The 115343-nt window shown below is 58.0% G+C and carries 94 protein-coding genes and 2 pseudogenes (1 of these 96 running past the window's edge); 58 read left to right on the top strand and 38 right to left on the bottom strand.

The genetic code is table 11. From position 1 onward, the window contains the following. Window positions 1-528: the 3' portion of a hypothetical protein gene (locus tag GOX88_RS18820; RefSeq protein ID WP_170405397.1), read on the top strand. Its footprint begins 219 nt before the window's first position; only the last 528 of its 747 coding nucleotides appear in the window; its start codon lies beyond the left edge, outside the window; it ends in the stop codon at window positions 526-528. Window positions 529-586: 58 nt separating this feature from the next. Next, window positions 587-1666 carry a helix-turn-helix domain-containing protein gene (locus tag GOX88_RS18815; protein ID WP_170405394.1) on the top strand — a complete coding sequence of 360 codons (1080 nt, stop codon included), beginning with the start codon at window positions 587-589 and terminating at the stop codon, window positions 1664-1666. On the opposite strand, the gene GOX88_RS18810 is transcribed toward GOX88_RS18815, so the two are convergent. Next, window positions 1639-2529, bottom strand: a complete 891-nt coding sequence (locus GOX88_RS18810; protein WP_170405391.1) for a LysR family transcriptional regulator — start codon at window positions 2527-2529, stop codon at window positions 1639-1641. The genes GOX88_RS18815 and GOX88_RS18810 overlap by 28 nt on opposite strands. Before the next feature lie 103 nt (window positions 2530-2632). On the opposite strand from GOX88_RS18810, the gene GOX88_RS18805 reads away from it, so the two are divergent. The 3 genes from GOX88_RS18805 (at window position 2633) to fcl (ending at window position 5825) form a co-directional block, all read left to right on the top strand. Next, a complete protein-coding gene (locus GOX88_RS18805; RefSeq protein ID WP_170405388.1) occupies window positions 2633-3511 on the top strand; it encodes a phytanoyl-CoA dioxygenase family protein in 879 nt (292 codons plus the stop codon). A 201-nt stretch (window positions 3512-3712) separates the two neighbouring features. Next, entirely contained in the window at window positions 3713-4837 is a 1125-nt protein-coding gene (gene gmd / locus GOX88_RS18800; RefSeq protein WP_170405570.1) for a GDP-mannose 4,6-dehydratase, read from the top strand. 10 nt (window positions 4838-4847) lie between these two features. After that, on the top strand, window positions 4848-5825 hold the full coding sequence (gene fcl / locus GOX88_RS18795; protein WP_170405385.1) for a GDP-L-fucose synthase: 978 nt from the start codon (window positions 4848-4850) through the stop codon (window positions 5823-5825). 31 nt (window positions 5826-5856) lie between these two features. Here fcl and GOX88_RS18790 read toward each other — a convergent pair whose 3' ends face one another. From GOX88_RS18790 to GOX88_RS23495, 8 genes are all read right to left on the bottom strand, one after another. After that, window positions 5857-6933: a DUF2793 domain-containing protein gene (locus GOX88_RS18790; protein ID WP_170405382.1), complete on the bottom strand. Its 1077-nt coding sequence runs from the start codon at window positions 6931-6933 to the stop codon at window positions 5857-5859. Window positions 6934-7117: 184 nt separating this feature from the next. After that, entirely contained in the window at window positions 7118-8011 is an 894-nt protein-coding gene (gene galU, locus GOX88_RS18785; RefSeq protein ID WP_170405380.1) for a UTP--glucose-1-phosphate uridylyltransferase GalU, read from the bottom strand. A 305-nt stretch (window positions 8012-8316) separates the two neighbouring features. Then, window positions 8317-10122 (bottom strand): ABC transporter ATP-binding protein, encoded by a 1806-nt coding sequence (locus GOX88_RS18780; RefSeq protein ID WP_170405377.1) that lies wholly within the window; start codon window positions 10120-10122, stop codon window positions 8317-8319. A 1-nt stretch (window position 10123) separates the two neighbouring features. Continuing rightward, the gene (locus GOX88_RS18775) at window positions 10124-11053 is read right to left on the bottom strand and encodes an ABC transporter permease subunit (protein ID WP_170405374.1); all 930 of its coding nucleotides are present in this window, start codon (window positions 11051-11053) and stop codon (window positions 10124-10126) included. Between the two features lie 10 nt (window positions 11054-11063). Then, window positions 11064-11987: an oligopeptide ABC transporter permease OppB gene (gene oppB / locus GOX88_RS18770; protein ID WP_170405372.1), complete on the bottom strand. Its 924-nt coding sequence runs from the start codon at window positions 11985-11987 to the stop codon at window positions 11064-11066. A 66-nt stretch (window positions 11988-12053) separates the two neighbouring features. Beyond that, window positions 12054-13682: a peptide ABC transporter substrate-binding protein gene (locus GOX88_RS18765; RefSeq protein ID WP_170405369.1), complete on the bottom strand. Its 1629-nt coding sequence runs from the start codon at window positions 13680-13682 to the stop codon at window positions 12054-12056. Window positions 13683-14087: 405 nt separating this feature from the next. Continuing rightward, the gene (locus GOX88_RS18760; protein WP_170405366.1) at window positions 14088-15320 is read right to left on the bottom strand and encodes a lytic murein transglycosylase; all 1233 of its coding nucleotides are present in this window, start codon (window positions 15318-15320) and stop codon (window positions 14088-14090) included. Then, window positions 15320-15607: a hypothetical protein gene (locus GOX88_RS23495; protein WP_170405157.1), complete on the bottom strand. Its 288-nt coding sequence runs from the start codon at window positions 15605-15607 to the stop codon at window positions 15320-15322. The genes GOX88_RS18760 and GOX88_RS23495 overlap by 1 nt, the downstream gene beginning before the upstream one ends. Here GOX88_RS23495 and GOX88_RS18750 point away from each other — a divergent pair. The 6 genes from GOX88_RS18750 to GOX88_RS18725 are packed head-to-tail and all read left to right on the top strand — an operon-like array spanning window position 15606 to window position 22024. Continuing rightward, the gene (locus GOX88_RS18750; protein ID WP_254436312.1) at window positions 15606-16469 is read left to right on the top strand and encodes a cytochrome ubiquinol oxidase subunit II; all 864 of its coding nucleotides are present in this window, start codon (window positions 15606-15608) and stop codon (window positions 16467-16469) included. The genes GOX88_RS23495 and GOX88_RS18750 overlap by 2 nt on opposite strands. Next, window positions 16466-18550, top strand: a complete 2085-nt coding sequence (locus GOX88_RS18745) for a cbb3-type cytochrome c oxidase subunit I (RefSeq protein WP_170405361.1) — start codon at window positions 16466-16468, stop codon at window positions 18548-18550. Before GOX88_RS18750 ends, GOX88_RS18745 begins: the two co-directional genes overlap by 4 nt. Next, window positions 18547-19179, top strand: coding sequence for a cytochrome c oxidase subunit 3 (locus GOX88_RS18740; protein ID WP_170405358.1), 633 nt, complete (start codon window positions 18547-18549; stop codon window positions 19177-19179). Before GOX88_RS18745 ends, GOX88_RS18740 begins: the two co-directional genes overlap by 4 nt. Beyond that, the gene (locus GOX88_RS18735; protein WP_170405355.1) at window positions 19172-19498 is read left to right on the top strand and encodes a cytochrome o ubiquinol oxidase subunit IV; all 327 of its coding nucleotides are present in this window, start codon (window positions 19172-19174) and stop codon (window positions 19496-19498) included. The genes GOX88_RS18740 and GOX88_RS18735 overlap by 8 nt, the downstream gene beginning before the upstream one ends. A gap of 22 nt (window positions 19499-19520) precedes the next feature. After that, a complete protein-coding gene (locus GOX88_RS18730; protein ID WP_170405352.1) occupies window positions 19521-20504 on the top strand; it encodes an HlyD family secretion protein in 984 nt (327 codons plus the stop codon). Then, window positions 20501-22024 (top strand): DHA2 family efflux MFS transporter permease subunit, encoded by a 1524-nt coding sequence (locus GOX88_RS18725; RefSeq protein WP_170405349.1) that lies wholly within the window; start codon window positions 20501-20503, stop codon window positions 22022-22024. Before GOX88_RS18730 ends, GOX88_RS18725 begins: the two co-directional genes overlap by 4 nt. Here the strand turns inward: GOX88_RS18725 and GOX88_RS18720 are convergent. Beyond that, on the bottom strand, window positions 22021-22383 hold the full coding sequence (locus GOX88_RS18720; RefSeq protein WP_170405346.1) for a fluoride efflux transporter FluC: 363 nt from the start codon (window positions 22381-22383) through the stop codon (window positions 22021-22023). The genes GOX88_RS18725 and GOX88_RS18720 overlap by 4 nt on opposite strands. After that, window positions 22380-22787 carry a fluoride efflux transporter FluC gene (locus GOX88_RS18715; RefSeq protein WP_367648085.1) on the bottom strand — a complete coding sequence of 136 codons (408 nt, stop codon included), beginning with the start codon at window positions 22785-22787 and terminating at the stop codon, window positions 22380-22382. The genes GOX88_RS18720 and GOX88_RS18715 overlap by 4 nt, the downstream gene beginning before the upstream one ends. Before the next feature lie 199 nt (window positions 22788-22986). Between GOX88_RS18715 and GOX88_RS18710 the strand changes: the two genes are divergently transcribed. Genes GOX88_RS18710 through GOX88_RS18700 form a run of 3 tightly spaced genes read left to right on the top strand, consistent with a single transcriptional unit; the run spans window position 22987 to window position 27152 of the window. Continuing rightward, a complete protein-coding gene (locus GOX88_RS18710) occupies window positions 22987-24567 on the top strand; it encodes an FMN-binding glutamate synthase family protein (RefSeq protein ID WP_170405342.1) in 1581 nt (526 codons plus the stop codon). Window positions 24568-24627: 60 nt separating this feature from the next. Continuing rightward, a complete protein-coding gene (locus GOX88_RS18705; RefSeq protein ID WP_170405564.1) occupies window positions 24628-25167 on the top strand; it encodes an RNA polymerase sigma factor in 540 nt (179 codons plus the stop codon). Continuing rightward, the gene (locus GOX88_RS18700) at window positions 25164-27152 is read left to right on the top strand and encodes a vWA domain-containing protein (protein WP_170405337.1); all 1989 of its coding nucleotides are present in this window, start codon (window positions 25164-25166) and stop codon (window positions 27150-27152) included. The genes GOX88_RS18705 and GOX88_RS18700 overlap by 4 nt, the downstream gene beginning before the upstream one ends. A 48-nt stretch (window positions 27153-27200) precedes the next feature. Here the strand turns inward: GOX88_RS18700 and GOX88_RS18695 are convergent, their stop codons facing one another. The 4 genes from GOX88_RS18695 to GOX88_RS18680 are packed head-to-tail and all read right to left on the bottom strand — an operon-like array spanning window position 27201 to window position 31099. Continuing rightward, window positions 27201-27851, bottom strand: coding sequence for an ABC-type transport auxiliary lipoprotein family protein (locus GOX88_RS18695; RefSeq protein ID WP_170405334.1), 651 nt, complete (start codon window positions 27849-27851; stop codon window positions 27201-27203). Beyond that, on the bottom strand, window positions 27848-29164 hold the full coding sequence (locus GOX88_RS18690; RefSeq protein ID WP_170405332.1) for an MlaD family protein: 1317 nt from the start codon (window positions 29162-29164) through the stop codon (window positions 27848-27850). The genes GOX88_RS18695 and GOX88_RS18690 overlap by 4 nt, the downstream gene beginning before the upstream one ends. A 5-nt stretch (window positions 29165-29169) precedes the next feature. Further along, on the bottom strand, window positions 29170-29985 hold the full coding sequence (locus GOX88_RS18685) for an ABC transporter ATP-binding protein (RefSeq protein WP_170405328.1): 816 nt from the start codon (window positions 29983-29985) through the stop codon (window positions 29170-29172). A 1-nt stretch (window position 29986) separates the two neighbouring features. Further along, window positions 29987-31099, bottom strand: a complete 1113-nt coding sequence (locus tag GOX88_RS18680; RefSeq protein ID WP_254443361.1) for an ABC transporter permease — start codon at window positions 31097-31099, stop codon at window positions 29987-29989. A 275-nt stretch (window positions 31100-31374) separates the two neighbouring features. Between GOX88_RS18680 and GOX88_RS18675 the strand changes: the two genes are divergently transcribed. From GOX88_RS18675 to GOX88_RS18660, 4 genes are all read left to right on the top strand, one after another. Continuing rightward, on the top strand, window positions 31375-32907 hold the full coding sequence (locus GOX88_RS18675; protein ID WP_170405321.1) for an alkaline phosphatase family protein: 1533 nt from the start codon (window positions 31375-31377) through the stop codon (window positions 32905-32907). A 105-nt stretch (window positions 32908-33012) separates the two neighbouring features. Next, window positions 33013-34878, top strand: coding sequence for a hybrid sensor histidine kinase/response regulator (locus GOX88_RS18670; protein ID WP_437436434.1), 1866 nt, complete (start codon window positions 33013-33015; stop codon window positions 34876-34878). After that, window positions 34878-35579 (top strand): response regulator transcription factor, encoded by a 702-nt coding sequence (locus GOX88_RS18665; protein WP_170405315.1) that lies wholly within the window; start codon window positions 34878-34880, stop codon window positions 35577-35579. Before GOX88_RS18670 ends, GOX88_RS18665 begins: the two co-directional genes overlap by 1 nt. A gap of 283 nt (window positions 35580-35862) precedes the next feature. Beyond that, on the top strand, window positions 35863-37650 hold the full coding sequence (locus GOX88_RS18660) for an ABC transporter ATP-binding protein (protein WP_170405312.1): 1788 nt from the start codon (window positions 35863-35865) through the stop codon (window positions 37648-37650). A gap of 61 nt (window positions 37651-37711) precedes the next feature. Here the strand turns inward: GOX88_RS18660 and GOX88_RS18655 are convergent, their stop codons facing one another. The 5 genes from GOX88_RS18655 to GOX88_RS18635 are packed head-to-tail and all read right to left on the bottom strand — an operon-like array spanning window position 37712 to window position 47268. Then, window positions 37712-39022, bottom strand: a complete 1311-nt coding sequence (locus GOX88_RS18655; protein ID WP_170405307.1) for an HlyD family type I secretion periplasmic adaptor subunit — start codon at window positions 39020-39022, stop codon at window positions 37712-37714. After that, window positions 39006-41153, bottom strand: coding sequence for a type I secretion system permease/ATPase (locus GOX88_RS18650; RefSeq protein WP_170405304.1), 2148 nt, complete (start codon window positions 41151-41153; stop codon window positions 39006-39008). Before GOX88_RS18650 ends, GOX88_RS18655 begins: the two co-directional genes overlap by 17 nt. Further along, window positions 41150-42493 (bottom strand): TolC family protein, encoded by a 1344-nt coding sequence (locus GOX88_RS18645; RefSeq protein ID WP_170405301.1) that lies wholly within the window; start codon window positions 42491-42493, stop codon window positions 41150-41152. The genes GOX88_RS18650 and GOX88_RS18645 overlap by 4 nt, the downstream gene beginning before the upstream one ends. 7 nt (window positions 42494-42500) lie before the next feature. Continuing rightward, window positions 42501-43319 (bottom strand): SapC family protein, encoded by an 819-nt coding sequence (locus GOX88_RS18640; RefSeq protein WP_170405299.1) that lies wholly within the window; start codon window positions 43317-43319, stop codon window positions 42501-42503. 58 nt (window positions 43320-43377) lie between these two features. Further along, a complete protein-coding gene (locus GOX88_RS18635; protein ID WP_254443360.1) occupies window positions 43378-47268 on the bottom strand; it encodes a beta strand repeat-containing protein in 3891 nt (1296 codons plus the stop codon). A 156-nt stretch (window positions 47269-47424) separates the two neighbouring features. On the opposite strand from GOX88_RS18635, the gene GOX88_RS18630 reads away from it, so the two are divergent. After that, a complete protein-coding gene (locus tag GOX88_RS18630) occupies window positions 47425-49464 on the top strand; it encodes a beta-propeller fold lactonase family protein (protein WP_170405296.1) in 2040 nt (679 codons plus the stop codon). A gap of 15 nt (window positions 49465-49479) precedes the next feature. Here GOX88_RS18630 and GOX88_RS18625 read toward each other — a convergent pair whose 3' ends face one another. Continuing rightward, window positions 49480-50796 carry an HlyD family type I secretion periplasmic adaptor subunit gene (locus GOX88_RS18625; RefSeq protein ID WP_170405294.1) on the bottom strand — a complete coding sequence of 439 codons (1317 nt, stop codon included), beginning with the start codon at window positions 50794-50796 and terminating at the stop codon, window positions 49480-49482. Beyond that, the gene (locus GOX88_RS18620; RefSeq protein WP_170405291.1) at window positions 50786-52516 is read right to left on the bottom strand and encodes a type I secretion system permease/ATPase; all 1731 of its coding nucleotides are present in this window, start codon (window positions 52514-52516) and stop codon (window positions 50786-50788) included. The genes GOX88_RS18625 and GOX88_RS18620 overlap by 11 nt, the downstream gene beginning before the upstream one ends. 318 nt (window positions 52517-52834) lie before the next feature. Between GOX88_RS18620 and GOX88_RS18615 the strand changes: the two genes are divergently transcribed. Continuing rightward, window positions 52835-54169 carry an SWIM zinc finger family protein gene (locus GOX88_RS18615; RefSeq protein WP_170405289.1) on the top strand — a complete coding sequence of 445 codons (1335 nt, stop codon included), beginning with the start codon at window positions 52835-52837 and terminating at the stop codon, window positions 54167-54169. Beyond that, entirely contained in the window at window positions 54166-56871 is a 2706-nt protein-coding gene (locus tag GOX88_RS18610) for a DUF6493 family protein (RefSeq protein ID WP_170405286.1), read from the top strand. The genes GOX88_RS18615 and GOX88_RS18610 overlap by 4 nt, the downstream gene beginning before the upstream one ends. Window positions 56872-56918: 47 nt before the next feature. Here GOX88_RS18610 and GOX88_RS18605 read toward each other — a convergent pair whose 3' ends face one another. Both GOX88_RS18605 and GOX88_RS18600 read right to left on the bottom strand, forming a co-directional pair. Continuing rightward, window positions 56919-58232, bottom strand: a complete 1314-nt coding sequence (locus GOX88_RS18605) for a hypothetical protein (protein ID WP_170405284.1) — start codon at window positions 58230-58232, stop codon at window positions 56919-56921. A 1533-nt stretch (window positions 58233-59765) separates the two neighbouring features. Next, a pseudogene (locus GOX88_RS18600) lies at window positions 59766-60227 on the bottom strand (IS110 family transposase); the annotation flags it as partial. A gap of 71 nt (window positions 60228-60298) precedes the next feature. On the opposite strand from GOX88_RS18600, the gene GOX88_RS18595 reads away from it, so the two are divergent. Then, window positions 60299-60787, top strand: a complete 489-nt coding sequence (locus GOX88_RS18595; protein WP_170405282.1) for a GNAT family N-acetyltransferase — start codon at window positions 60299-60301, stop codon at window positions 60785-60787. Between the two features lie 1077 nt (window positions 60788-61864). Beyond that, window positions 61865-63925, top strand: coding sequence for an adenylate/guanylate cyclase domain-containing protein (locus tag GOX88_RS18590; protein WP_174826181.1), 2061 nt, complete (start codon window positions 61865-61867; stop codon window positions 63923-63925). A 40-nt stretch (window positions 63926-63965) separates the two neighbouring features. Here GOX88_RS18590 and GOX88_RS18585 read toward each other — a convergent pair whose 3' ends face one another. Next, on the bottom strand, window positions 63966-64268 hold the full coding sequence (locus GOX88_RS18585; protein WP_170405279.1) for an SH3 domain-containing protein: 303 nt from the start codon (window positions 64266-64268) through the stop codon (window positions 63966-63968). A gap of 200 nt (window positions 64269-64468) precedes the next feature. On the opposite strand from GOX88_RS18585, the gene GOX88_RS18580 reads away from it, so the two are divergent. Next, a complete protein-coding gene (locus GOX88_RS18580) occupies window positions 64469-64969 on the top strand; it encodes a methyltransferase family protein (protein ID WP_170405276.1) in 501 nt (166 codons plus the stop codon). A gap of 544 nt (window positions 64970-65513) precedes the next feature. On the opposite strand, the gene GOX88_RS18575 is transcribed toward GOX88_RS18580, so the two are convergent. The 3 genes from GOX88_RS18575 to GOX88_RS18565 all read right to left on the bottom strand — a co-directional run bounded on the left by GOX88_RS18575 (window position 65514) and on the right by GOX88_RS18565 (window position 69935). Then, window positions 65514-68099 (bottom strand): DUF3857 domain-containing transglutaminase family protein, encoded by a 2586-nt coding sequence (locus GOX88_RS18575; protein WP_170405273.1) that lies wholly within the window; start codon window positions 68097-68099, stop codon window positions 65514-65516. 279 nt (window positions 68100-68378) lie between these two features. Beyond that, entirely contained in the window at window positions 68379-68780 is a 402-nt protein-coding gene (locus tag GOX88_RS18570) for a ribonuclease E inhibitor RraB (RefSeq protein WP_217354256.1), read from the bottom strand. Between the two features lie 201 nt (window positions 68781-68981). Next, complete coding sequence (locus GOX88_RS18565; RefSeq protein WP_170405267.1) at window positions 68982-69935, bottom strand: winged helix-turn-helix domain-containing protein; 954 nt, start codon at window positions 69933-69935, stop codon at window positions 68982-68984. Window positions 69936-70339: 404 nt separating this feature from the next. Here GOX88_RS18565 and GOX88_RS18560 point away from each other — a divergent pair, with 404 nt between their 5' ends. Genes GOX88_RS18560 through GOX88_RS18550 form a run of 3 tightly spaced genes read left to right on the top strand, consistent with a single transcriptional unit; the run spans window position 70340 to window position 74381 of the window. After that, on the top strand, window positions 70340-71455 hold the full coding sequence (locus tag GOX88_RS18560) for a TIGR03032 family protein (RefSeq protein ID WP_170405264.1): 1116 nt from the start codon (window positions 70340-70342) through the stop codon (window positions 71453-71455). Between the two features lie 50 nt (window positions 71456-71505). Continuing rightward, window positions 71506-73527, top strand: a complete 2022-nt coding sequence (locus tag GOX88_RS18555) for a beta strand repeat-containing protein (RefSeq protein ID WP_170405262.1) — start codon at window positions 71506-71508, stop codon at window positions 73525-73527. Further along, on the top strand, window positions 73524-74381 hold the full coding sequence (locus GOX88_RS18550; protein ID WP_170405555.1) for an autotransporter outer membrane beta-barrel domain-containing protein: 858 nt from the start codon (window positions 73524-73526) through the stop codon (window positions 74379-74381). The genes GOX88_RS18555 and GOX88_RS18550 overlap by 4 nt, the downstream gene beginning before the upstream one ends. A 360-nt stretch (window positions 74382-74741) precedes the next feature. On the opposite strand, the gene GOX88_RS18545 is transcribed toward GOX88_RS18550, so the two are convergent. Next, a complete protein-coding gene (locus tag GOX88_RS18545) occupies window positions 74742-75218 on the bottom strand; it encodes a DUF4279 domain-containing protein (protein ID WP_170405259.1) in 477 nt (158 codons plus the stop codon). 123 nt (window positions 75219-75341) lie between these two features. On the opposite strand from GOX88_RS18545, the gene GOX88_RS18540 reads away from it, so the two are divergent. From GOX88_RS18540 to GOX88_RS18530, 3 genes are all read left to right on the top strand, one after another. After that, on the top strand, window positions 75342-75557 hold the full coding sequence (locus GOX88_RS18540) for a hypothetical protein (RefSeq protein WP_170405256.1): 216 nt from the start codon (window positions 75342-75344) through the stop codon (window positions 75555-75557). Window positions 75558-75585: 28 nt separating this feature from the next. Further along, the gene (locus tag GOX88_RS18535; protein ID WP_170430385.1) at window positions 75586-76044 is read left to right on the top strand and encodes a hypothetical protein; all 459 of its coding nucleotides are present in this window, start codon (window positions 75586-75588) and stop codon (window positions 76042-76044) included. Between the two features lie 346 nt (window positions 76045-76390). Beyond that, the gene (locus GOX88_RS18530; RefSeq protein WP_170405552.1) at window positions 76391-77068 is read left to right on the top strand and encodes an IS110 family transposase; all 678 of its coding nucleotides are present in this window, start codon (window positions 76391-76393) and stop codon (window positions 77066-77068) included. A gap of 452 nt (window positions 77069-77520) precedes the next feature. Here the strand turns inward: GOX88_RS18530 and GOX88_RS18525 are convergent, their stop codons facing one another. Further along, a complete protein-coding gene (locus GOX88_RS18525; protein WP_254443359.1) occupies window positions 77521-79191 on the bottom strand; it encodes a sulfatase-like hydrolase/transferase in 1671 nt (556 codons plus the stop codon). 13 nt (window positions 79192-79204) lie between these two features. Here GOX88_RS18525 and GOX88_RS18520 point away from each other — a divergent pair, with 13 nt between their 5' ends. Both GOX88_RS18520 and GOX88_RS18515 read left to right on the top strand, forming a co-directional pair. Next, on the top strand, window positions 79205-79441 hold the full coding sequence (locus GOX88_RS18520) for a hypothetical protein (RefSeq protein ID WP_170405250.1): 237 nt from the start codon (window positions 79205-79207) through the stop codon (window positions 79439-79441). A gap of 100 nt (window positions 79442-79541) precedes the next feature. Then, window positions 79542-80924 carry a tetratricopeptide repeat protein gene (locus tag GOX88_RS18515; protein ID WP_170405247.1) on the top strand — a complete coding sequence of 461 codons (1383 nt, stop codon included), beginning with the start codon at window positions 79542-79544 and terminating at the stop codon, window positions 80922-80924. Window positions 80925-81124: 200 nt separating this feature from the next. Here the strand turns inward: GOX88_RS18515 and GOX88_RS18510 are convergent, their stop codons facing one another. Beyond that, window positions 81125-82507, bottom strand: coding sequence for an amidase family protein (locus GOX88_RS18510; RefSeq protein WP_170405244.1), 1383 nt, complete (start codon window positions 82505-82507; stop codon window positions 81125-81127). Window positions 82508-82872: 365 nt separating this feature from the next. Between GOX88_RS18510 and GOX88_RS18505 the strand changes: the two genes are divergently transcribed. Then, window positions 82873-84042 (top strand): cupin domain-containing protein, encoded by a 1170-nt coding sequence (locus GOX88_RS18505; protein WP_170405240.1) that lies wholly within the window; start codon window positions 82873-82875, stop codon window positions 84040-84042. Window positions 84043-84071: 29 nt separating this feature from the next. Here GOX88_RS18505 and GOX88_RS18500 read toward each other — a convergent pair whose 3' ends face one another. Continuing rightward, the gene (locus GOX88_RS18500; protein ID WP_170405237.1) at window positions 84072-84962 is read right to left on the bottom strand and encodes a DMT family transporter; all 891 of its coding nucleotides are present in this window, start codon (window positions 84960-84962) and stop codon (window positions 84072-84074) included. A gap of 141 nt (window positions 84963-85103) precedes the next feature. Between GOX88_RS18500 and GOX88_RS18495 the strand changes: the two genes are divergently transcribed. The 17 genes and pseudogenes from GOX88_RS18495 to GOX88_RS18415 all read left to right on the top strand — a co-directional run bounded on the left by GOX88_RS18495 (window position 85104) and on the right by GOX88_RS18415 (window position 99995). Next, window positions 85104-85892, top strand: coding sequence for a class I SAM-dependent methyltransferase (locus tag GOX88_RS18495; protein ID WP_170405234.1), 789 nt, complete (start codon window positions 85104-85106; stop codon window positions 85890-85892). A 129-nt stretch (window positions 85893-86021) separates the two neighbouring features. Continuing rightward, complete coding sequence (locus GOX88_RS18490) at window positions 86022-86543, top strand: hypothetical protein (protein WP_170405231.1); 522 nt, start codon at window positions 86022-86024, stop codon at window positions 86541-86543. After that, window positions 86540-86893 (top strand): hypothetical protein, encoded by a 354-nt coding sequence (locus GOX88_RS18485; protein WP_170431743.1) that lies wholly within the window; start codon window positions 86540-86542, stop codon window positions 86891-86893. The genes GOX88_RS18490 and GOX88_RS18485 overlap by 4 nt, the downstream gene beginning before the upstream one ends. A 165-nt stretch (window positions 86894-87058) precedes the next feature. Continuing rightward, the gene (locus GOX88_RS18480) at window positions 87059-88096 is read left to right on the top strand and encodes a linear amide C-N hydrolase (protein WP_170405546.1); all 1038 of its coding nucleotides are present in this window, start codon (window positions 87059-87061) and stop codon (window positions 88094-88096) included. A gap of 330 nt (window positions 88097-88426) precedes the next feature. Then, window positions 88427-88798: a YciI family protein gene (locus GOX88_RS18475; protein ID WP_170405225.1), complete on the top strand. Its 372-nt coding sequence runs from the start codon at window positions 88427-88429 to the stop codon at window positions 88796-88798. Between the two features lie 3 nt (window positions 88799-88801). Next, window positions 88802-90037 (top strand): RNA polymerase sigma factor, encoded by a 1236-nt coding sequence (locus GOX88_RS18470; protein ID WP_170405223.1) that lies wholly within the window; start codon window positions 88802-88804, stop codon window positions 90035-90037. A 68-nt stretch (window positions 90038-90105) separates the two neighbouring features. Further along, window positions 90106-90492: a VOC family protein gene (locus GOX88_RS18465; RefSeq protein WP_170405220.1), complete on the top strand. Its 387-nt coding sequence runs from the start codon at window positions 90106-90108 to the stop codon at window positions 90490-90492. A gap of 24 nt (window positions 90493-90516) precedes the next feature. After that, window positions 90517-90915, top strand: coding sequence for an MAPEG family protein (locus GOX88_RS18460; RefSeq protein WP_170405218.1), 399 nt, complete (start codon window positions 90517-90519; stop codon window positions 90913-90915). Continuing rightward, window positions 90915-91259, top strand: coding sequence for a TfoX/Sxy family protein (locus tag GOX88_RS18455; protein WP_170405215.1), 345 nt, complete (start codon window positions 90915-90917; stop codon window positions 91257-91259). Before GOX88_RS18460 ends, GOX88_RS18455 begins: the two co-directional genes overlap by 1 nt. Window positions 91260-91270: 11 nt before the next feature. Further along, a complete protein-coding gene (locus GOX88_RS18450) occupies window positions 91271-91930 on the top strand; it encodes a DUF2461 domain-containing protein (RefSeq protein WP_170405212.1) in 660 nt (219 codons plus the stop codon). A 195-nt stretch (window positions 91931-92125) separates the two neighbouring features. Next, window positions 92126-92990: pseudogene (locus GOX88_RS18445) on the top strand (integrase core domain-containing protein); the annotation flags it as partial. A gap of 83 nt (window positions 92991-93073) precedes the next feature. Further along, window positions 93074-93292, top strand: coding sequence for a GDCCVxC domain-containing (seleno)protein (locus GOX88_RS23490; RefSeq protein WP_254436310.1), 219 nt, complete (start codon window positions 93074-93076; stop codon window positions 93290-93292). A gap of 1044 nt (window positions 93293-94336) precedes the next feature. After that, window positions 94337-95329: an aldose epimerase family protein gene (locus tag GOX88_RS18435; RefSeq protein ID WP_170405207.1), complete on the top strand. Its 993-nt coding sequence runs from the start codon at window positions 94337-94339 to the stop codon at window positions 95327-95329. Window positions 95330-95423: 94 nt separating this feature from the next. Beyond that, a complete protein-coding gene (locus tag GOX88_RS18430) occupies window positions 95424-96629 on the top strand; it encodes a YcaO-like family protein (protein ID WP_170405205.1) in 1206 nt (401 codons plus the stop codon). Beyond that, complete coding sequence (locus GOX88_RS18425; RefSeq protein WP_170405202.1) at window positions 96626-97936, top strand: TfuA-like protein; 1311 nt, start codon at window positions 96626-96628, stop codon at window positions 97934-97936. The genes GOX88_RS18430 and GOX88_RS18425 overlap by 4 nt, the downstream gene beginning before the upstream one ends. Window positions 97937-97979: 43 nt before the next feature. Next, window positions 97980-99272 (top strand): hypothetical protein, encoded by a 1293-nt coding sequence (locus GOX88_RS18420; protein WP_170405199.1) that lies wholly within the window; start codon window positions 97980-97982, stop codon window positions 99270-99272. A gap of 147 nt (window positions 99273-99419) precedes the next feature. Beyond that, the gene (locus tag GOX88_RS18415) at window positions 99420-99995 is read left to right on the top strand and encodes a hypothetical protein (protein WP_254436309.1); all 576 of its coding nucleotides are present in this window, start codon (window positions 99420-99422) and stop codon (window positions 99993-99995) included. A 73-nt stretch (window positions 99996-100068) separates the two neighbouring features. Here the strand turns inward: GOX88_RS18415 and GOX88_RS18410 are convergent, their stop codons facing one another. The 6 genes from GOX88_RS18410 to GOX88_RS18385 all read right to left on the bottom strand — a co-directional run bounded on the left by GOX88_RS18410 (window position 100069) and on the right by GOX88_RS18385 (window position 107871). Beyond that, the gene (locus GOX88_RS18410) at window positions 100069-101838 is read right to left on the bottom strand and encodes an adenylate/guanylate cyclase domain-containing protein (RefSeq protein ID WP_170405197.1); all 1770 of its coding nucleotides are present in this window, start codon (window positions 101836-101838) and stop codon (window positions 100069-100071) included. A 92-nt stretch (window positions 101839-101930) separates the two neighbouring features. Then, window positions 101931-102575, bottom strand: coding sequence for a GNAT family N-acetyltransferase (locus GOX88_RS18405; protein ID WP_254436308.1), 645 nt, complete (start codon window positions 102573-102575; stop codon window positions 101931-101933). A 189-nt stretch (window positions 102576-102764) separates the two neighbouring features. Further along, entirely contained in the window at window positions 102765-103709 is a 945-nt protein-coding gene (locus GOX88_RS18400) for an ABC transporter substrate-binding protein (protein ID WP_170405195.1), read from the bottom strand. Window positions 103710-103745: 36 nt separating this feature from the next. After that, window positions 103746-104753 carry an ABC transporter permease gene (locus GOX88_RS18395; protein ID WP_170405192.1) on the bottom strand — a complete coding sequence of 336 codons (1008 nt, stop codon included), beginning with the start codon at window positions 104751-104753 and terminating at the stop codon, window positions 103746-103748. Beyond that, window positions 104750-106276: a sugar ABC transporter ATP-binding protein gene (locus tag GOX88_RS18390; protein WP_170405189.1), complete on the bottom strand. Its 1527-nt coding sequence runs from the start codon at window positions 106274-106276 to the stop codon at window positions 104750-104752. The genes GOX88_RS18395 and GOX88_RS18390 overlap by 4 nt, the downstream gene beginning before the upstream one ends. Window positions 106277-106317: 41 nt before the next feature. Next, window positions 106318-107871: a UxaA family hydrolase gene (locus GOX88_RS18385; protein WP_170405185.1), complete on the bottom strand. Its 1554-nt coding sequence runs from the start codon at window positions 107869-107871 to the stop codon at window positions 106318-106320. Window positions 107872-107953: 82 nt separating this feature from the next. Between GOX88_RS18385 and GOX88_RS18380 the strand changes: the two genes are divergently transcribed. The 8 genes from GOX88_RS18380 to GOX88_RS18345 are packed head-to-tail and all read left to right on the top strand — an operon-like array spanning window position 107954 to window position 115231. Then, window positions 107954-108691, top strand: coding sequence for a GntR family transcriptional regulator (locus GOX88_RS18380; RefSeq protein ID WP_170405183.1), 738 nt, complete (start codon window positions 107954-107956; stop codon window positions 108689-108691). Further along, entirely contained in the window at window positions 108688-109740 is a 1053-nt protein-coding gene (locus tag GOX88_RS18375) for an aldo/keto reductase (RefSeq protein ID WP_170405180.1), read from the top strand. Before GOX88_RS18380 ends, GOX88_RS18375 begins: the two co-directional genes overlap by 4 nt. Continuing rightward, window positions 109730-110158: an RbsD/FucU family protein gene (locus GOX88_RS18370; protein WP_170405177.1), complete on the top strand. Its 429-nt coding sequence runs from the start codon at window positions 109730-109732 to the stop codon at window positions 110156-110158. Before GOX88_RS18375 ends, GOX88_RS18370 begins: the two co-directional genes overlap by 11 nt. Beyond that, window positions 110155-110985 (top strand): amidohydrolase family protein, encoded by an 831-nt coding sequence (locus GOX88_RS18365; protein ID WP_170405175.1) that lies wholly within the window; start codon window positions 110155-110157, stop codon window positions 110983-110985. The genes GOX88_RS18370 and GOX88_RS18365 overlap by 4 nt, the downstream gene beginning before the upstream one ends. A 1-nt stretch (window position 110986) precedes the next feature. Continuing rightward, window positions 110987-112099: a fumarylacetoacetate hydrolase family protein gene (locus GOX88_RS18360; RefSeq protein ID WP_170405172.1), complete on the top strand. Its 1113-nt coding sequence runs from the start codon at window positions 110987-110989 to the stop codon at window positions 112097-112099. 13 nt (window positions 112100-112112) lie between these two features. After that, window positions 112113-113615: an aldehyde dehydrogenase (NADP(+)) gene (locus GOX88_RS18355; RefSeq protein WP_170405169.1), complete on the top strand. Its 1503-nt coding sequence runs from the start codon at window positions 112113-112115 to the stop codon at window positions 113613-113615. Window positions 113616-113623: 8 nt separating this feature from the next. Further along, window positions 113624-114370, top strand: coding sequence for an SDR family oxidoreductase (locus GOX88_RS18350; protein WP_170405166.1), 747 nt, complete (start codon window positions 113624-113626; stop codon window positions 114368-114370). Between the two features lie 18 nt (window positions 114371-114388). Continuing rightward, window positions 114389-115231 carry a fumarylacetoacetate hydrolase family protein gene (locus GOX88_RS18345; protein WP_170405164.1) on the top strand — a complete coding sequence of 281 codons (843 nt, stop codon included), beginning with the start codon at window positions 114389-114391 and terminating at the stop codon, window positions 115229-115231. Window positions 115232-115343 lie beyond the last annotated feature (112 nt).

The raw sequence follows: 115343 nt of genomic DNA, 5'->3' as shown, positions 1-115343 counted from the left end.
CGGCCTGCGGGCGGCGGGTTGCGGTTGCTGGCCGTTGCGGCCTCGGTCGCTGTTGTGGCCGTATCCGCAACCTACTGGGCCATGCGTCCGAAACCTTTGGGCTGGGCCGCGCAGGCCGCGATCTATCAGTCGCTCTATACGCCGGACACGATCGCGTCGCTGGACAGCTCGCCCCAGGCGCTGGACGCGCAATTTGCGATGGCCGAAGAACAGCTGGGGCGGTCGCTCAACCGCGCGGCGCTTGAGGCGCTGCCGGGCGGAGAGTTGAAGCGCGCGCAGATTCTGTCCTTCAAGGGCAAGCCACTGGTTCAGGTCGTGTTTGCTGATGAACAGGGCCAGCCTTTTGCCTTTTGTGTGATCCGGCAGGGCGAAGGTGCGCCGACAAGAGAGTTGAAACAGGCGGTTCTAAGTGGTTTGGCCACGGCGACCTGGGCGCAGGATGGGTATGGGTACATGCTGATCGGTGCCAGGGATCAGACCGATCTGGCCGGGCAGCTGGACATCCTGACCACAAGTTTCCCGGGCTGAGGGCACGGGGAGCAAAAACGCCTTGTGAACTGCGGCAATTCCCCGAAGTATACCGGATATGACGACAAAACCTGTCATACCTGATCCGGATGAGGACGCCGATGCGGTTGGTCCTCCGAGTATCTATGACGCGGACCCGCCCGAAGACGACGATCTGTGGTTTCTGCCGCCCGAGGATGAAGAGGCGGCCGAGGATTTCCTGACCCCCGGTCCGAAGGTGGATCGCCGATTGTTGTTCGACCCGCGGGACTGGCGCGCGGCACAGGCCGAGCTGTCTTATGAACTCGCCGATCTGGCTGCGATTTTTGGCGCGCTGGACGAACGTCTGCGTGCGGGGCCGGATGGGTGGACCCATCGGCTGGCCCTTATGGATGTGTCCGATCTGGGCTGGTGGACCGGCGACCGGATCAGTGTGGATCGGCTGGCGCTGTGGACGGGTCTGCGCATTGGTGCAACCGGAGATGACGTTCAGGCACTGTTCCGCGCGGGTTGGGCGGTGCGGCGGCTGACTGCGGGTCCCGGCCCCTCGGAGGGCGGGTGGGAGACCGGCCTGACCGCGTTTCTGGACCGGATGGCGCAGGGAATCGAGGACATCCCCGAGGCGGTGGCCGATCTGGCCGAAGTGATGCGCAATTCCGAAGGTCTGCACCCGGTCACGCAGGCCGCCATGGCCTTTCATGCGTGGCGCGCGCTGTCGCAGGGTATTGGCCAGGATACCGAAGCCGCCATCATTGCGGCCCGACATGCGGCCACAATGGGGCGTGGTGGGGCGATGTTCATGCCGCTGGCCCTGTCAGGCCCGGGCGCGTTGCGCGGGGCAGGGGAGGTGGACGAAAAGCTCTCGGCCTGGGTGCGGGGGGCAGGGCAGGCGGCGCTGGCGGCGCTAATGCATCTGGACCGGGTCAGCGCCTGGGATCAGCGCGCGCGTGAGGCCACCAGCGGGCTCAGCGGGCGAACGCCACCCTTGTTGATCGACGTTCTGACCGCTTGGCCCATGGTATCGGCGCCGCTGGCTGAAGAATTGACCAAAGCCTCGCGCGCGGCGGTGCAACGCAATATCGACCGATTTACCCGACGCGGCCTGATCCGCGAGGTGACGGGCCAGGGGCGTTACCGGGTCTGGACCGCGGCGCTGTGATCCAGCAGCCAATCGCGAAACGCACGCGCAGGTGGGCGCAGCGCAGCGCGCGAGGGATAGACCAGATGATAGGCTTCCTGCCCGGCAACCTGAATGTCCGGCAGGCAGGAGACAAGGCCCGACAGCTGCATGATACGATCCGATGCAGGCGCGCGGGCCAGCGCGATGCCGCCGCCGCTGGCCGAAAGCTCGGCCGCCATCAGCGAATTGTCGGCAAAGAAAAACCGTGCCTGACCGGCGGGCAAACGCAGGGTTTCGAACAGGTGCAGCCAGCTTGCGCGATGGGTCGAGACCTCGATCAGCGGGAACTGAAACAGATCCTGTGGGCTTTGGATCTGCGCTGCAATCTCCGGCGGGGCCATCGGGTACAGAGTTTCATGCAACAACCTGTCGCTTTCAGCACCGTAGAGCGTTGGGTTGCCGAAGACGATCTGCAAATCGGTGAACTGGTTGGCGAAATCTGACACCAGATTACCGGTGGTGAGGGACAGGTTGATCTGAGGATGCGCTGTTTGGAAATCCGGCAAGCCTCCGGCAATCACGCCATGCGCGAACAACAGGACGGATTGTACGAATAACCGCTGCGCCCGGGTTTCGCCAAACAGCCCCGTAGTGGCGGTCTCCAGCATCAGCAGAGACTGCTGAACCGATGGCAGATAGGCCCGTCCCGCCTCGGTCAGTGTCACCGCATGGGCGTGGCGGTGAAACAGCGGAGTGCCCAGCCGTGTCTCCAACGCCTTGACCTGCTGGCTGACGGCTGCTGCCGACATGTTCAACTGAGTGGCCGCACGGGCAAAGCTTTCGGTGCGGGCCGCGGCCTCGAACACGCGCAGCCAGTTGAGAGAGGGGATGCGGGACGACATGCGCACAGGCTAAGCTGAACTTATCCTCACGGGCAAGAGGTTGCGCGCTGGCCCGATGGGTTTGTGCCCTATCCTGCAGTGAAACACATCCCAGAGGTACGCCATGCAGCAAACCGCCCCCTTGTCTGAAACCGAGCTGACAGCAGCCCAATCCGCGCAATATTGGGAAGACGGGTTTCTTTTCCCGCTGACGGTTTTCTCAGCCCAGGAAACCGCAGAGGTACGTGCGGAACTGGAACAGCTTGAGCAGGATTGGTTATCCGCGGATTTGCCCCTGCCGCTGAACACCTACAAGCGCGTGAATGCGCATCTGGTAATCCCGCTGGCGGCCAGGATCGCGCTGGACCCCCGAGTGTTGGATGCGGTCGAGGGCGTTCTGGGCCCGGACATCATGGTCTGGTCCGCCGAGTTTTTCATCAAAGAGGCGCATACCGATCACACCGTGGGTATGCATCAGGACCTGACTTATTGGGGCATGGGCGAGACGCCGGATCAGGTTACTGCCTGGATCGCGCTGTCCCCGGCCACGGTCGAAAGCGGCTGCATGGATTTTGTGCAGGGCAGCCACAAGAACCCGATCCTGCCGCATAACGACACCTATTCCGAAACCAACCTGCTGTCGCGCGGGCAGGAGATTGCCGTTGATGTGGCAGAGAAGGGCAAGACCCATATCGAACTGGCGCCCGGTCAGATGTCTTTGCACCACGGGCTGACCATTCACGGTTCGGGCCCGAACCGGTCCGATGACCGTAGGATCGGTCTGGCCATCCGTTATCTGAACCCCAATGCAAAGCAGCTGGTTGCGGATCGTGACTATGCCATGTTGGCACGTGGACAGGACGGGCAGTCCAACTTCGTGCATGTCGAGCCGCCAAGTCACCTGTTCTCGGATCAGGCGCTGGCCCTATACGATCAGGTGCGCCGGGATCAGAGCAAGGCGCTGGCAGACGGAGCCAAAAGCGCGGTTCCTTTGTACGGATAAGTTGACCAAGGCGGGCAGTGTTCGGCGCTGACTTTGTCGCCTGTAGCAAGACCTTTGTTATCCTTCGATTTCCCTGACCGGTGTGCAGGCAGGAACCTGCCGCCGGTAATTTCGGCCATTTCTCGCCTTGGGTTGCATTCCGTGACTTCTTGCTGTTTCTGAGACGTCAAAGATGCACACAGTATTCCGTGGGAAAAAATGATGACAAAAAAGGCGTTGATTACCGGTATTACCGGACAGGATGGGTCTTATCTGGCCGAGTTTCTTTTGGAAAAAGGCTATGAAGTTCATGGGATTAAGCGCCGCGCGTCCTCGTTCAACACGCAGCGGATCGACCATATCTATCAGGACCCGCATGTTCCTAACCCAAATCTGTATCTGCATTACGGTGACCTCAGCGATACGTCGAACCTGACGCGAATCATTCAGGAAGTGCAGCCGGACGAGGTTTACAACCTCGGCGCGCAGTCCCATGTGGCGGTCAGTTTTGAATCTCCGGAATATACCGCCGATGTCGATGCCATCGGCACGCTGCGCCTGCTTGAGGCGATCAGGTTCCTTGGGCTCGAGAAGAAAACCCGGTTCTACCAGGCCTCGACCTCGGAACTTTACGGTCTGGTGCAGGAAATCCCGCAGCGCGAGACGACGCCGTTCCACCCGCGCTCGCCTTACGCGGTTGCCAAGCTGTATTCCTACTGGATCACGGTGAACTACCGCGAGGCCTATGGCATGTATGCCTGCAACGGCATTCTGTTCAACCACGAGAGCCCGCGTCGTGGCGAAACCTTCGTGACCCGCAAGATCACTCGTGGTCTGGCGAACATCGCGCAAGGTCTGGAAAACTGCTTGTACATGGGCAACATCGACAGCCTGCGCGATTGGGGCCACGCGAAAGACTATGTGCGGATGCAGTGGCTGATGCTGCAGCAGGACAACCCCGAAGATTTCGTGATCGCAACCGGCGTTCAGTACTCGGTCCGCCAGTTCATCGAATGGTCCGCGGCCGAGCTGGGCATCACGCTGGAGTTCTCGGGCGAGGGTGTAGATGAGGTCGCAACGGTCAAATCGATCGAGGGTGACAACGCGCCGGCTCTGAATCCGGGCGATGTGATCATGCGCATCGACCCGCAATATTTCCGCCCGGCCGAGGTGGAAACGCTGCTGGGCGATCCGTCGAATGCCAAGACCAAGCTGGGTTGGGAGCCGGAGCTGACCGTTCAGGAAATGTGCGCCGAAATGGTTGTCGAGGATCTCAAAACCGCGAAGCGTCATGCGCTGTTGAAAGAGCATGGCTATGAGTTGCCGGTAAGCCTGGAAAACGGCTGAGGAGGTCGCCATGCGCAAGATCTACGTAGCAGGCCATCGCGGTATGGTTGGCGGCGCAATCCTGCGCCGCTTGCAGGATCGGAAAGCGGCGGGTGAAGCGCTCGAGCTGGTCACCCGCACACATGCTGAGCTGGACCTGACCGATCAGGCCGCCGTGCGCGACTTTATGCAGAGTGAACGCCCGGATGTCGTGATCCTGGCCGCGGCCAAAGTGGGCGGTATTCACGCCAACAACACCTACCCTGCGGATTTCATCTACGAAAACCTGATGATCGAATGTAACGTGATCCATCAGGCCTTTGCCGCCGGGGTGAAGAACCTGCTGCAACTTGGAAGTTCCTGCATTTACCCGCGCGCCGTGCCGCAGCCGATGCGCGAAGATGCGTTGCTGACCGGCGTGTTAGAGCCGACCAACGAACCCTATGCAGTGGCCAAGATCGCCGGGATCAAGCTGTGTGAAAGCTATAACCGGCAGCACGGGGTCGATTACCGCTCGGTCATGCCGACCAACCTCTATGGGCCGGGCGACAATTTCCACCCGGAAAACAGCCATGTGCTGCCTGCCCTGATCCGTCGTTTCCACGAGGCGCAGCGGGATGGTTCGGATGAGGTCGTGATCTGGGGCACCGGCAAACCCCGCCGCGAGTTCCTGCATGTGGATGACATGGCCGAAGCCTCGCTGTTCGTGCTCGACCTGCCGCGCGATGTTTATGAGGCGAATACCCAGCCGATGCTGAGCCATATCAACGTAGGCTGTGGTGACGATGTCTCGATCGCGGAACTGGCAGCTCTGGTGGCGAAAACCACCGGGTTCACCGGCACGATTACGCAGGATGTCAGCAAACCGGACGGCACCATGCGCAAGCTGATGGATGTGTCCCGTCTGGCCGATATGGGCTGGCGCGCACGGGTCGGGCTCGAAGACGGGATTCGCGAAACCTATGCCTGGTTCCTTGACCAGGCGGACGCGGATCTGCGCGCCAAGTAAAAGCCCGGGCGCAGGCCCGGGCAATTAGAGATCAGAACCAGCGGCCAGTCGCAATGGCCGTTGGTGCCAGCGCCGTCGCATCGCTTGCAGTGGCGAGAACCTTGAACCCCACCTGAGTATCTGTCGGCGCGTCGAACCCCATGAATCGGGTGGTTGCGCCTCCGCTGCCGGATACGGCAACGGTTGAGCCCACAGCAAAAGGCACCGGGAAACTCCAGACCGCTTCTGCGCTTGCAAACAAGGCACCATCGACATTCGTGCAGCCCGCCGCCGTCAGGGAGACGGTGCAAATTTGGGTGCCATCGGCAAAACGCACATAGTCGCCGTTTGCGTTCGACCCACGTTCGATGACGGCCCCGGTCGGGGTGCCACCGCTCTGTGCCACGATACCCAGCAGGTTGCCCGGTCCATAGCCATAATCCGCCCGCATCAGCCGACCGGCGGTCGTGTCATCGGCACCGGCCTGAACCGCCGCACCGCTGGCGATTCCGGTTGCGGGATCGAAACTCAACGCGTCGGTCCAGCTGCTGCCATCGGCCGAGACTTTGATTGTAAAGCCGGTGTTGCCGGACAGGCCCATCTCGGCATGGCCGGTCCAGTTGGATTGAAACAGCAAGGATGCTGTGTCGCCCGCATTGGCCTTGTTGATCTTCAACTGATGCCCGCCGCCGTCATGGCTGAGAAGCGTCGCCGGAGACCGCACCGAAAGACGGTTTGTGCTGTCATACCCGGTGGCGATTCCCACTCCGTCCAGATTTTGCGTTGCGACCGGAGGATCAACCCAAGCGCTGCCATCCCAGATTTTCATTTGCCCGGTGCTTTCGTCCCATGCGCGCCAGCCCGTGCGGGGCGTGACGAAATGCCAGGCGTTGTCCAGCCACGCGGCCAGTTTCCCGGCCTGCCCTGTCCAATCCCCGGTGGGAGCCGCGCCCAACGCGTGAACCTCTCCCTGATCCGGGACGGCGGGCGGGGTCGCGGCGTTTGTCGTGGCCACACTCAGTTGCGTGATCAGGTCCAGCCGGCGCAGCGCTTCGTTATGGGTGACGTGTTTCTGCGCCTGCGACGGCTGTAGAAATGGCAGGTTCAATCGGGGTGAGTTCTGTGACACGGGCGTCCTCCTGAGGCTGTCGGTCCGACAATTGCATTGCGCGCCACATTGCCGTGCTGTGCATGAATCCCGTCTGACCGGGCCGGACGCACGAAAAACCATTTGCTAATCTTTGAGGGCACAAAAAAACCGGGGCGCTGAACGCCCCGGCCAAAATCCTGAAAGCTGAGCTGAAGGCAGCCTGTTATTGCGCGGCCTTACCTGTGGCGACGATGTCGTTCAGGTATTGGCTCAAGTCCTCGCGCAGATCATCGCGGGCCAGTGCAAAGGCAACCGTGGCCTGCAGGAAGCCGGATTTGGACCCGCAGTCAAACCGCTGACCATCGAACTTGTAGCCAAAGACCGGCACACCGTTCCCGATATCCTCGGCAATGGCGTCGGTCAGCTGGATTTCACCACCGCTGCCCTTTTTCATCTGGTTCAGGTTGTACAGGACTGACGGGCCCAGAATATAGCGCCCGATAACGGCCAGATTCGACGGTGCCTCTTCTGGTTTTGGTTTCTCGACCATACCGCGCGCACGGACGACCGATCCGATATTCTCACCCACGTCCAGAACGCCGTAAGCGCTTGTTTTGTTGGCCGGAACTTCCATGGCCGCAACCATGTTACCGCCGGTTTCCTCATAGGCTTCGACCATCTGTTTCAGGCAGGGTTTGTCACCGGCAATCACGTCATCGGGCAGCATAACGGCAAAGGGTTCATCGCCGATCAGACGGCGGGCACACCAGACCGCGTGACCCAGACCCAGCGCTTTGTGCTGGCGGATATAGGCGATTGCACCGCTTTCCATATTGGTTGCGTTCAGCGTTTCCAGCAGTTGATCCTTGCCCTTGGCTTTCAATTCCTGCTCGAGAACCAGATTGTGGTCGAAGTAGTCCTCCAGAGCGGATTTGCCGCGTGACGTTACAAAGATGAATTCGGTGATACCGGCGGCGCGCGCCTCGTCGATGGCGTATTGTACCAGCGGGCGATCAACCAAAGTCATGATCTCTTTCGGGACCGACTTTGTCGCCGGCAGGAATCGGGTGCCGAGCCCTGCGACGGGGAAGATCGCCTTTGTGACCTTGCGTGCCATTTGACCTCTCAAGTTACTAAAACAATGTCTGACAGTGCGCTTACTACGCAGACCTCTTAGGACCTGTGACCTGAATATTCAACGCCAACGGGTAATCAGGCCGTGATTTCCCAAGATGGTGCCACCCGGGGGGGTAGAAGTCAAAACGATCGGCTCCCACATGCTGGAACATTGCGGTTTTCTGCGCCATCCGCAGCGAAATGTGGCATTCGACTTATGCCTGCTGAGGCCGTGAAGAAGTGGCCGGTCGGACGTGTTACAGCAAATTGCCCCGAAGCCGGGTAAATGGCTTCGGGGCAGGGGGTTCAGGCCGTGTTCATGATGGCGTCCAGCGGGTCATGCTCAGCCACGAAATGATCGGGCCTCACTTCGGTGAGTTGCGGAACATAGTTGGTTTCACCTGCAGCCAACCGGCTGGGCAGGAACCGCAGCGCAGCTTTCGGGTCCATGGGCGAGGGCAGTTCGCCAGGCAGTTTCAACCGCTGGCGGGTCCGTTCGACATCCGGATCCGGAATCGGAACTGCCGAGATCAGGGATTTTGTGTAGGGGTGGATCGGGTCGGAACAGATCACCTCTCCATCCCCCAGTTCGACAATCCGGCCCAGATACAAAACCATGATCCGGTTCGACACCGCGCGCACCACTGACAGGTCGTGGCTGATGAAAATCATCGACAGCCCGAACTCCTGCTGCAACTCGCGCAGCAGTTCCACAATCTGCGCCTGAATGGATACATCCAGGGCCGAGACCGCCTCGTCACAAATGATCAGCTTGGGCTTGTTGATCATCGCCCGCGCGATGCCGACGCGCTGGTTTTGACCGCCGGACAGCTCGTGCGGATAACGGTTGATCATGTTGGCCTTCAGACCCACACGCTCCATCATCTGCGCGACCATTTCCTTGCGTTCACGCTCGGTCAGGTCAGGGCGATAGGTTTTTAGCGGTTCCGCAATTGACGCCGAAATCGTCATCCGCGGGTCAAGACTGGCAAGAGGGTCCTGGAAGACGATCTGCAGGTCTTTGCGATACCTGTTCAACTCGGCGCGTTTCAACCCGACGATCGGATGACCCAGCCAGCTGACGTTGCCCGCGCTGGGTTCGATCAGCTGCAACACGGCCCGGGCCAGCGTGGATTTCCCGCAGCCCGACTCGCCGACCACACCCAGTGTTTCACCTTTGCGAATGTCAAAGCTGACGCCATCGACCGCTTTCAGCGGCACTTTATGCCCGAACAGCCCGCCTTTGACATGGATCGGAAAGTGAACCTTGACGTCATCAACCTTGAGCAGCGGTTCTTCGATCTTTTCCAACGCTTTGGGCGCGTCACCGGCATCGATCCGAGGCATCGCGTCCAGCAGTGTACGGGTGTACTCGTGCTGCGGTGCGCGGAAGATTTCACGCGTGTTCCCGGCCTCGACGAACTGACCCAGACGCATCACCTGGATGCGATCACACATGCGCGCGACGACACCCATGTCATGGGTGATCAGAGCGATCGCAGTGCCTTCATCCTTTTGCAGGCGTACCATCAGGTCCAGAATGTCGGCCTGCACGGTCACGTCGAGAGCCGTTGTCGGCTCATCCGCGATCAACAGCTTGGGATTGCACAACATCGACATCGCGATCATGACCCGCTGGCGCATGCCGCCGGACAGCTCATGCGGGTACTGATCCAGACGCCGTTTGGCTTCGGGGATACGCACACGGTCCAGCCATTCCAGGCAACGCGCCCGCGCGGCAGAGCCTTGCAGCCCTTCATGCACTTGCAGAACTTCGCGCATCTGCTGGCCGATCCGCAAATGCGGGGTCAGAGCGGTCAGCGGGTCCTGAAAGATCATGCCGACATCATCGCCACGGATCTTGTTCAGCTTGTTGATGGGCAGGTTCAGGATTTCCTTGCCGTTCAGCGTGGCAGACCCTAGGGCCCGCCCGGCCGGAGGCAACAATCCCATCGCGGCCATGAAGGTCTGGCTTTTGCCCGACCCGCTTTCGCCGACGATGCCCAGACATTCGCCGGGGTTGATGTCGAAACTGATGCCTTTGACGGCCTCGACCACGCCATCGGGGGTATCGAACTGGACGCTCAGGTCTTTTACAGAAAACAGGCTCATATCAGCGATCCTTCGGGTCCAGAGCGTCACGCAAACCATCACCGATGAAGAACATCGAGATGATGATGGCGACATAGATTGTCAGGGGGAACATCAACTGCCACAGGGTGCCATAGGCCATGGTTCCTGCACCTTCGGCGATCAGTCGACCCAGCGAGGTGTAGGGTTCCGAAATCCCCAACCCAAGGAACGAGATGAAGCTTTCCATCAGGATCATTTCCGGCACCAATAGCGAGGCATAGACGATTACCACACCCAGCAAGTTGGGCAGGATATGGCGATACATGATGGTGAACTCGCTGACACCGGCGGCGCGGGCGGCCTCAATGAACTCACGGTTCTTCAAGGTCAGGGTTTGCCCCCTCACGATCCGCGCCATGGTCAGCCAGCCCACCGCACCAAGCGCGATGAACAACATGAAGAACGACCGCCCCGCCACGACCAGCAGCAAGATGACGATCAATGTGGCCGGAATCGCCAGCAAGATATCGACGAAACGCATCATGACGCTGTCGGTGCGCCCGCCAATATATCCGGCGGCGATCCCATAGCAGGTGCCGACAATCAGCGCGGTTGCCGCCCCGATCAGCCCGACCAGCAGCGATGTTGTGGTGGCCTGAATGACGCGGCTGTAAAGGTCGCGTCCCAGATCGTCGACGCCGAAATAGTGCCCGGTTTCGATTGAGGGCATTCCCATGCCGGCTACGTCGCCCATGACGTTCCAGTCAATTTCCTCGTTGCTCCAAACGGCGAAATACGGACCGATGATCGTGAACAGAACGATCAGCCCCAGTATGAACACACTCGCCATCGCGGCTTTGTTGCGGACGAACCGCATCCGTGCGTCCTGCCACAGAGAACGCCCCTGAATGACCGTGAAGTCGGTGACATCATCAGCCAGTTGGGCGGCTTTTTGTGATTTTCCAAGCATTGCCAGCCCCTCAGTACCGGATTTTCGGATCGAACCAGGCATAGGCCAGGTCGGTCAGCAAGTTCACGATAACGGTCAGCGCGCCATATAGGATCGTAACCCCCAGCAGCACCGCATAGTCCCGCGACAGGGCCGAGCCGACATAGGCCTGACCCAGACCACCAGTCGAGAAGTAGATGTCGACAAAGACTGATCCGGTCAGCACGTAGACAAAGACTGGCCCAAGATAGGACACAACGGGCAGAAGGGTCGGCTTCAGCGCATGACGCCAGATGACGGTTCTGGTCGGTAGACCTTTGGCCCGGGCTGTGCGGATGAAGTTCGAGTTCAGAACCTCAAGCATCGAAGACCGTGTGATCCGCGCGATCGACCCCATGTAAGAGGTCGCCAGTGCGATCACAGGCATGATCAGGTATTGCCACTGTCCGCCGTGCCAGCCGCCACCCGGCAACCATCCCAGCCACAGGGTAAAGGTCAGGATCAGGATCGGGCCCATGATGAAGTTCGGCAGCGCCTGCGCGGCGATCCCCAGCCCCACGGCAAAATAGTCGATCCAGCTGTTGTGCTTGATCGCAGCGGCAATCCCCAGAACCACACCGATGACGGTGGCCACAAGGAAGGACAACGAGCCATAGGTCAGCGAAATCGGGAAACCCTGCGCGATGATGTCATTCACGTCCCGGTCCTTGAATTTGAAGGACGGGCCGAAGTCGAAATGCACCACGATGTTGTACAGGTAGTCCCAGAGCTGCTTCCACAGTGGTTGGTCCAGCCCGTAACGCGCCTCGATATTGGCCAGAACCGCCGGCGGCAAGGGCCGCTCTGACGTGAAGGGCCCGCCGGGCGCAAAGTGCATCAGAAAGAAACAGGCGACGATCAGCAACAGTATCGTCGGAATGGCGATCAGCAATCGCCGTAGACTATAGGCAAGCATTTCATGCCCCCATGTTTATTGGCCCTGCCCCGAGCGATCTCGGGACAGGGCGTGGTTCAAAGACGATTATTCAGCGAGCTTGTAGAGATTCTTCGAGTACCAGTTCTGCTCGACGTTATTGATCGGCCAGTTCCCGACATCGGTGTCCATCATGTAGACGCCAGCATAGTGATAGATCGGGATCACAGGGGTTTCCTGCGCGATGATACGCTCAACCTCGGTATACAGAGGGGCCGGGTCATCTGCGGTTTTGGCCTGAGCCAGCAACTCGTCAACGCGCGCATTGCTGTACTTGCCGTCGTTATAGCCGGATTGCGACTGCAGCAGGTCCAGGAAGGTCGAGGCTTCGTTATAGTCGCCACACCATGCACCACGGGCCAGATCAAAGTTCTGGTTGCCGCGCTCTTCCAGGAATACTTTCCATTCCATGTTGGCCAGCTCGACATTCACACCCAGCTTCTGCTTCCACATCTGGCTCAGGGCCACGGCGACTTTCTTGTGGTCTTCGTTGGTGTTGTAGACCATCTCAAAGCTCAGCGGATTGTCAGGGCCGTAACCAGCAGCGGCCAGCAGTTCCTTGGCAAGCTCATCCCGCTCGGGCTGGGTCATCGAGGCCATCTCGACCTCGGGGACGGTAAAGCCAGCGGTCGCTTCGGGGGCAAAGGTGTAGGCTTGGGGCTGGCCGCCAGCCATGACTTTTTCGGTGATGATCTCGCGATCAACGGCCAGTGACAGCGCCTGACGGACATTGGGATCCTTGAACGCTTCTGGGCCGTCTTCCGTCAGGTTGAATGTGTAATAGTAGTTACACAGACGCGGGAAGCTGATGGCCTGATCCGGGTGTTCCTGGCTCAGGCGGGGAAACTGCCCTGCAGGAACTTCGGTGCGGTCCAGTTCACCTGCCAGATAGCGGGTCAAAGCGACGTTTTCGTCGTTGATGACCAGCGTCACGACTTTGTCCAAGATCGTGTTTTCATTGTCCCAGTAAAGTTCGTTACGCTCACGTACCGAGCGTTCCTGAGGCAGATGTTCGGTCCAGATATAGGCACCGTTCGAGACGATATTTTCAGGCCGGGTCCAGGCGTCGCCATGTTCCTCGATCACTTTTTGTGGGGCCGGGAAAGTGGTTGAGTGCGTGGTCATCTGCGGGAAATACGGCAGTGGTGCGCTCAGGGTGACTTCTAGCGTGTGATCGTCGATGGCCTTGACACCCAGCTCGTCAATCGGCTTTTCACCAGCGATAATTTCGGCAGCGTTCTCGATCGACATCAGCTCCATGAACCACGCATAAGGCGAGGACAGGGCAGGATCGACGGCGCGTTTCCAGGCATAAACAAAATCGCCTGCGGTCACCGGATCGCCGTTGGACCACTTGGCATTGTCACGAAGGGTGAAGGTATACACGTCTTTGGTGTCGTTTGTGGTAAAGCCGGTGGCAACACCGGGAACCAGATTACCGTCTTCGTCCTGGTTCATCAGCCCTTCGAACAGGTCACGGGTGATTTCGGCACCGTATGTATCTTCAACTACCTGCGGGTCGACCGAGCTGTGTTCGTCGCCGAGGCGATAGATGAAGGTCTGGTCGTCCGCCAGCGCCTCGCCGGTTTCAGGATGGGTTCCTGCCGCAAAGGCAGCACCGGTAATCATGGTCGAGGTCAACAGCCCCGCCAGAGATGTACGAATATACTTGTTCATTTTTCTACTCCCATTTTTTTAGAGGCAAGGCGCGCGCATCCATTCAGGATGGCTGCTGGCCACCTTGTTTGTCCGACTCTGGTCGAGACCGGGACTTGTTCGAATTTTGCTTTTTCAGATCGCAATGAACACCGCGTCGCAGTCTTTCGGTTTGCAGTCGGGAACGTGGTTGCGAAAGTCGCCTTTCACTGCCGCCGAAGGTGGCACTATTTCGAAAAAGGATAAAGCCTTTGCCTGAAAAATAGGCAACTATAGGTGGATTGTGAATAAAACCCGGGGCGGTTCCGAAATATAATGAGGAAACTTCAGCGGTTCTTAACACTTTTGTGAAGGTCGCGATTTGTGCTTGCCCCGAAGAAGGGGATTTTGCCGGCAAGGTGACGTAGGGGACAGTGCGAATCGCTCCTATTTCAGGGCGGATTTCATGGGGGCCTCGGGAAAGCAGGTCGGGGTGCGACCCGTGGCCTGTTGCCAGCGTCCGATCGAACGGCGCGTCTTGAATCCGGGCAACCCGTCCGCGCCGCCGACATCATGGCCCTGGCGTTCCAAAGCCCTCTGCATAGCGGCCACATCAGCCCGGTACAGATTGCCGACCTTGCCCCAGCGGGCTCTGAAATCTCCGACGCCATATTGAATGCGGTCTCCGACATGGCCGACGAACAGGGCGTAGAGGTCGCTTTTGTTGTAGTCCTTCAGAACGTAGAAATTCGGTGTGACGATGAAGGCGGGGCCATTGCGTCCTGCGGGCATCATCAGGAAGCCTTCGCCCGGCAGTTCATGTTTCGGAAACGGTTTGCCTGACACACGGGTTATGCCCATCGCCGCCCAGTCCCGAATGGGCTTGCCCTGGTCCGGCCCTTCCAAGGCACAGGAAACCGAGGGCGGGACGGTTACTTCAAAACCCCAATCGCGCCCGGCGATCCAGCCATGTTGCGACAGAAAGTTCCCAATCGACGCGATTGTATCCTCGGGTGAGGCCCAGATATCGGATCGCCCATCACCGTTGCCATCCGCCGCATAAGTCAGAAAGTTCGAGGGCATGAATTGCGGTTGGCCCAACGCACCTGCCCAGCTGCTTTTCAACGAGCTGGACGGGGCGTGCCCGGCCTCGGCGATTTGCAAAGCGGCGATCAGTTCCTTGGTGAAATAGTCCGAGCGGGTGCTCATGAACCCTTTGGTGCCCAGCACCTGAAACGCGTTGTGGCGGATGGGAACCTGACCATATCCGCTTTCACGGCCCCAGATCGCCAGAATGATCCGTCCGGGAACTCCGGTTTCGGTCTCAACCCGCGCCAGCGTTGCTGCGTGGCGGCGCGCCATCTGCCGCCCTGTGGCGGTGGCCCCCTGAACGGAACCTGCGTTGAAATAGCGCCCGGGCGACCCGAACTCAGCCTGTTTTTGCTGTTTGGGCGTCTGCGCCGTTTGGCCGGGCGGTACAAGATCCGGCAGTTTCCAATTGAGCGTCACCCCGTCAAAGGCCCGCTTCATGGTCCTGCGTGAGACGCCTTTCGCCCTGGCTTGTGGCCAGACCGTTTCGTTCAACCAGGCCTGAAACTGCCGCTCAACTGCAGCGCGGTCCTGCGCAGAGGCGCTTGTCGAAAGGCACCACAGGCTGAGGGCAAGAACAATCCAACGCATCACTGGAATGTGTCGCGTGCCTGTAGGGTCAAGTCAACCGCGGCATTGGTGGCGTTTTGTAAAATCCTATAGCTTTGGGTGTTCAGGTGACGCTGGGGACAATCGACGGTTTTGGAAAAAACCTTGAGAAATTTTGTGACTCTGCCGATAGTTGGCCGAAACGAAGGCAGAAGAGGACGATCAGGCGTGGCCTTACTCAGACCTTCATCAGCGGCACCGGCAGTGCTGGTAGTGGCCGCAAGCGTGGTCGCTTCAGCGCAGATGGCGTGGGCGGCCGACAGTTTCATGGACCCTCAGGGCCCGATTGCGGCTGTCCAGAAAACCCATCTGTTGCGGGCGACCGTTCTGATCATGGTTGCAGTGCTTCCGGTGCTTGTTCTGGTGCCGTTGATTGCCCTGCGGTATCGGCGACGCAATGGTGGAACGGCCGCCTATCGGCCGAAATGGGATTTTTCCGCCAAGTTGGAATTCGTCATGTGGGGCGTCCCGATGGTGATCGTTGCGCTGTTGTCTTTCTACCTTTGGAAAGCGACGCACCGGCTGGACCCTTATTCGGCGGCTTTCGGTGAGACCCCGGCGCTGAATGTTCAGGTCGTCGGCCTCGATTGGAAATGGCTGTTCATTTACCCCGACCTCGGTATCGCCACCGTCGGCGAGTTTGGAATTCCGGTCAAACAACAGGTTGCGATGACGCTGACCACGGACACGGTTATGCAGTCCTTCATGATCCCAGCCTTGGCAGGGCAGATCTATGCCATGCCCGGGATGACGACAAAACTGCATCTGGTGGCGGACGCGCCCAAGACGATGCAGGGCGAAAACACGCAGTATAATGGCCGTGGTTTCACCAAGCAGAAGTTCCTGACCCAGGCCATGCAGACCGAAGATTTCAATGCCTGGGTCGAAAGCGTCCGCACCAATGGCATTCCGTTGAACGAGGATACGTACCGCACGCTGGCCATGCGCACGGACCGGGATGAGGTGCAGGCGGCATTGGGAACCGCCCTCATGCCGCTCAACGCTTTGTATTTCACGCTGGAGGACGGAGATCTGTTTCAGTCCATTCTGCATCGTTATCACGGCGGGCAACCTCTGCCGGTGGACCAACAGCCGGGAACGGTTGAGTTTGGACAGGAGGCCACGCAATGACCGATACCGGGTTCTTTGGCCGCCTGAACTGGGACGCGTTTCCGATTGCCGGTCTGATTCAAACGCCCAACACCAACGAAATCGTGGCGAACGCGGCCGCAGGTATCGTGGTGGTGGGTGTCATCGCCGTGGTCGGGCTGCTGACTTTGTTCCGCCTGTGGGGGCCGCTATGGCGCGACTGGCTGACCAGCGCCGATCACAAGAAGATCGGCATCATGTATATCGTCTTTGCCATCGTCATGCTGGCGCGGGGTGTGCTGGAAGGCGTGGTCATGCGCGCCCAACAGGCGGCCGGGCCGGGTCCCGGGTTCCTTGAGGCCGAACATTTCGCTGAGCTGTTCAGCACCCATGGCACGATCATGGTGTTCTTTGTCGCGGTGCCCTTTGTCTTTGGCGTCGCGAACTATCTGGTGCCGCTGATGATCGGCGCGCGGGATGTGGCCTTTCCGGTGATGAACCAGATCAGCCTTGGCCTGACCGTTTCGGCCGGCATGATGCTGATGGTATCTCTGGTGGTGGGCAATTTCTCGACAGGCGGCTGGACGGCCTATCCGCCCTATACCGGCGCGGCATTCAATCCCGGGGTGGGGCCGGATTACTGGATCTGGGCCATTGTCGTCTCGGGCATCGGTACCACGCTGACAGGGATCAACTTTGCCGTCACGATCTACAAGCTGCGGGCGCCGGGGATGAAGTTCATGCGGCTGCCGATGTATTGCTGGACGATCATCAGCAGCTCGATCCTGATCATCTTTGCCATGCCGCCGCTTGGTGTTGCCGCACTGATGCTGGCCGCGGACCGGTATCTGGACTTCCACTTTTTCACCAACGACCTGGGCGGCAACATGATGAACTATGCCAACCTGTTCTGGCTGTTCGGCCACCCCGAGGTCTACCTGCTGGTGCTGCCCGCTTATGGCATCTATTCCGAGGTTTTTGCCACCTTCTCGGCCAAACGGCTGTACGGATATAACTCGCTGGTCATAGCCACCATGTGTATCGCGGTGCTGTCCTTTACCGTGTGGCTGCACCATTTCTTCACCATGGGCCAAAGCGCTCTGATCAATGCGGTGTTTGGCATTGCAACCATGCTGATCGCGGTTCCGACCGGGGTGAAGGTCTATGACTGGATGGCCACCCTGTACCGCGGTCGCATCCGGTTTTCCGTTCCGATGCTGTATGGCCTGGCCTTCCTGATGCTGTTTGTCATCGGCGGGTTGTCGGGCGTGATCCTCGCCAACCCCACGGTTGACTATCAGGTGCACAATACCCTGTTCCTGGTGGCGCATTTCCACAACGCGCTGCTGCCGGGGGTGCTGTTTGGCTTGCTGGCGGCCTATAACTACTGGTTCCCCAAGGCCTTCGGGTTCCGCCTGAACGAGTTCTGGGGCCGCGTATCGGTCGTGTGCTGGACGGTCGGATTCCTGCTGACCTTCATGCCGCTCTATTTCGTGGGTCTCATGGGGATGCCGCGCCGGTCCTTCAGTTACAGCGACGCCTCTTTCCACCCCTATATGCTCGTCGCAATTGTCGGTGCTTTGATCATCACCTGCGGGCTGCTGTCCATCCTCGTCCAGCTGTGGGTCAGTATCCGGGATCGTGAGAATACCCGCGCGCCCGTCGGTGACCCATGGGATGGGCGCACGCTGGAATGGTCGATCCCGTCACCGCCGCCGTCCTATAACTTTGCCATCATCCCACAGGTGACAGACCGCGATAACTTCGCCGCCGCCAAAGAGCGGGGCGAGGCCTACCCCAGCCCCGACGCCTATGAGGACATCACGATGCCGCGCAATACCGCGATCGGGTTTACCCTGTGTGTGTTCAGCGGTGTCTGGATGTTTGCACTGGTTTGGTGGATTTGGTGGCTGGCGGCCTTGATGACGGTTCTGATGCTTGCGTCTTTCATCGTCTGGACCTTCAAAACCGACTTTGAAGAAGTCATCCCTGCCGAAGAGGTGCGTAAACAACACGAAGCCTGGCTCGATCTGGTGCGCAACTCTAAACCTGTAGATCGCGACCATGAAACGGCCCCAGAGAACCGCGGACTTGCCCGCCCCGATCTGGAGGCCGTGACATGAAGCGCGCACCTACCCACAGCTATCCCGGCCTGAATCTTGGGCGGCGCCATGAAAGTGCCCACAGGGCCACCGAGGTTGTCACCTTCGGATTTTGGGTCTTTCTGATGAGCGACCTTGTCTATTTCGGCCTGATGTTCGCGATCTACATCACTATGATCGACGCGCAGGCGGGGGGGCCGGGTCCGCATGAGCTGTTTGATCTGTACAGCATCTTTGCCCAGACGCTGATCCTGCTGACCAGCAGTTTGACCGTGGGTCTGGCGATGCTGGCGTTGAAATACAACCTGCCAAGGTGGCGGATCGTATTTTGGTTCTGCGTGACGCTGGTCTTGGGCCTCAGCTTTCTGGTGCTGGAAATCCGGGACTTCATGGCCATGGTTGAAAAGGGCGGTATCCCCCAGCGCAGCGGGTTCTTGTCCGCGTTTTATGGATTGGTGCCGCTGCACGGGTTGCACGTCGCTGCAGGCTGTTTGTGGCTGATCGTGCTGGGCATCCAGTTGCGGGTGTTTGGCCTGACCGACCTGTTGATGTCGCGCGTGGTGCGGCTGGCGCTGTTCTGGCACTTCCTGGACCTGATCTGGATCGGCATCATCACCATCGTTTATTTCGGAGGGCTGACCTATGGATAAGCGCAGCGAGATGCACCGCCGCGAACGTCGGCGGTATGTCATCGGCTATGGCGGCTCGCTTTTGCTGACGGCGGCGGTGTTCCTCATCGCCTATATTTATGGCATAAAAACCACGGGCGTTTACCTCTCGATTGCATTGTTGGGGCTGGCGCAACTGATCGTGCAACTGGTCTATTTCTTGCATATCGACCGCCGCCGCAGCAGCCGCGAAGACCTCGATCTGGTTCTGTTTTCCACGCTGGTCCTGCTGATCATCATCCTCGGGACCGTTTGGATCATGGGTAATCTGGCGGTGCGGATGCACACCTATCCGATGTAACGCCCTGCGAGAGGCCTGACGCATGAAATCTTTCAAAATCGCCGCCGTCGCAGCCATGCTGATCGCCATCGCCGCCGGGCTGTTTCTGTATTGGCGTCACGAAGAGCGGTATCCCTCGACCAACGACGCTTATGTGGGCGCGAACATCATTAACGTGGCGGCACAAGTGACCGGACAGGTCGCCGAGGTGCCCATCACGGACAACCAGCCGATCAAGGCGGGGGATCTGCTGTTCACGATCGACGATACGCAATTCAAGGCGTCAGTGGATCAGGCACAGGCCGATCTGGACAGCTCGCTTCAACAGGCGCAATCCTATTCCAATCAGATCACCGCGGCTGAGGCGGCGGTTCAGTCTTCTCAATCGGCCTACAACACCGCCAAGAACAATTTCGAACGGTCCAAAGCGCTGTTTTCGGACGGCGATCTGGCGCAGGTCTCGCTGGATCAGGCGACAACGGCGTTTGCCGAGGCTTCGGCCCGTCTGACCACCAGCCAGTCCGAACTGTTGGCGCTGCAAAGCGGGCTTGCCGCGAAGCAGGACGAAGTTTTGTCTGCACGAGCGCAGCTTGAGATTGCACAGGCCAACCTGAATTGGACCAAGGTCTACGCCACCGCAGATGGCTGGGTCGCCAACCTGACACTGCGTCCGGGATCGGCCGTTTCGGCCAATGCACCGCAGTTCTCCATCGTCGAATCCTCTGACTGGTGGGTGGACGCGAATTTCAAGGAGACCGCTCTGCCGCGTATCCGACCCGGCCAGCCGGTCACGATCAAGGTTGATATGCTGCCGGGGGTGACGCTGACCGGCAAAGTGGCCTCGATCGGGCGCGGGTCGGGGGACACGTTCTCGCTGTTGCCGTCCGAAAACGCCAGCGGCAACTGGGTCAAGGTGACCCGCCGGTTCCCAGTGCGCGTGGAGCTTGACCCAACAGATGTGCCGCTGCGTGTGGGCGGCAGCAGCAAAGTGACTGTGGACACCACAGCAGACCAGTCCGGCAAATGACGGGGCCGGCGGCCAGCCGCATCAATCCGGTGATTGTTGTCGCCGTTGTGCTCAGCGCCATTCTCGAAGTGCTGGACAGCACCATTGTCAACGTCGCGTTGCCCCATATTCAGGCCGCCTTCGGGGCCACGACCGATCAGGCAACTTGGATTCTGACCAGCTATATTGTCTCGGCGGTTGTGGTCATGCCCCTGACCGGATTTGTCGCCCGCCGGGTCGGGCGCCGGCGGCTGATCCTGACGGCCATCACCGGTTTCACCACGATGTCTGTCATGTGCGGCCTGTCCTGGAGCCTTGAGACCATCGTTTTCTTTCGTCTCGCGCAGGGCATGTTCGGCGCCTTTCTGATCCCGTTGTCTCAGTCCATCCTGTTCGACGCTTTCCCCCGCGAAAAGCGCGGTCAGGCAATGGCCGTATTTGGGTTGGGCGTCGTGGTGGCCCCCGTGCTGGGGCCGACAGTCGGGGCGCTTCTGACCGAGTATTTCTCGTGGCGGATGGTGTTTTTCGTCAACCTCCCGGTAGCGGCAATGGCGCTGCTGCTGCTGGCGGGCGAGTTGCCCGAGGATGAAACCGAAGAGGTGCGGATCGACTGGGCGGGCCTGGCCCTGCTGGCGATCGGCATAGGGTGCTTGCAGTTCATCCTCGATCAGGGAGAGACCAAGGACTGGCTGTCTTCGCGGGTCATTCAGGTGGCGCTGATCGCGTCAGTTCTGGGAGCGCTGGGGTTCATTGGCCACGCACTGACCACCAAGCGGCCAGTGGTAGATCTGCGGTTTTTTGCGGATCGCAACTTTGCCCTGTGCAATCTGGTTATCGCGGGTTTTGCCATCTCGCTGTTTGGAGGCATCGCGATCCTGCCAACCTTTGTGCAGAACCTGCTGGATTATCCCGTTATCGCCTCAGGGCACCTGTTCATTCCGCGCGGCATTACGGCGGGGCTGTCCATGGTCGTGACGGGCGCGGTGCTGGTGTCGCGGTTTGATCCCCGCCTTCTGGCCGGATTGGGGATGCTGTTGACGGCCATAAGCAATTTCATGATGGGGGCGCTGAACATGAATGCGGGATTCTGGGAGCTGGCCTGGCCGGGGGCTGTCAGTGGACTGGGGATGGGGCTGGTTTTTGTTCCGATGTCGATTCTGGCCTTCGAGAGCATCTCCAAATCCCGGCAGGACGAAGCTTCGGGCCTGTTCAATGTGACCCGGCAATTGGGCTCATCGGTTGGAATATCATTGGTGGGCACATGGGTGGTGCGTGGATTGCAGACGAATACGGCGGTGCTGAGCCAGAATGTGACGCCCTATAACCCGGCCGCGCAGGCTTATCTGCAGCCGCTTGGCCTGACACCGGAAAGCGCTGAAGGGGCTGCCATTCTGGGGCAGGTGATCGGCCAACAGGCCGAGCTGATTTCCTATCTGACTGTATTCAACAATCTGGGTTTGCTGGCCTTGGCGACGATACCTTTGCTATTTTTCTGCAAAGCGCCCAAACCCGGAACTCAGGCTGCCGTTGCCGCGCATTAGCGCGTCAGCACCAAACCCAGCCACAGGGCAAGCCAGCATAGGCCGAGGCTGAGCAGGATGTTCCCAGCAGCCAGCGCGATTGTCCGTTCCCGCCGCAGTTCCAGCGATTGATACGCAAAGCTGGAAAAGGTGGTGAAACCGCCGCAGAAGCCGAACACAAGCCGTCTTTCCTCCTCTCCTAACTCAACCGGCCCGCCGAGGTAACCAATCCACAGACCCAGTAGCAGGCTGCCCAGGACGTTCACGATCAGCGTTGCAAGGGGCAGGTCATGGTTGACGCGCAAAGCGATCCAGTGCCGCAGAACCGCGCCCAACCCACCGCCCAATCCGAACATGGCGTGAAGATAAAGCGCGCTCATTCCGTCGACCTCTGCCCGTCAAGCCGCCGTCCGATGGCTTCGCCCAGAATGGCGGCGGCAAGACCGACGGCAACTTCCAGTGAGGCGGCTGAAATTGCACTCCAAAGGTGCGTTTCAGCCATTCGTTCCAACTCGGCCACGAAAGAGGAAAAGGTCGACAACCCGCCGCAGAACCCCACCGCCCCCAGATGCAACACATGCGCGTGGACGCGGTTGCGAACCGCATAAAGCCATCCAAGCACGAAACAGGCTACGACATTGATGCCGAAGGTTGCCGTAAGCACCGGAGCGCCAGGGATCTGGGCTGAGAACACCTCACGCAGCAGCGACCCCGCAGCGCCGCCAACAAAGACAGCGATGAACATGATGGCCGTGGTCCGGACGGCGGGTCGGGTTTGTGTCACGGCCAGTTGTCCTGCCCAAGTTTACCTTTGTTTTGGCATACATACTGCCGCAGCTTGGATCAACCGCCGCCAAATCTTCTGCCTGCCTCACAATCCCGCCGGATCGCGTGAGCCCGTGGCGCAAACGCTTGCAATCAAATGCCGATTTGATCCACGGTTGCTACACGTTTGGTTTGACAGCACTTTGGGAGAGCACGAAATGATTGTACGCAGACTCTATTACATCCTGAGCTACGTGTGCCTCCCTCTGACTTTGCTTTGGGGATTTTTCTGGCCGCCGGCCCATTGGCTTCTGGTGATCCTGATCCCCTATGCAGTGGTTGGCCTGTATGACATGCTGACCACCAAGCACAACGTGCTGAACAACTACCCGGTTCTGGGCCATTTTCGGTATATGCTGGAATTCGTCAGCCCGGAAATCCGTCAGTATTTCGTAGAGACCAACGAAAGCGGGCGTCCTTACAACCGGATCATTCGCAGCCTGGTTTATTCCCGCGCCAAAGGGCAGGTGGATACGCAGGCCTTTGGCACCCAGTACGACATCCTGACCGTGGGCTACCACCGGGCCAATCATTCGCTTGCGCCCAAGGAGGTTCCGGAAAGCGAAGAGCGGATCATGCTGGGCGGCCCTCAATGCTCCAAACCCTACAGCGCCTCGCGTCTGAACGTGTCGGCCATGAGCTTCGGCGCGCTCAGCGCCAATGCGATCCGGGCACTGAATGGCGGGGCCAAGGACGGCGGTTTTGCGCATAACACGGGCGAGGGCGGTCTGTCCCCGCATCACCTAGCCGAGGGTGGTGATATCATCTGGCAGATCGGCACCGGGTATTTCGGCTGCCGCACGCCGGAAGGGGGGTTCGACAAGGACCTGTTCGCTGAAAAGGCCAAGAAGGACGTGGTCAAAGCGATTGAGATCAAACTGTCTCAAGGTGCAAAACCCTCTCATGGAGGGGTCCTGCCCGCAGCCAAAGTGGATAAGGAAATCGCGGAAATTCGTGGTGTGCCCGAGCATCAGGATGTTATCTCTCCGCCCATACACTCGGCCTTTGAGGGGCCGACCGGCTTGCTGCATTTCGTCCAACACCTGCGAGAGATGTCGGACGGCAAGCCCATCGGGTTCAAGCTGTGTATCGGCAGACCGTCCGAGTTCATGGCAATCTGCAAGGCAATGCTGGAAACCGGCATCCTGCCCGATTTCATCACCATCGACGGGGCCGAGGGAGGCACCGGCGCGGCCCCGGTCGAATTCACCAACCGTCTGGGTATGCCACTGAACGAGGCACTGATTTTCGTCAACAACTGTCTGCGTGGCGTGGGATTGCGCGACAAGATCCGGATCATCTGCTCGGGCAAGGTGGCCACGGGCTATGATCTGGTCGAGAAATTCGCGCTTGGGGCCGATATGTGCAACGCGGCGCGGGCGATGATGTTTGCGGTGGGTTGCATTCAGGCGCTGCACTGCAACACCAACCGCTGCCCTTCGGGCGTGGCGACGCAGGACCCGGTCCGTGGACGGGCCGTGCGTGTGCCGCAAAAACGCAAACGAGTGCACCGCTTTCACGACGCCACGCTCGAGAGCTTTCGAGAGCTTCTGGGTGCGATGGGCAAGGACAAGGTCTCGGACCTGCGACCGGGCGATATCCGCCGCCGAACGGCGGATGAGAGGGAAAGGTCCTACGCCGACCTTTATACGTTCATCGACGACGGCATCTTGCTGACGGACTCGATCCCGGATGGATTCGCGGCGGATTGGAATATGGCCTCAGCGGATCATTTCTAATTTTTTTGCCCTACCGCCAAGGATTGACCTTTGCGATCCGTCTTACCCATCGTGATGCGCATGACAACATCGGATGAGGATCTGGCCAAAGCCGCTGCAAAAGGGGACGCTGACGCGTTTGCCTCCCTTTTGGCGCGGCATTACGACCGGGTTTTCCGCCTGTCCTTTCGCCTTACCGGGCGGGCCGATCAGGCCGAAGACCTGACGCAGGATATCTGCGCGGCCTTACCGGCCAAGATTGCCGGTTTCCGGGCGCAGGCCAAGTTCACCACCTGGCTGTACCGGGTTGTCGTCAACGCCGCCGAAGACGCACGCCGCCGTCAAGCCAGCCACAGCCGCGCCGCAGTGGGGTGGGGCGATGTCGAACAGATGCGCCGCGCCGAGGCTGCGGAAACCGCCGAGGCCGTCGATTGGCTGCAACGGGCTATGCGGTCGCTGCCGCAGGATTTGCAGGACACGCTGGCCCTGACGCTGGAAGACGAAATGACCCATGCCGAAGCCGCCGAAGTGCTGGGCGTGTCCGAGGGCACGGTGTCCTGGCGCATGTCGGATATACGCAAGCGCCTGCGCGCCCTGCGGCAAGAGGAGCTGGCCCCATGACAGACGATCTTGAAGACCTCAAAACGCTGATGGATGCCGTCACCCCTGCGGCGGATGCGCAGCGGCGGGCGAAAAACCTGGAGCAGGCGCAAAAAATTTTTACGGGTGCCCAAGGATCGCGCGACGCCATGCGTCCGACTGTCAAGCGAGGCCTGATGGCCCGCGTGACAGAAGGAGCGAAATCCATGTTGAATGCCCTCTCGCATCGCGGTGCTTTGACCGCGACAACCGCAATCGCCGCCGTAGCGCTGGTGATGATCGTGCCGCAGACGCGGGACTATGTAGTGAACCCCTCTTCCTGGAGTGAAAACCGCCGTGCCGAGACACCTGTTCAAACGGCGGAAGCTGATCAGGAGGTGGAGGTTGATAACAGCCTGTTGCAGGATGCCCCTGCGGAACCAGTTTATGAAGCACCCGTGGTGATCGAAGAACCCGTTGCGCCAGCACCGCGTGTCCGTGAGCTGAGCAAAAGGCAGATGAATGGCTTGGGTGCCACTGCGGATTTTGGCGTGGCAAGTGACGGATTGTACGAAGGCGCGGCCTCGATAGCGCCGCTGCCGGGGCCGGACGGGCTTCGTCTCGCACCAGAGCAGAACACCGAAGCTTTTGCCAATGCCGAAACCAACCCGCTGAAAGTCACGTCAGAGGACCCGGTATCGACCTTTTCGATTGACGTCGATACGGCCTCATACTCGATTGTCCGGTCCTCGTTGCTGCGCGGCCAATTGCCGCCGAAAGAAGCGGTGCGGGTGGAAGAGATGGTGAACTATTTCCCCTACAGCTATCCCGCGCCCGAAGGGGATGCGCCGTTCCGACCGACCATAACCGTCTCGCCGACGCCATGGAACGACGGCACGCAGCTGGTTCATATCGGCATTCAGGGAGCGCTTCCGCAGATCGAGGATCGCCCGCCACTGAACCTCGTCTTTCTGATCGACACCTCCGGGTCGATGCAGGATGCGAACAAACTGCCATTGCTGAAACAGTCCTTCCGCCTGTTGCTGTCGGAATTGCGGCCCGAGGACCAGGTCTCGATCGTCACCTACGCGGGCAGCGCCGGGCAGGTACTGGAGCCGACGGCGGTGTCGGAGAAAACCAAAATCCTGACCGCGCTGGATCGGTTGGAGGCCGGGGGCTCGACCGCTGGTCAGGCCGGGTTGCAGCAGGCCTATCAGGTGGCGGAAGGCATGGCCGAGGACGGAGAGGTATCTCGCATCATTCTGGCCACCGATGGCGATTTCAATGTTGGCCTGTCGGATCCCGATGCCCTGAAAGACTTCATTGCCCGCAAACGCGACAGCGGCACCTTCCTGAGTGTTCTGGGCTTTGGCCGGGGCAATCTGGACGACGCGACCATGCAGGCATTGGCGCAGAACGGGAACGGGCAGGCGGCCTATATCGATACGCTGGGCGAGGCGCGCAAAGTGCTGGTCGATCAGTTGACCGGCGCCCTGTTCCCGATTGCCAATGACGTCAAGATTCAGGTCGAATTCAACCCGGCGCAAATCGCCGAGTACCGCCTGATCGGATATGAAACCCGTGCCCTGCGGCGCGAGGATTTCTCGAACGACAAGGTGGATGCAGGCGACATCGGCGCTGGCCATACGGTGACGGCGATCTACGAGGTAACGCCTGTGGGCTCGGATGCCATCCGGAATGGTCCGTTACGTTACGCAGAACAACCGGTATCCGATGGGTCCGACGAGATCGGGTTCTTCAAAATGCGCTACAAACTGCCCGGTGAAACCGAAAGCCAGTTGATCGAGGAACCGATCCTGTCGGGGCAGGGGCAGGCGACCGGGGATGCCCAGTTCTCATATGCCATCGCAGGGTTTGGCCAGTTGCTGCGTGGTGGGGAATACCTGGGCGGCTGGTCTTATGAGGATGCGATTGTGCTTGCCAACGGGGCCAAGGGCGAGGACCCGTTCGGCTATCGGGCCGAAGCCGTGACCCTGATGCGTCTGGCCGAAACGCTGTCGCAGTAAACTGACCTTGGGGCGTTGTTTTTCAGCAGCGCCCCTTTTTTCCTTGCGTCAATCTTGATGCGGATTGTTGGCGGCGTGGGTGTGGATTTTACGTACACTCCATTCCACTGCGTCCCGCATGGTCTTGCCAAGTGCCTCGTCAAAAGCCTTGACCAGATCCGGGGTCTGGTCGCTTGCCGCGATTACGAACTCGCGAAAGGAATTCGAGGCGATGATCTTGTCCTCGAACTCGTCAATGATCTTGATGTTGATGCGAACTTCGACCCGGATGGTTTGGTTACCCTCAACATCGCTGATCACCATTCCCTGAAATTCCCGCAGGTCAGGAACGATGACATAGTCGGCGCGCAATCCAACGGTTGATCGGCCAACGGCGGCGACCTTGCCGCTGTTTTCATAACTTTCGACCAGCAACGCCTGAACGATCAGCGGAGCCCGATCCACCCAGCGGGCACGTGGCAAGTATTGAACCTGCAACGGCGTGGGCTGGATTGCGATCTGATCCGTATTGACCGCTGCAGTGGCTGTTGGTTCCTGCACCACGATTTGCCTTTGAACGCGCGGCAGCGACGAAGAGAACGTGCTTTTGGGCGTTAGCAGGTACAAGTCGTTCGGCTTTGAGGCCTGTCGCAGCGTCCCCAAACCCGTGCAGCCCCCCAGCGACACTAGGGCAAGAACCACAAGAAAAAGCCTGATCATTGGCGAAACTCCGATGCCTGGGTTCCAAGTAGGAAGCGCGCGGGGTCACGTTCGACCTTGTCCACAAGCCGGTCCAGACTGATGACCAGCCGCTGTGACTCTTCGACAAAACGTGTGAATTGGGGCAGGCCGACCCGCAGGAAATCGGACAGGTGGCGGCGGTTGTCCTGTACGATGCCGTCAATGGTGCCCAACAACTCCGAGGCGGAATTGGATGCGCTGAGAATATCGGCCGAGATATCATCCAGCCGTTCGGTGACGTTTTTCACGGTCGAGGACACTTCGTTCGCCGCCGTGCGGATGTCGTCCATCACGACACCGACATCTTCGTTTATGACTTTGTTGGCCGAGTCAAAGGCGCGCTCGGCCGAGGTCAGGGTGCCTTTTGCGGTCTCCATTGCGCCGGTGATCGACCCCAAGGTCTTGTTGGCGTTCAGGAATGTTTCCGAGATTGTCGCCAGAGCAATGTCAGCCTCACCCGAAAGGCCGTTCAGGTTTTCGGCCAGGGTTGTCGCTCGTTCGATCAGCGGGCGGATATCTTGCTGAATGACGCGGTCGGTGTTTTCGATGGCCGTCTTGGCGCTGTCCAGGGTGGCGGTCGCGGATGCAGACGCGGTTTTTATGCTTTCCAATGTGTCCGTGCCAGCCGTCAGGGTTGTTTCGGCTTTTTCAATCAGCGGATCAAGTTGGTTGGTAAAGTCAGCGAGTTTCTTTGCCGCCCCGCCCAGATCAGAAGACAGGCTTTCGAAATCCGACAGGGTCTTGTCCAACCGCCCCGATGCCGAAGCGACATTTTCGAGGATGTCGCTGACCGATTTACGGTTCTTGTCATCGACCACCGCATTGAGGTTTTCCAGTAGCGTGACGGCCTCATCCAGCACTTTCGGTGCGCCTTCGAACAGCGATTGGATTGCACTGCGTTTGCTTTTAATCACGCTGTTTTGTGGCAGCCTCGTGCCGCTGGCCGATCCTCCGGTCAGTTCGACATAACTGACCCCTGTCACGCCCAGAGATTGCAGTTGTGCAATCGTATCCTCGGTCACGGGGATATCAGCGTCGACCTCAAGCTTGACCCGCACCTTGGACGGATCGTCATCATCCAGTTGCAGCGAAATTACCTGTCCGACCGGCAAGCCGTTAAAGCTCACACCGCCCGCTGCTGACAGGCCCGAGACATTGTCGAACAGCACGTCGTAATAGGCGTATTGCCGTGACACTTCGAATTTGGCGAGCCAGAGGAAAAAGCCGAACGCCCCCAGAATACCCGCAAGGGTGAAGGCGCCGATCAGGATGTAATTCGCTCGGGTTTCCATGGCCTCTACCTGTCCTGCCCCTTCTCTTGCGCCGCGCGCGCCCGGGGGCCGGTGAAGTATTCCTGCACCCAAGGATGATCGACTTTGGTCATTTCTTCAATCGGTCCTTCAACCAGAACGCGTTTTTCCGCAAGAACCGCGATGCGGTCGCAAATCGCATAAAGACTATCCAGATCATGTGTGACCATGAACACCGTCAGCCCCAGCGCGTGCTGCAATTCACCGATCAGTTCGTCATAGGCCGCAGCCCCGATCGGATCCAATCCTGCGGTGGGTTCGTCCAGAAACACGATCTCGGGGTCCAGCGCCAGCGCGCGGGCGAGGGCTGCGCGTTTGCGCATCCCGCCGGACAGTTCCGCAGGGAACTTGCCGCAGCTCAGTTGCGGCAATCCAACAAGACTGATCTTCAGGCTTCCCAGGGCCTGCATCAGCTTTTCGCTGATCCCGGTATGTTCGCGCAGCGGTGCCATGACGTTCTGCAGAACGGTCAGCGAGGAAAACAGCGCGCCGTCCTGAAATGCAACGCCCCAGCGTTTTTCGATGCGCCTGCGTTCCTGTTCAGGGCCGTTCAGAACATCGACACCCAGCACCTCGATACTGCCAGAGGCGGGTTTGTTCAGCCCGACAATCGTTCGCAGCAGTACAGACTTACCGGTGCCCGAACCACCGACGATGCCCAGCACCTCACCGCGCCAAACATCCAGATTGAGGTTATCGTGCACGACTTGCGGTCCGAACCGGTTGGTCAGGTTGCGCACGCGGATCACCGCTTCACGCTGGGCGTTGGTATCTGAGGTCTGTTCCAGCACGGTTCCGTCCATGTCAGACATCCAACGCCGAGAAGAAGATCGAGAACAGCGCGTCCAGCGCGATCACCATGAAGATGGCTTGAACCACCGATGCTGTCGTTCTCTGGCCGACGCTCTGGGCCGATCCCTTGACCTGCATCGCCTGCCAGCAGGCGATCACACCGATCACCAGCGCAAAGAACGGGGCTTTGATCATGCCGACGGCAAAGTGCCAGATACCGGTGCTTTCCTTCAAGCGGGTCACGAACATGCCGGGGCTGATGTCCAGGTCGATCCAGCTCATCAAGCCGCCACCAAAAAGGGCCGCCATATCGGAAATAAAGCCAAGTATGGGCAGCATGATCAGCAACGCTACGACCCGCGGGATGACCAGCACCTCGATCGGGTCCAGTCCCAGCGTGCGCATGGCATCGATCTCTTCCTGCACTTTCATCGATCCGATCGACGCGGTGAAGGCCGACCCGGACCGGCCCGCAACAATGATGGCTGTCAACAGGATCCCCAGCTCACGCAGCACCGAGATCGAGATCAGCTCGACCACAAAAATCTCGGCCCCGAACTGTTTCAGCTGGGTGGCGCCCTGAAAGGCCAGAACCACGCCAATCAGGAACCCCATCAGGGCCACAATCGGGATCGCCTTGAACCCGACCTCTTCCATCTGTGACACCAGCGCCGCCCGGCGCAGTCGCCACGGCATGACGATAGTTCGGACCAGACGATGCAGCGTCAGGCCCAGAAACCCCAGCATCGACAGCGTATCTTTCCACGCCCCGACCGTACTTTCGCCAATGCTGGCGACCCAATCGGCAAAGCTGCGGCGCTCGGCCTCGGTCCCCGGATCGTCGGGTATGTTTTCGGCCACGGTCTCGAGCAGGGCGGAATGGGCAGGGTTCAGCCCTTCGAACCGGACCTCGGCCCCGGCGGCGCGCTCCCGCCGCGCCAGGTCAGCAATCAGCCAAGCCCCGCCGGTATCCAGTGCCTCGACCTTGGTCAGATCAAATATGACATTTCCACCCTGCGGTTTTATCGTCGCGAATGCCTGTTCCACTTTTTCCAGAGACTGGGTCAGCATTTCTCCCGAAACACGCAGGCAGACGCCGTCGGCGTCATGGTCCGGATGTATCATCGGCTGGGTCATGGCGATATGTGATGTGAAACCGTGTTGGGCTGCAACGGATTTCTGCGCGCCGCCGGGAATTGTCGTCCTGCAATAGCAGCAGTGTGACAATTTAGGAGCGACCCGGCGTCGGTGCGGCCGATTGCGTGAATCAACCCTGCTTTTCGTTTAAGTTCAGTTTTTTATGCCTGATCAAAACCCAAGGTCAGGAAGTTGTTGCCGGACCGCCCGAACCGCGCCAATGATCACAGCTGAAATGCCACGGTGGAATCAGGTTAGGCCAAATGCAGAAACCCGGAAATGTCCTGTTCATCATCATCGACCAGTTGCGGGTGGATTGCCTGAACGGGGCCCTTGCGGCCCATGTCGATCTGCCAAACCTGCGTGCGTTCATGGATGAGGCCGTGACCTTTGATCGACACTTTTCGGTGACCAATCCCTGCGGCCCGTCGCGCGCCTCGATCCTGACGGGTCAGTATGCGATGAACCACCGGTCAATTCGCAACGGCACCCCTTTGCGGCACGACACTCCGAATATCGCGACCGAGATCCGTAAGGCCGGTTATCTGCCCATGCTATTCGGCTATACCGACACGTCAGCCGATCCGCGTGTCTTTGATCCGGGCGATCCGATCCTGACGTCCTATGAGAACCCTATGGCCGGATTTCACGAAGTCATCGAAATGCGGTTGGAAGAGTCCTATCCTTGGCAGTCGTATCTGATGCAGAAGGGGTACGAGTTCGAAAAATACTGGGACGTCTACAAGCCGGTTTCGCCAAACGGTGGTGCGCCGCGCCTGAACGATCCTGCCCTATATCGGGCCGAGGACAGCGACACCGCCTTTCTGACCGATGCGTTCCTCAGCAGCATTGCGCCGTACAAGGACCAGAACTGGTTTGCGCATCTGACCTATATCCGGCCACACCCGCCTCTGGTCGCCCCGGCCCCCTACAATGATATGTACGATCCGGATGCGTTGCCCCTGCCGGCAGGGTTTGCAGATGTAGCCGACGAAAGCGCAATGCATCCCTTCTTTGGTCCCGCGATGGAAAAGCAGTCGGCCAAAGATTTCGTCGAAGGGTTTGATACCTTGGACCCAACGCCCGAAAACGCCCGGACGCTGCGCGCGGTCTATCTGGGACTGGCGACCGAGGTCGATCACCATGTCGGCCGTGTCATCCAGTTCCTCAAGGACAGCGGCCAATATGACGATACCCTTGTGGTGATCACCGCCGACCACGGAGAGATGTTGGGCGACCGTCACACCTGGGGCAAGATGACGGTCTATGATGCGGCCTATCACACACCGCTGATCATCCGGATGCCCGGCAATCAGGATCAGGCGGGAACCGTGGTGACGGTGCCGACAGAGTCCATCGACATCACTCCGACGATACTTGACTGGGTCGGGCAGTCGATTCCAAACACGATGGACGGGCGATCCCTGATGCCGTTGCTGCAAGGAGAGGTCCCGGAGGATTGGCGCAGCTATTCGTTCAGCGAACTGGATTTCTCGGCCCCCGAAAACCCCAGCTTGTGGCAACAGCAGCTGGGTACGGGCAACAGCGACTCGTGCCTGGGAATCTTGCGGGACGACCGGTACACTCTGGTCGAATTCGCCGCCGAACTGCCACCGCTTTTGTTTGATTATCAGGGTAAAGGCGAAATGGAGAACGTTGCCGAAAATCCCGACTATGCGGCGGATCTGGCACGTCTGGGCCGGATGATGTTGCGGCACCGGATGCGCAACATGGATCATACGCTGTCGCTGTGTTCCCTGACACCGGACGGAGCAAAGACCAAACCGCGGTACTGACCCAATCTGTCGCGTCCGTGCCCTCTACACCTGTGACAGATCCGATGTTACGCATGTGCTACGGGGAGGGCGAATTTGGACATTACCGAAAAGCACATAAAAGAAATGACAACCGCCGGTCTGAATCTGATTGGGCAGGCGTTGTCGATTTATGACAGCCAGTTGCGGTTGGTTGTCAGCAACCGGCCGTTCCAGGTGATGTTCGATTTGCCGGATGAACTGGTCCGACCCGGGGCGCAGTTCCGGGACACGATCCGCTATCTGGCAGCGCGTGGTGAATATGGTACGGGTGCGGATGTCGAAGCCACCGTCGAGTTGCGGGTTCAACAGGCGCTGACCTTTGAACCGCATTACATGGAACGTGTACGCGCCAATGGTCGGGTGATTTCGGTCGAAGGGGCACCTCTGCCCAAAGGCGGTTGGGTTTCGGTTTACACCGATATCACCGACACCAAACAGGCCGAGGCCCTGTTGCGCGCCCGGTCCGAGGAGTTGTCGGGCCAGTTGCTGGACCGTGCCGAAGAGCTTTCGGCGACCAACCGAAAACTGGCCGCCACCAATGCCGCACTCGAAGAGGCCAAACGCCAGCTGACCGAGATCGAAGCCCGCACGCGCATGACGACCGAGATGATGCCGGCCCATATTGCGCATCTGGATCCGGACGGGCGGTACGATTATTCAAACCGTCGGCTCAGCTCGGTCATGCCGGGCCGCCCGTCGGAAATTCTGGGTATGCATATTTCCAAGGCTTTGGGGCCTGCGGCCTTTCCGCGCGTCGAGCCCCATCTGAAAAAGGCCTATGGCGGCGAAGCCTCGGTGTTCGAGTTTACCGAGGATCAGGATTCCCGCCGTATCCGCGTGTCGTTTTCTCCGGATGGTGAAGGTGGTGTCTATGTGATGTCGGTCGACATCACCGAGGAAACTCAGGCGCGCGTTGCCCTGCAACAGACCCGACGCCGGGCGATGGCGGCGCAGATGACCAGCGGGCTGGCGCATGATTTTTCAAACCTGTTGACGATCATTCTGGGAATGCAGTCGCGGCTGGAAAAGATGGACCTGCCCGGCGAGGCTCGGGAGCTGGTGGATGCAACCCAGCAAACCGCCCGGCGGGGCGGGCAGTTGCTGAACCGGATCGCGGACATGACCGGCAACCGTACCTTTCAGCCGAAAGCGACCGATATGCGTGGTCTGCTGGAGGATCTGCGCGTTCTGGCCTCGCCCTCCTTGCCGCGTGGCGTGGGGCTGTCGGTGGTCAACACTTTGCCCGACGAGGCACTGATGCTGGACCCGGGCATGGTTCAGGACGCGCTTCTGAATCTGGTCCTGAACGCACGCGATGCCTGCGGCGGGTTCGGTCAGATCACCATCAGTGCGCATAAGATCGGCGACATCTGGATCGAAATCGCGGTCTCGGATACCGGATCAGGCTTTTCCGAAGAAGGTTTGGAGAAGGCTCTGAACCCGTTCTTTACCACCAAAGGCAGTAAGGGGTCCGGGCTGGGGCTGCCCATGGTCTATGACACCGTGAAACTTGCGGGTGGAGATCTGAATCTGCGCAATACCCCATCTGGCGCGACTGTGGCCATGCGTTTGCCCTATCGCCCCGCCCCACCGAAACAGGAGGGCCTTGTCCTTCTGGTCGAAGATAATGACGAGCTGCGCGGGCAGTTTCGGGATATGTTGGTCGAGCTCGGGTTCTCGGTGATCGAGGCGACCTCGGTCGATGAAGCGCTGGCGCTGACGGCGGATATTGATGACATCGCGTTTGTCCTGTCGGATATTCGGCTGGAAGGGCAGGGGACCGGGCTGGATTTGCTGGCACAGCTTAAGCCTGCGTTGCCTTGTATTCTTATGACCTCTTTGCCCTATTCCGATCCACTCCACCGGCAGGCGCTGACGCTGGCACCGGTGCTGAGCAAGCCGTTTACCCGGGCGCAACTGTCCGCCCTGATCCGAACCGAGGCCGCCTGATGACACAACCACTGGTCACCATTGTCGATGATGAGCCCGAAATCCGGCGTGTTCTGACCGACGCGCTGGAAGAGGCGGGCTTTCGCACCCAGAGCTTTGCCCGCGCTCGGGAGTTCGAAGCTGCGTTGAAGCGCGTGACGCCGGATGTTTGCCTGGTCGATTTGTCCTTGCCTGACACTGATGGCCTGGCGCTTGTTCACCGGCTGGCGCTGGAGCAAGGGGCGGCGGTGATCATCATCTCGGGTCGAGCCCAGGTGCAGGATCGCGTCACCGGGCTGGAGCTTGGGGCCGATGACTATATCACCAAACCGTTCGACCCGGCCGAGGTCGTGGCCCGCATCCGGGCAAGGTTGCGGTCCCCACGCACGCAGGCGTCGCAATCGGATGTGGCGCGTTTCAACGGCTGGACCGCGCATTTTGATCGCTACATTCTGGAGGATGGCAGCGGAACGGAAACACCGTTCAGCCATGCGGAAGGCGAGGTTTTGCGGTTGTTTCTGGAAAGCCCCAAACGCCTGATCAGCCGGGCCCAGATGCAGGAAGCATTGGGTGGTGCCGCAGGCGACAGTTTCGACCGGGCGATGGATGTACGGATATCCCGGCTGCGGACGAAACTGGGCGAAGATCCCAAAAATCCGCGCCTTATCAAGACCATCTATGGCGCAGGATATATTTTTCTGGGGGATGTTGAGTGGCGGTAAAACGCCGATCAATGTCTTGCGGCGAGATTGACATTGTTGTCACGGCAAATAAAAAGACTAGGAATTACATATCGTTATGTGCGAACCAAGCCGAAAAGACTGCACTTGATGTCTGCTTAGACACATCAGCCTCAATATCTGCGCGCTGCCTATGGATTCTTGGCGCAGTCGCGCATAACTAACAGCACCGCGCCCGACCGTCGCCGCCATGGTGCCGGTTGAGAATTGGGTAAGGCCATGTCGCCATCAGGCATCGGAACCGCTGAAGGTTTTGGAGAATAGAATGATCAAAAAAACCTGGGCCAATTGGAAATCCAGTCATATCGGCCGTTTGCTGGGCGAGAGTCTTCGAAACCAGGGTTGGTTATACGGGATAGCGATGGCTGCCATGGTTGTGGTTGCCGGGACAACTGCAGGAACCGCGTGGATGATGGAGAACATTGTCAACGCGATGACTGAACCGGAAATGCGGTCCAAGGTTGGATGGGTCGCCCTTGCCGTAATCGGGTTGTTTTTCAGCAAAGCAGCCGCTTCTTACGTTCAGGCGGTTTTTCTGGCGCGGGCCGGAAACCGTATTATCGCTGTTCAGCAGGAACGCCTGTATGAAAAGCTGATCAAGCGTGGTGTCGGCTTTTTCTCCAGAAACGAATCTTCCGGCCTGTTGATGCGGGTCACAAATGGTGCGCAAGCGGCCAGAGTGCTGGTTGACGTCGTGGTGACAAGCTTTGTGCGCGATCTGCTGACTTTGGTCGGTCTTGTCTTCGTTATGATCTATCAGCAGCCGATGCTGTCCGTATTGTTCTTTGTCGTCGGCCCGGTGGCATTGGTGAGTGTTCGGATGCTGCTGAAGCGCGTCAAAGCGATCATGCAGTCCGAATTGATGGCCCTGTCCGAAATCATCAAGGTATTGCAAGAGACATCCGGAGGCATCACGATCATCAAGGTTTTCGCCCTTGAGAAACATATGACCGGTCGGATGAACGGCGCAATTCGGGCGGTCGAGGAAAGAGCGAACTCGATTTCCAAATTGCAGTCTGTTGCCAGCCCTCTGATGGAGTTTTTGGCGGGTCTTGCGATTGCGGGCATCCTGGTGATCAGTGCCATTGGCTTCGGAGACAGTGAGCCAACGACTGCAGGTCAGTTGATGTCGTTTATTACGGCCCTTTTGATGGCGTATGAGCCCGCGAAACGATTGTCGCGGATGCGCGTTGTCATTGAGACGACACTTGTTCCAATCGGTATGATGTTCGAACTTCTGGATGAAGAAGAACCCATGCGTGAACGCCCGGACGCCAAAGCAATGGAACCCGGACCGGGCGAGATTCGCCTTAAGGACCTTACCTTTGGCTACAAGGGGGATACCCCGGTTATCTCGAATATGAACCTAACCTTCGAGGCGGGTAAAACCACGGCTTTGGTTGGTCAGTCGGGTGGTGGCAAATCGACAATCTTCGGTCTGATCATGCGGTTTTATGATCCCGATTCCGGGGCGGTCGAAATTGATGGCCAGGACCTGCAGGGCGTCACCTTCGCCTCATTGCGGCAAAAGATATCCTATGTTGGTCAAGAGACGTTTTTGTTCTCGGCTTCGGTCATGGATAACCTGCGATATGCGCGGCCCGACGCTACTGACGAAGAGGTAATGGAAGCCGCCCGTGACGCCCATGCCCACGATTTCATCAGCAAGCTGGAATATGGCTACGATACCCCGGTCGGAGAGAGAGGCGCGTTTTTGTCCGGCGGGCAAAAACAGCGGCTTGCCATCGCGCGTGCTATTCTGCGCAAGTCTGAAATCCTGTTGCTGGACGAGGCGACCAGTGCCCTCGATGCGGAATCCGAGACGCTTGTGAAAAAAGCTCTGGACAGGCTGACCGAGAATGTAACGACGATCGTCATCGCCCACAGGTTGTCGACCGTGCTTGAGGCGGACAAGATTTTCGTCATTCAGGACGGCGAAGTTCTTGAAGAAGGCAATCTTGAATCGCTGATCGAAAAGGACGGGGTGTTCCGTCAGTTGTTCGACCACCAGTTCAAACAGCCGACTGCCGAGGGGGCTACCTCTCCGCAATAGCGTCTTGGCGTAAAAGGGGAACAGTCGGCACTTGCGGGGCGTGTGCCGGCTGTCGAAGATGCTATTCGCGCAAAGCTCTGTCCTTGATTTTGACCACGGGCTGCAGCAGGTATTCCAGAACCGTTTTGCGGCCCGAAAGGATATCAACCTCGGCAATCATGCCTGGGATGATTTCGACGGCGATGCCGTCGGCATCCAGCATCGCATTGCTGGTTTCAATCTTGACGACGAAAACCTCCTCGTCATTGCGCTCGGACCGAGTGATCGTATCGGCACCAATCCGCATGATCTGGCCGTCCAGCGCGCCGTATCTGGCGAAATCATAGGCTGTGATCTTGACCTTGACGGATTGCCCCGCATGGAGGAACGCGATGTCTTCCGGCCGTACGTAGGCTTCGACAAGCAGCGTGTCATTCAGGGGTACGATTTCAATCAGTTCCTCCCCGCCCCGCGCCATTCCCCCGATTGTACTGCGATGCACCCGGTTGACGATGCCACGCACCGGAGACCGCACCTGCGCCCTGTCGGCCCGATCCCGCAGCGCGGGCAAGACCGGTTGCAGCGCGGCAAGTTCGGTGGTTGCCATCGCCAGATCGGTAAGCGCGGCGCTGCGAAACCGGCTGCGGGTCGCGCGGATACGGTCGTCTATTTCGTCCAGCCCGGTTTTCAGCCTGTTGGTCGCGGCCACAGCTCTCGTCTTCCGACCTTCCCACTCGGCCTCTCCCCGGCGCAGCGTCAAAAGTGTTGTTGCGGGTTCCATCCGTTTTTCCACCAGGGGCTCCATCATCGCGCGCTCTTCCGCCAAAAGCCTGAGCGTTTCGTCTGCGGTGATCCGGTCCACAAGCCCCTCTTCATATTCCTGCTGCCTTTGTTGCCGCTGGCGTTCAAGGATGGCGATTTCGGCGTGCAACTCAGATTGCCGTCCCTTGTACAAAGCGGCTTCTGATCGTACGACCTCGGGGGCGCCTTTGATCAACTCTGATGAAAAACTCAGGTCAGTGCCGTCGATTTCCGCCTGCAGGCGTTGCGTTCGCGCCATTAGGCCGAAGGCGCGCTGTTGCTCCTGACTGAACTGACTGTCGATCTGGGTTGTCTCGAACTCCATCAACAACATGCCCTTGTCGACCACCTGTCCCTCGCGAATTTCCAGCGATTGCAGAACACCGGGTTCCGTGGCTTCGATCACCTGAACGTCGGCTGAGGGCACGATCCGCCCATCCACCCGGGTCACGTCGTCCAGCTCGGTCAGATGTGCCCAAAGGCCCAGTGCGATCAGGCATGAGGCGATCACCAGCAAAAGCAGGGAACCACGTATCGGTGAGCGTCCACGCATCTCGCGCGCGAGGGTGGCGAGGTCAGGATGCCGCGACATTCAGATGCCTCCCTGCTTTGCGGGCGTGTTGAGCGAGCATACTCTTGGGACCATCGGCAGCCACACGCCCGCCTTCGATTACAATGACGCGGTCGACCAACTCCAACAGGCTGGTGCGATGGGTGACGATGACCATCGTGGTGTCCTGAGTTGCCTGTTTGAGGCGCCGGATCACCTCGGCTTCGGTTTTCACGTCCATCGCACTGGTGGGTTCATCCAATAGCAGTATCGGCGGGCGTCCGATCAGGGCTCTGGCCAGCGCGATGGCCTGTCGTTGCCCGCCGGACAGGCCCTCGCCACGTTCGGCAAGCTTCAGATCGTAGCCGTTGGGATGGCGGGCGACGAAGTCTTCCACTCCGCCCACTTTTCCTGCGCGGATCAGATCCTGATCACGTGGCCGAACGGTGCCGCTGTTGATGTTTTCGCGCACGGTCCCGGAAAACAGCCAGATATCCTGCAACACGGAACCGACATTGCGGCGCAGGTCGCCCGGATCAATCTGGCGAATATCCACACTATCCAGGAGGACAGAACCGGTTCGCGGTTCGTAAAGCCCAAGCAACAGGCGCGAGATCGTACTTTTCCCGGACCCGATCGGCCCCAATATCGCAACCTTTTCACCGGGTTCGATCGAGAATGACACTCCCGCCAATGTGTCCTCGGCCTGATCCGGGTAGGCGAAATGGACATTCTTGAAACTGATGCGCCCGTCGAAGCTGTTTCGGCTAATCCAGCTGCGCCCATGCGGCCGTTCACTCTCGGCCTGCATCAATGCGTTCAGGTTGCGATACGCGCTGCGGGCCTGATTGACGCGGGTCAGGGTCTGGGCAAGCTGTCCCAATGGAGCCAGCGCGCGCCCGGTCAGCATCACCGAGGCAACCAGCGCCCCCATGCTCGCTTGCCCATCGGTGATCAGAAACACGCCGTAAAAAACGATCAGAACCTGTGCGGCCTGCTGGGTGAACCCGGTCAGGTTGAGGGCGAACTGGGTCACCATACGGCTGCGTGCGCCATGCGAGGATTGACGCTCGATCGCGTTTTCCCAACGGGTTCGCATGGGTCTGGCCGCTGCTGTGGTCTTGATCGTCTCAAGCCCCGAAACGGTTTCCACCAGAACAGATTGCTTGGACTGGCCGTCGGAGAAGCTTTTTTCGGCCAGGCGCGACAATATTGGCTGAACGGCCACGCCGGCCAGCAAGACAATCGGAACCGCAAGGGCAGGGATCAACGCCAGCGGCCCGCCGACCAGATGGATGACAAAGACGAACAGGGCAATGAACGGCAGATCAACCAATGCAACCAGCGTTGCCGAGGTAAAGAACTCTCGCAGGGTTTCAAACTCTCGCACAGTGCTTGCCATGGCGCCGGTTGACCCGGTGCGAGACTTCATGCGGATGTTCAGCACCTGATCGAAAACACGCCGCCCCATCTGCATGTCAGCCTTTTGTCCGGCGCGGTCGATGAATCCGGCGCGCAAGAGTTTCAGTAGGAAATCAAACCCCAGGGCGAGGCCAACACCGGCAGTCAGGGCGATCAAGGATTCCGTGGCCTCGTTCGGCAATACGCGGTCATAGACAACCATGATGAAGATCGATGTGGACAGGCCCAGCAAGTTTGCCAGCGCCGCGGCCAGGATCACTTGCGTATAGGACCATCGGTTTGCCGCCATCGCCGACCAGAACCAATGACCGGCCGAGGGGGACTCACCGCCCGAGACCTCGGTCCGATGGTCGCGGCGAAACAGGATTGCGTATCCGGTGTACGTGCGGCCCAGTTTGTCCTCTGACACTTCACCGATCCCATCTCCGAGGTCGGGGTCGAAAATCAAAAGGCTCCCGTCACGCGTGCGACCATGGAAAACAACGGCTTTGTTGTTCTCCAAAATCAACAGGGCAGGTGACAAGGTCATGTCAAAATCCTGCAACTTGCGTTTGCCGTACCCGGTCTGCAATCCGGTATTTTGCGCCACCTCAATGGCGTCGCGAAGGGTAAGTTCATCTGATGCGCCGGTTTGGGCGGCGTGCAGGGCGGCCACTGTCAAAGGGCGGTCCAGCTGGGCTGCGACATGCAACAGGCAAGCCTCGAGAGCAGAGAGCGACGGCGCGCGCGAAATTGGCAAAAGCTGTGTCATAGACCCTCATCCCATTTCACCGTTGAGACGCCCAGCAGATCCAAGATGTCGCCGGTTAGGCTCAGCGCGGCGTAGTTGGTTAGAAAGAAGTTTTGTTCGGCCAGGATCAGTCTTTCCTGTGCGTTCACATAATCCCGCTGCGCATCCAGAATCTCGATCAGGCTGCGCCTGCCGATGGTAAACTGTTCGCGCGCGGCGGTGACACTGTCGGCGTTGGCCTGCACGGCAACCCGGGCCGCCTGAAGGCGAACTGCGCCGGCTTGCTGGTCAGAGCGGACGAACCCCAGCTCACGGCGAATGTCCCGGATGACCGAGTCCCGCGCAAATTCCGCCTCTTTGACCTGCGCCTCGGCGGCCGCGATGGCGGCCCGTCGTTGCCCTGTACTGTCGATTTCGTAGTTGAAAGACAGATCGACTCCGAAATTCGCGTCGTTGCTGTCATCCCGGTCGGCAAAAGCTGCGAATTCAATGCCCGGCTGGCGGCGTGCAAGGGCGGCGGCCTGCTCAGCCTTTGCCGACAGCAGCGCTGCGTCGGCCCGCCTGACCTGCGGGCTATCCATCACGATCTGAGAATCGGTCCGCGACAGTTTCGGAGCCGTGACAGGCGGTGGGAGAGCCCCTGGAGCAGCACCAAAGAACTCACGATATTGGGCGTTTGCACGATCCAGGCGCGCCCTGGCATCCGCCAGCCGCGTCTGCGCATCCGCCATCCGAGAGCGCGCCGTCAGAACGTCAGCATTCGACCCCACACCCTGTTCCGAACGTTCTGTGATCTGGTGCACCAATTCTTCATGAACCGCGACGTTCCTTGTCGATATTTCCAGAATTTTTCGCCGGTCAAGAACCACGACATAGGCTTCGATTGCCGACAGCGCGACGGCGGCAGCGGTTTGCACCTGGTCTCCGCGACTTTGCAAAACGCGGGCTTTTGCTGCGGTCAGATCATTCGACGCGGCTCCGCCATCGTATACCAACTGAGAAATACGCAGGTACGGGGTGACATCGGCGATATCGGAGTCGATACGTTCGGACCGTGCGTTTACGCCGACGGACAGGCGGGGCAAAAATGCTCCTTTGGCGGCATCCTCGTTGGCTGCAGCAATCTCCAGCCTCGTTGCGCTTTGCGCCAGATCCGGATTTGTTTCGACAGCAGCCCTGATCCGCTGACCAAACGCGCTTTGCGCCAGCCGAGGCGCAGGTGCACTTGCGCCAGCCCCGACGGACCCGCTGGACAAGGACATCTCAACCCCTGTCAGGTCAGGCGTGGGTGTGCAGGCCGACAACATGGCGGCAATGAATAGAAAAGGTGCAAATCCAAGTCTGCGGTTGAGTATTGGCATAGGTGTTTCACACCCCTCCGGTTCCGAGGACATCGTCATTCTGCGCGTTGGCCATTGCACTAAGGAAACCGGAAATGTCTGAATTTTCGGTGTATTTCTGTTGTGAGTTTTGCTCTGCCAACTGTTGTTGCGCCCGTGCCAGCCATGCGAAATGGCAACGCGAGATTTGGTGAGCATGGATCAGCAGAAACGCACCCGAATCGAGCAGTTTCAGTTTCTCAGCCTGAGACAGTTTCTTTAGCCGTAGGGGTGAAATGCCCAATGTCCCGGATGGCAGAGTGATTTCATCGTGGGATTCTGCGGGTTCAAATAGCCCCATGGCCCTGAGTGTCTGGCACAGCTCAAGAGTCGTCTCGTGGGCCGCAACGCGGGTTTGAAGATATCGCTGCACGTCGCGCAAAGCAGGCGACAGAATTCCAGCCAAGTCAAAGAAGGGCTCATCTCTCGGATTGGTGCTGAGCAGGCCAGATGTTTCATCCACATTCAGTTGAAACAGGGTCGATCCGTCGGGCGTGTTTTGTCCGAGGGGCTGTGCTTGAAAGGGATGGGAGCGGAGCTCGGATGGGACATAAGTCGCCAGCCATCGTCCTTCCTGAGAAACAAAGGGTGTGGGCATATCGTCTTTCAGGGACAACACGGCCCTGGGTTCGACGCCCTCGCCGGTTTCCCTGAACACAATCGGAAAGGCCGCGGCTATTTGCGGAGCTTCCTGCAATACAATTGCGCAATCAGCGCGATTGGTTGCAAATTCATAAGAGGTGAAACGTTTCCAGTACTGATGACCGTGCCGTGCAGCGGTGACTGGAACCAGGCCGTTCTGTGCCATTATTGCCCCATTTTTTGCTATGGCTGCCGATCAGAGAGACCGGCAGCCACTTTGGTGATCAGGCGGTTGCCCCGGTGGGATCGGTGTGCAGGATGTTGTCTGCGCTCAGACCGGTCAGGTCATCCAGGCCGGTGAAATGCGCGACAGTTTCAACAGATGCTGAGTTCGGAGCGCTGTAGTCGACTTTGACCAGCACACTGTCAGTCCCGTCCGTTGCCATAACGTAGATTTCGTCACCTGCCTGAAGCCCGGTAAAGCTCTCAACCGCGGTTTCGATCGTGCTTTGGGACAAATCGCCCAAAGCCGTTGTCAAACCAACAACACCGGTATCGGCACCGATCGCATCGCCAACGGCCAGAGTTTCGAAATCTGTTCCGTCACCACGAAGGGTTCCGACGCTCAGGCCGCTGAACATGATGGCATCCGTCACCTCGGCGGCCGTGCCGATTGTGAAACCTGTCACCGTATCGATACCATTGGCCGCCGGGTCTGCCTCGAACACGACAACGTCGCGTCCTGCGGCCGAAACATCAATCGCATCGTTGCCGTCCTGCCCGCGGATGATGTTGTCCACATTGGTTGCGACCAGCGTGTCATCACCGTTGGTGCCGAGTTGAAAGACGGAATGCCCTCCAACAGAAGTCGTGATCGACAGCTCAATGGGTTGGCTTGCATCGACGACTGTCATGTCGAAGCTCATCAGGGGTTGGCTCAGGTCTGTAATGGTGGTCGAGGCACCGGAGAAACGGATCAGCGATGCGCCATCCGGATTGGCGAAGAAGCCAAAGATACCGCCATTTGGGGTCTCAGAGCCGAGGTCGTAGGTCGTTACGGAGGGATCGAAACCCAGTTTCACGTCCAGGGCGAGACCGCCAGAAATATCCATGTCCGAATCGGCATAGACCTCAAAGGTGGCCGTGTTCCCAGAAATCCCGGTCTGAGTGATTACATAGCCCGCAGGTTCGTGCGCGGTGTTCTCGTCCGTCGCAGTTACAGGGTCCGGCCCGCCGGAGACCGTAGCATTCGCCGAGAAATCAAGGGCGTCACCCGAGTCGATTCCCGAGAAATCCGAGGCCGCGACAGCCAAAGACCAGCTGCCGTCTGCCGCCACAGTCGTGCTGCCAATCGGGCTTCCGTTGAGGGAAACATCCACCGTCTGGCCAGTGCTCAGACCGGTTGATGTTCCCGAAACGGTTACGCCGGATGCCTGTGCGTCAGCCAGCGAAACAGCGTTGTTTGTGCCGACGGGGTTCATGGTCAAAACCGGTCGGAAATCTGTGGTCAGAGTGGTTGTGGCCGGTATTGCCGGGTTCCCGGCCTGATCGCTTACACTGGCCGAGATCGGATAGCCGGTGCTGTCTGACAGGGCGGCCAGATCTACGGCTGGAACAGTGGCTGACCATGTACCGCCAGAGGCGACACCGGAATAGGTCTGGCCGTTCAGGGTGACGGACACGGTTTGCCCGTCCTCGGCACTGGTTGCCCCCGTGATCGTCAGGTCGCTGCCTTGCTCGGTCACGTCCAGTTCGGAGCCCACGGACAAGGGATCGAGTGTTACGGTCGGCGCCGTGAAATCGGTGTCAAAGCTTGTGCTTGCCCCTGCGCTGTTGCCTGCCGGGTCCGACACCGACGCGTCCACGTCATACGACACGCCATCCTGCAGCGCGCCCAGGTCCGAGGCCGGGGCCGTGTAGCTCCAGGTGCCGCTGTTGACCGTGGCGGTGCCTGTGACATCCACGGTGCCGTCGGGGCGAGCGATTTCGATTGTCACCACCGTGCCATCCGCCGCGTCAGAGCTGCCGGTTACCGTCAGGTCTGTGCCCTGTTCCACAGCGTTCATGACCGCACCGTCCGACAGGTTTGTGATGCTCACTGTCGGGGCGGTGAAATCGGTGTCAAAGCTGTTGCTGGCCTGAACTGCAGGGTTCCCTGCCTGGTCGGTCACATCTGCGGTGACCGCAATGGTGGCCCCGTCCGACAAGGCTGCCAGATCAGCGGCAGGCACGGTAACGGACCATGCACCACCGGATGCAGCACCAGTGTAGGTTTGACCGTTCATCGAAACGGTCACGGTCTGGCCATCCTCGGCGCTGGTCGAACCCGTGATGGTCAGGTCGGTGCCCTGCTCAGCCGCGTTCAGCACGGCACCGTCCGAGAAGCTGTCGACCGACAACATTGGGGCGGTCGCATCTTTGGCCAGCGCTACGTTGGCCTGAGGGGCTGCCAGACCATCCGAATCTGAAACGTCCGCTGAGACAGTGAAATTCCCTCCGTCCGGCAGGGAGGCGAGATCGGCGGTTGGGACTGTCACGCTCCACGTGCCGCCTGTGACGGTATCGGTATAGGTCTGGCCGTTCAGGGTGACCGTGACTTGTTGGCCGTCCTGCACATTGCCGGTCGTGCCCGAGATCGTCAGGTCGGAGCCTGCTTCGACAGCGTTCAGAACCGCTCCGACGGACAAGGGAGAGATGGCGACGGATGGGCCTGTCAAATCAACCGGGACAGAGGCCGAGGCTGGAACAGAAGCGTTGCCTGCCGCATCGGAAACAGTGACGTTGAATGCGGCGGGCACTCCGGTCACCAAGCCAGTCAGATCAGCGCTGGGGATTGTCACGCTCCAAGTGCCGCCCGTTGCGGAGGTCGAATAGGTTTGACCGTCAAAGGTCACGGTAATGGGCCGACCATCGACAGCCGTGGTTGATCCCGTCAGTGTCAGGTCGGCGCTGACATCGATCAATTCAATCGACCCGCCGGCAACCGGGTCCAGCGAAACTGTCGGAGCGGAAAAATCCGTATCAAAGCTGGCACCGGCTTGCGTGGCCGGGTTACCCGCCTGATCGGTGACGTCCGCAGTGACGGCAATCGTTGCGCCGTCCGGCATGACGGCCAGCCCTGCGGCAGGGACCGTTACACTCCATTGTCCGCCGGTAACCGTGCCTTCGTAGATCTGCCCGTAGATCGTGACGGTGACGGTCTGGCCGTCTTCCGCCGTTGTCGTGCCAGTGATGGTCAGATCCGTGGCCTGTTCGGCCGCGTTCATCACCGCGCCGTCGGAGAACCCCGTGATTGTCAGGGTCGGGGGGGTGGTATCCACATCGAAGGCGACCGTCTCAGACGACAGTTCCGCACCCGTGGCATCCAGATTGCGGATCGTCACGGTTTGCTCGCCCTGCGGCAGGGCTGCGGCTTCGGCGGGAGTCAGCGAAATACTCCAAGACCCGTCAGCTTCGGGTGTCACGGTCTTGGTGACCGAGCCGATGGTTACCTCGACCGTTTCCGTACCTTCCGGTGCGGTGAGGTTCATGCTGGCGCTGCTCAAAGTGTTGGCTTGCGAACCCGCGAGATTGAGAACGGGATTACTGGGAGCAGGCGCAGGCGTAGGAGTAGGTGCGGGGGCAGCATCGTCTCCTCCTCCACCACCACCACCGGCAGCAGCAGCGGCACCCGCCAGACCCAGCCCACCCAAGGCGGCCCCGGCTCCACTGATTCCTCCGGCGGCAGCAGCGCCGCCCGCTTCGGCTAGGCTGAACTGGGCGATCTCGGATACGACGCCCTCGGCAATCATGACCGCACCGCTGTCCAGCACCTGCACATTTTCGGCGGCAACAACCAGTTTTCGGCCATCGGCCAGTTTCAGAAGAACGTCGCCATTATCCAGCACCTTGACCGAGCGCACCCCGGGGATCGTTTCCGCGAACTGGAAGGCATAAAGCTCTTCGACAGTGGCCTGAGCCAGTGCGGGCAGAGCCAGGATTGTCGACCCGAGCCCACCGGCAATGCCACGACCGGCCCAACGGCGCATTTTGCCGTCGATCCACCGGCGAATGTTCTGCTTACGCTCGAAATCAGGCTGATCCGCAGCTGGATTGATCTTGGATTCAGGTTCTTTGGTCATCTTGCCCTCACATGTGGTTTCCGCATCCGCCCGAGGGGTCCAGGTTTTGTTCATCTGTCTTTCCCTTCGGTGACTCATGCGGTCGGACCAGAAAAAATTGAGTTAAACTGAAGCCGAACTCCTCGTTTTCTCCACATTCCCGCTTTGGTTTCGGACTGGGCATCGGATCATCCTGTAGTCGGTGCCAGATTTGGCGTGGGGTGATTTGATATGGTGCTTCAGTTCGAAGGAGTGGTTGCAACAGGGAGCGCAGCGCTCGATTCAGGTATCGGCGATACGGCTTTAAAAACGCTTAATGGCGAAACGTATCTGTACAGCGTGACCGGCCCGGGCGGTGGAATCACGGTGTGGAAGCTGGTCGAGGGCGCTCTGCCACAGTTGCAGGACACCGAATATTTCAGCGGTTCGATCACGTATCAGGTCGGCGACAGCGCCATGCCCGTGTCGCTGGCCGGCGACGACCAACTTGTTCTGGATGTGGGCACCGCAACCGGGCTGGTCGGGTATGAGCTGAACCCGAACGGGACCGTAGGTGCCTTGCAGGAGACCGATTCTCTGGTCGGTGGCGGTGATATCTCGGCCCTTGTTCAGTTTGGGGATGTTCTGACCATCGCGCATGAGGGGACAGGGCAGATCGCGACCTATACCGTGAACGGGGATGGGTCACTGAGCCTGGCGGCATCGGTCGCAGGGCAGGCTGATTCGATGCAGGTGCTGCAGGCCGGGGCGGGCCATTTCGTGATTGCGGCCGATGCCGTTAGCGGCGCGATAAGCACTTACAAGGTTGATCAGGACACCGGTGCCTTGACCACGGTCGACAACAGCGACGCGCTGGCAACACTGGGGATCGCGACGCCGACAGCAGTTGAGGTGGTGCAGGCTTATGGTCAGTCCTGGGTTGTTGTGGCAGGAGCGGACAGCAACTCGCTCAGCGTTATGGAGCTGGCGGCTGACGGACGTCTGATTGCAACCGATCACGTTCTGGATTCGCTGCATACGCGGTTTGAAACCGTGCAGGATCTGGCCGTGGTCGAGGCTGACGGGCATGTGTTTGTCGTGGCGGGCGGGGGCGATGACGGTGTTACTCTGTTTACCCTGACGCCGAACGGCCAACTGGTGCATTTGGACAGTTTTGCCGACACCGTGCACAGCGGCCTGCAAAATGTCGAAACGCTGAGCGTTGCCCATGTCGGGGACGAGCTGCAGATCCTCGTCGGTTCGCAACAGGACGCGGGGCTGACGCAACTGAGCGTTTCGATCGATGATCTGGGTATCGTGCAGTCAGGGTTCGGTACGGTTACCGGGTCGGCGCAGAACGACATACTCAGCGGCAGCATCTTGGAGACCACCCTGATGGGCGGGGCAGGGGATGACATTCTGGTGGCAGGAGTCGCGGCGACCACGATGCATGGCGGAACCGGAGCGGATATCTTTGTCATGCAATACGGCAGTGATCCGACGACGATTAACGGCTTTCAGGCCGGTGTCGACCGATTGGACCTGTTCGACTATCCGTTGCTGCGCACGCCCGGCCAGTTGACGTTTACCGCGACCGCGCAGGGGGCGCAGATTGAATACATCAACGAGGTGATCGTCATCAATTCCGCGACCGGGGGGCCTCTGACCAGCGCCGAAGTATTCGGAACGGGGTTTGGCGGACCGGATCACATTCCGGTGGATTTTGGGGATTTTGGCGGGTTGAAACCGGACAGTTCGGACGGTGTTTTGGGCGATATCTCGATCAGCTCTGAGACCGCGAATCCCGGCCTGTCTGATGCCGAGATCCTCTTTACTCCGGACGGTGGCGGAACCATCAGTGTGCGCGCGGATGACGAAGGGCGTTTCGATCTGGGTTTGCCCTCGGGCACGTTTGAGGGCGAGTTGGATATCGTCAAAACCTATTCGCTGGCCAGTGACAAAATCTCGGCGCTGGACGCCTTGCAGGTTCTCCGGCTCTCGGTCGGGCTTGACCCGACATGGGGACCGGCGACGCCGGAAAACCTGATCGCGGCAGATGTTAATCAGGACGGCATTGTGAACGCGTTCGACGCTTTGGCCATCCTCAAGATATCTGTCGGCCTGCCAGCCGAGAAAGATGCGGAATGGGTGTTCCTGGACAAGGATGCGGACCTGTCGGGCATCACGGAAACGAATGTCAGCTACGAAACGGGTGTACAAGTGACGGCAGTGGACAACGTGATTGCCACAGACATGACCGCGATCCTGCTAGGGAACGTCGAACAGGTCTGAAATCCGCTGTTGCTGCTACTCGCGGAAGGCCCGGTTGAAATAGTCGGCCAACGGCTTGATCAAATAGGACAAGGGGCTTCTTTCGTCGGTTTTGATCATGGTTTCCACTGGCATCCCCGGCATCAGCGCCTGACCGTTCAGTCGCTCGATCTGGTTGTCTTCGGGCGCGACCTCGGCGCGATAATAGGTCTGACCGGTGTTGTCATCGGTGAAGGTATCCGCCGAAACGGTGATGACGCGGCCGTCAATCTCGGGCGTTTCCCGCTGGTTGAAGGCGGGAAAGCGCAGTGAGACCGGCTGACCGATATGCAACTGATCCACATGGATCGCGTCCACGCGTGCCGCCACCAGCAGCGGCGTGTCCTGCGGCACCACATACATCATTGGCTCTGCCGGCTGAATCACAGACTGCAACGCAAAGACCTGACTGCCGTAGACCGTTCCGGCGACGGGCGCGCGGATATCCAGCCGCGACAGCCGCACGTCCAGAGACAGGCGACGCTCGGCCAGTTCCGAGATTTGCGTCTGCACATCCCGCAATGCGGTGATCGCCTCTTCGCGCCGCGTCGAGGTCAGTTCGACAATCTCGATCTCGGTGGCCGAGATCTGGCCCGTCAGGCGCGCGACCGCAGCCTCCAGACGGCCAATTTCGCCGGTCAGGCTTGCCTCTTCCCGCTGCAGGGCCGAAACCCGGCTGGCCGGGGTCAGGCCGCGGTCAAACAGGCTCTGCTGGTCCTTCAATTCGTCCTGAATCAGCTCAACCTGACGCCGCAGGGATACAAGTTGGGCCTCGGTGCCTTCGATCTCGCTTTCGATCTGGATCCGCTGTTTGCGCAGCTGTTCGGTTTGTTGGGTCAGGGTCTCCAGACGGGCCTCGAAAAGGCGCTGCTGGCCTGCAATCAGGTCAGGGTCGATATTGTCCTGCTTTTGCACATATGCCAGTTGCGCCGCCAGGGCTTCGGCATCTCCGCCGTCGCGTTCAGCCTCAAGACGGACCCGGCGGGCCAACAACTCAAACAGCTGGGATTCGACGATGGTCTTTTCCGAAGACAAAAATGTATCGTCCAGACGCACCAGCAAGTCGCCGTCGGTCACCGCGTCGCCATCGCGGACATAGATCTCGCCCACGACGCCGCCATCGGGATGTTCGACCACTTGACGATTGCTTTGAACCTCGATGATCCCCTGCGAGACAATGGCCCCGGCCAGACGAGTTTGAACCGCCCAGACGCCCAGTCCGCCGACAAGAATGATCAGCGCTGTAAAACCGACAAAGGCCGGTACCGTGATCCGCCACACCGGGCGTGTATCCTGAGCCGTCTTATCCTGCATCTTTTTTCACCTGGCTGAGGCCCCGTTTGATCGCGCCGGCGTTCTGCACCATCGCAGCCAGTACCTCGTCCCGGCTGCCGGTTTTCACCACCTGACCGTTTTCGACAACCGCCAGATCATTACATTCCGAGATCGCCTGCGGCCGGTGGGTCATGATGATGGCGGATTTCCCGGCCTCTTTCAGCCCCCGAACAGCGGCGTTCAGCGCCTCGGTTCCTTCGGCGTCCAGGGCCGAGTTGGGTTCGTCCAGAATCAGCATGACCGGGTCCCCGTACAGGGCGCGCGCCAATGCGATACGTTGTTTCTGACCACCGGACAACTGGCTGTCATTGCCTTCCAGAAACGTGTCGTACCCCTTGCTGAGGGTCAGGATCAGTTCATGCGCCTTGGCTTTCTTCGCAGCGGCCACAACGGCTTCGGGATCGGGGTTTTCCGACATACGAGCGATGTTCTCGGCCACCGTTCCGTTGAACAGGGTCACTTCCTGCGGCAAGTAGCCGATATGCTGACCCAGATCGGTGGGATCGTATTGATCCAGCGTTGCCCCGCCCAGCCGGATTTCCCCTGCCGCCGGTCGCCACAGGCCCAACAGGGCCTTGGCCAGCGTCGATTTTCCCGACCCGCTTTTGCCGATGACACCCAGCGCGCGACCCGGTTCAAGCCGCAGCGTGACGTTTCGCAGGGTCGGTTTGTCAGCGCCCGGCGGGATGACGGTCAGGCCCTTGGCGGTCAGATGGGCCTTGGGTACGGGCAGTTTGGTGCGCGGCAATTCGGGCGGGGTTGCATCCAGAAACCGGTTCAGCGAGGTCCAGGCCGTTCGGGCGCGTTCGACCATCCCCCATTGACCCACCGCCTGTTCGACAGGTGCCAGTGCGCGGCCCAGCAGGATCGATCCGGCGATCATCGCGCCGGGCGTCAACTCGTTGCGCAGCACCAGCCAGGCGCCAAGCGCCAGCATCGCCGATTGCAGGAACAACCGCAGAGATTTGGTCAGCGAGGTAAAGCTGCCAGTCCAGTCGCTGGCGGCAATGGTCTGGCGCAGGGCGTTGGTCCGCTGACGTTGCCAACGCTGGGTAATGTCGTCCTGCATACCCTGTGATCGCACCACCTCGGCGGCCTGTCTGGCATGTTCCGAAAAGGCGTTGGCCTGCGCCGAAGCCCGTTGTGCCGAGGCCACCTTGCGATGCGTCAGCCCCTGGTTCAGCAGTGCAATCACGATCAGCAGGGATCCGCCTGCCACGGCCAGCCAGCCCAGCAGCGGGTGGAACAGGAAGATCGCCGCCAGAAAAACCGGAGTCCACGGGATATCCATCACCGCCAGCAAGACAGGCGAGGAACACAGGTTCTGAATCGACTCGAGATCGCGCAGTGCCGTTGCCGGTGCAGATCGCGCCTGCGGGAAAAGTGACCGGCGCAGGGTCGCATCGAACACACGTTCATCCAGTTGCGTCTGGAAGCGGGCCCCGAACCGCGCGACGATTCTGCCGCGGGCATAGTCCAGCATCGCCATAAGCGCATAGAGCAGGGTCACCAACAAAAACAGTGCCGTCAGCGTTTCCACGGCGCGCGAGCCCAGCACCCGGTCATAGACCTGCAACATGAACAAAGGCCCGGTCAGCATCAGGATGTTGACGAATATGCTGAACAGAAACGCCAGCGCCAGAAAGGTCATGCCCTGATTGCGCACATTTCGCAACTCGTGGCGAGGCGGCATCATCATGCGGTTTTCGATATTCACGTACGAGGCCTTTGGTAACGGTTCGTCTTTTAGTCTAGGGCGTTTGCGGTGGGGCGCATCCTAAAACTATGGTGCGGTGCTGAAAATGCGAGAGTTGATGGATCGGCGAAAAGTGACTTGCCGTCAAGCCAACGATCGCCGGGTGGGCGTCTGGACGCTCGAGTAGTGCCCGAAACGAGACCCATTGTGGTGCCCAAGAGGATCGCGGCAAGGGGCCTCATTGTTGACACCTTTACCACGTCAATCTGGTGCCAAGATCATTGATTAGTTGAGCATTGCACCATTTTCAGGAAGGCCGGAATGAGCGCAGTTGACCACGTTTACCACTATGCGGGCTGCTCTTCTCTGGTCGGGCAGGATCACGACCGCTCATTGTTTCTTGTTGCGGATCGGATCGGCAAAAAAGAGCCGCAAGCTTTTCTGACGGCTTTTGCGAATGAGCCTGACGTGACGGCCAGGGCCTTGCGGGCGGTCTCTGAAATCGTGGGGTCAAGGTTCTATGTTCCGCCATCCATGTTGGCGCGGATACTGCGTGAGGCCGATCCCGTCGCGACCGTTGGCCCGACAACTGTTCGGTTCGAAGGCTTCTCGGCCTGTTGCAGCGCCTATATCCGTCTGGACATCGATGAAGGTGCTCTTGAGGTCGTACATCGTGCCAAAGGGACCACAAACGTGGACTTCGGGGCCCAGCTGCGGGCGTTGTTGGCGCAGACCAAGCCGGACAGCCGTCTGGAGATTACAATTGGCCCGCGCGCGGTTGGACTGGCGCATGAGCGGGCCAGTGTTACCGAGCGCAAAGTGCCGCTGCCCGTGCGATGGATCAAAGGCTTTGGCGAAGTGCAGGGGCACCTGTCGGGAATGGAGAAAGCGTTCTCGTTGCCGCCCGTGTCGGCGCAGCGGTTCCTGCGAAGCTTGCCGCGCTCGAAATCGGACCATCGGGTTTGGGTCGCGGCTACAGGCCCGAGGGTCAGAACCACGACCCGTCCGGCGCCGGGCAGTGTGCCACTGCGCGGAGGGCATCGCCTGCGCGTGTTCGAAACACTGGTGAGTAGGGCCAAGGCTCTTCATGTCTATGGCAATCCTGCGTTGCAAAGCTCGGCATGGGTGCTTGATTTTGGATCACAGCGGTTGACCCTGGTGCTGAATGCCGAACCCTGGCGCGGGTTTTCCGGCGATGGCCGATTGCTGTCCGATCTGGCGCGGAATGAAGCAGAAATTGCCGCCATGCGGGCGCAGTTGAACTGGCAGGACGGGCTGAACCTGTCCTCTTTGGCCCGTTACACCGGCCTGTCGCAGGAGCAGGTCAATATGGCCATGTCGCATCTGGCAGCCTTGGGCCTTGTGGGGTTCGATCTTGCTCATTCCGCCTGGTTTCACAGGGTTCTTCCGTTTGACATGGACCGGGTCGAGGCAATGAACCCCCGTCTGGAAGCGGCCCGGAACCTGGTGGATGCCCGGGCGGTCACACTTGAACAGGGCGGTGCCGAGGTGATCAGCGATGCGGCGGTTCACCGTGTGCGTTTTGGGGATGGCGCTCCGAGCTGCACCTGTCCCTGGTATGCCAGACACAAAAACGCGCGCGGCCCCTGCAAGCACATTCTGGCCGCGGAAATGGAAACGGAGCGCTTCCAGTGACCGAAGCAGAATTCCTCCAGCTGATTACCACAAAGCGCGCCCGTCACGTGCTAAAGGCACTTGCCGCCATTCCCGAAGCCGACCGTCGCGCCTTTGCCCCGATCGCTCTGAAAACGCAGAAAGCGTATGACAAAGCGTATTGGGATGCCCAGTTCAGTGACAGGAAACAGGTCTCGGATTTGGCCAAGGACGGCGATGCGCTTGGTGTCGCTGTTCTGGCGACGGCGCGCCCATCCGAATATAGCTGTGGCGACTGGCGCATCCTGCCGCAATCGATCCCACTGACGGATGTTTTTGGCGCGCTGAACCTCAGTTGGATGGACGATTGGGCCGTGGCGGCGGTCGAAGACAACCCGCGCCTGATCGAAGTCGTCCATGCGCTGTATGCTCAAGGTCAGTGCAATATCCCGCAAACGGACGCCTACATACTGGGCTACTATGCCCATCAGGCGGCCATTCCGGAGCCCGCGCGCGACCGGTTTCTGACGCATGATGTCTGGCGGTTCTTCGAGGTTGAAGGCGGCGGTGACCTGAGCCTTGCCGCACATGACAAATACTGCGGGCCGGGGGCATCCTGGTCAGATTTCCTGATCGGCCTGTGCGACGACGGCACATTGGACCGAGACCGGCTGCTGGACGCCTCACTGGATGCGCTTGAACGGGATTTCGGACAGTTTCGGGCCGGGTGGTATTCGCGGTTTCACGCCGGTCTCTGTCCTACGGACGCAGAGATTTCGCACCGGACCGGGCGGTATCTGGACTTGCTAGCCAGCTCTGTGCCTCCGACCGTGGCTTTTGCGTTGAAGGTGTTGAAACGGATCGACAAACTGAACGGGATTGACCCTGCCGCGCTGCTGGCGTCGATCGACCCCGCGTTGCAAGGCCGCCAGAAATCCAGCGCCGTCATGGCGTTGCAATTGCTGAAAAGCTGCGCCAAGCGCCATCCCGACAGGGCATCTGACTTTGCTTTGATGGCGGCGTCGGCCCTGATTTCCGAGGCCGGAGATGTGCAGGCAAGGGCGCTGGACTTGATCGAAACCTTGGGCCAGCACTCGGTACCTGAGGTTCAGGACAAGTTGCGTGATTATGCGGAAATGGTTGCTCCGACCGTACGGGGAAGGCTTTCAGAGATTGTCGGAGGCAGTGAACCGGCCCCGTTGCCTGACGCGGATGATCTGGTGGCCCGGGTCGAATCCCTTCATCCGGTGGCGTCGGTCGAAGAAGCCGTGGCGGTATTTCTGGAGCTTTTGGAAAACGGCAGCGATCCGTTTTTGACGGAACGCGCATTTGACGGTCTGGCGCGGTTCGGGGCGGCGGCTGGTCCGCTGTTGTCACCACTGGCGAAACGGGCAACCCAGTTGAGGAACCGCGTGGTGCAAGACGCTTTCGGCGGGGCAGGGAATTTCGAAAAACCAATTTTGGCGACCGCGCTGGCATGGGCCAATGGGAAGGATGTCGACACTGAACTGCAGCCGTATCATACGCCAAGGTATTCCGGGCACACGCCGCTTGTGATTGATCGCAACAGCTTTGAAGGGATGTTTGCAGCCCGGGCGCAAGAGCTGCTGGCTTTTGTGCAGGAAGGGTACGCTATACCCATGCTGTCGGCACCCAGTGACAATCGCGGGTTTCTGGCCGCGGATCAGTTGATTGATCGTCTGGCAGAATACCGAAAGATCGGCGTCCCGCCGGGGGGCGCGGATTTCAAACTGGCCCTCATGCGTTTGGCACCCGAAGGACGTGACACCGCTCGGAACGACCTGAAGCCGCTGTCAGAACAGGAACGGGCGCTGGCCTATGCGCTGGGGGCCGACCTGCCGCCTGAGACGGATAAGCAGCTATGGGCGATTGCGTGGTCTTCGACCCTGCCGTTGCAAGCGGACCCACGCATCGAAAACCTGATTGGCGGACCCGTGCCGGGCTTGGGCCACCCGGCATGTTTCGAGTTCTACGCGGATATTCGGCGCATAGATCAATATGCCTGGCCGAGACCGAAAATCCGCATCACGCCCCGAATTCCCGATGATGTGGATGCCGCATTGGGTTTTGCCCTGCCTGCAAAATCCGAGCATACTTACATGAGCGATCCGGGCAGCAGCTGGATGATGCTCCCGAACCCATGGGTTGGGTTAGCCCGTCCCGCGCATACCGAGTTATTCTTTGCCACCGGTATCTTCGAACTGGAACTGGACCAGAAGCTGACCAACCACCATTGTCTGACGTTCCTGGACCCGCTTTTCCGCCCTGATCCCAAACCCGGACCCATGGCGCACGCAATGCTCGCTTGGTATCTGGCCAGCGCCGACGAGGGCGTTGGAACGACAACAACCGATGCAATGGCCACATTGATGGATCAACACGTGTTCGACCAAAGCGCGTTTGCATCCGCCGCACATTCGCTTGTGTTTCACGCGGGCTTGCCGCTGCGCCGGTGGACCAAGCGAATGGCTCAGGTGGCCGGAACATCCAACGCCCACGCACGGGCGGTAAAATCTGCACTGGCGGGTATGATGGTCGATTTGCCGCCAGAGCTTCCGCGCGACCTGGGCGGCATTCTGGAACTGCTCTACGAGCTGTGCGTGGCCTCTGATGAGGCGGTTGGGCCGCCGGACGTTCAGGCGGCTTTACAGGCGATCAAGGCCGGTGGAAAAATGGGGAAGTTCGCACGCAAGCTTGCTGTCTTTGGTCAAACTGTGCATTGAATCCCTCTTTGAACGCGCCGGAAAACCGGGGTGCGGCTGTAGAAAGTTTACTGGTATTCCGGGCTTTCCAGATCGTGGCTCACGCGGGCATAAGCCTGTGCCATTGCCGTCAGAGTATGCGGGGGGCAGCCGATCTGTTTCAGGCAAGAGGCGTCAATGACTCGCAATTGTCCGTCAAAGGTGGATTTGACCACATCATCGACGGCGCGCCGGTCGGCCCCAAGGGTCAGCCGGTGATAGTGAAACCCCTGTCCCGGCGCGGTCTGGCCCAGCTTGCTGCGAACACCATGGGCGACGAGCCAATCCAGAAAACGCCTTAGCTTCGAGTCGGGTTCCTTATCCAGGGTAGGGGTGGCCTCGGTCTGGCTACCGGTGGGATTATGCCGAAACTGGACCTGCGTTTTCGGGGTCCAAAGACGGATCGGTTGCACGAAATCAAAGATCCGTCCCACCCGGCGGCCGCGCAATCGGGGACCCAGTCCGAAATTGGTCGTCAGCAGGCTGATGGGTGCCTGCGATACCGCATAGACCGAGGCGAACAAATCGCAGCGTCCCCCGTTTTTCAACGTGACCGTCAGGGCGTTGAAATTACCGCTGTTGGCATAGCTGTGCGTTGGCCCAAGGATGCGGTCCAGCCGGAAACAGTTGATGGTATAGGGCGCGTGATCGCGAAATCCGATCTCTGAGACATTGGGAATGCTGCGCGCCAAGGTGGTCGCCGTCCCCAAAACACCGGCGGCCAGAAATACGCGGCGCGCCCGGACCTGCGTGCCTCCGCCAAGGTCCAGACGCAGAACGCCCTGTTCCTGTTCGATCCGCTGCACGCGCCCGGACATAACTTCGACACTGGGGATCTGTTGCAGCCGCTTTTCGACCGCAAGTGCCATCGCGTTCAGCTGACTGCCCGGTGCGTCCTTGGTTCCGACCAATAGGCGCGGTACGCTGGCCTCGAAATCGCTGTCCAGATTCTGCTGCCGGGTGCCGCCGATCACCTCGAGATCAGCCTGCACCGTATCACAGGCGGTCTTATACGCCTTCCAGGTTTCCAGAAATGGGCCTTGCCCCCACGGGTCGTCGCTGCCGTAAACCTGAAGCTGTTTGCCCCAGTAATTGGCAAGGCCGCCCACTTCGGCCGCTGCATACATGGGCGGCGCGTCACCGGATACGGGCATACGGTCCGCCAAACAGGCCGGTTTTTGTCGTTCGAACGCCACCGAAACCACCTTTGCAGGCCCACCCTGCCAGGGGTCGGGTGTTGCCCCGGTGATCACGGCCAACGACCCCGAAAACCCCCGTAATGCGGTCAGTGCGGCATAACCGGCAGGCCCTGCGCCAATCAATGCGATATCAAAAACACGCATCACTCAGCCTTTTTTGCCCCACAAGAACAGCCGTGTGGGGGCAATCGTGGTGAATTGGTATTCGGAGAGATCTCTGACGCCTTGGCGCGCCCGCGATCAAACACTTGGCCGGATTGGAGCACTGTATGGCTGAAGGATCGGTACTTTGAATTCTGAGCCAGACCGATTGGGACAAAGCTGGGGGGACGGCGTTTTTTTTGTTTTGCATTGCAGGAAGAACCCTCCGCCAAAACTGCCCCAAACAACGAGGCCCTCATTAAAACTTCAACACAAATAAAAGGCCGGGTACGCAAACGAACGTGAGGCCAAGCAGGAGAAAAACTGAAACTGACGCTGCCCTATCTTAAATCAGACGCAGTGCAGCAAATGTGTAAGTTCGCTCCTTTTTTGTTTGAGTCCTTGTATGAAACTACGCCAGTAGAGTTGCGCTAATCAAGCATGCGCTTTTCTTCCTGCATATTCTTGCCAACCGTATGGTCCGCTCGGTGTGATTAAATGCGAACCATGACTTAACGCATTCGGTAGGTAATATCTGGAATTTCAGTATGGAACTTTGCTTGGCTGCGGAACCTCTGCACTTATCAGGTATGCCGCTAATTCGACACCATTAAACTCAGTATTTAGGAGGTGAAATGGACAAGCAAATCAAAGCCATGTTCCGGGAAGAGGCGCGCAGGATCGTCTCCAATGATCGCTGCGCCCGGAAGTATGGAGCCCGAAACAACCTACCGGGTGACAAAACTAGCGCACTGGTCTCAGCTTACAAACTTGGGCCTGAACACTGAGAAAAAGCAGACGCACCAAACCCGAACTGCCGAGCAATGACGCCTCTGTCGCCTGGGAACTTGTCCCACCCACATCCCGATCTATCCTGAGGTATCTGACATTCACCTACATCAACCGAGGGGTTAAAGCCTCTTTCACGCCGAGTGAACTTCGGGGGTATTCAGACCCTGCAACAAGGCGACAAAGGTGGGCGTGGGTAGATCAAGGCGGCAATCGCAAGAGGGATGAACACAGCTTTGCCACCAAAGGGATCGGCCCACTCATGCGTATGGAGCTTCTTGCACCGAAAGACGGTGATAAAAACCATCTGATCCTTACGCCCAAAGGCGATTCTACCTGCTGACTCTATGGGAACCGATCAGACCGAAATGATCCAATGCTACCGATCCAGAGCATGTGAGGTTAAAAAAGGAAGGACTGAGAGACTTGGGGGCAGTTCAGGCTCGCGATATCCATGCCGCCTGCCTTAGTCTGCCCTGGAGCTTTGCGTTCGTAGTGAATGTCTTGTGTGGATGGCTCCTGCATAGCAAGACTTTTTTGATCTGAATTGCGCATTTGTCAGAAGCAGTCGTATGTCCGGCCTGTTTATGCGGCTTCGACCGCTGGCCCTGATGGGTTCCGCAAACCAGGTCCCTTACGGCAAAGCGGGCTGTATCGCCCAGGACATTCGGCGGGGTGTCCTGGCTTTGGCGGCTGACTTATGCACCATCATTTCGCAGGTCTTGCTAACTCGTGTTTCTTTTTTCCTCAGGCCATGTGTGGGTTGTAAGGTGTGTTGCGTGTGAGAACGGCCCAGACGATCCGAGCCGTCTTATTGGCCATTGCAATAGTGGCGACGCGCACAGGTTTACGTTCGAGAAGTGACGTCAGCCATTTGCTAGCGCGCTCTGGATGTGATCGGGTCTGCCTGACCAGCGATGTCATGCCAACGACAAGCAGTGATCTCAAGTATTGATCACCCATCTTGGTGATCTGTCCCAATTTCTCTTTGCCGCCACTAGACTTGTTCGCAGGCGTCAAACCGAGCCATGCTGCAAACTCGCGACCATTTCTGAACTGGTGGCCGTCTCCGATGCTGGCGATAATCGCAGAGACCGTCACCGCTCCAACGCCAGGTATTGTGCGCAGCAGTCTTACACGCTCGTCCTCCTTAGCAACCTGCTGCAAACGCTTTTCATACCATCGGAATCTATTGTGGAGACCCAAAACAGCGTGCACGCGCCTGCCGACGTCTGCTTCGAGGCCATTCAATCCGAAGACAATTGTGCTAGTTTTCCGTAATGAAAAGCGCGAAACAATTCACGTTCCGCAGCGCTACGGCTGCCGATCTTGAACTGCTGCTGGATTGGCAATCCCGTCCTCATGTCCGAGAATGGTGGGATTCTACAGAGCCCGGTGAAGCCAAGGATTTCGATGACACGCGGGTGGCTAGGTGGATAGTCGGTTTAGCCGATCAACCCTTTGCCTATATGCAAGACTATTCGGTTCATGGTTGGGACGATCATCATTTCTATGATCTTCCGAAGGGTTCGCGTGGAATTGACCAGTTCATTGGCGAATTGAACATGACTGGAAAGGGGTACGGCCCGAGCTTCATAGCCCAAAGGCTTAAGAGACTTTTTGAGGACGGCGCTCCGGTAATTGCCACTGATCCGCACCCAGAAAATGTCCGTGCGATAGCTGCATACAGAAAAGCAGGCTTCAAGGAATTGCGACGCGCCGAGGAAACTCCCTGGGGCTTGGTTCTTCCTATGGTCGTCTACCCTTAGGCGGGTTAACCCGAGCGACAACCTCGCCCGCACTTCGGACCTCCGTCGGACTTCCGGCTTCGCTCGCGCAGCGAATGTCTCCTTTGACGGGCCGCACCGCAGCGACGGTGATCAAGGTCAATGGCAGCTTTTCTAATTGGGTTTATAGGTCAAGCTCGTTTTCCTTTGTCAGTTGGGGCGTTCGTCGCTCATCCGGGTCACGCTTCTCTTCGCAGTCTGGTTGATGTCTCGTGGGACATCGCGGCACGCATATGTCGGATTGGCAATGGAGAGCCTCGCTTTGGGACTATTTCATCGAAGCTACCATGCTGAACGGTCTTGGGCAGGCGTAGTCCAAAGATCTTCAAAAGACCCCGAACTTCGTTCGCCAGATCGATTGTCTTGTTGAACAAGGCTTTGCGGCAACTCTGCAGCGCTCGAATACCATGCGCTTCTCGGCTCTTCATGTAGACCGGGCTGAACCAGCCAGTTCGCAGGGTATGAGCAATGCCGCGGGCATCGTTCTAATCGGTCATGTTCCGCATCGCAGACAGGGCGGCACTGACCTGGCGAGCCTCCATACAGACAACATCAAAGCCATAATTCGTGAGACCGTAAAACAAATGCTGACTCATAGTGCCGGCCTCGAAGCCGATCCTTGCAATCGGGTAAGCAAAGCTCTCCGGACACTGGGCGATTTCAACGACGTCACAGGCCAGCTCACGCTCATATGCAACGCGACCCCTCGCATCAACATTGCACAGCGCACATGATCGCAGGGACGCATCCAGCCCGGCAAATTATTCCATCGTCCTTCTCCCTTGTTCACAGATTTACTGTGATCCTATCGGGAGCTCGACCTCGGTTCAGGGTCCGCCCAATTGCGCATGCTTTGGGCCACACAATCACCTGCGCGAAGCATCTGGAAGACTTCGTAGGTCAGATACAGCATGTAATGTTAAGGTGTCTGCTTCGCCAAAATCCACGGCTAGCACCTAACAGATACGTGAGAATTCGGGATTGGATCTAAGAAAGCTTTGCCCTCTTGGCAGTCGCAATTCAATACTTAGGCACATGACGTTGTTGTCGGAGGTTTAGTTGCGATTCAGCGTAGGCATTGCTGTGTCAATTCTGGTGGCTGTTTCTATCGGGGTATCGACGGTTATCGTGCATTCCCTGTGGTGGAGAACAGCGCGCGACAATAGCCGTATGCTAGCGGCTGAAATCAACGGCCAGATTGCAAATACCGTCCGCATCGAGGTGGGCGTGACCCTAAGGTCGGCCGAAGCCGCTTGGGCAGCCGTTCGCACTATCTTTGTTCAGAACGTCATCACGACACGGCAGGCCGACAAGCGAGAGTTTGTTTTCCTGTCACAATTACAGGCACAGCCGAATATCTCATGGATGTTCTTTGGCTGGCCGGATGGGAATTTTTTTGCATCACATCGCTTAGGTGACGGCGGGCTTGAGATGATGGAAATCGATAAAGGAATCCGGGATCGAATGCTGCGGAAAGACCGCTACATCTTCATTCCCGGTGACATCCAGTTCGAAGAAAGGACCTTTACCGAAACATCCTATGATCCGCGCGATCATGCCTGGTTCGAAAACTTCATGGGCCTCAACTTCGCCGGGTGGATCGAAGTGCGCGACCTTCCAGATAGTGACAAAACCACTTACGCCTTTGCCGGTCCGATAGACGTCAATCGAAAGCGACAAGGAGTTCTGGCCGTTGCGATCGAAACGGATCGTTTGTCACGTTTTCTTGCCACGCTTGCACCTGGCGAGTTTGGCGCGGCATTCATTCTGAACGCTAATGGCAAAGTCATTGCAGTACCCGATCCTAAAGCGGATGAGAGTACTCCGGCGCGCATGGGAGAGGGCAAGCTCTACGAAGCAGCTATGATCTCAGGTGAGAGGCTATTGGCTGACCCCCAAACGAATACCCCAGGCACTTTGACGAAACGCATCGTCATCGACGGCGTGCCTTATGCGGTGGCGCTGACGCCACTTGGGTTTTACGGCTGGCGCGTTGCAACAGTCATACCTGAAGCTGCCTTTCTTTCGGGCATCAATGCAACGCTGATCAACCTGATTTACGTGTTGATAGTTGTGGTGGTTTTCGCAACTGGGCTGGCGATCTGGCTGATCCGCGGAGTTGTGGCAAATCCGTTGGCGCGCATTGCCGAAGACCTTGGTAAAATTGAGCGCTTTGACGTCGATCAGATTGCGCGCAGACCCTCCAACCTGTCTGAACTTGCCAATCTTTCTGCAGCAACTGCCAGCATGGCGGCAGGCCTGTCTGCGTTCCGAAAGTATGTGCCCACTGATCTCGTGCGAATGCTGGTTGCTGAGGGTATCAAGATACAGCCGGGCGGAGAAATGAAACAGATTTCCGTTTTGTTTTGTGATGTTGCGGGGTTCACCGGTCTGTCCGAAAAACTCGGCCCCAAAATCGTCCAATTGATGGAACCCTTTTTCGGCGCGGCCTCAGCCGCCATCACTCAGAACGGTGGAACGATCGATAAATTCATTGGCGATGCTGTGATGGCGTTTTGGGGGGCGCCGCGTAATGATACCAATCACGCTGAAAATGCCTGCCGCGCTGCGTTGGACCTTGTCGCTGCAGTGGAAGCGTCCGAAATTGAAGATGAGGACGGCAACCCCCTGCGCGTCAGGATCGGGCTGAACAGCGGTGAGGCCCTGGTCGGAAACATCGGCTCGGAACAGCGTCTGAATTACACCGCGATTGGTGATGTTGTGAACGTTGCCAGTCGGTTAGAAGGTGCCAATAAAGATTATGGTACGCTAATTCTGATCGGGCAGGAGACGAGACGTCAGGCTGCCAATTCGATAGTGGTCCGTGAACTGGACACGCTTATCGTGTTCGGACGGACCGAAGAGCTGGTCGTCTACGAACTGATCGCGATGCAGGATGGGTTTGATGGATCCCTAGCTTGGATTAAGTCGTATGAACAGGGGCTTGCACACTATCGGGCTGGACAGTTTGAAATGGCTGTTGCAGCGTTTGCGGCCGCTGACCAGGCGCGAAACGGGGACCCCGCCTCAATTGCAATGATGGCCCGCGCCCAACACTTATTGGACAGCCCACCAACAGAAAACTGGCGAGCCGTTTCGAGAGCCAGGAAAAATTACTAGATTACATTCGATCAAGATTGGGCGCTTCGATCTCGGGGTTTCAAATTTTTCGCAAGTATGCCCAAGAGACATACCCCTTGAGCCCACGAGCGCGCTCCAAGGAAACGCGGCACCATCGGGTGCCACCGGTTTGCTCGCAACTGTGAACTCGTAAGGCGGTTCCATTTGGCAGACCAACAATCACAACGTAGCCTGTTCCAGGCCCACCACGCATTTTCAGCATGTCACCGTCTTCGACGCCAAATACCTCGTATCGTCCGAGCGAGGCGGCGGCTGCCGGTTCAACGTTCATGATGGTCCCTAGGAACAATGCCGCCAGGGGTAAGAAGATTGCATTGCGCATCGCGATGTCCTGCTTGTTGCCTCAACTTAAATCGTAGCAATTCAGGTCACCAAAATGAACAACTTCAAGACAGAAATATGAGATTTACCAAAGCTTCAAAGGGATGATTGTCGCATCAATGATTTCCGCAAATGAAAATTAAGTGCGACGCGATCCCGGTGATAGACAAGATATGATAAGTCTACACCATGTTTTGGAGAATGACTAAAACAGTGCTTATCCTCCCCGGAACAGCGCTGATTTACATCCCGATTTTGATCCAATGGTTCAGCGAACGTTGGCCATTTGGCGCAAGTGTTGGGACGCGCCTCCATTGGGCTGTGGCGGTGATGTTGGCAGTCCCCGCGCTTGTTTTGGCCGCCTACACGATGAAGCTGTTTGTTCATGAGGGGCATGGGACTCCTGCACCGTGGGATCCACCTCAAAGATTTGTGGTCAGTGGACCTTATCGCTTTGTACGCAATCCCATGCTTTCATCGGTCATCCTGATGATATTGGCTGAAGCCGTGGCGTTGAACAGCCCGCTCCTGCTCAGCTGGGCGCTAGTGTTTTTTCTCCTCAATACGGTTTACTTCATATTCGTAGAAGAACCGGGGTTGGAACGACGCTTTGGCAAGGAGTACCTACAGTACAAGGCGGCGGTGCCAAGATGGGTTCCAATGTTGCGGCCGTACGAGCCCCCAGGCACCAACAGCAGTTGAATTACTTGTTCTTTTCAGTGTGTGAATTCACAGGAGACCAGATACTACCTGGTAATGAAAATCGGTCTGGTGAAGCAGTACCGCCGCGCTGGGTTGAACGGTGAATGTCTCCTATGGGCCTTGAGATCCAGGGGGGCAGGCAACAGCACCGCCTGCCTGAGAAGCATATTCGTCTTATCACGCGGACGCTGTCCTTTGCCGATGGGCCGTTCTGCGTGATCAGTTATTGGCGGGGCAGGAGGTCTTTCTGCAATAGCGCCAAGGATTGGAATGAACCCACATCTACCACTTTCTGCGCCGCAACGAATGTTGGCTTTCTTGGCCGCGTCTCAATACACGACACCGTGCGTACGTTCTGAGAGAGCTTCAATGGTGGCGATTGAACGGCCAGGCGTTCTACTGGCTCCGGGATGAGCATTGTGCCCTTGTCTGCAGCCTTTTCAACGCGGCGCCCATTCGCCAATCTAAAATACTGAGCGTTCCTCGGGATCAACAAACGTCACGAATTTCGATTTGGTCATGCCTGCTGCCATGGGAGTGGAACTCACAATATCGGGTCGAACCAGGCGAGTGTGAACAGTACAAAAAAGGGCAGGAACAACACGAGCATTCCAAGCGCAGGCCAGCCAAATCTGGAGTTTTTTCGAATTACATCCGGGTAAGTCGTATTCAATTTGTTGACGTGCCTGACCACAGGGATCCATGCCAACAACGTCACGATTGAAATCACAAGCAGCCAATCTTCAACACTAGCCTCCAACTCGCCCTCGTACCAGCCGAGGAATTCGCCGACCAACAAGATGGCAGCAAGTAGTGTTGCCGAACTCCGAAACCGATTGCTTTCCTGGGGCACGCTGGCCATACGCGCGAACAGGCTGAAATTGGTAATGGGACTAAACACCGCGCGCCAAAAGGGTGATACCGATTGCGCGTCGACATCTCGGACCCACTGCCAGTTCTTGAAGCTCCAATAGACCGGATAGATGCCGACCGTCCCGATTGTCATGACAACAAACTTCGTGAGCGAGATCGGATGAAAGACCTGATACTCTCGCCAAGCGACATCGCTATTCTTCAATAGAGACGCGCCAATCAGGGATATCAGCAGCGCGCAAAGTATATATGCATAGAATCCGAAAGTGTCTTCGTCGAAGCCGTCGATCCATTCTTCAATGAAACCCGGGTCGTAGGGGGGACTTATTGTAAGCGAAACCTGGGTATCGTTTCGGGCATTTTGAATGGCACCCATGGTCGCAACAAACTCATCCGCCATGATCCTATCGGACTTTGAAAAATAGATGACTTCTTTGGTATAGATTTCATCCTCAAAATTCTCTGATCGATGGTATTCAAACGCAGGTTGCACATAACTCTGCTGGTCGTCCCCAATTTCCCAAGTGTCATCCAGAATGAACCGCATGGATTGCCTGGTTCGAACCGGATGCGGCAATGCAAAAGGCATGGTACGGGACGCGCCTACGAAACCAGGCATGTCGTGAAGCAAATCACCAGTGTCTGAATAGAATTCTAACCAATCTGGTGTTTCGCCTTCTTGCCAGGCATTGGGTATGCGGTATTGACCGGTAATCACGACCTCAGCGGTGGTCTCGTCGACATCAACTTTTAAATCAGAAACGCTCTCAGTTTGCGGTCGGGAATTCTGATAGAACTCCAGAAATGACCTATTGGCGGCTGTCGGACCCACCTTTTTGTACCAAGACAAAATACTGTCCGCTGCTGCCATGCGGTATCTGGAGACACTTGTCAGCATAACTGCTTCAGGGTCAGAAACAACGTCATAGCTATCCGTGAAGTCCTTGTAGAATTCCGGCTGTGGCGCTTTGATCGAGATGATCCCTGGGCCATTTTTGGCGACAACAAGGCCTTTTCCGAAATCGGCCTGCTGAAGGTGATCCAGATCGCCAAGCTGAACGCCTCGGGTCGGATCAAGGAAATAGGGCGTTCCCGCAACTGTCGCAGAGACGATAACATGATCGAATGAGTTGTGGGATGGCGGGAATATTTCCAGATCCCCCCTGATATCAAAATCGACCAACACTGGCACCGCTTCGATATTCAGTTCGGCCAACAGCGCTGTAAGTAACACGACCATGTCCTTGCAGTCGCCAAACCGATTGCGCAAAACTTGGTCTGGATGGCGCGGAACAAAACCGCCCGGTCCGATTTCTATACCGAGATAACGGATTTCCCGTTGCACGAAATCCAATGCAGCGCGCAGGCGTTCTTTGTCAGATACATGCTTCGCACGGATATCGGAGGCAATCTGCTGCAGTTCGTCCGATCTAATCTGGCTGACGTCATAGAATGGCGCAAAATGCGCACCCACCGATTTCCAACTTTCGTAGCTGCTAAGGTAGGTCGAGGGATAGGCGATGTAAGAGCCAGGCAGATATCCATCGACCTCAATTTCCGGGATGTTTTTGCTGGTCCACAAATACTCGGTTTCATCTTCGAATTCAGAGATTGCGGGCTTTGGGGGTTTGCCGTAGGACCTGACCTCTATGTCGCGACCAGAAGGGACCAATACGCGCTTGTATTGGTATTGGACCGGGACGCCATATTGAAGCTGAAAACGGCCTGAAAAGTTTGACCCAAGCGCTGGGTTTCGGCCATGGATCGTATAGGAATAGTCTAAAATGTCGCCGACGCGCACGTCGGGGACGAGGTAGGCCAGCACCATTTCGCCATTGTAGATAAGCTTATCACGCTCGACTTCTGCGCGGTACATATCGAATAGCGACGGATCCAGAATATCAGTGACCACACCGTTCCGAACGCGGTGCAGGTGATGGAAAGAGATTGTCTGATAGCTGGGGTCAAACGTGATCGAAAGGGACGAGTTGTCCTCGATCGCGCTGGGGGTCAGCAGTTGCTCGGCATAGTGTAGAAAAACTTCAGTATCAGTCTCGCCGAACCTGATCTGATTGTCGACCAGCAGGTAGTTGATCTCGCGATCCTTGCCCAATGGAAACGCAACATTCAGGCGGTCGACCTGGTTGACCCAATGCGCGGCGGGTTCGATCGTCAAATAGCGCGAGACTTCTTGCGCCGAGGCGAATTGAGAACCGATAACCGAAAGAAAAAGCGCAAGAAAGTATGCTACCCGCAATAGAAAATCCCTATCTTGTCAGTACATTGCCGATAGCAATTTGAAGTGGTCGATCAAACCGGAGTCTTGGGTGCTACGGAAGTAGACTGTCGCATGTGGCGAAATTGCCGACGGTTCAGCGATTTGATCTGCCACACCGCATGAATACCGCTGGTTATTGCGACGGTTGCAACGCCAGCAATAACTGCAGGAGCGGACGTCTAGTTTGTCCGCAAGATGTAACTCTCGGACCTGTTTCCGAATGTCGGCTTTGACGATTTTTGGGCAGATCACTAGCCTTCAGCTCTCATCGTCAAAGAAATCGAGGTCGGTACCAAAACCGATGCTATAGTCGTCATATCTTGCCGAATACTGGGCAGCTATAGATTTGAAACCACCTTCGTGTTTTTTGATCTCTACCACGTCTGGAATGATAGTTACTTCGGCTTCGATTTCGTGCGGATAGGGATCACCCTCATCATCAGTTTCCTGTGTAACGTTGTATCCTTTTTCCGCCAGCTCTTTGGCCACAACGTCCGCATCCAATCGGTGCTTGAACGCAAGATCGAAAGTAAAAGGGGCAGGTTCGGACAAATCTGCGCCGTGCTCTGCCGCAGACTTCAACATCTCTTCATTGCTCGGCTTCAAAAATAAATCTTCGACAGTGTTCAGCGCATCTTGAATAAACGACTTAACCGACATCGAACTAAACCATTGTTGGAAGCCTTTTGCCCAACTCTGGTGCAATGACGGCAAGGAGGCAATGCCTGCTCTGAGCCCAATTACACCAATGCTGCGTAATGTGCGTATGTCCCCTTTCCTAACGGGATTTAACGGCATCTATCGTAACTACGCGAATTCTGATTTTGCAATCTGATTGCGACCAATCGCTCTCCAATACTCTCATAGGGTATTGTTTTGCTCATGAAACGTCAGACAATCGGACCCGACGCTTTTGAGAATAACGGGTTCGATGAGGTCAGTGTTTTCCGGATACGGCCCGGACATTGCAAGCGCGCCGCGAAGGGTCATGCCGTGTGGAGTGCGCCGCCAAACCACTCTAGTGGCGTATGGTGCACCACCCAAACGCCACGAACTGCCGTGCATCAAGCCGGTCATGATGTCGGGCCTGTAGGCATGAGGTGCATCCAGTGTTGACTGGCAAACAGAATGAGGTGGTTCGGAGTTTTGTTCCGTAACATACACGCGGCCGTTTATGAAAACTGCGGTGCCACGGTAGCGAGCCCTCTGCCGGGTGCCGACTTTGCGGTCTTCGCCGCGTTCCGAAGTCCAAACGACAACCTGGCCATCGACTTCTTTCAGCACAGTTACACCAACCTTGATCGCGTTGGGCCATGACGGCGTTCGGTAGAACGAGTTGTAAACCCCAAGAATATACCGCCAGTCCTTGAGTGGCGCGACGCCAGAAAAGCGCCTGTTACGGTTTTGGGATTCGTCCGTTCCGGTCGAGATCAAGCCGTCATTGCGTGTCGAAGGCGGCACATTCTCCAGCACAGTGGCATCATTTTCCCGAAGAGAGACAGTGGGGCGCACGAAACGCAGCCCCCGGCCATACTCCCATTGAATGCAGCGATCCGGGCCTTCACCGTCCGCCAGTGCTTTTCGCAATGCGCTGACCCGGTTGTACATCGCGGCATCGGATACCTCACGGCCGTTCCAAACGGCTTCGATGAGTTCCTCTTTCGTCACCACGTCGCCTTCGCCGTGCACGAGGTAATTCAGCAGTTTCGCCGTGCCGCGCTGCAACCGCACCAACTCGCCGTTGACGTACAGCAGATTGCGTGCGGCGTCGAAACTCCAGTGCCCACAGCTGATTAATAGGGGGTTAAAGTTCATACTGCTCAACCTCGCATCGGTTTTCCCTGCGTTTAGGTGTAATTCTCGTGTGATTCCACTTCTGAATTCAACTTCAAGTTAAGAAAATGGGACTTGAGGGTGCAGATTCCCAAGACGTGTGGCGTGTACAAAACATGGGCTACTTCGCGTTTAACCGGCACTGAGAAATCGCACTGTGGCCACAGGCAAAGGTGGTCGCCGGATTCTGGAAGATACCAGTTCTTGAGTTTGACATTACGAGTTCATCCAGAAGTGCCAGTTTTCGCGGGTGGCACCGGTCTGACTTGACGAACTCTTTGATCGGTTAAAGCGACAAAAAAAATTCCGAGGTGATCGATCACATTTTCAAGCGGGAAAATCGTGACATGAACTGGTGGCATACTGAGCAGAACTGAAAAGAAAATATGAACATAATAGAAAAAGGCGGCTCCAACAGGACTGAATCGCAAGCCAAATCGCCGGAAACGGAAAACACCTCCGAGACCCGCTACTCGGTGTCTGCAGGACTAGCCGCTCGGCTAAATGTGCTCGGGCTGTCCTTGGCTTTTTCTTCGTACCAGTCGGGGTTGCTCTATCTGATTGGCGTTAAACCTGACGGTGGGATCAACATCCACCAGATGGCCTTTCCGCGCCCGATGGGAGTGCATCGTCACGGGCAGCACGGGCTCTCCATCGCAGCTGACGACCAGATCCTGCATCTTCAGAACGTGCTGGAGCCGCATGAGCGGATGAATGACATCTTCGACGCAGGCTTCATGCCGCGCCAAAGCGAATTCACCGGTCGGTTGGATCTGCACGATCTGGGGATCGACACCGAGGGCCGGTCGATCTTTGTAAACACCCGCTACAATTGCCTGGCCACGCCCGATATGCGCCACAGTTTCCGCGAGATTTGGCGGCCCCCGTTCATCTCGGCGCTTGTGGATGAGGATCGGTGCCACCTGAACGGGCTGGCGATGCAGGACGGGCGGCCCCGATACGTCACCGCGGTCAGCCGCTCGGACACGATTGATGGCTGGCGCGACAGGCGGGCGGATGGAGGCATTGTGATCGATGTCGACACCAACCAGATCGTCTGTCGGGGCCTCTCGATGCCGCATTCACCGCGTCTGCACGATGGCCGGTTGTGGGTCCTGAATTCGGGTCGCGGTGAGTTGGGAGAGGTGGAGTTCGACCGCAATGGCATGGGCCGCTTCGTGCCACATGTCTTCTGCCCCGGCTTCGCGCGCGGTCTGGCTGTTCACGGGCGCTTTGCTTTTGTCGGTCTGTCAAAGCCACGCTACGAGCGGTTCGAGGGGTTGGAGCTGGATGCCCGTCTGGCCGAGGCCGACAGCAACCCCTGGTGCGGCATTCAGATCATCGACCTTGAAACCAGATCCTGCGTGGATTGGCTGCGCATCGACGGGGCGGTGTCCGAGCTTTACGATCTGGAGCTTTTGGCGGGCCATCTCTGTCCGCTGGCCGTCGCGCCGGGCACGTCGGAAGCCGCGTCTTTAGTGACGGTGCCGAAACCCGGTTAGCCGGCTGAATACAAATCGAAAAAACTCACAAAAAATCCGGGATAGTAGCGATGAAAACCACAAACAGCGAAGTCGCGCAGGCGCACAGGCCGTTTGCCCTGCTCAGAGGTGGGCGGATGACCAAGCACAAGGGACAGATGGCCAGTTATGCGCCGTCGATGGGGCGGGTGCTGTCCGGTGTTTCGGCGGTTGCACTTGGTGCAGCACTCACATTTGGTGGCGGCGCTGCACAGGCGGGCAGTTGTACGGATACCGGTGGTGGAAACGTCGTATGCGTAGGCCCTGCTGTTCCGGGCACGGATAGCAGTCAGTCATTTTCCATCGCAGGCCCTCTCACGGTTTCCACTACACCGGGTTTTGGGTTGGATGTCTCTGGCGGGAACGCAGTAAACCTGATCGGCGACGGAATCACCTTCAATGATGCCAGAAACTCGACGATTACAACTGGTGACACTGGAATAAACGCGCATATTGGTGCGGCCTATAGCGGCGATCTGACGATTACGACAAACGGCTCGGTCAACGGCGGCGTCACCGGAATTTATGGCAGGCAGAACGGTTCAGGCAGCCTGACCATCAATGCAGCCGATACGCGCGGTGACGGCTATTACGGCATCAATGCAAGGAATTACGGCGGTTCGGGCGACCTGTCGATTACCTCTTCGGGAACCGCTTATGGCGGGTTCACCGGCATCGTCGGAATCAATGTCAGCGACGGCACCTTGTCTATCTCTGCCGTTCACGTGACGGGCGCTGGAGATGACGGAATCTTTGCGGCTAATACCGGCACTGGTTCCACCGGTATTGCGATCACCACGACAGGGACGGTTAGCGGTTCCCGTTCCGGGATTTTCAGCACCAACTATGGAACGGGCGCAACAACGATTTCGGTTACGGATGTCTCAGGCGGCTCGCGCGCCGGTATATACGCCCGAAATGATGGCGCCGATCTGACGATTACCACAACCGGTAACGTTTCGGGGACCAACGCTATCAATGCGGTAAACTATGGTACAGGCACCTTGACCATAACCGCGTCCGGCAATTTGCGCGGGGGGAGAGGTCCGGCTGTTTCTACCCGGACGGGTGCCGGTCAGCTGACGGTGATTGATCTGCAGAATGGCGCGTCGGTTTCCGCGTCTCGGGGCGAGGCGATCAGAAACAACGAAGGCGACAGCCAGGTGACGTTGCGGTTGGGCTCTGCTCTCAGCGGTGCAGTTCATCTGAATGACGGCAAAGACGCCCTGACGATTGAGGGAGGTGCCGATATCAGCGCCGCGACTCTGTTCGACGGTGGCGACGGCACCGAAGACGAACTGACCCTCTCGGGCTTCACCGGCACCTTCGACGGAGCCCTGTTCACCAATTGGGAAACGCTGAACGTCAATAGCGGCAGTGATCTGACCCTGAACAGCGCGGACGCGGGTGCGTTACAGTCTATCCTGATCGACAGCGGCGCGACCATCACAGCGCAGAACGCGGATTTTACCTTTGGTGGCGACCTGCAGGTGAGCGCAACAAGCCAGTTTCTGGCCGGGGCATCCGGGACCGGCAATGCGCTGTTGGGCGGCAATGTCCTGAATGACGGCCTGATCTCGCTGGCTGACGGGAATAGCGGCGATCAACTGACCGTTGGCGCAGACCTGTCAGGCAGCGGCACCATCGGGCTGGACGTGAACCTGACCACCGGCACGAATGACGAGGTTATTGTGCAGGGTGACAGCGCCGGGGCCAGCCAGGGCCTGCAAGTGACCAAAACCGGCAGTGGCAATGGAACAGTGCATGATTTCACTCTGGTCACCGTTTCAGGAGCAAGTTCCGCAGGAGACTTTCAACTGGTCAACGCCGATTTTGTCACCAATGACGGCGATCAGGCGATCAGTGACGGCGATATCGCCTATGTTCTGGAATATGATGCGGCCGCAGGTGAGTTCACCCTGACACCGTTCGGCGACTCGAGTGCCACCAACGACAATCCCGGCGGTGATTTTCTGGCGGCCGGCGTCCAGCAAGTCAGCGATCAGTTGCGCTTTGGGACGGCGTTGGGGCGGATCATGGTTCAACGCGTCTGAGTTCAGCCGAAGCCAATACTGTCAGCCGTGCACTGAGCGAACTGACCTCGACCACCCGCCCGCTGGTCTGGGTACAGGCGGAAGGTCAGCGCGACAGCTATTCCATCGATGACCGCGACGTGAACACCAACAGCGGCGGCCTTCGCTTTGGCGCGGGTCTGCCACTGGCAGAGCTTGCAGGCGGCGGGTTGATCGGCGGGCTGGAGTTCGCCGTGAGCAGCCTGTCCACCGACGTGACCACCGCACTTACCAACGCCGACATCAGCACCGATGCGTATGAGGCAACACTCAGCGCGCTTTGGATTGCCAACAGCCAGCTCTATGTCGATGGGCAGCTGAGTTATGCCCATTTCGACGGAACCACCACGCCGAACGGTGGGGTTGGAGTTGATACAGACAGCAATGGTTACGGTGTCTCCGTCGAGGTCGGCAAACCATTCCTTCTGGAAAACGGTCTGACTTTGGTTCCGCAGGCGCAGCTGATGTACAGCGACATAGATACTGACGATGTCGTTGATCTTGCCGGTGGTGGTCAGACTGGTTCGCTGGAAGATGGCGATACACTGACCGCCCGCCTTGGCCTGCGTGCCGAGCGGGAATTTGCGGGGAACTCGGTGCTGTTCGGTCAAATCGACTATTATCACGCGTTCGACGACGAAACCTCGGTCGCTTTTGGTCAAAACACCATCGTAACTGCGCGCGGAAAGAACACCGCCGCCCTGACGGTTGGTGGGAATGTAGCATTGTCCGGAAGAACCACATTGTACGGTGAAATCAACGGAGAAACCGGGTTGGGGAGCAATTCCAGCGACTATGTCCTTGGTGGAAACATTGGCTTTGAGTTCAGATTCTGAGGCCTCAAAGAAACGGATCAACCCGCGCTTCCGCGTGGGTTGATTCCCATCGAGGTTATGCGAACTGATCGGTTCCCATTCTGGCAATCGATGCCACCTGCGTGCATGGTTCCGCAACAGCTTTCCGAATGAAAACAGCTTGGGTGACTTTCAAACCCACAATTGAAGGCAGAACGCGGACTTTGCAAAGCTCGGCGGTCGACCCAGAGCCGACATTCGTCGACCAACCACGCACCGCGCCGCAGCTTCACCAAACCGGCTAATCGCTGCGAGCGCAATATCGAGAGCCGTTCGAACTCACAGTTTGCGGACAAAGTGTGAATTCGCTGCGGTTGCAGCCAAAGGCGGCTTTTCAGTTCTCTAGCCTTCTTCACCATCAAATGCGTCACGCCCATACTGGGTGCGTATGTCAAACATTAGTTTGTGGACATCTTCGTCAATATAGGCATCGAACCAAGTGCGGATGCCGAGCTGGGTCAGGCGTCTTTGGTGCTGGAAATCTAACTCGAAACTAAAGCACTGAAGGTTGTAGCTTACCAAAACGACGCGGACATCATAGTCTCCGGTCAAGGCCTGTAACGCCAACTCACGAGATCGCACTCGTCGCAAGATGGCGCCCACGTGGATGTTAAGGTCCTCAGTCTCCAGAACGCCACTGTTTAGCTTCCAATTCGTGAACCACCGTTTCTTGTGTGGCCCTTTCGTTTGCCAATCATCGCCTTCAGACCATTCCTCATCAGGTTCGATTCCAAGAGCTTCCGAAATTCTTTTTGACGGGCCCTTCCCTTGAATTCCGAGGTAGGCGTATTGTCGATAGGTTTGTGGTTCCAAAGGCATGAGCGATAGGTGTTTCTTTGATGTTGTGATTTCTGTCTCAAATTACCGCTTAGCAGACATTTAACCGTCGTGCAGCATTCAACGCTTTGGGCTCAAAGCAGTCGTTTGCGGCGGCGTGTCAGAATGGCGGTTTTGGGCCGCTTCAAGGCCGACAAAGGCAATTCTGCCTTCCAAGCGCAGTATCAACAGAACCTCACGGACGGTGAAGACGAATTTCTCTCAATGTCCGACTTGCATCTGGTGGAAACCTTGCCGAACGAAAGCGTGTTCGTCCGGCGGGTCGGCGCTGGGATACGGCGGCGAAGGTTGGTCCGCGTTGTGACTTTACAGTGGGGCTGACCTTTGTTTGGCATGCGTATGAAGAGAGATGGTATTTACTCGACGCCTTTCGTGCTCGAACGAACTACATGAGGCGTGGAACGCTGTTCTTCGATTGCGTAAACAATGGCGCGCGGACCGGGTCCTGATCGAATCCCCGGCGATGGGTATCCACCTTCTGGGTGAATTGAAACGCACTGCAGCAGGTGTCTACATGCCCATCAACGTGGTCACTGGCAAGCTGGATCGCTTCATCCCGCAGACCGACTGGATTAAATCTGGCAAGCTAGCCATCCCTACGGACAAGCCCTGGTTTGATGAATTCCGCAAGGAACTTTTGGTGTTACCGAATGCACTTAAAGATGATCAGGCTGATGCCCCGACCCAGTTCGCCGAACACATGCGTCGAAGCCAAGGAACGTATCTCGATACAGGTCCTTGCAGCGACCGCCGCCAAGGCAACTATCGACCCGAACGACCAAGAAGGGAAGATCGCATGCGGTTCTGACGCTACGCTAAAACGCTTTCGAGTGATCTGGTTGTGGGTATCAAATCTTCGACCTCACACGTCTGCGAGGAAGTGCGAAGGCGACATCTGACTGTCTATGTTAGACGATCGTGGTGGGGCTGAAAGCGAACTATTGAAGCGAGCGAGGTTTAGTCAATTGGGCGGATTCTGTTGAAGAGCTCGTCCCGAATGACAGTGCGATCGTTGCTGGAGTTCCGACGTGATTTGTTTGCGCCGGACGTTTGTCCAGCGGACGCCCAAATTGACTGATGTGGCCGCTCAGATCATGCCGCAACTTCCGCTTGAACGGTCTTGGGTCTTAGCATTGCAAGCATTCTGAGGTTCCCTGACCAATTGCGCAGTTTGTGTTCTGCAAGAGGATGGCACGCGCGTTTTCGAGAGTGAGTGCTCGACTGACCCGGATGAGATCATCAAGACGACTTCTCTACATGCTGACTGCGTTGAACGGATCGTGCATGAGTCCGGGCCGCTATCCATTTGGCTCTCACGCGAGCTTGATCGCCGTGGCGAGCCGGCGGTGTGTATTGACGCCCGTGCGGCGCACAAAGCTCTGTCGGCACGTATGAACAAGTCAGATCGCTCGGATGCGGAGGCGAAAGCTAAGTTGGCGCGAACCGGCTGGTGTCGCGAGGTACATATCAAGAGCGAAAACAGCGACCGGCTGCGCCTGCTCTTGTCGGCCCGCGGCAACTTGAAAACCCTCGGCACCCGTCTTGGCATTGTGCGCAAAGGACGGAGCCGGCGCGACTTCCGCGATCAACCCAGCGAGATTGTTCCCGGTGATCCGATCCTCGAAGTCGTATTCGCATCGCTGATCAAGGTGTATGAAACAGTCTGCGATAAGACCACCGACCTTGATGCCGAGATCCAGAAAAACGCAAAGGATTGCCCACTGGCACAGCGCCTGACAAGCGTGCCTGGTGTTGGGCAATGCGGCTTGTGCAACGCAAAGAGCTCAACAAAGCGACGGTCGCGACTGCGCGAAAAATGGCGAACATCCTGACGCGGCTTTGGTGAGATGGAACCGAGTTCGCCTGGACAACGGAGGCTTTGCCCGCATGATTTGAAACACAGAGTTCCGCAAACTGCGGAAACTGGTGCTATCGGGACGGAGACCGGATGACCTCGTGATGCAAAGTCGATGCGCTTCACCGGGCGACGTCGCAGCGGACTTCTAGAAGGCATCCCGTCACCAACACCATTGTGGGGCGGTTCGTTCAACCCCGGAGAGAACCATGAGACCGATGCGACCTAAGTCCGCCCTTGAAATCCAAGCCGCAGATAGAGAACTTTGCAAAGTTCAGTGGACGGTCCTCGCAGCGTTTCACGCCAGGATGGCCCAGTTGCACGGCAAAGTCGTCTTTGCATACGGTCTTTCCTACATTGAACTGTTCTGGGACCAACAGTGTCGGCGGGCGCGATCCCAATAAGACCGCGCCAGTTCGTATTGACGCTTCAATCTGCGTTTTTCCACCCGTTGAAGTGGTCGACCAGCTCCACTGTTTCCGGTCTCAGGTTTTCGATGCCTTCGTAAGGAACATCCTGGCCTGCATCGGTGTGGGGATAGGCGCCGATCTGACGGCGGTGCCGCTCCAGCATGTCTTGGAAGGAGGCACCCGTCCAAATCGCGTTGCCGGGGGTGTACAGCTCTTCGCGGGGGTCGCGGTAGAGGTTGTAGACTTGCGAGAACGCGCCACCGACGCCGGGCGCGGGCAAGTGCCACTTGTACTCGTTCTTCACAATCGAGCGCAGCACTTCGTTTTCATAGATGAAGACGTAATCGCGACGACCATAGCCCTCGCCGTTGAACAGCAGCGATGTCTGATCCAGCCCGTCAACGATACGGTCACGCGGCACGAATTCAGTTCCTCCACCAATCCTTGCCAACGTCGTGTAAAGATCCGAGATATGTGTGATATCGCCGACCATCGTGTTTTCTTCCAATACACCCGGCCAGCGCATAAACGCATTAACGCGCACACCGCCTTCAAGGTGCTGGCCTTTCCCGCCGCGATAGACACCTTCCGAGAAGCCCGTTGTGCCTAAGTATTGCAACATTGGGCCGTTGTCGCCCATGGCGATAATGATCGTATTGTCGGCGACGCCCAGTTCATCGACCTCCGCCAAAATATCTCCGAACCATTGGTCAACAGTTGCCATACGCTCAACCCACAACCCACCATTCGGCGTCTGGGCTTGTTCCACATCGGTTTGCGAGAAGTTGACCGGCCAGAGCGGCCAGTATTGCAGGTAAAAGGGTTGATCCCCTGCGGCCAGCTTCCGCAACTGCTCAATCGCCTGGCGTTGATACCGCAGGTTCATCTCGACATAATCTTCGTGGGTCCAGACCTCTCCCGCCTCGATCCCGACCTCACGGGCAGTGCCGCCTTTTTCACCTTCCAGTCCGTAGACCATCGCGTTGGGTCGGAAGAACCGATCAAGATGATGGGCGTTGGATTGGGTCGTGGTGTCATAGCCCGCGATGATATTGCCGTCGGCCCCGTCACGCGTCATGACCGACAGTTGCGCCTGCTGATGCACGGGGAAGGCGGCCCAGTCGAAACCCTGATTGTGCGGGTAAGATTCTTCGATGTCCCCCATGTGCCATTTGCCTATATGGCTGGTGGCATAGCCGGATTGCGAAAGGATCTCGGCCAGTGTGACCTCGGACGCGGCAAGGCCTTCGCCCGTTGTGGCGCCTTTGGTTTCCTGCATGCCTGTACGTACCGGGTGCCGCCCGGTCATTGCGGCAATGCGGGTGGGTGTACAGGAAGGTTCCGTGTACATCCGCATGAAGTTCATGCCCTGATTGGCAAAATCGTTGATATGCGGGGTTTTGCTGCCGCGCACATAAGACAGTTCCGGAATGCCTATATCGCCGAACCCCAAATCGTCGATCAGCACGAAAATGATATTGGGGGGCTTGCCGTCATTTGCAGCCCGGATTTCGGCCAATCGGTCTTGGACTCCCTGATCTTCGGTCTGCCAGCGGTCCCCGTGCTGGGACTGCAGGATGTAATACTCGCTGTCATGAATGATCGGGTCCTGTTGTGCCAGGGTCGCCCCCGCACTCATGGTCAGAACCACGCCGGACATTAGCCCGCAAAACTGTCGGTTAAGTGTCATTTTGTAGCTCTCCTTGATTAAGTTTCGTTTCACAGGCCTCAACCCGCTGCCGAAGCTCGTCGGTGAGTTCAGCGACAATCCCGACCAGGAGGCCCGCGGTGCGCCCTGCGTTTTGGTCAAGGTCGGCAGCGACGCTTTCCAGATCGTCAAAGACTTCGACCAGTCGCTGGTCGCGCCGCCGCACCCGCTGAAATCGGGCAAACAGGGACGGGTCGTGTCGTTCCAGAAAACTCACCTGAGCCTCGGCTGATTGGGGCAGACAGACGCAGGATCGCAGTTAAGTTTTGCTTCGGGGAAGTGAGTCACCCTAAGCTGGAGGGGTGAGTTCGATGGGTAAGGTGCGGAAATCAATGCGTGATCCCGCTTCAGGCACCTCGGAAAATGTAGGGGGTGATCCAAGGCTGCGCGAGGTTGAAATGCGCGATGCGATCTCGCGTGTTCTAAAGAGCGATTTGTTCTCCAGCACACCGCGTCTGAGAGAATTCCTCGATTTTGTCGCCGGCGAAACGATCCTAGGGAACACTGACAAGCTGCGCGCCAAATCCATAGCGCACTTCGTCTATGACCGTGATCCTGTCGATGAACGTTCGTCCGCAAACTTGGTTCGCGTCGAGGCCCGACGCCTGCGCCGTTTGCTTGAAGACTATTATGAAACCGAAGGCCAGTCGGACCCGGTTCGAGTGCATATCGACAAGGGAGGGTACGCGCCGCGGTTCGAAAGACAGCGGGTGCAGTTTGAAAAGTCGGCGCCGGAGCCAACAGAGGCATCGGCGTATGATGGCCTTGCAGCAGCAGAGATCGCCCGACGGCCCGCCAAGCACTTGTTGCGGGTGACAGCCATTTTGGGTGTAATCGGGCTGATCGCATTGACGGTGCTGTATTTGCTTTTGAGCGACCCAACGCGCACGCCGGCGGTCAAATCTGAACGTCTTGAGCGTGAAGCGCTTATGGAGCGGTCCCCCGCGGCGTTGGAAGCGGCGAACCTCACGGCGCAGGCACGTGGTCTCATCTATCCGATATTCGACGCCGAGCGGCAGCGCCTGACCACCGAACTGTTTCGCGCCGCCATTGACATCGATCCGAACGCCGCGGGCGCCTATGCCGGGGCGGCCCAAACGCTTGCATCCCAAGCGTTGTTGTCAATCGACGGGCCGCAGCATGATGCCTTTTTGGGCGAAGCAAACGAGATGCTGGCGCGCGCCCTCAAACTCAACCCGTCTCACGCATGGTCCCAATCGGCAGCGGGTTGGGTTGCGTTTGTGGAGGGAAATTTTGAAAACGCCATGCGCTATTCGGAACGGGCCGCGTCCTTGGCCCCGAACGACGGCAATGTGCTGGATTTCTTTGGAGTGGTGGCGGTTCTATCCGGCGCGTGGGAGACGGCAGTTCATGCGGCGTTGCAGGAAAGACAGCGGGCTGGGGCCAACACCCGCTATGCCGATCAGAACATCCTTGCCGCCGCCCGGTTCCATATGGGCGAGTTTGAGGAGGCAGCCCGCATCATCGAAGACAGCAACGCGCGCGGCGGTCCGCTTTCAGCGCCGGGTGTGGTGTATCTCGCCGCCACCTACCAAGCGCTTGGACGCGAACGAGACGGGCAACGCATGTTGGCGCTGCTTGAAGAAGATTGGCCCGGATTTCCCGCCGAAGTCGTTCTGAAGCGCCTTCACCGCCGCGAAGAAAACGCGCTGGAGGTCATCAACCGACTGCGTGCCCTGGGGTGGAAAGACTGATGTTCGGTTGAGTGTTCCGGATCAGTCGAAAGCTAATTTAGAGAGACAATGTCGTGACTGGAACAAAACTTGGAAAGTGCTCAGCCCCCGTCCTTAAAGCCCTTTGGTGTCATTTCTGATGAATGCAAATTCGAACATCAAGGATGTTAGGTGGCCCGAGTTTAAGGTCGCAATAGTAGCTTTCTTTTCCCAGCGGGCCACTAGGCGTTCACCAGAGCAGCTTCGATCCCAAGCGCAATGCCAAGCAGGTCAAGGTCAGCTTCCGGACGCCCGTCAATTTCCAATCCCACTGGCAGATGATCCCCTTCTGAAGCACTCAGAGGAATCGATATTCCCGGAGCACCATACACGCCGGTTGCAGCAACGTTTCGCATAAAAACCGGCAAGGTAGGCACATATTCACCGTTCAGGAAAACGGCCTCATCAGATCCTTCAATCGGCGGTGCTTCGAGCGGTGTCGCCGGAAAGATCAGGGCATCGAGATGATGATCCTCAAATAGCCTTAGATAATTCTGCCTGATCCCATCGATCCTGGCGATTGCCTCTCGATAAGTGGTCTCAGATGGTGCGTCTTCACCCAAAACTGAATTGACATAGGTGTTCTTGACGTCCTTGCTGGCGATCTTGCCGATCATTTCCTGCAATGTTGTGTTTGGTTGCATTTGCGCCAGATAAGCAGCCATTGCATTTTTCATCTCGTAGAACCCAACAGAGAAACCCACTTCGAACGATGCAGAGCTTATCGGCGATATGTCGACTTCGACCAAGGTAACCCCAGCCTGCTCGATCTTCGCGAAAGCATCGCTGACAGCACGAGACACATGCGACGAAAGGTTTACCATGTAGTCTTTTACCAAACCCAGACGCAAACCTCGCAGATTGCGGGGCCGGGGCATCGTCTGATGCGTCATGATTGAAGCCAGATACGCAACGTCTCCAACGGTCGTCGCCATGGGGCCGGCAACGTCAAACGTCGGAACAGAAGGGACAATGCCTTTCATATCAATCAACGAGGTCGAAGGGCGAAACCCTACCACGCCCGTCAATGCGGCGGGTACTCTGATTGAACCTGCGGTATCGGTTCCGAGCCCGCCCGAAACGATCCCGGATGCAACCGCAGCTGCGGTCCCACCTGACGACCCGCCCGGGATCCGGGTATGATCGGCGGGGTTTCGAACGGTTCCGAATGCTGCGTTGTTGGACGTCACCCCGAAGGCAAGTTCGTGCATGTTCGTCTTGCCAATAACAATTGCACCCTCGGATGTTAGGTGGGAGACAATCGGGGCCGACTTCGATGCAACATAGTCGATACCTGGGGTGCCGGCAGTGGTCCGGAACCCTTCGACATCGATATTGTCCTTGATCGCAAGCGGTATACCCGCCAATCGCCCTGTGTTGCCACCAGAGGCTACCAGACGATCAACCTTTTTTGCTTCTGCCAAGGCCTTATCCCGGTCAAATGAAATGAAGGCGTTGATTGCACTGTTGGAAGCCATCTTATCAAACGTCCGCTCGACCAGCGAAACCGCCGTGAGCGATCCGCTGCGAACCTGTCTTACTTGTTCAACGATAGAGTCGGGCATCCGCATTTACCTATCAAAGTTAGACTGTGCCTGAAGCTTACTTTCATCGAATGTCTGCTCAGCGACAAACTGTTTTATGGAATTCACCCGAACACGACCTTTGTTCCGCGCAGTCCCGACGTTCAGCACTAGATGGCAAATGGCAGGTGAGCGGACAAAGTGAGGTTTCGCCGCGCATACACCAACAGCCGCTTTCCGTGCTTTTGCGTCATCCAAAGCATAGCTACACAGGTAATTACACATAGAAGATGAGATGGCACGGGTGTCCGCTATACGACCGTGCCAGACAATATGTGGTTTATTTAGAGAGCCAAATATCCTGTGTTACACTTTTGAGGCCACTCCCCGAGAATTAGGAGGCCAATATGGTTAGTTCATCCAGGCGAGAATTCTTCAAAGCAGCCGCGGCAACGGGTCTAGGTGGAACTGCTGCGATGCAAGTTTCAGCCGCGGAGTTTCCATCCGGTCCATTTTGGAACAATGTTCCTGATCCAGAGCTTTCCAAGCAAGAGCTTCCAAACTTCAAGTTTGAACTGGAAAAATCCAAAGGTCGTGAAGACGGTGGTAGTTTCGGGAAAGAAGCCACCGTTAAACAGCTTCCTGTTTCAACGGGAATCGCCGGTGTCTCGATGAAACTGGAACCCGGTGTTGCCCGTGAATTGCACTGGCACGCCACTGCTGCCGAATGGGCATTTGTAATGGAGGGGCGATGCCGGACGACAGTCATCAACCCGGCGGGAAAATCCGAAACGAACGATTTTGAACCGGGTGACGTATGGTATTTCCCGCGTGGTTACGGGCATTCCATACAATGTCTGGGCAACCAGCCCTGCCACTTCATTCTTATATTCGATAATGGGTACTTCTCTGAATTTGGTACATTCAGCATCACGGACTGGATTGGCCACGCGCCGAAAGACTTGTTGTCAAAGTCCCTTGGCTTGCCCGCAGCGGCGTTTGACTCTTTTCCCAAGAGCGAAGTTTATTTCGTTCACGGCGACCCGCCGCCGGAAGAACCTGCTTTGCCTCATCAGGGGCATCTGGCAACACCTCGGAATACGCATAAATACAGGCTGCTCGACCAGGATCCGAATTCTTCATTCGCAGGCGGTCGAGAATGGCTGGTCAGCCAATTGGAATTCCCCATCTCAACCACGATAACGGGCGTGGTTTTGGAACTTGAGCCTAATGGGATGAGGGAGTTCCACTGGCACCCGAACGCGGATGAATGGCAATACGTAATGAGCGGTAGCATCGGAATTACCATATTTGGTGCAAACGGCCGCTTCGCCTCAGAATCTCTGAACAAGGGGGATGTGGGATATATTCCTCAGGGCTATGGGCATTCGATTGAAAATGTTGGTGAGGGAAAAGCCCGAATACTGATCGCGTTCAACACCGGTGAGTATCAGGCAATCGACCTTTCAGAATGGATCGCAGGTAATCCCAACTACCTGCTTGCCGCACATTTCGACCAAAAGCTGGATGTTATCGAAGAATTCCCGAAGACGGACGTTTTCATTGCGCCAAGGTAAGTGAGAAGCGAACGTGATGCGGCAGCGAGCTAAGACTTGAACTTTCCGATAACCAGCGCGGCAATGATCAGAACTAGCGCGAAAATATCGTTAGGCTGCAGTCGTTCGCCAAGAAATGCAATGCCGATGAAAACGCCAACCAGCGTGATCAGATAACCGGAAAGGGCAGTAAAGGTCGGGCCGGTTCGACCAACCATATAGATGAACAGAACATAGGCTATGCCGCCACAAAAGACGCCCAGGCCTACCAGCGCTGATACGCTTTGCCACGACAGGTCCGGCTTCCACGCGGAACTGAGGATCAGCGTCAATACCACCAGTACTGCGGACGCGATCATAAAGACGTTTCGCATCGCAAGAACAGGTGGCACGTTTGACAGATGTTTCATCATGATCAGGCTAGCCGAGAAACTCAATGCGCCGCCCAGGATCGCCAGTTCGCCGATTATATCCGCCAGCCAGCTGCCTTTGATACTTGGAACGATCAGAACCAGAATCCCTACAAAGCCGACAGCGACACTCAGCGCTGCGATCAAACTCCAATGCTCGTCTTTCACGAAAAACGGGGCCAGTATCAGGGTAAAGATTGGCACTGTGGCAAGGAGGATGGCCGCAATACTGCTGTCGACGTGTTGCTGCCCCCAGGGGATCAGAAAGCACGGCAAGATTGCTTCAGCTACCGCAATTGCACAGTAAAGCGACCAAGGCTGTCTGCCGACTTTTATCGAAGATCCGGCTGAACGCCCGTACATCACAGCGGCGATGACCGTCAGGGTCAAAAAGCCGATCAGCACCCGCCCGGTCGCCACGATCAGAGGCGAAAAACTCTGAATGGCCAGTTCGTTCAGAACAAACTGAGACCCCCAAATCAGACTGATCCCCACCAACAGCAGATAGTCGAGGGCAACAGGCCTGTTCATGACGAATGCGCTTTTTCGAACACGTGATTCACCACAAAAACATGATGTCAACCAACCCTACCACAAGCAAGGAAACCGTGCGTCCGGGTATTACAATGCGTGAATACAGTGTATTTTCTGGATAGATATGGGAGGCACCAGATGTACGAAGATCTATTACCTCACACATTGCCCACTGAGGCCGAGCGGCTTGATCGCATGTCACATGCGCACGACCCCGATACCTTTGCAACAATTGAAAGACTGAACCTTCCAGAGAATGCGCATTGTCTGGATATAGGTGCCGGGCGCGGAAGCGTCGCGATCTGGCTGGCCGAGACATTGCCCCACGCCAATGTCATCGCCAGCGATCTGGACGTGTCGTCCGTGAAAGAAAACACCTTACCCAACCTAGCCCTAGAGGAGATCGATCTGCGAGCCGATGAGCTTGGTTCAGAATTGTATGATCTGGTTCACTGCCGCGCGGTGTTGTGCTTTTTACCGACCCGAACGGAGGTTTTGTCAGCGATCCTGAAGTCGCTCAAACCCGGTGGTGCATTTGTTGTTACTGAAATGGACTTCAGGCGAGTTGCGTCTGGCCCGAGCCGTTTTTGGGCAACGTTCTGGACCGCGTATCTCGACTTCACCGCATCTCAAGGGTGGAATTTAGAGTTTGGTGCAACGTTGCCGGGCTTTCTTGCCAAAACGGGCTTTACAGAAATTGATGCACGGCACATCCAGCCCATTCTGAATCTCTCCGGAAATACCGCAGGAGCGGCTGAAGCGCAGACCTGGTCACTAACATTGGCAACATTGGCGCCTAAATTGATCGGTGGCGGTTTTATGACCGAAGGCATGCTGACCGAAGCACTTTCGATCGTCCGTAACCCCGAAGCTTGGACGGCCGGACCTGGCTTCATGGTCACCAGTGCGCGGCGACCGATGACTTGACCCGAGGGGCAGCTTGTCCTCAGCAAGAAGCGCTTATGGATGTCTGCTTTTTTGAAGCAAGCGCCATTCGTGCAATGTGCAGAAAGTGGTACTTAGGGCTCATTGCACGAATTACCCCCGCAGCGCGACGTGCAAACAGTATTCTGCCGAAGAGAATATCAGGTTACGGTTACGTTCATCGATCACAGCGCCGAGGGACAGGATATCGGCGACTACCGCATAAGCACCGGTCCATTGCGAACGGAAGACCGCCCAGTTATCGGCGAAAGCGAAGCTGAAACGGTGGTTGTTCATATCGAGGGCAACGGAAAAGCCAGAATGACGTCAATAGTCATCCTGCATTTGGCCGGCGGAGCCATAACGTACAAAACCGTATCAGCGCCGACAGTGCGTGCTGCCGATGACACGACAGGCCCGGTCAACGCTAGCGGTGCCACTCGCATGATCATCACTGGTTCTGACATTGTTTTTTTGGCACCCGGGGCAAGGTGGAAGTCGCGCGGGAAAATGGCATTTTACGCAGCGTCAAATTGTGGAAATCAATCTTATAACAAACCCGTGATTGCTTATGTGTGCAGTGTTCAGAGAATGGCCGATCTGAACATTTGTCACTCAGGCCAAGGTCCTTATTTTAAAGGGAAGCGATCATGAAAAAACTCGTTCTTGTTGCTGTACTTGGTTTAACCGCTTGCACTCAGTACCCAATGCAGAAACCGCTTGCAGTGGACGGCACAAGAAATGCGAGCTTTGCTTCGGACGAGGCACACTGCACCGCTCTGGCGATAAACTATCAATCCGGCAAAAGGGGAATGGACACCACGTTCGGCGCAATCGACGGTGCGCTCACCGGTGCCATGATCGGAGATGGGTATGACGCTGTCGGTGGGGCGGTCGCGGGCGGGATACTTGGCTCTGTCAAAGGTCAATACAATGACGAGTTGGTCCAACGCCAGGTTCTGGTGAATTGTATGCAGGCTCGTGGGCACAGCGTCATTGGATAATGGGTTGCGATGTCAGCTAGTCCCCGCAATCCGCAATTGTCAGGTTTTTTGCGAGCCCAGAAAGCGTACCGCAGGGCTTTTGTGCAAGTTCTGTGCGACAACTGAACACCTGAAGCCCCCGATCTTCTAATTGGTCGTCATTCGAAACACATCATGGAGTTTAACATGAAAAATGCTGCTCGAAATATAGTTGCCGGTATCTGCGCTGCGTCGGTAATGGCAGTATCTGCCGATGCATGCACTCGGCTACTCTACAAAACCGGATCGGACAGCTTCATCACAGCCAGAAGTATGGACTGGTTCGAGGATGTCGGATCAGATTTTTGGGCGTTTCCCAAGGGCATGGAGCGTGACGGAGGTTTGGGCGAAGGATCGATCGAATGGGTGTCAAAATACGGATCGATCACCTTGTCGGGTTATGACATTGGCACCGTCGACGGCATGAACGAAGCCGGGCTTGTAGCAAACCTGCTTTACTTGGCCGAAGCAGATTATGGTGAGGCGGAGGGTAAACCCACACTGTCCGTCGGTGCCTGGGCACAATACGCGCTCGACAATTATGCGACGGTCGCCGAGGCGGTTGAAGGCTTGTCAGCACAGCCATTCACCATGGTGGCCCCACGTCTTCCCAACGGCCACGAAGCTGGACTACATCTTTCGCTGTCTGACAAAAGCGGGGATTCCGCGATCTTCGAATATGTAGACGGCGAACTCATCGTGCATCATGGCGAAGAATACCGTGTCATGACCAACTCCCCAACTTATGATGAGCAGCTTGCATTGACTGCCTATTGGGATCAGGTTGGCGGCCTGTCTATGTTGCCGGGCACAAATCGTGCGGCAGATCGGTTTACGCGGGCAGATTTCTATCTTGATACTGTGCCGGCGTTCGAAGATCGCCGAATGGCAACCGCAGCCGCATTTTCGATCATTCGCAATGTCTCGGTTCCCCTGGGAATTACTGATCCGGATGCTCCCAATTTGGCGACAACGGTTTGGCGTTCCGTCGCGGATCATGAAAATGGAAGGTACTACTTTGAGTCCGCCATTAGCCCAAATGTCTATTGGGTTGATATCAACAAGCTAGATCTTTCAGAGGGCAGTGAACCACAAAAGCTGGAACTAAAGGGGCATCCGATTTTGGCGGGTGACGTATCAGAAAAATTCGCACCTGCTGAACCGTTTAATTGGCTTGCACCATAGTTGACCGGACCTCGATAGTAATTGGGTTTCTATCGTTTCGGCCTAGTGACCAAGGGTGCATATTAACCTTGATCATCGATCCGCCGGGCAGGGCGGGAATGCAGCCGTAAAGATGCTGACCAGAAAGTGGCCATTCGTACCGCAAGTATGAGTGGCCGCTTCGTTGAGCAACCCGTCAGCTCGATGCGCCCCAGAAATCGCGCTGACAGCGAGTGGCAGCAATGCGGCCGCAGCATTCGAAGAGCTGAATGAGTGCGGGCTAAGGGCCGTTGTCGGATTTGCATGTCTTCGCGCGTCCTTGCACCATGAGACTGATGTTTGGAGGCGAATATGATATACGCAATCACAATCTATGGAGAACCGGGCGTGTTTGAAGCGCTGCCCAAAGATCGTCAGGACGAAGTGATGTCAGGACACGGTGCACTGCAATCGGCATTAACGGATCGGGGGGAATTCGTGTCAATGAAGCTGATGCCGCCAACCTCTGCTGTTATGGTCGAGCCGTCCCGGGTCGAAGGTGCAGCACCACTGATCACCGACGGCCCATTCGCCGAGACAAAGGAGAATTTCCTCGGATTTTACGCCGCCGATTTCAAAGACCTTGATGAGGCATTGGAATACGCCAAAATGATCTCATCTCCGGTTGCACGACTTGAGGTGCGTCCGGTCGCTTGGGCCGGCGGCGTGATCTCTTCGGAATAGGTCATGTCGGACTGGCTAGAGGCCACATTCGCCCTGCATCGCCCGCGTGCGCTTGCGGCCCTGACCCGGTTTTTTCGGGACATCGACATGGCCGAAGAGGCTTTTGCCGAAGCTTGCCTGAAGGCGCTAACGGTTTGGCCTAAAGACGGCGCCCCCCGTGATCCGTTAGCTTGGCTGCTGACGACCGCACGCAACTCGGGCCTTGATCACGTGCGCAAGTCCCAGCGCCGGGCGGCAATCTTGTCGCGCCATGCCGACGAGTTTCAGCCGTTACCCGCCGAAACACCGGACCCGGACGAGATGCGCGATGACGTGTTGCGGTTGCTGTTCATCTGTTGCCATCCGGGACTTGATCGACAGGATCAAATTGCCATTGCGCTGCGGGTTGTTCTGGGGTTGAGCGTGGAAGAGATTGCCAGCGGATTTCTGGTCAAGCCCAAAACGATGGAGCAGCGGATCACTCGAGCCAAAAAGAAAATTTCGCTAAGCCCGGTCGCCTTTGAAACACCAAGCCCGGCGGAAAGGGGTGCGCGGTTGGGCGAAGTTTCTCTGATGGTCTACCTGATGTTCAGCGAGGGGTGGTCGACCTCGGCCGGTCCCACGCAGATCAAGCTTACCTTATGCGAAGAGGCAATCCGGCTGGCGCGACTGCTGGCGGCGTTGTTTCCGGCAATGGGGGAACAGGCCGCCTTGCTGGCGCTTTTGCTGTTTCAACACGCCCGGCGTGATGCGCGCGTTGATCCGGAAGGAAAACTTGTCGCGCTGGACGATCAGGATCGCAGTCTTTGGAACCGCACGGATATCGCCGAGGCGACAGGTCTTTTGCAAAAGGCCCAGCGGACAGGCCATCATGGTGTTTACATTATCCAGGCTGCCATTGCTTCGACACATGCCCGTGCAGCCTCGGATCGTGATACGGACTGGGCATCGATCGAAAGCCATTACGCAGCCCTTTACGCATTGCAGCCGACGCCGGTGGTGCGTCTCAATCAGATTGCAGCGCAGGCCAAGCTGCACGGCCCGCATCATGCGCTGAAGGAGATGGAGCCTTTGGCGCAGGAGTTGTCCACCTATCGCTGGTTTCATGCGATGCGAGGCGGGCTTTTGCAGGACACAGGTGATCACCGCGCGGCGATTGCAGCGTTTGAAACCGTGATGGCGCTTGGTCCAACGGCCCTTGAACGTATTGCGATCAGGGAAAAAATCGCGATCTGCCAGGAAAAATTGCGCCGCGTGTAGGGATCGCGACGCTTCGCGCGTCCTTGGATCAGACCCGTATGTGGCGGGCGCAACCAAGGGAGATACACATGAGTATTCTTGAGATGACCACTATCGGAAATTCCGGTTGGATCGGACATTCCGGCCCGGACCAGGGTAAAGCCAAAGCGTTCTATCAAGAGGTGCTGGGTTGGACGATCAACGACATGCCCATGCAGGACGGATCCAGCTATTCCGCCGCCGTTGTAGGCGAAACGGCGATCGGTGGTTTTTCCCCAATGCCCGAGGATCAGGGAAGCTGGACGATTTTTTTCACCGTAGCTGACGTAGATGCCAGTGTCGCCACAGCCGCGGCCAAGGGCGCCACGATTGTTCAGCCTGCAATGGACATGCCCGGGGTTGGCCGTATGTCCACGCTGATTGACCCGCAAGGCGCGCGGTTTGCGCTGATTACCTATGAAAGCATGACGTCTTAAGCACGACCGGAAAGGAGGCATCACATGGAACAGGTTCCGCAGATCGCGCTGGCCGTCACATCCATTTTTGTTTTGATGAGCATTCCGATGGCGATTGCCGTTGGCGTGCGGCGCACCAGAACAGGGATTCCTTTGTTGCATGGCGAAGATGAAAGCTTGCTGCGACTGATGCGGGCACATGGAAACTTCATCGAATATGTGCCGCTTGCTCTGCTGGCCCTAGCAGGGGCAGAGATCGCGGGAACCCCAACCTGGCTGGTCGCTGCCTGCGGTGCCGTGCTGCTGTTTGCCCGTCTTGTCCACTATTTCAGCCTGAGCGCTTCGGTGGACGGCAAGGGGCGCGCGGTTGGGGCGGCGCTGACGACCTTGACCATGTTGGTGCTTGCGCTGGCGATCCTCTGGCAGCTTTGGGCCGTCAACTGATGCCCGTGAATGAAACCCTCAACGCCCGCATGCGAGACGCATTGGCTGCGCATGTGGGCATCTCGGAAAAGCGGATGATGGGCGGCCTGTGCTTCTTTTTGAACGGCAACATGCTCTGCGGTGCGCGGCAACACCAGGACGGTGTGGGTCGGTTCATGTTCCGGGTGGGCAAGGTGAACGAAAGCGCCGCCCTGAAAGACCCCACGGCTCATGCCGTGATCCACGGAACCCGCACACTGGGTGGTTTTGTCCGCGTAGATGAAAGCGATTGCGATGACGACGCTCTGCGGCGTTGGCTGCACCTTTGCGTTGAACACGCAGCAGGGCTGCCCAAGAAAGACTGATAGGAGGATTTATGACCCAATTTGACTGTTTTTCTTCTGAGGCGGTTGGCTTTCTGCAAGATCTGAAGGCCAACAATACGAAGGATTGGTTTGCGGCGAACAAAGCGACTTATGAAACGCACCTGAAAGCGCCCAGCAAGCTATTCGCCGACGATATGGCATTCGCCTTGCAAGACCTGACTGGGCAGGACCACGGCAGCAAAATCTTTCGGATTCATCGCGATGTTCGATTTTCCAAGGACAAGACACCCTATAACGCGCATCTGCACCTTGCGTTCATGCCGACAGGGCAGGAGGGTCAGCCGCCGATGTGGTTTTTTGGGCTCTCTCCTGAAAAGCTGTCCCTCGGTTGCGGGGTGTTCCAGTATGAAAAAGTAGTGTTGGATGCCTTCCGCGATGCGATGGCGGGTTCTCTGGGGGCAGAGTTGATCCAGACCACCGCAGAGATGCGAGATCAGGGTTTCCGGATCGGTGATCCGGAGTTGAAACGCGTTCCGTCCGGTTTTGACAAGGATCACCCCCATGAGGAAGCGTTACGGCGCAAAGGTTATTCGGTTTGGATGGACGCCGAGACCCCAGCCTTTGTTCTCGAACCGAACCTGACGGAACGAACAACCACCATGTTCGCCGAGCTCATGCCGGTGTTTCTGCTGCTTTCCCGAATCAAGTAGCCCCAATTGTGCGCCTTCGGCAAAGGGCGGCTTTGTTGCGCGCTGCCGTCGCTCGGATTTCGATAACGCAGCGCGGCGCATGAACGGCAAGAATGCGAAAGCTGCATCGCGGCGCGAACCGACCCAGTGAATGTCTCCTGTAGGCCGCCTCTCAGACGGCCCTCCAACCTAGATTTCAATGGCTTCGGCGGTGGCCAAGGCATGCCGCGTCTGGATGCGATCGGACAGATCGGCGTTGTGGGGCAAACTGATTACCGCTGGCGCAAGCAATATGGTGGAATGGGTGTAGACCAATTGAAGGAACCACAGCGGCTTCAGAAGGAAAATGAGCAGCTGAGGCGTGCGGTATCAGAGCTGACGCTCGACAAACTTATCCTGACGGAAGCATCGAAGGGAAACTTCCAAGACCCTCTCGTCGCCGTGCTTGTATCGATCATGTTCGCAGCCAGGTCAAAGTTTCCGAGCGCCGTGCATGGCGAGTGCCGGGACAGCACCGATCCACGCAAAGTCGTATTCCACGGGGCCGACCAGATGAAGAACATCTGGTGGCCGGCATGATCGAGCTGGCCAGGCAATATGGTCGGCATGGTTATCGCCGGGTTGCGGTGTTGCTGAGAGAGGCTGAAGGTGCCTGCAAAACAGCCCAGGAAGGGGCGGCTTTGGCTAAACAATGGTTCATGCGTTCGGCGCAGGCCGGAACATCGCAATCATGTCTGGAGCTATGACTTCGTGCATTGTCGCACCGTCATACATCCGTTCAAATAGCGGCCCTGAATTTGTTGCCCTGACGGTTCGCGACTGGAATGCGGCGGTCGGAGCCAGAACGGCATATATAGAACCAGGTTCGCCTTGGGAGAACGGGTTTTGAGAAAGCTTCAACGGTCGCATGGGGGATGAGCTGTTAAACGGGGAAACCTTCCACTCACTCAGAAAAGCGCAGATCATCATCGAAGAATGGAGGAATCACCACACCACCAAACGACCACACAGTGCACCGGGCTATCGCCCTCCGGCACCGGAAACCATCATCCCAATGGAACACAGGCCGATCATGCACTAACAATCACGGTGGACCCGTCAGATAGGGCTGCTCAATCAACGAAGCCCGTTTAAATGACGACCCCATAACCCGGATGTGAAAATATGAGTGAACAGAATGTTGTATTAGAAAGCAAAATCACTTGCCCTGAGTGCGGCTTTTCGATGGTCGAAACTATGCCGACAGATGCGTGCCAGTGGTTTTACGAGTGCACTGCTTGCAACACCGTTTTGAAGCCGTTGCCGGGGGATTGCTGCGTATACTGTTCTTTTGGAACCGTCGCCTGCCCGCCGATCCAACAGGGCAAGAGGTGTTGCGGATGATGGCCGCCCTCGGGCGGATTGCCAAAATCGAAGCAATCGCGGGTATATCCGGTGTTTGACGAACCGCATGTATCCTGGACAGGAATGGCCTATGATCATGACAAGCTCGTAACCGTTCCGAGTGGAATTCTGCTCTATAGTTGGTGCCCTTTGTGACTGATGGAGGACAGGGCAGGGGGGCGGATCACTACCTGCTTCTCGATTGTTCCCTGTCCATTGTCACCATGTGCACGTTCCATTCCAGACCGTTGGTTGAACGATGCCAATCCTGTTTTAGTTTCGTAGCTACTCCGGATCTTGCTCAATACGGCAAACAACTGGCATTGGTCTGTCCTAAATGCTCTGCGCCGTTGGAAGCATATCTTGGCTTTGACTTTGTCAGCAATGCCCATGCAAAGGGCTGGTCAGAAAACCCAAGGCTGAAACGTTCGTGGCGAAACCTGACAAAGTTTGAAGCATTTCTAAGACAACCCATGAGAGTCAGATCAGTCGGAGGCAAGAAACATCGTTTCCTCCGCGAGGCTTATCCAATCCTGAATTTCTTTTGGCCGCTGAACGTCGAAAAGCTATGGCAGTGTTCTTATCTCTGCTGAATGACGACGAAGCTGCCTTTGGGTTTTCCGGTGGGACAACAGGTACACAGTGCGCGCGAGAAGCATTGAGCACGGAGAAACACGATCGCCTAGTGAGGCATATACTCAATATGGCTCGTTTGGCCGTCTCAGCAAACAGGTGAATGCCGGTTCCGAAGTAGGCATAAGTTATGAACAAAGAGCGTTTTTTCCGTCGCTTCCTATTACTTGGACGTCATTTAAAGACTTATCTTCCCAACGCAAAAGCACATAGCATTTTGTCTCAAAAAAGGGGGTCTCATTATTAACGGGTTTGTACACGGGAATCCGTCGGGATCAAAAATGTGTGTAATCATGATTATGTAAAAACGCCGGCAATCAGAGTGCCTGAGGCTATGTTCAGTATGCTTCACCAAGTTTGACCGCTATACACGTTTGGGCTGCCATCGGCATCACGTTCCAAGAGGTCGGAATGCAACAAACAGCTAAGCGACAATCGCAAACAATCACGATTTCAAATGGGGTTTTGACGGCGACCCTGATGCCATTGGGGGCAACGTTGTGCGATTTGCGCCTGGACGGTTTCGACCACTCGTTGGTACTTGGATGGTGTGATCCGGCAGAATATTTGCGCAAAGATGAGTATTTGGGGCCCATCGTCGGCCGCTGTGCCAACAGAATTTCGTCGGGATCGTATCGCCTCGACGGCGAGACGTTTCACCTGAACCGCAATTTTCGCGACCGTCACTGCCTGCATGGCGGTCAGGACGGAGCCGCAATGCAGCTTTGGGAGGTTGCGCATTGTTCTGCGACCAGCGTGACTTTCACTCTGCATTTGCCTGACGGTCACATGGGGTTTGGCGGAGAATTGTTCGTGTCAGCCCGGTACAGCGTGGAAAACCCTGCGGTGTTGAGTCTCGAGATCGAGGCGCGCTCGGACAGCGCCACGGTCTGCAGTTTTGCACCGCACTGGTATTTCAATCTGAATGGTGGCGGAGACATAACCGGCCACAATCTGCAGATCGTCGCCGATCGATACCTGCCCGTTGATGACGATCTGATCCCGTCGGGCGATCCCGCGCAGGTTCAGGGCACCGAGTTCGATTTCCGCACGCCAAGGATGGTTGGGGATTTCCCCTTCGACCACAATTTCTGCATCTCTGACCGGCGGACGTCTGAAAAGCCTGTGGCGGTATTGGAGTCGCCTCTGTCGGGTGTCCGGATGGCGCTGACTTCAACCGAACCGGGCTTGCAGGTCTATTCCGGAACGCATCTGAACCATCCGGATCGTGAAACTTTGTCCGGCGAGCCCTATAGGGCCTATTCAGGGTTGGCGTTGGAGCCACAAGGTTGGCCGGACGCGCCGAACAATCCCTCTTATCCCAGCGTGATCCTGCACGCCGGGGAACGGTATCTCCACATTTCCCGGCTCAGCTTCAGCCGGTCAGCGCAGCACAACGGTTGACCGGAAGGATTCGATCCAGCATCCTGCGCCGTAACAGACTGGCCCGGCGCGGTTATTTTTCATTGCGGTCATTTAATTTAGCAAGGTCCGAAACATGCCCGATGCATCGCAGAAGCAATATGTGCTGGACACGCATCGGCTGCGCGACCCCGAACAGACCCTGCAGATCGTCAAGCCGTTCTTGAAAAGCATGGGCATCACCCGGATTGCGAACCTGACCGGGTTGGACCGGATTGGGCTGCCCACGGTGATGGTTGCAAGGCCCAATTCCCGATCAGTAGCGGTGTCGCTGGGCAAGGGGCTGTCCTTGCGCGCGGCCGAGGCCTCGGGCGTGATGGAAGCGATTGAATCCTGGCACGCCGAACGGGTTCAGTTGCCGCAACGGCTGGCCAGATATGCCGAGCTTGCTGAAGAGGCCATGGTAGTCGAAGCGACCAGTCTGCCCCAAGTGACCGGAGGGCGCTTTGACCCGCATCGGAATATGCTGTGGGTTCAAGGGCACGATCTGGGTGCGCGTGGACCATGCTGGGTTCCGCTTGAGATGGTCGATACCGATTACACCAGCGCGCCGGTTGGCGGTCAGGCAGCCTTTCCCCGCACCACCAATGGGTTGGCCTCGGGCAACAACCTGGCTGAGGCCAGCTGTCACGCCATTTGTGAGCTGATCGAACGGGATGCCACAACCCTGTGGCACCACCAACCGGGATTGCCGCGTCTTAATCCCGACAGTGTCGATGATCCGCGTTGCCGTCAGGCGATTGCAATGATCACTGACGCGGGGCTGGAGGTCGGACTGTGGAATACGACCTCGGATATCGGTATCGCCAGTTTTCGCTGCGTGATCTGCGAAGGTGGTGGGCAACCCGGCCATATCGGCATCGGCGACGGGTGCCACCCGGATCGCGCCATCGCCTTGCTGCGCGCCCTGACCGAGGCGGCGCAGACGCGGCTGACCTATATCTCGGGCGCGCGGGATGATCTGGACCCCGAAGAATTCACCGATCAGGCCAAAATGGATCGCGGTCGCTATGTGCGCGATCTGATCGATTGCACCGCGGCGGATCAGAGTTTTGGCGACTGCCCGTCGCATGTAACCAATTCCTTCGATGAGGATCTGGACCTGTTGTTGCAGCGGCTCTCCGCTGTGGGCGCCCCGCAAGTGGTGACGGTCGATCTGTCGCGTCCGGAATTTGACATCGCGGTGGTTCGGGCTGTCATTCCCGGGCTTGAAGCACCGCATGACGAACCGGATTACATCCCTGGCCCCCGGGCACGGCGCATTGAGGGGGGTCTGACATGACGGCAGTGGTTTTTGTAGGCCCGACCCTCGCGCCAGAGGCGGTCTCGGATCGTCTGGACGCCACGATCCTTCCTCCCGTCCGGCAGGGTGACGTGTACCGCGTCGTGCGCGACAAACCGACGGCCATCGGCATCATCGACGGGTTTTTCGAAGGGGTGCCCTCGGTCTGGCACAAGGAGATTCTGTGGGCGATCGAACAGGGCATTCCGGTTTTCGGCAGCGCCAGCATGGGCGCCCTGCGCGCGGCGGAACTGGCCGATTTCGGAATGATTGGTGTTGGGGGCATCTTCGAGGATTACAGTAACGGCACGCTGCAGGACGACGACGAGGTCGCGGTGCTGCACAGCCCGGCCGAGCTGGGATTTCAGTCGCTGAGTGAGCCGATGGTGTCGATCCGCGCGACCGTGGCGCAGGCCGAGACCGCCGGGGTTCTGTCGCCGGATACGGCCTCTGAGGTGCTGCGCTGCGCCAAAGCGATGCATTACCGTCATCGCACCTGGCCGGATATTCTCGGTGCGCTGCAGAACCTGTCAGGCATCACCGAATTCGCGAATTGGCTGCCGACGGGCCGTATCGACGCCAAGGCCCGGGATGCCGTCGCCATGTTGGAGTGCATGGCGGAATATCTGACCGGAACTCCCCTGCCCCCTTCGGACATTGCGCGCACCGAACCAACCCTGATGTGGAAGGCGTTGCGCGCGCGGGTCGATGCCGGGGACCCATCCGCCGACCGCAGCGTGGTCGACGAATTGCGGCTGCAGCCCGAGCTTTACACAACCTTGCGGAACCGAGCGGTTTTGGCCCTGTTATCGCGCGAGGAGGCCTCGAGACAGGATCGCCCCCCCGAACGCGCCGAACTCGTCCGGCAGATGGAAGACCACCGGGCTACTATCGGCCTGTCACGGCGATCCGACTTGATGGCGTGGATTGAAGCGAATGACCTGAGCCCCGAGGGTTACGAGACGATGCTGGCGGATGCGGCCCGGATCGAAGCCGCCACTGCGTCGCGTGCGAGCCGTCTGGACGCGCAACTGCTGTCGGAACTGCGCCGCTCGGATCAATACACCCAGCTGCGGGACCGGGCCGCCAGCAAGGCGGAACAGGCCCTTCCGGCGGGCCAGTCCGGCGTGGACCGGTTGCGGGTGCTGATGTGGTATTTTGAATCTCGTCTTGACCAGCCGGTGCCCGATGATCTTGACTCTTACGCAGTGGCGCTTGGGTTGTCCGGGCGCGATGCGTTTTATGAGATGATAGAAGCCGAGTTTTTGTATTGCCACAGGGGGGCCGACACCGGAGCCGCCGAATGAGAGGCCGCCGGTTTTGACCGGGCACCACACGGGAGAGCGTTTTGTGAACTTACCCGAACAGATCGAAGAAGAACCCGGTACTCGGTTTCTGCTGTTTCCACAGTCTCCGTTTCTGGAACCCAATGCCCAGCTGGAGCTGGTCGAGATTTCTGCGCCACAGGGCAGCATCGGGCCCGGGCCGTCGGGTCCGCGCATGTACACGGTCGACCCGGTGGGGAAAACCACCCCTTACGGCGCGATCATACCGGGGCCGAACGGACCGGGCATGTACCTGCCGCCCTGGGACGGGCAAATCCAACCGCCCGCCATGCCGGACGAGTTCGGCAACTTCATCCATATCGACCCCACCGACCCCGCTTTTGAGGCCGCGCATCTGTTCGGCTCGGCCCATTTCACCATGGATGTCTGGCAGGGCTATTTCGACCGCCCGATCCCGTGGCACTTCGCGCGCGACTTTGACAGGCTGGAACTGTCGCTGCTGCCCAGCCTCGACAACGCGCATATCGGCTGGGGGTTTCTGGAAACCGGCGGCACCCATGAACACGGGGATGAATACCGCCCCTACAGCCTGAACTTCGATGTGGTCGCGCATGAAATCGGCCATGCCATCATCTACAGCGTGATCGGGATGCCGTCTAACGGCGATGCCTCGGGCGAGTATTACGGGTTTCATGAATCCGCGGCTGATCTGGTGGCGTTGCTGGCGTCGCTGCATTTCGGTTCGGTGGTCGATGATTTGCTGGAGAACACGCGGGGGAACCTTTACACGTTCAACCGCCTCAGCCGATTTGCCGAACTGTCGGAAAACGCTCAGATCCGAATTGCGGCCAATGACCGGTCCTTGTCGGAATTCGCTGCCGGCTGGTCCAGCGAGCACGCTTTGTCCGAACCCCTGACCGGTGCGATGTTCGACATCTTCGTCGATATTTACCACGAGCGTTTGCTGGTGCACGGCCTGATCTCGCCCGAGGAAGAGCACCTGTCGGATCAGTTGGAAGGCTCGCCCGACTACAGCCGTGTGATGCAGGGTGTTTTCGACAAACGATACGCCGAAAATCCCGAAGGGTTCCGCATCGCCCTTCTTGAAGCGCGTGACTTTCTGGGTACCTATCTGGCCGACACGTGGGAGATGCTGGACGCGGATATGCTCAGTTATTTCGGGGTGGAAAAGGCACTGCTGGCGGTGGACCAAGAGATCACCGGCGGAGCCTTCCGCAATATCATCGAAGGCAACTTCCGGATGCGCGATATCGGGTTGACCACCGCAGGGCCTCGCCTGCCTGACCCCGAAGAAGACAGTCATTCGCATTCGGTCCGTACGCAGGTTCCGGAGTAGCGCCTAAAACCCTTTATTTTTAAATGGTTTTGTGGCATTCAATCGAAGGGTAATTATTGGAAGTAATTTGGCTCGTCAATTATCGGGTCTTCGTTAGGGGGGGTAAGACGGCCGGAGCTGTCGAGCCTGCAATTAGGAGATGAGTTTATGCCAGAGACTTTGCTCAGTTTTTCCGAAGTGTTGATTTTCGGACGCGTCCTTGATGACATGAAATACACAGTTACCGACAAGCGCGGACAGGGAAACAACAAGCAACTGGACAAGCAGTTCGCCAAGGACGGCGAAGATGAGCCCCGGTTTGCCAAGATTTATGGCTTTGCCTATGAAGGTACGTATTACGACCTTCCCGAGCCCGCGATTTTCCTTGTGCATGGCAAAGGCAAAAGCGCCACGGATGGTAACCTGCCGGGGAACCTAGCGTCCCGGGCACCCAACGATCCGTCGAAAAGCGGTGTTGCGGCCGCCGACTATCAGATGGCCAACGACGTCATGTATTGGGCCTATGACAAGGCTGATCAGACCATGCGTATGGATGTCACCGCGGGCATGTTCGAACAGGTTCTGCTGGACATCTATTTCGGCTTTGACAGCCCGGCGATCAGCGGCGCGCGTGTGAGTGGTGCGCGTGTCAGCGGTGCACGTGTCAGCGGCGCCCGCGTGAGTGGTGCGCGTGTCAGTGGAGCCCGGGTCAGCGGTGCACGTGCGCGGGGCTCGGAAGACTGATCCGGCACCAAGGTCACGGTTCCCATTAGAAAAGATCTGCAAAGGGCCCCTGCCAAGCGGGGCCTTTTTTCGTTCAGAAGCCTGCCTTTTTCAGCCCCTCGACAAAGTGTTGCGTGTCCTCGGGCAGGCGGTCCGGCTGCACGCTCTCCCACCGTTTCAGTGAGAAGTTGGGATGCGCTTTCCGATGCCGCTCAGCGATGTCGCGCGCGATGTCCAACTGATCGAGCTGTGCGAAACTGGCGGCCAGCAAGCGTTGTCCTTCGGTGGGGTTGTTCATCTTGTTGACGGCTTCAATGGAGTCTTCATAGCGGCGAAGATTGAAATATGCGCCGCCCAGATGCCACAGGTACTGATCCGGGAAATATGGGTTCAACCGCATTGCCTGTTGGAGATGGGAGATTGCTGCTTCGTTGTCACCATAATGCGCCAGCGCATCGGCGAAATCGGAATGCATGTCAGCGTCATTCGGATTCAGCGACAGAGCACGGCGATAGGACTGCAGCGCCGCGTCGTGCTCCTTGCGATACAGGTGCACATAGCCCAATTCGCCAAACCCGCGCGCGTCGGTGGGGTCCAGCTCGATCGCGCGCTGCGCAAAGGTCAGGGCCTGATCCAGCGCGGTGGCAGGGTCCTCGGACCAGGAATAGCGCCAGTCAATATTCAGTGTCCGTGACAATGCCGCCGCCGCGCGGGCATAGCCTTCGTCCAGTTCAAGGGCCGACTCGTAAAAGTTCTGCGCTTTGCGGTTGTCGGTCCGTGTGTATTTGAAAATGTGGTGCTGACCCTGAAGCACGGACCCATACGCCTCAAGGTCAGACGGGATCGCCTGAATCATGCGCCGCTTTTCGTGCGATTCAATCATCACCGCGGTGGCGGCCACGATGCATTCGGTCACTTCGTCAAGGATGTCGAAAATATCGTCGATCTTGCGATCAAACCGTTCACCCCAGATGGTGCGCTCGGTTGTGGCGTCGACCAGTTCCGCCGTGATCCGGATACGGCTGGCCGACCGGCGCACGCTGCCCCGGGCGACATAGCGCACATTCAGTTTTTGCGCGGCCTCTTTCGGTGGCATCGCCTGTGTCTTGAAGAAAAAAGACGAATTCCGCGCGATCACGAACAGATTGCGAAACTTGGACAGGTTCATGATGATGTCGTCGGTCAGCCCTTCGGCGATCCAACTGTCCGACTCGTCCCCGCCCTGGCTGCTGAAGGGCAGAATGGCGACCGAGGGCGTGTCGGGGCGTTCCAGCACGTCCCCGGGAAGGTCGGGCCGCATCGTTCCGGCCATTGTCGCTCCGGCGACCTCGCTGCGCACGCAATAGGTCGAGATGGGGGACAGGATGTTCTTCAGCTTTTTCGGGCCAAGAAATTCATAACCGTAACGCAGACGGTTGCAGACCTGATCGTACACCGCAGAACTGACATAAACCCTTTCAGGTTCCGCGATTTCCTGAAGCCGGGCGGCGATATTGACGTTGTCACCATGGATGCCGCGATCGTCGATCAGGATTTCGCCCAGATGGACGCCAGCGCGGAACATGAGGCGCTGGTCATCCGTGCGCTCGCTGTTGTGCTGGCTGGCGATACGATGCAGTTCCACCCCGAACTCAACCGCGCTGGTGGCGGTGTCAAACAGGGCCAGAATACCGTCGCCGCGCACCTCGACCACCCGGCCCTGAAACGCGGCGCAGGTTTCTTCGAGCTGAGACATCAACAATTTCAGAGCATTATATGTATCCAGCTCATTCTCGCTCATCAGACGCGAATAACCGACGACGTCGGCAAACAGGATGGCGCCCAGCTTCTGCGTGGTGGAAGGATTTGGACTTGTGGTGTTCACATTCAATACTCGTCTGAGGGGCTGCGTTCGAACCCTATCGTCAGTTTATAGCAAAATGTGCTTTTGCACTCAGAAAGCAAAATCACACCCCGTTACTCACACTCATCAACTTGCGGTGGCCAGGACCAGCCTGAAATCCCATCCGCCCCGAAGGTCACGATTGTCCCCGGGTCCAGTTCCTTTGCCAAGATGGGGCGTCTGTCCATCCAATCCTGCTTGAGAACACCAACGACGATCATGTCGTGAAATGTTCCATCCGCATACCAGGCTTGTCGCATGGTTCCTTCAACCTGACACCCCAGTCTTTCCACAAGATCGCGGCTTATGTGGTTATCGTCGCGATAATACGAGGTAAGTCGGTTCAAGCCAAGCTGACGGAATGCAAAATCCACAACCAGAGCGGTCGCTCTGATCGCCAGGCCTAACCGTCTGGCTGATTTTTCAACGAATATTGCAACAACTGCGTCCCGGTTGATCGAGGATATGGCCTCGAGGCCCGCCAGTCCCAGAACCTGCCCGCTGTCGGATTCGACGGCGAACCAGCATTTGCAGCAGCTGCCGGATGCGTTGAAAGCATCACTCCAGATTTCCTCGGTTTGTGCCAGATTGAAAGGAATGCGCGAAGTGCGGTCAAATCGGGCGAGGTCCTCGATGTCCTGAAACCAGGGGGTGATGGCCTCCAGATCCGCCTTCTCCAGGGGGCGCAGCTTGAATACGCTGATGGGTTTGTCTGGCAATGGATCAACTACCTTTAATAAAAGTCAGAAAATACATCCCGGACCCTAACACACTTGATCAACAAATACGAAATGAGAATATACCTTTCCCGGCGGATAAGTCCTGGAAGGTCTGCGCTTCTGACCCGCGCAAATGGAAACCGGCCCGCCTGAAACAGGTGGACCGGTTAGCCGTGAGTGGTTTGGGTCTTAGTCGTACAGAACGGCCGAGATTTTCGGGTCGTCCATGTTTGACGCGTCGTAGTAGTAGAAGCCGGTGTCGATCAGGGCCGGAACCTCTTCGCCGTTCAGGGCGGCAACGGCGGCTTTGACCGTTTCATAACCGATCCCGACCGGGTTCTGGGTAATGGCACCTGCCATCAGGCCGCTTTTGATCGCGTCTTTCTGGGCCTTGCCGCTGTCGTAGCCAATGATAACCAGCCCTTCGGTGCCCAATTCCTGCACGCCGTTCACCACGCCGATAGCCGACCCTTCGTTGGTGCCGAAGATGCCGTTCAGGTCCGGATTTGCGGTCAGGATGGCCTTGGTGACCTCGGTTGATTTCAGGTGGTCGCCCTGACCGTATTGAACGGTGACGACCTCGATATCGGGGTATTTCTCGGCGATGCGATTCACGAAACCGTCGCGGCGATCGATACCAGTGCGGCTGGTCTGGTCATGCGCGACCACGGCAACCTTGCCTTTGCCTCCCAGCATCTCCGCCATCTTATCTGCGGCCAGCCCTGCGGCAGCCAGATTGTCTGTGGTTGCGGTCGAGACCGGAATATCGCTGTCAACGCCGCTGTCAAAGGCAATGATCGGGATGCCTTTATCGGCGGCCTGTTTCAGCAGAGGGATGGCGGCCTGACTGTCCAGCGCGGCAAAGCCGATCGCCTTGGGATTATTGGCCAGTGCTGCGGCCAGCATGTCGATCTGGCGGTCCACCATGGTTTCGTTGTCGGGGCCTTCGAAGGTGATGTTCACGCCATATTCGTCCGCGGCCTGTTCCGCGCCGGATTTTACCGCTTGCCAGAACTGGTGCTGGAAGCCTTTGGACACCAGCGGGATGTAGATATCTTCGGCCGCGGCCATCGAGGCCGGAGCCGCTAAGGTGGCGGCACTCAGCGCCCCCAGAATGAAACGACGTGTAAACATGTTCTTCTCCTCCTTGTTGGTCGTTTGTTTGGTGGTTCAGCCGGTTTTCTTGCGCCGGGCCATGTCGGCATAGACGGCCAGAATGATGATCGCGCCGGTCACGACGGTCTGCCATTCCTGTGCCACCGACAGCACACGCAACCCGTTGGTCAGCACCGCCATGATCAGTGCCCCGATGAGGGTTCCAAGGATCGTTCCGCGCCCGCCGGACAGGGATGTTCCCCCGATCACCACGGCCGCGATTGCCTCCAGCTCATAGCCCAGCCCCAGCGCGGGTTGCGCCGAGTTGAGACGCGAGGCGATGAGAATACCGGCGATACCGCAGATGGCCCCGGCCAGTGCGTAGATGCGCATTTTCCACATGTCGGTGTTCACGCCCGAAAGCCGAACGGCCTCTTCGTTCGATCCCAGCGCAAAGGTGTAGCGCCCCAGAACCGTGCGCCCCAGAATATACGAGGCCGCGATGGCCACGAGGAACAGGATCAGCACGCCGTTGGGGATGGGCAGCGCCGGAAAAACCTCTCCGATCAGGGACCCACGCGAGATCTGATCGAAACCCGGCGTGTCGTTGAAATAGATCGGGCGCGTGCCCGAGATCACAAGCGAAAGCCCTTTGAGGATCAGCATCATGCCCAGTGTGGCGATGAAAGGCGGGATTTTCATCTTGGCCACGAACGTCCCGGAACACAGCCCGCACAGCGCCCCTGCCCCAATGGCCGCCGCAACACCCAGCAGCAACGGCATCCCCAGATAGGTCAGCACCACCCCCGCGATCACCGCACAGAACGTCATCAGCGTGCCCAGCGACAGGTCAATGCCGCCAGTGATGATGATCAAAGTCGCCGCCACGGCTAGCACCCCGTTGACCGAGGTGGCCTGCAGAATGGCGATCATGTTCGAGGTTTGCATGAAATTCGGCGACGCGATCGAAAACCCGATCAGCAAGGCGATCAGACTGGCAAACGCCAGCAGCTTTTGATAGGCGCCGCTCTCCGACAGACCCGAAAGCGGCTTTTTCTTGTCGATATCCGTGGCTGTGGTCATTGTACTGTCCCTGTTACCTGCATCGCCGCCTTGCGTTGGGTGGCCAGATGCATGATGTCCTCCTGAGTGGTGTCTTTCCCGCCGGGCAGAATGCCGGTCAGCCGGCCCTCGCACATGACGGCGATGCGGTGGCTGAGGCGCATGATCTCGGGCAGTTCGGACGAGATCACGATGATCGTCTTGCCCTGATCCGCCAGTTCTTCGAGCAGCTTGTAGATCTCGGATTTTGCGCCGACGTCGATGCCACGGGTGGGTTCGTCAAAGATCAGAATATCGCAGTCACGCAGCAGCCATTTGGCGATGACGACCTTTTGCTGGTTGCCGCCGGACAGCAGCCGCACCTCCTGCACATCGGACGGTGTGCGAATGCCCAACTGTTTGATATAGCTCTTGGCCGTAGTGCTGATTTCGCCGTCGTTGAGAACACCGCCAGTACCGGTAAACACGTCCATCGAGGCCAGAGCGATATTGTCCCGCACGTTCATACCCGTCGCCAGCCCAAAATGCTTGCGGTCTTCCGACAGATAACCGATCCCCGCACGCACCGCGTCCTTAGGGGATTTGATCGATACGGGTTTGCCGTGCACGCGGATTTCACCGCTATCCTTGGAGTCGGCCCCGAAGATAGCCCGCGCCACTTCAGTGCGCCCCGCCCCCATCAACCCGGCAAAGCCCAGGATTTCTCCTTTCTGAACCGAGAAACTGACTTCGCGGATATCCTTGCCTCGCGTCAGGTTCGAGACCTGCAACGACACCTCAGCCTCCCCCAGATCGGGCACGTCCAAAGGTTCTTCGTTCACCTCGCGCCCCACCATCATCGCGATGATCCGGCTGATCGGCGTGTCTGTCGCGTCCACGGTGCCAACATATTCACCGTCACGCATGACGGTGACGCGGTCGGCGATCTGCTTCAGTTCATCCATCTTGTGACTGATGTAGACGATGCCCACACCCTCGGCCTTCAGGCGGCGGATGATCACGAACAGCTCGGCAATCTCGGCGTCGTTCAGCGCGGCCGTGGGTTCGTCCATGATCAGAACTTTGGATCGGTAGGACAGCGCCTTGGCGATCTCGACCATTTGCTGTTTGGCAATGGTCAGGCTGCCAACCAGCGTTTTCGGGTCCAGAGACAGGTTCATCGAAGCGAAAATCTCGGCGGTCTGCGCGTTCAGCGCGGCCTCGTCCAGACGGCCAAAGCTCTTGCGGGGTTCGCGCCCGATAAAGATGTTCTGCGCCACCGTCAGGTCATTCATAAGGCTCAGTTCCTGATGGATGATGCCGATCCCCAAATCCTGGGCCTCGCGCGGGGTGGTCGGGCTAACCGATTTGCCTTCGATTACCAGATCGCCGCCATCGCGCTGGTAGATCCCCGACAGGATTTTCATCAGCGTGCTTTTCCCGGCCCCGTTCTCGCCCATCAATGCGTGAACCTCGCCCGGAAACAGATCGAACTGCACGGATTTCAGCGCGTGCACCCCGGGGAAGTGTTTGTCGATCCCCGTCATGTCGACCAGTTTTGTCATTTGTCCTCCCATATCGCCCCTCTCCCCAAGGGCTGCGCGGGTTACATCACCGCGCCGATTTGCCAGGGGACGAATTCAACGCCCCCAAAACCAAGTTCCTCACTTTTGGTTTTCTGTCCTGATGCGACGCGGATCAGCATTTCAAAAAGCTCTTCGCCTTTGGCTTCGATGCTGATCCCGTCGGTGACGATGTCGCCGCAGTTCAGGTCCATGTCGTCCGCCATTCGCGCGTACATCTCGGAATTCGTGGCCAGCTTGATGCAGGGGGTCGGCTGATAGCCGGAAACTGATCCCCGCCCGGTGGTGAACACGATCAGATTTGCGCCCGAGGCCACCTGACCGGTGACCGAGCATGGATCGAATCCGGGGCTGTCCATGAAGACAAAGCCCTTCTTGTCGATCATCTCGCCGAATTTGTAGACGTCCCGCAGCGGAGCGGTGCCACCCTTGGCGACAGCGCCCAGCGATTTCTCCAAAATGGTCGTCAGTCCGCCGCGCTTGTTTCCGGGGCTGGGGTTGTTGTCCATCTCTCCGCCGTTTCGGGCGGTGTAATCCTCCCACCAGTGGATGCGCTCGATCAGTTTCTGGCCCACTTCGGGTGTCTCGGCGCGGCGGGTCAGCAGGTGTTCGGCACCATAAACTTCTGAGGTTTCCGACAGAATCGTCGTACCGCCATGGCGCACCAGCAGGTCCGAGGCATATCCCAGCGCCGGATTGGCGGTGATCCCGGAATACCCATCCGATCCACCGCATTGCATCCCGACCGTGATCGCACTGATTGGCGCTGGTGCACGCGTGGCCTGATTGGCCAGCTCCGCAATGCCGCGCAGTTCGTCCAAACCGCGTTCGATGGTGCGACGGGTACCGCCCTCGTTCTGAATGGTCATATACCGCAGCGCGCCATCCACCCGGATCGGACGACCACCCACCAGGTCAGCGACCTGCATGACTTCGCAGCCCAGCCCGATCAGCAATATACCCGCAAAGTTGGGATGCTGGGCATAGCCGGCCAGTGTGCGAAACAGCGTCGCATAGCCTTCGTCCTTGCCTGACATGCCGCAGCCGGTGCCGTGCACGATCGGGACCACTCCGTCCACATTCGGATAGTCGTCCAAAAGGCCGGTTTTCTCAGCCGCTTCGGCAATGAAGCGCGCGACCGAGCCCGAGCAGTTCACCGTTGTCAGAATGCCTATGTAGTTGCGTGTCCCAACCTTTCCGTCGGTGCGATGAAAGCCTTGAAACGTGAGGCCTTCATCCAGCGACGCCAATGGCGTGTTGGCGCTGGCATGGGCATAGTCCTGTTGATGTGCACCCATGCCAAGGTTGTGAACGTGGACATGGTCGCCGGGTCTGATGTCTCTTTTGGACTGACCGATGATCTGGCCGTAGCGAATGACATTCTCACCTGCAGCAATCTCGGCAATGGCGATCTTGTGTCCGCGATGAACGGGGCCAGTCAGTGGTGAGGTCAGGCCAAAAGGACGGTCTCCGGCGTGCAAATCGCGCAGTGCGATCACGACATTATCATCCGGGTTCAGCTTAACCGTGTCACGAGTCGCCGTCTCAGAGGCCTTATTTTCTTGGTCTGCGTGCATTTCGTCCCCGCTTGCCTGCCCAGATTGCTAAAGCGCGATCACGTACTTGTCAACTAACATGTTAGTATGATAGATCGTAACCATGACCAAACCACAAGACATCGACGCGCAGCTTTTGCGCGATATTGCATCGGATGAAGGCTCGTTGGCACAGCGGGTCTATCTTGCGATTAAGCAGGTCATTCTGTCGTTGGATTTCCCGCCTGGGGCGACGCTTAGAAAGGCGCTGATCTGCGAACGGCTTGGCGTATCGCGCGCGCCGGTGACCGAGGCGATTGCCCGGCTGGCCGCCGAGGGGCTGGTGGACGTGGTGCCGCAATCGGGAACGCGGGTGTCCTATTTCTCGATGCCGGAAATCCGCGAAGGCATGTTCCTGCGCGAGGCATTGGAACTGGCAACCGTCGCCAAGGTTGCGCGTGATCTGACCGAGGATCAACGCAAGAAACTCAGCCGCAACATGCGTCTGCAAGAGCTTCTGATCGAAGATGAGGATATTCCCGGCTTCTATCAGGCTGATGAGGAATTTCACGCGTTGCTGATGCAATTCACCGGCTTCAAACGTCTGGGCGATGTGGCGCAGACCGTATCCTTGCAGGTCAGCCGTGCCCGAATGCTGTTATTGCCAACGCCGGGGCGGGTTGCAGAAACCCTGGCAGAACATCGCGCCATTCACGCCGCGATTCTGAACCGCGACGAAGTCGCGGCGCAGGCGGCCATGCGGCACCATCTGGGGCAACTCATGCCGCGGATCGAAGTTCTGATTCAGGAGCAGCCGCATCTTTTCAACATCACCACTCAGCCAGCACGGGAAGCAGGATGACCGTTTCGCAGACCGAACTCTTGAACCATCGTACCAAAAGGCCTGTGCCGCTCACGCGCATGGGATTCGGTGGCGCACCTTTGGGCAACCTCTATCGTAAGGTCTCGGACGCGGACGCACAGGCCGCTTTGCAGGCGGCTTTTGATGCGGGCATCCGGTTTTTCGACACCGCGCCCCAATACGGTTTGGGCCGGTCAGAGCATCGGTTTGGCGAGGCCATCGCGCGTTTTGGGCGCGAAAACATCCAGCTGTCAACCAAGATCGGGCGTCTGCTGTTGGATTGCGAGCCGCATGAGGTAACGCCCGAAGCCTTTGTAGACGTGCCGCAAAAACGCATCGTGTTTGACTACACCTATGACGGCGTGATGCGGTCTTATGAGGCAAGCCGGCAACGGCTTGATGTCGCCAAGGCCGATATCCTGCTGGTGCATGATGTCTGTGTCTTCAGCCAGGGAAGTCAGGAGATGTCGGATGCGAAGGTGCGCGAGCTGTTCGATGGCGGCGGCTTCAGGGCGCTGACCGAGCTGCGCGATTCTGGTGAGGTCGCGGCGATTGGTGCCGGTGTGAACGAATGGCAGGTTTGCGAGAAACTGTTGGGTCTGGGCGATTTCGATGGCTTCCTGCTGGCCGGTCGCTATACGTTGCTGGAACAAGAGGCGTTGGACAGTTTCCTGCCGCTTTGCGAACAGCGGGACGTGGGGATCATTCTGGGCGGGCCCTATAACTCGGGTATTCTGGCCACCGGTGCCGTGCCGGGCGCCAAGTATAACTACGCCGATGCGCCTGACGAGATTCTGGACCGGGTGCGCAAGATCGAAGCGGTCTGTGCCGCGCATGATACGCCACTGATCGCAGCCGCCCTGCAGTTCGTTCTGGGCCATCCCAGCGTCAAAACCGTGATCCCCGGCGCGGTCAGTGCCGCAGAGGTGCAGGCCAATGTCGCCCTACTGAACCGCGACATCCCGTTGGGGCTTTGGTCTGATCTGCGGTCCGAGGACCTGATCCGCCATGATGCGCCGCTGCCAACTGAGGCCGCCAATGCTGCGTAACATCGACCCGATCCTCTCACCCGAACTGCTCCACGCGCTGCGCGCTATGGGGCACGGAGATGAGATCGTGATCGCGGACGCGAATTTTCCCGGCTCAAGCATTGGCCCGGCAAGTATCCGTGCCGATGGGTCTTCGGCCAGTGAGATGCTGAAGGCGGTGTTGTCCGTCATGCCGCTGGACACGTTCGTGCCTGATCCGGCGCTGACCATGCAGGTGGTCGGTGACCCGAAAGCTGTACCGGAAGCCGTCGCCGATTTTCAGAGCATCATCGATACCACGGCAGACAGCCCTGCCCGTATTCAGGGGCTGGAAAGGTTTGCCTTCTACGACCGCGCCGCCAGCGCCTTTGCCATCGTTCAGACAGGTGAGCGCAGGCTGTACGGCAACATCATCCTTAAGAAGGGCGTCATTGGATGAGGATCGACGCACATCAGCACTTCTGGGCGTTGGCGCGGGGTGACTACGGCTGGCTGACGCCGGAGCTTGCCGTGATCTACCGCGACTTCACGCCGGATGACTTGGCGCCCTTGCTTGAAACGGCGGGAATCGACGGCACGGTTCTTGTTCAGGCCGCCCCAACGATTGCTGAAACGAAGTACATGCTGTCTCTGGCCGATCAAACTCGGTTCATCAAAGGCGTGGTTGGCTGGGTCGATTTCGAAGCCGCCGATGCGCCTGCACAGATCAGCGCGCTGTCCGTGCACCCGGCTCTGGTTGGGCTCAGGCCGATGATTCAGGACATTCCTGACCCCAACTGGATGATAGGGGACGATCTGACTCAGGCTTTTGAGGTGGTGCAGCGTCACGATCTGACTTTTGATGCCCTGACCCTGCCGCAACATCTTGGGCCGCTGCGCCAGCTTCTGGCGCGTCATCCGCAGATGCGTGTGGTGATTGATCACGGATCCAAACCGCTGATCCGTGACGGGGTATTCTCTGGTTGGGCCGAGGACATGGCCGTGCTCGCCCGTGACACTGACGCCTGGTGCAAGCTGTCCGGCTTGGTCACCGAAGCTGCGCCGGATTGGACCGTGGATGACCTGCGCCCCTATGTCGATCACCTGCTGAATACGTTCGGCCCGTACCGCCTGATCTGGGGCAGCGACTGGCCGGTTTGCACGTTGGCCAGCAGCTATCAGCGCTGGCTGGAGACAACCGACACGCTGCTGAGCGCGCTGACCGAAATCGAACGAAATGCGGTACTGGGGGGTAGTGCCGCCCAAGCCTATAACCTCAGGGATTGAAATGACGTTTCCGAAACTGGATGCCGAAGGGCTGTGGCTTGGGCGCGTAGAGCGTGAGGGTGTTGGCCCGTGTGTGGTGACCCTGCGCGACGGGCAGCTATTTGATATCACCTCCAAAGAAGCCCCAACCGTGCGCGACATTCTTGAGCGAGAGGATGCCGTCCACTACTTACGCGCGGCGTCGGGTGAAGTGATAGGCCCGCTGGACGCTGACCATCACTGGCTGGCCCCGAGCGATTTACAGGCGGTGAAAGCCTGCGGTGTCACCTTCGCGGGGTCCATGGTCGAACGCGTGATCGAAGAACAGGCTGCGGGCGACCCGGCCAGGGCCGACGCGATCCGCACCCGCATTGGCACGCGTATTGGCGATAGCCTGACCAATATCGTGCCGGGGTCCGACGCGGCCGCGCAGGTCAAAGAGGCGCTGATCGCCGAGGGGCTTTGGAGCCAATATCTGGAGGTCGGGATCGGCCCGGATGCCGAGGTGTTCTCCAAGGCGCAGGTTTTGTCCTCGGTTGGGTATGGCGCAGACGTCGGGCTGCACCCCATTTCGACCTGGAACAACCCAGAACCCGAGGTGGTTCTGGCCGTCAGTTCGCAGGGTGAGATCAAGGGTGCGACGCTGGGTAATGACGTCAACCTGCGCGATGTCGAAGGGCGCTCGGCCCTGTTGCTGAGCAAGGCCAAGGACAACAACGCCTCTTGTGCGATCGGGCCGATGATCCGCCTGTTCGATAACGGGTTCACGCTGGATGATGTGCGTGCTGCCGAACTCACGTTGACGGTGACCGGGCCTGACGGGTTTGAGATGACGGGCCATTCCTCAATGGCACAGATCAGCCGTGATCCGCAGGATTTGGTGGCCCAGACAATCGGGCGACATCACCAATATCCCGACGGGTTGATGCTGTTTCTGGGAACCCTCTTTGCACCGACCCAGGATCGCGATACTCCGGGGGGTGGGTTCACTCATAAACTGGGTGATATCGTCACGATTTCAAACGGTAAGCTAGGCGCGCTGACCAACACGGTGCGCCTGTCGACCGAATGCCCGGAATGGAAATTCGGGGCGTCTCATCTGATGCGAAACCTTGCCCGGCGCGGGCTGATTTAAGGAAGATTTGAACATGTTGACCGGAAAACACCTGATCGCTGGCGAATGGGTCGGGACCGAGGCCACTTTCGTGTCGGACCCTGCGCATGGGCCAAGCCATGACTTCTCGGTGGGGACGCCTGCGCATGTGGATGCCGCCGTTCAGGCCGCGGAAGAGGCCTTTGCCACTTTCGGCTGGTCCACTCGGGCCGAGCGGGCCGCGCTGTTGCGGAAAATCGCGGATGAGATTGACGCGCGCGGCGATGCGATCACCGAGATCGGCTGCCAGGAAACAGGTCTGCCCGAGGCGCGGCTGCAAGGAGAACGGGGCCGGACTGTCGGCCAGCTTCGCCTGTTCGCGGTTCATATCGAAGCCGGAGGTTATCTGGACAATCGCCACGACCCTGCCCTGCCGGACCGTGCACCCCTGCCCCGCCCCGATCTGCGCATGATCCAACGCCCCTTGGGCCCGGTCGCGGTGTTTGGCGCGTCGAACTTTCCGCTGGCGTTCTCGGTTGCGGGCGGGGACACGGCGGCAGCCTTGGCTGCGGGCTGCCCGGTTGTCGTCAAAGGCCACCCGGCGCATCCTGGCACCGGTGAGATCGTGGCGCAGGCGATTGATGCCGCGATCAAGACAACCGGCAACCCCGCCGGTACGTTCTCGTTGATCCAAAGCGATGGGATCGGGGTCGGGACGGCCTTGGCCCAGCACCCGTTGATCAGGGCGGTGGGGTTCACCGGGTCGTTGCGTGCCGGTCGCGCGCTGTTCGACATCTGCGCACAGCGCCCCGAACCCATCCCGTTCTTTGGCGAGCTGGGCTCGGTTAACCCGATGTTCGTTCTGCCCAATGCCGCCGCGGCCCGCGGTGCCGAGATCGGCACCGGTTGGGCGGGTTCCCTGACTATGGGTGCAGGCCAGTTCTGCACCAATCCCGGCATCGCCATCGTGGTTGACGGGCCGGATGCGGATGCGCTGCAGGCAGCGGCACAGTCCGCTTTGGTCGAAACGGCAGAACAGACAATGCTGACCGACGGTATCGCCGACGCATACCGCAAGGGCGTGGCGCAATTCGCCGAAGGGGCCGGGGTTGCTCAGATCGTCAGCAATGACAGCGCGCCCCGCAGCGCCGCCCCGAACCTGTTTGTCGTTTCCGGCGACAATTGGCTGGCCGATGACAGTCTGCACGAAGAAGTCTTTGGCCCCACCGGCATCATCGTGCGCGCCCGGGACATTGAACAGATGACCGACATCGCCCGCGCAGTCGAAGGGCAACTGACCTGCACCCTGCACATGGACGCTGAGGATGCGGACACCGCGCGTAAATTGGTGCCTGTGCTGGAACGCAAGGCAGGCCGGTTGCTGGCCAACGGTTTCCCCACCGGGGTCGAAGTTTGTGACAGCATGGTACATGGCGGCCCCTACCCCGCTTCGACCAATTTCGGCGCAACCTCGGTCGGCACCCTGTCGATCCGGCGTTTTCTGCGGCCGGTTTGCTATCAGAACCTGCCGACCGACCTTTTGCCTGATCAAGTGTGAGAGACGCGATGACTTCCTCAAACCGTCTATCCGGCAAAACAGCCCTCATCACCGCCGCTGGTCAGGGGATCGGTCGCGCCTCGGCCGAGCTTTTTGCAACCGAAGGCGCGCAGGTCATTGCGTGCGATATCAACGACGCAGCGTTGGCTGAACTGGCAAAAACTCCCAATGTCCAAACCCTGAAACTGGATGTCACCGATGCGGATGCGGTTCAGGCTGCAACGGCGGATCTGCCGCCGCTGGATGTGTTGTTCAACTGCGCAGGTTATGTCGCGGGTGGATCCATTCTTGAATGTGAGGAAAACGATTGGGACTTCAGCTTTGACCTCAACGTCAAGGCCATGTACCGGCTGATCCGCCTGACCCTGCCTGCGATGCTGGAAAATGGCGGTGGATCGATCATCAACATGTCTTCGGTCGCGTCGTCTTTGAAAGGCGTGCCGAACCGGTTCGCCTATTGTGCTTCCAAGGCGGCGGTAATCGGTTTGACCAAGTCGGTCGCCGCAGATTTTGTCACGCAGGGCATCCGCTGCAACGCGATCTGTCCCGGTACGGTCGACAGCCCCAGTCTTCATGACCGATTGCGATCCACCGGGGATTACGAACAAGCCATGACGGATTTCATTGCGCGCCAACCGATGGGGCGGATCGGAACAGCTGATGAGGTGGCGGAGCTTGCGCTGTATCTTGCAAGCGACGCCAGCAACTACACCACAGGGCAGCCCTTTGCCATCGACGGCGGCTGGACCATCTGAGTTGAAAAGGAAGAGGAAATGAAACTTTTACGCTATGGGCCGGTTGGCGCGGAAAAGCCCGGTGTACTGGATGGGAATGGCAATATTCGCGATCTGTCCGGCGTCATTGATGATGTCGCGGGCGATGTGCTGAGCGAAGAAGGTCTGGCACGTTTGCGCAGACTCGATCTGGCCCCTCTGCCCGTTGTCGAGGGCAACCCGCGCATCGGCGCCTGTGTCGGACAGGTTGGCAAGTTCATCTGTATCGGTTTGAACTATGCCGATCATGCCGCCGAAAGCGGTATGGAACTGCCCGCCGAACCGGTAATCTTTTTCAAGGCAACCTCTGCCATCGTCGGTCCGAACGATACCGTGGAAATCCCGCGCGGCTCGGTCAAGACCGATTGGGAAGTCGAGCTGGGCGTCGTCATCGGCAAAGAGACGAAATACGTCTCCGAGGCCGAGGCGCTGGACCACGTGGCCGGATATTGCGTGGTCAATGACCTGTCAGAGCGTGACTTTCAGCTGCACCGCTCGGGCCAGTGGGTCAAAGGCAAATCAGCCGACACGTTCGGCCCGATCGGTCCCTGGTTGGTAACACGGGATGAGGTGACCGATCCGCAGAACCTGCCGATGTATCTTGAGGTCAACGGCCACCGTTTTCAGGACGGATCGACCAGCACGATGCATTTCGGTGTCGCCACCGTCGTTTCGCACCTGTCGCAATTCATGTCGCTGCAACCGGGTGATGTGATCTCGACCGGGACACCTCCGGGCGTGGGTATGGGGCAGAACCCGCAGACCTATCTGAAACCGGGCGACAAGATGGAGCTGGGTATCGAAGGGCTGGGCGTGCAGTGTCAGGATGTCGTGCAGGGCTGATCTGCGCAATGAAAAAGGCTCCGGACAGACGGACCGGGGCCTTACTGTTTCTGCCGTCTGTTTCTCACTCTGGCCAGGGTAGTGAGTATGTTTTGACGTTTGTGAAGAACTT

Origin of the sequence: Ruegeria arenilitoris (assembly GCF_013030985.1) — a bacterium.
In the GTDB taxonomy this organism is placed as follows: Bacteria; Pseudomonadota; Alphaproteobacteria; order Rhodobacterales; family Rhodobacteraceae; genus Ruegeria; species Ruegeria arenilitoris_B.
Note: the sequence above shows the minus strand (reverse complement) of the source record. Positions and strands in the feature narration are given on the sequence as shown.

Bases quoted from the DNA above. Each gene is read 5' to 3' on its own strand.
- GOX88_RS18535 (WP_170430385.1), top strand. From the start codon at position 75,586: ATGGTATTTACTCGACGCCTTTCGTGCTCGAACGAACTACATGAGGCG.
- GOX88_RS18485 (WP_170431743.1), top strand. From the start codon at position 86,540: ATGAAAAAACTCGTTCTTGTTGCTGTACTTGGTTTAACCGCTTGCACT.
- oppB (WP_170405372.1), bottom strand. From the start codon at position 11,987: ATGCTTGCCTATAGTCTACGGCGATTGCTGATCGCCATTCCGACGATA.
- GOX88_RS18620 (WP_170405291.1), bottom strand. From the start codon at position 52,516: ATGATGATGCCGCCTCGCCACGAGTTGCGAAATGTGCGCAATCAGGGC.
- GOX88_RS18685 (WP_170405328.1), bottom strand. From the start codon at position 29,985: ATGGACGGAACCGTGCTGGAACAGACCTCAGATACCAACGCCCAGCGT.
- GOX88_RS18465 (WP_170405220.1), top strand. From the start codon at position 90,106: ATGAGTATTCTTGAGATGACCACTATCGGAAATTCCGGTTGGATCGGA.
- GOX88_RS18630 (WP_170405296.1), top strand. From the start codon at position 47,425: ATGGTGCTTCAGTTCGAAGGAGTGGTTGCAACAGGGAGCGCAGCGCTC.
- GOX88_RS18495 (WP_170405234.1), top strand. From the start codon at position 85,104: ATGTACGAAGATCTATTACCTCACACATTGCCCACTGAGGCCGAGCGG.
- GOX88_RS18810 (WP_170405391.1), bottom strand. From the start codon at position 2,529: ATGTCGTCCCGCATCCCCTCTCTCAACTGGCTGCGCGTGTTCGAGGCC.
- GOX88_RS18710 (WP_170405342.1), top strand. From the start codon at position 22,987: ATGATTGTACGCAGACTCTATTACATCCTGAGCTACGTGTGCCTCCCT.
- GOX88_RS18455 (WP_170405215.1), top strand. From the start codon at position 90,915: ATGCCCGTGAATGAAACCCTCAACGCCCGCATGCGAGACGCATTGGCT.
- GOX88_RS18690 (WP_170405332.1), bottom strand. From the start codon at position 29,164: ATGGAAACCCGAGCGAATTACATCCTGATCGGCGCCTTCACCCTTGCG.
- GOX88_RS18625 (WP_170405294.1), bottom strand. From the start codon at position 50,796: ATGCAGGATAAGACGGCTCAGGATACACGCCCGGTGTGGCGGATCACG.
- GOX88_RS18390 (WP_170405189.1), bottom strand. From the start codon at position 106,276: ATGACAAAACTGGTCGACATGACGGGGATCGACAAACACTTCCCCGGG.
- GOX88_RS18545 (WP_170405259.1), bottom strand. From the start codon at position 75,218: ATGCCTTTGGAACCACAAACCTATCGACAATACGCCTACCTCGGAATT.
- GOX88_RS18585 (WP_170405279.1), bottom strand. From the start codon at position 64,268: ATGCGCAATGCAATCTTCTTACCCCTGGCGGCATTGTTCCTAGGGACC.
- GOX88_RS18480 (WP_170405546.1), top strand. From the start codon at position 87,059: ATGAAAAATGCTGCTCGAAATATAGTTGCCGGTATCTGCGCTGCGTCG.
- GOX88_RS18555 (WP_170405262.1), top strand. From the start codon at position 71,506: ATGAAAACCACAAACAGCGAAGTCGCGCAGGCGCACAGGCCGTTTGCC.
- GOX88_RS18745 (WP_170405361.1), top strand. From the start codon at position 16,466: ATGACCGATACCGGGTTCTTTGGCCGCCTGAACTGGGACGCGTTTCCG.
- GOX88_RS18805 (WP_170405388.1), top strand. From the start codon at position 2,633: ATGCAGCAAACCGCCCCCTTGTCTGAAACCGAGCTGACAGCAGCCCAA.
- GOX88_RS18670 (WP_437436434.1), top strand. From the start codon at position 33,013: ATGACAACCGCCGGTCTGAATCTGATTGGGCAGGCGTTGTCGATTTAT.
- GOX88_RS18385 (WP_170405185.1), bottom strand. From the start codon at position 107,871: ATGCACGCAGACCAAGAAAATAAGGCCTCTGAGACGGCGACTCGTGAC.
- GOX88_RS18515 (WP_170405247.1), top strand. From the start codon at position 79,542: ATGCGTGATCCCGCTTCAGGCACCTCGGAAAATGTAGGGGGTGATCCA.
- GOX88_RS18650 (WP_170405304.1), bottom strand. From the start codon at position 41,153: ATGACACAGCTTTTGCCAATTTCGCGCGCGCCGTCGCTCTCTGCTCTC.
- GOX88_RS18355 (WP_170405169.1), top strand. From the start codon at position 112,113: ATGTTGACCGGAAAACACCTGATCGCTGGCGAATGGGTCGGGACCGAG.
- GOX88_RS18505 (WP_170405240.1), top strand. From the start codon at position 82,873: ATGGTTAGTTCATCCAGGCGAGAATTCTTCAAAGCAGCCGCGGCAACG.
- GOX88_RS18615 (WP_170405289.1), top strand. From the start codon at position 52,835: ATGAGCGCAGTTGACCACGTTTACCACTATGCGGGCTGCTCTTCTCTG.
- GOX88_RS18375 (WP_170405180.1), top strand. From the start codon at position 108,688: ATGACCGTTTCGCAGACCGAACTCTTGAACCATCGTACCAAAAGGCCT.
- GOX88_RS18725 (WP_170405349.1), top strand. From the start codon at position 20,501: ATGACGGGGCCGGCGGCCAGCCGCATCAATCCGGTGATTGTTGTCGCC.
- GOX88_RS18760 (WP_170405366.1), bottom strand. From the start codon at position 15,320: ATGCGTTGGATTGTTCTTGCCCTCAGCCTGTGGTGCCTTTCGACAAGC.
- GOX88_RS18540 (WP_170405256.1), top strand. From the start codon at position 75,342: ATGGCGGTTTTGGGCCGCTTCAAGGCCGACAAAGGCAATTCTGCCTTC.
- GOX88_RS18435 (WP_170405207.1), top strand. From the start codon at position 94,337: ATGCAACAAACAGCTAAGCGACAATCGCAAACAATCACGATTTCAAAT.
- GOX88_RS18640 (WP_170405299.1), bottom strand. From the start codon at position 43,319: ATGGCACAGAACGGCCTGGTTCCAGTCACCGCTGCACGGCACGGTCAT.
- GOX88_RS18560 (WP_170405264.1), top strand. From the start codon at position 70,340: ATGAACATAATAGAAAAAGGCGGCTCCAACAGGACTGAATCGCAAGCC.
- GOX88_RS18570 (WP_217354256.1), bottom strand. From the start codon at position 68,780: ATGTCGGTTAAGTCGTTTATTCAAGATGCGCTGAACACTGTCGAAGAT.
- GOX88_RS18370 (WP_170405177.1), top strand. From the start codon at position 109,730: ATGCTGCGTAACATCGACCCGATCCTCTCACCCGAACTGCTCCACGCG.
- GOX88_RS18430 (WP_170405205.1), top strand. From the start codon at position 95,424: ATGCCCGATGCATCGCAGAAGCAATATGTGCTGGACACGCATCGGCTG.
- gmd (WP_170405570.1), top strand. From the start codon at position 3,713: ATGACAAAAAAGGCGTTGATTACCGGTATTACCGGACAGGATGGGTCT.
- GOX88_RS18565 (WP_170405267.1), bottom strand. From the start codon at position 69,935: ATGAACTTTAACCCCCTATTAATCAGCTGTGGGCACTGGAGTTTCGAC.
- GOX88_RS18695 (WP_170405334.1), bottom strand. From the start codon at position 27,851: ATGATCAGGCTTTTTCTTGTGGTTCTTGCCCTAGTGTCGCTGGGGGGC.
- GOX88_RS18365 (WP_170405175.1), top strand. From the start codon at position 110,155: ATGAGGATCGACGCACATCAGCACTTCTGGGCGTTGGCGCGGGGTGAC.
- GOX88_RS18765 (WP_170405369.1), bottom strand. From the start codon at position 13,682: ATGAACAAGTATATTCGTACATCTCTGGCGGGGCTGTTGACCTCGACC.
- GOX88_RS18595 (WP_170405282.1), top strand. From the start codon at position 60,299: ATGAAAAGCGCGAAACAATTCACGTTCCGCAGCGCTACGGCTGCCGAT.
- GOX88_RS18635 (WP_254443360.1), bottom strand. From the start codon at position 47,268: ATGAACAAAACCTGGACCCCTCGGGCGGATGCGGAAACCACATGTGAG.
- GOX88_RS18510 (WP_170405244.1), bottom strand. From the start codon at position 82,507: ATGCCCGACTCTATCGTTGAACAAGTAAGACAGGTTCGCAGCGGATCG.
- GOX88_RS18645 (WP_170405301.1), bottom strand. From the start codon at position 42,493: ATGCCAATACTCAACCGCAGACTTGGATTTGCACCTTTTCTATTCATT.
- GOX88_RS18780 (WP_170405377.1), bottom strand. From the start codon at position 10,122: ATGAGCCTGTTTTCTGTAAAAGACCTGAGCGTCCAGTTCGATACCCCC.
- GOX88_RS18380 (WP_170405183.1), top strand. From the start codon at position 107,954: ATGACCAAACCACAAGACATCGACGCGCAGCTTTTGCGCGATATTGCA.
- GOX88_RS18705 (WP_170405564.1), top strand. From the start codon at position 24,628: ATGACAACATCGGATGAGGATCTGGCCAAAGCCGCTGCAAAAGGGGAC.
- GOX88_RS18360 (WP_170405172.1), top strand. From the start codon at position 110,987: ATGACGTTTCCGAAACTGGATGCCGAAGGGCTGTGGCTTGGGCGCGTA.
- GOX88_RS18655 (WP_170405307.1), bottom strand. From the start codon at position 39,022: ATGTCGCGGCATCCTGACCTCGCCACCCTCGCGCGCGAGATGCGTGGA.
- GOX88_RS18665 (WP_170405315.1), top strand. From the start codon at position 34,878: ATGACACAACCACTGGTCACCATTGTCGATGATGAGCCCGAAATCCGG.
- fcl (WP_170405385.1), top strand. From the start codon at position 4,848: ATGCGCAAGATCTACGTAGCAGGCCATCGCGGTATGGTTGGCGGCGCA.
- GOX88_RS23490 (WP_254436310.1), top strand. From the start codon at position 93,074: ATGAGTGAACAGAATGTTGTATTAGAAAGCAAAATCACTTGCCCTGAG.
- GOX88_RS18395 (WP_170405192.1), bottom strand. From the start codon at position 104,753: ATGACCACAGCCACGGATATCGACAAGAAAAAGCCGCTTTCGGGTCTG.
- GOX88_RS18680 (WP_254443361.1), bottom strand. From the start codon at position 31,099: ATGATACATCCGGACCATGACGCCGACGGCGTCTGCCTGCGTGTTTCG.
- GOX88_RS18730 (WP_170405352.1), top strand. From the start codon at position 19,521: ATGAAATCTTTCAAAATCGCCGCCGTCGCAGCCATGCTGATCGCCATC.
- GOX88_RS18735 (WP_170405355.1), top strand. From the start codon at position 19,172: ATGGATAAGCGCAGCGAGATGCACCGCCGCGAACGTCGGCGGTATGTC.
- GOX88_RS18415 (WP_254436309.1), top strand. From the start codon at position 99,420: ATGCCAGAGACTTTGCTCAGTTTTTCCGAAGTGTTGATTTTCGGACGC.
- GOX88_RS18740 (WP_170405358.1), top strand. From the start codon at position 18,547: ATGAAGCGCGCACCTACCCACAGCTATCCCGGCCTGAATCTTGGGCGG.
- GOX88_RS18815 (WP_170405394.1), top strand. From the start codon at position 587: ATGACGACAAAACCTGTCATACCTGATCCGGATGAGGACGCCGATGCG.
- GOX88_RS18750 (WP_254436312.1), top strand. From the start codon at position 15,606: ATGGACCCTCAGGGCCCGATTGCGGCTGTCCAGAAAACCCATCTGTTG.
- GOX88_RS23495 (WP_170405157.1), bottom strand. From the start codon at position 15,607: ATGAAACTGTCGGCCGCCCACGCCATCTGCGCTGAAGCGACCACGCTT.
- GOX88_RS18450 (WP_170405212.1), top strand. From the start codon at position 91,271: ATGACCCAATTTGACTGTTTTTCTTCTGAGGCGGTTGGCTTTCTGCAA.
- GOX88_RS18775 (WP_170405374.1), bottom strand. From the start codon at position 11,053: ATGCTTGGAAAATCACAAAAAGCCGCCCAACTGGCTGATGATGTCACC.
- GOX88_RS18525 (WP_254443359.1), bottom strand. From the start codon at position 79,191: ATGACACTTAACCGACAGTTTTGCGGGCTAATGTCCGGCGTGGTTCTG.
- GOX88_RS18350 (WP_170405166.1), top strand. From the start codon at position 113,624: ATGACTTCCTCAAACCGTCTATCCGGCAAAACAGCCCTCATCACCGCC.
- GOX88_RS18470 (WP_170405223.1), top strand. From the start codon at position 88,802: ATGTCGGACTGGCTAGAGGCCACATTCGCCCTGCATCGCCCGCGTGCG.
- GOX88_RS18700 (WP_170405337.1), top strand. From the start codon at position 25,164: ATGACAGACGATCTTGAAGACCTCAAAACGCTGATGGATGCCGTCACC.
- GOX88_RS18605 (WP_170405284.1), bottom strand. From the start codon at position 58,232: ATGCGTGTTTTTGATATCGCATTGATTGGCGCAGGGCCTGCCGGTTAT.
- GOX88_RS18660 (WP_170405312.1), top strand. From the start codon at position 35,863: ATGATCAAAAAAACCTGGGCCAATTGGAAATCCAGTCATATCGGCCGT.
- GOX88_RS18475 (WP_170405225.1), top strand. From the start codon at position 88,427: ATGATATACGCAATCACAATCTATGGAGAACCGGGCGTGTTTGAAGCG.
- GOX88_RS18580 (WP_170405276.1), top strand. From the start codon at position 64,469: ATGACTAAAACAGTGCTTATCCTCCCCGGAACAGCGCTGATTTACATC.
- GOX88_RS18460 (WP_170405218.1), top strand. From the start codon at position 90,517: ATGGAACAGGTTCCGCAGATCGCGCTGGCCGTCACATCCATTTTTGTT.
- GOX88_RS18720 (WP_170405346.1), bottom strand. From the start codon at position 22,383: ATGAGCGCGCTTTATCTTCACGCCATGTTCGGATTGGGCGGTGGGTTG.
- GOX88_RS18675 (WP_170405321.1), top strand. From the start codon at position 31,375: ATGCAGAAACCCGGAAATGTCCTGTTCATCATCATCGACCAGTTGCGG.
- GOX88_RS18400 (WP_170405195.1), bottom strand. From the start codon at position 103,709: ATGTTTACACGTCGTTTCATTCTGGGGGCGCTGAGTGCCGCCACCTTA.
- GOX88_RS18500 (WP_170405237.1), bottom strand. From the start codon at position 84,962: ATGAACAGGCCTGTTGCCCTCGACTATCTGCTGTTGGTGGGGATCAGT.
- GOX88_RS18425 (WP_170405202.1), top strand. From the start codon at position 96,626: ATGACGGCAGTGGTTTTTGTAGGCCCGACCCTCGCGCCAGAGGCGGTC.
- GOX88_RS18345 (WP_170405164.1), top strand. From the start codon at position 114,389: ATGAAACTTTTACGCTATGGGCCGGTTGGCGCGGAAAAGCCCGGTGTA.
- galU (WP_170405380.1), bottom strand. From the start codon at position 8,011: ATGGCACGCAAGGTCACAAAGGCGATCTTCCCCGTCGCAGGGCTCGGC.